Origin of the sequence: Pseudomonas panipatensis, from assembly GCF_900099785.1 — a bacterium.
Lineage (GTDB): Bacteria > Pseudomonadota > Gammaproteobacteria > Pseudomonadales > Pseudomonadaceae > Pseudomonas > Pseudomonas panipatensis.
Map to the genome: position 1 here is coordinate 56853 of NZ_FNDS01000007.1, position 111220 is coordinate 168072.

The following is a 111220-nucleotide window of genomic DNA, read 5'->3' on the forward strand; positions in this document are numbered from 1 at the left end:
GCCTGGTGATGAACCACGGCATCACCGCCAAGCACACCGATGGCCGTCCGGTCGGCCGAGGCGCCGGCGACTTCATCGACCGCTACGTCTTCCCCCACGGGGAGCTACCGCACCTGGCTCTGGCTACCGCGAGCATGAGCGAGGCGGGGCTGGAGGTGGTCGACGTCGAAAGCCTGCGCCTGCACTACGCGCGCACCCTGGACTTCTGGAGCGCCAACCTGGAAGCCCGGCTGGTCGAAGCCGCCAAGTTGGTGCCGGAGCAGGCCCTGCGCATCTGGCGCTTGTACCTGGCCGGCTGTGCCTACGGCTTCAAGCGCGGCTGGGTCAATCTGCACCAGATTCTCGCCAGCAAGCCGTATCCCGATGGTTCCCACGAAGTGCCCTGGAGCCGTCGCGACATCTACGCCTGAGCCACTGACGGGCGCCAGCGGCGCCCTGGCCTTCCGCCTCTTCTTCGCGGCAGTCGCGCAGGGTGGTCTGCTCAGTGGCCGGCCAGCGCTCGGTAGAGTGTCTCGACATTGTCCCGGTAGAGGCCCAGGTAGGTGCTGGCCGGACCCTCGGCGGCGAGCGCGTCGGAGTGCAGGGTGCCGCCGATCTTCGCGCCGCTTTCCTCGGCGATCTGCCGCATCAGCCGTGGGTCCTTGATGTTCTCGACGAAGACCGCGCGGATGTGTTGCTCGCGGATCTGCCGGATCAGCGCGGCGACGTCGGCGGCGGAGGCCTCGCGCTCGGTGGATAGCCCCTGCGGCGCCAGCAGGGCCAGGCCATAGGCCTGGCCGAGGTAGCCGAAGGCATCGTGCGAGGTGACCAGGCTGCGACGATCGGCCGGCAGGCTGCCGAGCATTCGCTTGGCCTCGGCGAGCAGGGCATGGGCCTGCACCAGGTAAGCCGCAGCGTTGCGCTGGTAGTCGGCGGCGTTGGCCGGGTCGAGCGTAGCCAGGGCCCTGGCGATATTGCCGATGTAGAGATCGGCGTTGGCCAGGTTGTTCCAGGCGTGTGGGTCGGGGATGGCGTGGCCGTCTTCCTCCAGGCTGCGTGGAATCACCCCATGGCTGGCCTGGATCACCAGCGCCGGGCTTTCGCTGCTCTTCAGCAGGCGATCGAGCCAGGGTTCGAAGCCAAGGCCGTTCTCCACGATCAGTTGCGCCTTGCGCACCGCGCGGGCGTCGTCCGGGGTGGTTTCGTAGGTGTGCGCGTCGCTGTCGGGACCGACCATGTTGGTCAGCTCGATGTGGGTGCCGCCGACCGCACGGGTCATGTCGGCAAGGATGCTGAAGCTGGTGACCACCCGCAGCCGTTCGGCGGCGCTGAGCGACAGGGGCAGGCAGACGGTGAGCAGGAGCAACAGGGCACGCATGGGGAAGGTCCTCGCGGAGGCGTTCATTGGGGAAGGGGCAGCGGGCTGCGACGCAGCAGTCCGTGGACCGGACCGCAGAGCACCGAGAGCAGGTAGGCGAGGCCGGCGACCATGACGATCGCCGGGCCGCTGGGCAGCGACCAGGCGTAGGAGGCGACCAGGCCGAGCCATACCGAGAGCGCGCCGAGCGCCGCGGCGAGCACCAGCAGCAGCGGCAGGCGGCGACTCCAGAAGCGCGCGGCGGCGGCCGGCAGCATCATCAGGCCGACCATCATCAGCGCGCCTATGGCCTGGAAGCCGATGACCAGGTTGAGCACCACCAGGCCGAGGAACAGGCCGTGGGCGAACGGGCCGAGGCGGCTGACGCTGCGTAGGAACAGCGGATCGAGGCTGTCCAGCAGCAGCGCGCGGTAGATCACGGCCAGTGCGGTCAGGCTCAGCGCGGCGATGCCGAGCATGCCGAGCAGAGCGCCATGGTCCACCGCCAGGGCCGAGCCGAAGAGCACCTGCAGCAGGTCCAGGCGTTTGCCGGCGAGACCGAGCAGGAGCACGCCGGAGGCCAGCGAAATCGGATAGACCGCGGCCAGGCTGGCGTCTTCGCGCAGGCCGGTGTGGCGCGTCACCCAGGCGGCCAGGCCGGCCACCGTCAGGCCGGCGCCGAGGCCGCCGAAGGTCAGCGCCGGCAGCGACAGACCGGCCAGCCAGAAGCCGATGGCCGCCCCGGGGAGAATGCCGTGGGCGATGGCGTCGCCGATCAGGCTCATGCGCCTGAGGATCAGGAACACGCCCAGCGGGCCGGCGCTGATCGCCAGCGCGATGCCGCCAAGCAGGGCCCGGCGCATGAAAGCGAATTCGCAGAAGGGCTGCCAGAGCGCGCTCAGGAGCATCACGCCACCTGCGCCACATGAGCGGCACCGAACAGTTCGGCACAGGTGCCGTGGCGGCAGCCTTCGGCCGCCACGCGCAGGCAGTCGGGGACCTGTTCGCGCACGGCCGCCAGGTTGTGGCAGACCACCAGCAGGGTGCGCCCGGCGGCGCGCCACGCCTGGATCTGCGCCCAGAGCAGGGCCTGGCCGGCTTCGTCGAGGCAGGCGTCTGGCTCGTCGAGCAGCAGCAACGGGCTGTCCGTCAGGCTCAGCCGGGCCAGCAGGGCTCGTTGCAGCTGGCCGCCGGAGAGTGCCGCCAGCGGGCGCCGTTCGAGGCCGTCCAGGCGCCAGTCGGCGAGGGCAGCGTGCAGGCGCTCGCGGCGCGCCAGGGTGGTCAGCTTGCTGGACCAGAAGCCGGCGCCGACCAGTTCGCCAAGGCTGATCGGGAACTGCCGGTCGATGGCCTGTTGTTGCACCAGATAACCGATCTCGCGGGCGCGCAGCTCGACGCGCACGCGCCCGGCCAGTGGTCGTTGCAGCCCCGCGATGACTTTCAGCAGGCTGCTCTTGCCGCAGCCGTTGGCGCCGATCACGGCGGTGAGGCTACCGCCCGGCAGATCGAGGTTCAGCGCTGGGCAGAGCGGCAGGCCCGGCGGCCCCCATTGCAGGGCCTGGCAATGGATCATGCGGCCTCCCGTTGCCAGCGGCTGCGTGCCACGGCGTCGTGAGCGTGCAGGCTTTCCGCATGCACCACCGTGAGTTCGAAGGCGAGCAACTCTTCGCGTTGCGCCAGGGCGTGGTGCAGGCGCCGCGCGGCGTCCTCGCAGAACATCGGGTTCTGTCCGTTGGCCAGGGCGAAGGCTTGCTCGTCGGCGCGTTTCACCGCGGTCTGCACGGCTGTGCCGAGGCTGCGCTCGGCGCAGTCGAGCAGCGCCAGCAACGGTAGTTCGGCAAGGTCGCCGCGCAATTGCAGGCGCAGGTCGGCGAGGCTGCGTTGGCTGTGCGGGGTGGCGGCTATGCCGGCGCTGCCGCCGAGCCAGGCGTGCAGGTCGGCGTGTTCGAGGGCGCGCCCGCCGAAATCGCTGGCGAAGCGCTGCTGGATCAGTTGCCTGGCCAGGGCGGCCGAGCAGGGACAGGTGGAGGAGTAGGCCAGTTGCAGACGCAGCTCCAGGCGCATGTGCCGGGCGTCTCCCTCGGCCAGCAGCTCACACGGGTAGCCTTTCCAGCCGCTCAAGTGGCTGACCAGCGCCGGGCGCTGGAGCAGGGCTTCGAAGTGCAGGCGCACGCTGGCGCGCTGCGACAACTCGGTGTGACTGGCGAGAAAGTCATCGATCAGCGCCCGCAGCAGGGCCGGTCTGAGTTCTTCGTGCGCCAGGCGCTGCAGGGCCAGGTACAGGCGCGACATATGGATGCCGCGCGCATCGGCTTTGTCGAGGCTGACGCCGGCATCGGCCTGGGCGGCCAGGCGTTCGCCGTGCAGGCGCAGGGGCACGGCGATGCCTTGCATGCCGACCCAGTCGAGGGCGAGGGGCGCCGTCGTCATCTGACGGGCGATATCGGGGAGAGGCAAGGCGGTCATGGGTGTCTCTGGGGATTTTGCTTTCGAATGTTATAATGTAACGTATTGCTTTCACGCCCATCCTGCAACCGCTCTCTGCCCAATCGCCAGCATGAACCGACGTCGCCTTCTACAAAGTTTGCTCGCCAGCGCCGCCTGGTTGCCCGCCCTGGATCTGTTCGCCAGCCAGCGCCTGCTCGACGCGCGTGCCTTGCGTTCCGCCGAGGGGCTGCGGCTGGTCCTCGAACTCAGTGGGCCGGTGCGCTATCACACCTTCACGCTGTCCGCCCCAGAGCGACTGATCCTTGACCTCGAAGGCACTCGCCTGGTCCATGACCTGCGCGGCCTGCCCCTGGCCGGCAGTCCGGTGCGGGCGATCCGCGCTGGCCTGCTGCCGGATGGCGGCACGCGGCTGGTTCTCGATCTGTTCGAGCCGGTAAACCTGCAGAGCAACGTGCTGGCGCCGGGGGATGGGCAGGGGCATCGCCTGCTGCTGGACCTGCGTCGGCAACTGCCGCAGGCCGGGTCACGCCCGCGGATCGGGCCGGCGCCTGGCGGTGAGCGCGACGTGCTGGTGGTGGTGGACGCCGGGCATGGCGGCAAGGACCCCGGTGCGCTGGGCCCCAGGGGCGAGCGGGAAAAGGATGTCGCGTTGCTCATCGCGCAGAATCTGGCGCGGCGCATCGACCGGCAGAAAGGCTTCCGCGCCAAACTGGTACGCAATCTCGACGTGTTCATCCCGCTGCGCCAGCGCGTCGAGGTGGCGCGCCGCTGCAACGCCGACCTGTTCGTCTCGGTTCACGCTGATGCCGCGCCCCGGCGCACGGCCTCGGGGGCCTCGGTGTTCGCCCTGTCCGAGCACGGCGCCACCTCGACCCTGGCCCACTGGATGGCCGATCGCGAAAACGCTGCCGACCTTATCGGTGCCACCGGAAACCTGCCGCTCAAGGGCAAGGATGCGCAAGTGGCCGGGGTGCTCCTGGACATGTCGATCAACTCGACCATCGCCTCCAGCCTGGATCTCGGCCATCAGGTATTGCGTAGCCTCGGTGGTGTCACCGAACTGCACCAGCAGCGCGTCGACCAAGCCGGCTTCGCGGTGCTCAAGTCGCCGGACATTCCGTCGATCCTGGTCGAGACGGGCTTCATCTCCAATGACCGTGATTGCCGCCGCCTGCATGATCCAAGGCACCAGCAGCAGCTCGCCGAGGCCATCTTCGACGGTCTGCACGGCTGGTTCCGGGAACGCCCGCCGGCGGACAGCCTGTTGGCCAGGCTGCAGGCGCAGGGGAATGCCTGAAAGGCTCAGCGCAGCTGTTGGCGGCAGCCGCTGACCCGGCCGCAGGTCAGGCGCGCCTGGCCGCCCGAGGAGCTGCTCAGGCGGCTGACGCTGGTCCAGCCGATGCCCTGGCTGGAGCCGGTCCAGATCTGCCCATCGCTGCTCACCCCCGAGAAGAACGTGATCCGGCCATAGCGGGTGCCGGTCTGCGCCCAGCGGCGGCCGCTGTCGGCATCGAAACCGCGCAGGTAGGTGTCATGGCCGAGGGTGGCGACGCTGTAGTCGTTGCCCTTGCTGTCCCTGCAGGCGAGCACGTTGGCCAGCCAAGCGCAGGCCGCGGGCGGCATGCCGGGAAAGGGCAGGGGGGCCTCGCCTTCGGCCTCGGCGAGGGCGCTGGACAGCAGCAGGCAGGTGGCGAGCAGAACGGACTTCATCGGGGTGATCTCGTGGGCTTGGCGCAGGCGGGCCAATCTATCGCATGTCGCCCACGCAGCGGCAAAAGGGATGCATTGGCTTGAGATGTTATAGTATAACCTTTCCATTGCCGTGGCTGCGCCGGGAACACTCGGGATGCCGCGAAAAACCTGACCGCGAGGGCCCGCCGTGAAACACCGCCTCCCCGTTACCGTCCTCTCCGGCTTCCTCGGCGCCGGCAAGAGCACGCTGCTCAACCATGTGCTGAAGAACCGCGAAAGCCGCCGCGTCGCGGTGATCGTCAACGACATGAGCGAAATCAACATCGACGGCAGCGAGGTGCAGCGCGATGTCAGTCTCAATCGCGCGGAAGAGAAGCTGGTGGAGATGAGCAATGGCTGTATCTGCTGCACGCTACGCGAAGACTTGCTGGAAGAGGTCGCGCGCCTGGCCGCGGAGGGCCGCTTCGATTACCTGCTGATCGAATCCACGGGGATATCCGAGCCGCTGCCGGTGGCGGAAACCTTCACTTTCCGCGACGAGCAGGGCCGCAGCCTGTCCGACCTGGCGCGGCTGGACACCTTGGTCACGGTGGTCGACGGGCTGAACTTCCTGCGCGATTACCAGGACGCCGACGACCTTGCCAGCCGGGGCCAGTCCCTCGGTGCCGACGACCAGCGTTCGATCAGCGATCTGTTGATCGAGCAGGTCGAGTTCGCCGACGTCATTCTGCTGAGCAAGGTCGACCTCATTTCCAGCGCCGACCGCGAGGAACTGCTGGCGATCCTGCGCCGGCTCAACCCTGCGGCCGAGATCGCGCCGATGGTCATGGGCCGGGTGCCGCTGGCGCGGATTCTCGACACCGGCCGCTTCGACTTCGAGCGCGCCGCCCAGGCACCGGGCTGGCTCAAGGAGCTGCGTGGCGAACATGTCCCGGAAACCGAGGCATACGGCATCGCCTCCAGCGTCTACCGCGCGCGCCGGCCGTTTCATCCGCAGCGCTTCCAGGCCTTTCTCGAACGTCCCTGGGACAATGGCCGGCTGCTGCGCTCCAAGGGCTTCTTCTGGCTGGCCAGCCGCTACCGCGAGGCCGGCAGTTGGTCCCAGGCCGGCGGCCTGATGCGCCATGGCCTGGCCGGTCGCTGGTGGCGCTTCGTACCCAGGGAGCACTGGCCGCAGGACGAGGACGGGCTGCGCCAGGTGATGCGCCACTGGCAGGAAGACACGGGAGACTGCCGCCAGGAACTGGTGTTCATCGGCCAGGACATCGACTTCGCGCGGCTCGCCGATGAGCTTGATGCCTGCCTGCTCGACGAGGCGGAAATGGCTCTCGGGGCGCAGGCCTGGGAGCGCCTGGATGATCCTTTCGATGCCTGGACGGAGGAGGCCTGAAGCCAGCCCCGGGCTGGGCTCGTGCGCTTCGCCGTCGGCGTGGCGCGGAGAAAAAAAAGAGGGCCACCAGAGGCTGGCGGCCCTATCACCAAGATCTTTGCTGGCGTGGGGTGCCAGAGGGTGTGAGGTACCCGAAGTCAGTAGAGCAGGCGCAGATGACAGTGACGTGACCGCTACTGGCCAGCCTGCCACTGGCCGTGGCTCTGCCCTTCGCAGAAGGGCTGGAGGAAACGCGCATCGCTGGCCACGCCGTAGTAGTGGATGTCCTGGCGATAGGGCATGTTCGGCACCTGGGCGTTGCTGCAGACGCCGAAGGCGCCACTCGGGCAGCTGTCGGCGTAGCTGACGTCGACCTTCTGGTCCTTCAACTGCGGTTGGCAGAATCCGTCATGGAACAGCTTGGCGGGGATGCTGCGGTTCTGCTGGCAGACCTTGACGTCGAGGTTGGCGCCGTGACTGTGCACCACGCAGGCTTCGGCGCGGGCCAGGGTCGGCAGGGCGGTCAGACAGGACAGCAGGAGAAGGGCCGGCAGACGCATAGGCAGGAGGTCCGTTTTTCGAAGTGGCGACTCTAGCGCTTTTCCCCGTCGTCGTCAGGCCGCACCATAGGCCCATGTTGAAGCAGATACCCACCCATGTGATCGGCGGCCCATTGGGCGCCGGCAAGACCAGTCTGATCCGCGACCTGCTGGGCCAGCGCCCGGCCACAGAGCGCTGGGCGGTGCTGGTCAACGAATTCGGCCAGGTCGGTCTGGATGCCGCGCTGTTGACCCGCGATGCCGACGGCGTGGCCATCGGCGAGGTGGCTGGCGGCTGTCTCTGCTGCGTCAACGGCGCGCCCTTCCAGGTCGGCCTGGCGCGCCTGTTGCGCAAGGCACGCCCGGATCGGCTGTTCATCGAACCCTCCGGTCTGGGGCACCCGCGCACCCTGTTGCGCCAGTTGAGCGAGGCGCCCTGGCGTGGCGTGCTGGCGCCGCAGCCCCTGCTGCTGGTGCTGGACGCTGCCGCCCTGGCCGCCGGTGCCGCGCTGCCCGAGGCCCAGGCCGAGGCACTCGATGCCGCCGCGCTGCTGATACTGAACAAGAGCGAGGGGCTGGATGCCGAGGCGCGTCGCCGCGTGCAGGCGCGCTTGCCGGACATCGCCCTGCGCTGGGCCAGCCAGGGGCATCTGCCGCTCGCCGACCTTCCGTGCACGCCTGCCGCCGCCGCGTCCGGCGCCGAACCGCCGGCGCAGCAGGCCGAGCTGCCGGTGCTGCTGTCGCGCGCTGCGCCCTTGCGTCAGGTGCATGTCGAGGACGGCCGTCAGGCCGTGGGCTGGCGCCTGCACCGCGACTGGCGATTCCGCCGCAGCGATGTGGATGCCTGGCTGGCGACGCTGCCGGGCCTGTTGCGCGCCAAGGCGGTCTTGCATTGCGCGGAGGGCTGGCTGGCCTGCAACCGGGTGGCCGGCGACGAGCCGTGGCAGCCGAGCGCCTGGCGCAGGGATAACCGCATCGAGTTGATCCTGAGCACCGAGCAGGACCCGCAGCGGCTTCAAGATAGCCTCCTGGCGTGCGCCCAGGCGCCGAATTGACGCACGAGGTTGCCCTGGGCTTCCTGGTGAATGATAATAATTATCAACCGTTGTTATCGCAGGCTTTCCCATGTCGCCATCGCACTCGCGGTCATCGGCGGGTTCCGCCCTCGCCGCTTCCGCCGACGATCATTCGTCGTCCCCCGCCTCTGGCGATGAGGGGCTGGCGTTGCCTTGCGTCAACGCCCAGCGCGGCCAGGAAGCCAGCCTGCGCCTGGTGGATTGCTCCGGTGCCCGGCGTGACGAGGAGGTGCCCGCCGCTGAAGAGGTGCTGAATCCCTATGCCGCGCCCGTGGATGGCGAGGCGGACGCGGTCGCGGCGCGTCCCGGCGGCTGGTGGAAGTCCTCGGCGCTGGCGGTGGCCTTGCACCTGGGTATCGTCGCCGGCCTGATCTGGCTGATGCCGGCGCCGAGCGAGCTGAATCTCGGCCAGGGCGAGCTGCCCAAGGCCATGCAGGTCAGCGTGGTGCAGTTGGCGAAGAAGCCCGAGCCGGTCCAGCAACCGCCGGCCGCCGCGCCCGAGCCGCAGCCCGCGCCGCCGCAGCCGCAGGTCGAGCCGCCAAAGCCGGAGCCGCCGAAGCCCAGACCGAAGCCGGCGGAAAAGGCGCTGCCCAAGGTGGCGCCCAAGCCCAAGCCGAAACCCACGCCGCAACCTGATCCCGAGCCGGCCGAGGAGGCCCGCAGCGCAACACCGACTCCGTCCACGCCGCCACCGCCCGCCGCGCCCGTCAGCGGCCAGACCACGGCGGGCGCGCAGAGCGCTCCCACCGGCGCGCAAGGCCCGGCCGGCCTGCCCACCGGCAGTCTCAACGACAGCGACATCAAGCCCCTGCGCATGGATTCGCCGAGCTATCCGCCGATGGCCCAGCGGCGAGGCATCGAAGGCCATGTGAAGGTGCTGTTCACCATCACTGCCGAGGGTCGCATCGAGGATATCCAGGTGCTGGAGTCCTCGCCGCCGCGCCTATTCGACAGCGCCGTCAGCCAGGCCATGGCCAAGTGGCGCTTCGAGCCGCGCGTCAGCGGCGGCCGCATCGTCGCGCGGCAGGCCACCAAGGTGTTCTTCTTCAAGCTGGAGGGGCGCCGCTGAGGCTTGCCCGTCCCCCGCAAAAACGCGCCTTCGGGCGCGTTTTTCGTTTCTCTGGGGGGCGCTATTGCGCGGGCTGCAGGTCCTGGCGCAACAGCTCCAGCGCCTCGCGCGGTCCACCGGAAACGATCTGCGTCGGCACCGCCAGCATCAGGTTCAGCGGCAGGCCGAAGGCTTCCAGGATATTGCCGTCGCGGTCCTGGCCCGGTCGCTCGCCCAGCCATTCCGGGTATTTGCGGCGCAGGCGCTCGACGTAGCTGCCAGCGTCCGGCAGGTAGCCGTACAGCGGTTTGCCGAGCGCGGCGGCGTAGCCGACCTCGAAGCAGGTGCCGCTGTCCGGCTCGCTGCCGCGAAAGGACGCCAGGTTGGCCAGCACGCAGTCGGCCTCGGCGAGCATCCGCAGGTTGGCGCGGTACAGCCAGATGGCCTGCTCGTGCGGCGCTTCGATCTCCTCCGGCAACTGGTTGTCCAGCGGGAACAAGCCCTCGAAACCGTACTCCGCGCACAGCGCCTTGAGCCGTGTGCCGTGCGCGGCGGCATCGGGGCGGAACACGTCGGGGCCGGCCAGGTAGATCTTCAGCATGGGTGGCACCTGTTCAGTCGCTCATAGCCCCATCAGGGACAGCATGAGGAAGGTGGCGAAGAGCACGAAGTGGGTCATGCCTTCGATGGCGTTGGTCTTGCCGTCATGCAGGTTGAAGCCGGCGACCATCAGGGTGATGAACATCATGCCGGTCTGCAGCGGGGTCATGGCCATCTGGATCGGCTGACCCTTGAACAGCGCCAGGGCTTCGATCACCGGCACGGTGAGGATCACTGTCGACAGCGAGGCGCCGAGGGCGATGTTGACCACCGGCTGCATGCGGTTGGCCAGGGCGGCGCGCAGCGCGGTGAGAATCTCCGGGCTGGCGGAGATGGCCGCGACCAGCAGGGCCGGGACGATCGGCGGCACGCCGCTGCCTTCCAGGCCGACGTCCAGGGCTTTCGACATGACCTCGGCGAGGGCGCCGATCAGCACCACCCCGAGCATCAGCAGGATCATCGACTGGCGGGTGCTGCCGGCGGCCTGGTGGCCGTCGTGCTGTTCGCCGTGCACCGCGTAGTTGTAGGCGAAGAAGTAGCTGTGCTGGCCGGTCTGCATGCGCAGGAACAGGCCGTAGAGCATGACCATGCAGCCGATGGTGAACAGCGAGTAGAGCTTCCAGTGGGCGGCCGGGATCAGCTCGGGGACGACCATGGAGATGCCCACGGCGGTGAGGATCATGGTCACGTAGGTCTTGCCCGAGTCATCGTTGTACGACTGCTCGCCGTGCTTCAGGCCGCCGAGCAGCGCGGCCAGGCCGAGGATGCCGTTCATGTCGAGCATCACCGCGGCGTAGATGGTGTCGCGGGCGAGGGTCGGCGAATGGTTGTGGCCCATCATGATGGCCAGGATGACCACCTCGACCAGTACCGCGGCGAGGGTCAGGATCATGGTGCCGTAGGGCTCGCCGACCTTCTCGGCGAGGATTTCGGCGTGGTGCGCGACCCGCAGCGAGACGCTGATGATCGACGCCAGGAGAATCACGGCGACGCCGCCGGCGAGGCTCTTGCCGCCTTCCAGCAGGCTGTGTTCCAGGGGATAGACCAGCACCGCCAGGAGCACGGCAAGGAGGAGGAATTTTTCGTCTTTGAACAGGCGAAGCATCGAGGGATATCCATTCCGGGGGAAAACAGGCGCCCATCTTAGGCAATGCCCGCCACCTTGCCCACTGCGCACCAGCAGGTGGCACGGGCGCACCATCGGCTATCAGCGGAGCGCCGGCGAGGCGGGCGCGGGCGCCTGGCACGGGGCACTTGTCCACTTGGTCAGGTTATTGCATCGGGCGGACGCCGGGGGAACGAGGTTCCCTTCGCCATCCGACACCGCATCGACAGGAGCGTCTCCGCACCATGAAGAACAAGACCCTGAACACCCTGCTGCGTGGCCTCGCCCTGGCCATGGGCATTGGCGCCAGCCTCGGCGCCATGGCCGATCCGCTGAAGGTCGGTTTCGTCTATGTCGGCCCGGTCGGCGACCACGGCTGGACCTACCAGCACGAGATGGGCCGCCGCGAACTGGCCGAGCATTTCGGCGACAAGGTGCAGACCAGCTATGTCGAGAACGTCGCCGAGGGTGCCGACGCCGAGCGGGTCATCCGCAACATGGCGAAGGATGGCTACAACCTGATCTTCACCACCTCCTTCGGCTTCATGAACCCCACCGACAAGGTCGCCCGGCAGTTCCCCAAGGTCACCTTCGAGCACGCCACCGGCTACAAGCATGAGAAGAACCTCGGCACCTACCTGTCGTCGTCCTACGAGGGCCGCTATGTCGGCGGCTACCTGGCGGCGAAGATGACCAAGACGCACAAGATCGGCTACATCGCCTCCTTCCCCATCCCCGAGGTGATCCGCGATATCAACGCCATCCAGCTGGCGCTGAACAAGTACGACCCGCAGGCCGAACTCAAGGTCATGTGGGTCAGCACCTGGTTCGATCCGGGCAAAGAGGCCGACGCCGCCAACGCGCTGATCGACCAGGGCGTCGACGTGCTCTTCCAGCACACCGACAGCCCGGCGCCGATCCAGGCCGCCGAGCGTCGCGGCGTCTATGCCGTGGGCTATGCCTCGGACATGCAGCACTTCGGCCCGAAGACCGTGCTGACCTCCATCGTCAACGACTGGGGCCCGCACTACATCAAGACCACCCAGGCGGTCCTGGATGGCAACTGGAAGCCGCAGGACTTCTGGGGCGGCCTGGCCGAAGAGACCATCGTCCTGCCGCTTAACAAGGACCTGCTGCCGCCGGCCGTGCAGGACGAGGCGAGCAAGATGATCGCCGACATCAAGAGCGGCGCCTTCCACCCCTTCACCGGGCCGATCAAGGACCAGGGCGGCAAGGAGCGCATCGCCGCCGGCGCGGTGGCCAGCAACGCCGACCTGGCGGCGATGGACTACTACGTCGAAGGCATCAAGGCCGAATTGCCGAAGTGAGCCAACAGCGCCCGTAGGATGGGATGAGGAACGAAACCCATGCGCGTCTTGCAGGCCGCTGGGTATCGCTGCGCATCACCCGTCCTACGCTGCGCCCGAGCCGTGAACGAGAATCCACCATGGACCGTCTACCCGTCATCGATATCGCCCCGCTCTACGCCAGCGACCCGGCTGCCTGGACAGCGGTCGCCCGGCAGATCGACAGCGCCTGCCGCGAATGGGGCTTCTTCTATATCAAGGGCCACCCGATTCCGGCCCAGCGCTTCGCTGACCTGTTGCAGGCGGCGCGGACCTTCTTCGCCCAGCCGGCCGCGGAAAAGCTGAAGATCGATATCACCCGCAGCCGCAACCATCGTGGCTACGGCGCCATCGCCAGCGAGCAGCTCGACCCCGAGCGGCCCAGTGACTTCAAGGAAACCTTCGACATGGCCCTGCACTTGCCGCCCGAGCACCCCGACGTGCTCGCCGGCAAGTCCTTCTACGGCCCCAACCGCCACCCCGAGCTGCCGGGCTGGGAGGCGCTGCTCGAAGGCCATTACGCCGACATGCTGGCCCTGGCCAAGACGGTGCTGCGCGCGCTCGCCATCGCCCTGGGCATCGACGCCGATTTCTTCGAGCGGCGCTTCGAGCAGCCGGTCAGCGTGTTCCGCATGATCCACTACCCGCCGGCCGCGGCGCGGCAGAGCGACGACCAGCCGGGCGCCGGCGCGCACACCGATTACGGCTGCGTGACCCTGCTGTACCAGGACGACGCCGGCGGTCTGCAGGTGCAGAACCGCCAGGGCGAGTGGATCGACGCGCCGCCCATCGACGGCACCTTCGTGGTCAACATCGGCGACATGATGGCGCGCTGGAGCAACGACCGTTACCGCTCGACCCCGCACCGGGTGATCAGCCCGCAGGGCGTCGATCGTTACGCCATGCCGTTCTTCGCCGAACCGCACATGGACACCGAGATCGCCTGCCTGCCGGGCTGTTTCGATGCCGAGCGGCCGCCGAAGTACCCGCCGACCACCTGCGCCGAGTGGCTCACCGCGCGCTTCGCCGCGACCTACGCCTACCGGCGCGAGGGGGCGGCCTAGGCGGCCGCTCCGGGCGCTGGCGTCTGCGCAGGCAGGCAGTGCGCCGGCGTCCAGGCGCCGGCATGCATGCCATAATCCCCGGCATACGCCCGATGACGAGACCCTGACCATGTACGACTGGCTCAATGCCCTGCCCAAGGCTGAACTGCACCTGCATCTGGAAGGCACCCTGGAGCCCGAACTGTTGTTCGCCCTGGCCGAGCGCAACCAGGTGGCGCTGCCCTGGGCCGACGTCGACAGCCTGCGCAAGGCCTACGCGTTCAACAACCTGCAGGAGTTCCTCGACCTCTACTACGCCGGCGCCGACGTGCTGCGCAGCGAACAGGACTTCTACGACCTGACCTGGGCCTACCTGCTCAAGTGCAAGGAACAGAACGTCATCCACGTCGAGCCTTTCTTCGACCCGCAGACCCACACCGACCGTGGCATTCCCTTCGAGGTGGTGCTGCGCGGCATCCACCAGGCACTCGTGGACGGCGAGAAGCAACTGGGCATCCGCCACGGCCTGATCCTCAGCTTCCTCCGGCACCTCTCCGAGGAGGCGGCGTTCAACACCTTCGAGCAGGCCCTGCCGTTCCGCGACGCCTTCATCGCCGTGGGCCTCGACAGCTCCGAAGTCGGCCACCCGCCGCGCAAGTTCCAACGTGTCTTCGAGCGAGCCCGCGCCGAGGGCTTCCTCGCCGTCGCCCATGCCGGCGAGGAAGGCCCGCCGGAGTACATCTGGGAAGCCCTCGACCTGCTCAAGGTCCAGCGCATCGACCACGGCGTGCGCGCCAGCGAGGACGAGCGGCTGATGCAGCGCATCATCGACGAGCAGATCCCGCTGACCGTCTGCCCGTTGTCCAACACCAAGCTCCGCGTGTTCAAGCACATGCGCGAGCACAACATCCTCGACATGCTCGAACGCGGCGTGAAGGTCACGGTGAACTCCGACGACCCGGCCTACTTCGGCGGCTACGTCAACGAGAACTTCCAGGCCCTGCGCGAGCACCTGGGCATGAGCGAAGCGCAGGCCAAGCGCCTGGCGCAGAACAGCCTGGATGCGCGCCTGGTGAAGTGAATCCAGCCGGCGCGCGGCGATTCCGCCGCGCGCTCCGCCCCGTTCTACCCGGCTCGCGCCGGCCGCCGTACAAGGCCCCCGCATGCATACCGTCGTCTCCGTCGTCCTGCCCATCTTCGCGCTGATCCTGGTCGGCTGGCTGTGCCGCAAGAGCAACCGCCTCGGGCCCAATGCCGCCTCCGAGATCAATCGCTTGGTGGTCTGGCTGTGCCTGCCGGCGCTGCTGTTCAAGGTCACCGCCACCTCGAGCTGGGCGCAGATCTGGCAGCCTGGCTTCCTCGTCGCCTTCACCGGCGGCTGCCTGCTGGTGTTCTTCGCCACCCTCGGCTGGCGCCTGTGGCAAGGCCGCGCGCTGCCGGCGGCGAGCATCGATGGGCTGAGCGCTTCCTACGCGAATACCGGCTACATGGGCATCCCGCTGTGCCTGCTGGTGTTCGGCCAGGACGGCCTGGAGCCGGCGCTGATCGCCTCGCTGCTGGTGGTCTGCGTGCTCTTCGCGATTGCCGTGGTGTGCATCGAGGTCGGTCTGCAGAGCGAAAGGCACATCGGTCGCGCGGTCGCGGTGGTGCTCAAGGCGCTGCTGAAGAACCCGCTGGTGGTCTCGCCGCTCGTCGGTGGGCTCTGGGCCGCCGGCGGTGTCGCCTTGCCAGCGCCGCTGCTGCACTTCCTCGACCTGCTGGCGGCGGCCACCACGCCTTGCGCGCTGGTCTCGCTCGGCCTGTTCCTGGCGCAGAAGCAGGAAGGCCCGCGTGTCGGCGCCTGGCCGCTGGTGGCGATCAAACTGGTCGGCCAGCCGCTGCTCACCGGCGTGCTCGCCTATAAGGTGTTCGCGCTGCCGCCGTTGTGGGCCGATTCGGCGCTGCTGCTCAGCGCCCTGCCCACCGGCACCGGACCTTACATGCTCGCCGAGTACTACCAGCGCGAGGCGCCGGTGGTGTCGCGCAGCATCCTGCTATCGACCCTGCTGTCGCTGCTCAGCCTGTCGCTGTGCCTGCTGTGGATAGCGCGCTGAGCGGTGGCTTTCGGCGGGGGGGGGAGGCGGCAGGCTTCATCCGTCGTTTGGCCGCTGGATAACGCCTTGGGCGTCACGCATCGCGCGTGATACGGGAAGGGCGGACAGGGGAATAAAAAAACGGGTCTGCCATCCGCAATGGCAGACCCGCTCGCAAACGTAGATGGCGCGGCGACGGGCCGGGACCCGGCCACCGCGCCTGACGCGCCCCTCAGGCGTAAGGCCCGAATTGCGTCAGCGTTGCGATCAAGCCGGTTCGGTCAGCGTGCCCGTGGCACGCCCGGATCGTTGGCGGCCGGAGATCTTCCAGGCGTCGCCGGCCGGTGCGTGGCCCTTGTCGTAGGGCTTGGCCAGCAGCATGTAGACCAGGCCCGCGCCAATCACCACGGCGGTGGTCAGGATCATCCCGTAGTTCAGGTACCAGGGAGCGTCCGGGGTGCGCGGCCAGACCATGTTGACGATGGCGCCGACGCCATAGATCAGCGCGGCGACGTTCACCGGCACGCCCCATTTGCCCAGGGTGAACTGGCCGCTGGGCAGCCAGCCCTTGGCGCGGGCGATGAGCGCGGCGAGCACGATCAACTGGAAGGACACGTAGATGCCGATGGCGGCGAAGCCGACGATGGTGGCCACGGCGTCGGCCATGAACAGACCGAGGCAGACGATGGCCGCCGGCATCACGCCGCTGACGATCAGCGCGAAGGCCGGTACATGGTTGCCGTTCAGGCGGCTGAGCAGCTTGCTGCCGACGATCATCTCGTCACGCGCATAGGCGAACAGCAGGCGGCTGGCGGCGGCTTGCAGGCTGAGCACGCAGGACACGAAGGAAACCATGACCACGGCCATCACCAGCTTGGAGCCGGTCGGGCCGAAGGCGTTGGCGAGGATGGTGGTGACCGGGTCGGTATCCTGGCCGGCCAGGACCTTCTGCATGTCCGGCACCGAGAGGATCAGCGCCAGGCAGGCGAACATCGCAGCGGCGCCGCCGATGTAGATGGTCATGCGCATGGTCTTGGGGATCATGCGGCCCGGGTTCGGGGTTTCCTCGGCGACGTCGCCGCAGGCCTCGAAGCCGTAGTACTGGAACAGGCCCGCCAGCGAAGCGGCGAGGAAGGCCGGCCAGTAGGAGCCGTCGATCTTGATGTCGAAGGTGTTGAACAGCACGCTGAACGGCTGGTGACGCTCGAAGATCAGCAGGTAGCCGCCCACCAGCAGGGCGCCGACCAGTTCGCAGATGAAGCCGAACATGGCGACCCGCGCCAGCAGCTTGGTGCCGCTGAGGTTGAGCACGGTGGACACGCCGATCAGCGCCAGGGCGATGACGATGGTGGCGTTGGAGTGCGAGTCATAGCCGAGCATGGCGGCCATGTACGGGCCGGCGCCAACGGCGATGCCGGCGATGCTGCTGCACAGCGCCCAGGCGTAGACCCAGCCGACCATCCAGGCCCAGCGCTTGCCCACCAGGCGCCGCGCCCAGGGATAGACGCCGCCGGAAATCGGGAACTGCGAAACCACCTCGCAGAACACCAGGCAGACCAGCATCTGGCCCAGGCCGATCAGCAGGTAGGTCCAGAACATCGGCGGACCGCCAGCGGCCAGGCACAGGCCGAACAGGGTGTAGACGCCGACTACCGGCGACAGATAGGTAAAGCCGAGGGAGAAGTTTTCCCACAGGCTCATGCTGCGCTCGAAGTTCGAGCTGTAGCCAAGCGCGCGCAGCTGCTCGGCGTCTTGATCGGTTGCGCCAGCGGCACGCGTGGCAGGAGACCCACTCATCGTTATTTCCTCTCAGGGGGTATGGGCAGTACTGAATCGGCCGGCGGACCTCACGCATCCGCCGGCTACCCTTTCGGGTGTTTTCTTATGGTTCGCGACGGATCACTTGCCGTCGTCGTATTTCGAGAGCCACTCCACCGCCGCGTCGCGGTAGCGGGTGAAGCCCTTGTAGTCCACCAGTTCCTGGTTGAGGGTCTTGAGCACGCGGTGCATGCGCTTGGCCCAGGCCGGATTGGTGGCGATTTCTTCCAGGCTCAGCAGGTAGGTGCGGATCGGGAAGACGATGGCGTTGCTGCGCGGCAGGCGGTGCAGCGGTTGCAGCTCGATGCGCAGGTAGACTTTCTGCCCGGCGTTCTCGGCGGTCACCGTGGTGCGGTCCGGGGCCCACTCGGGCAGGCTTTCGGCGGACACATCGAGGCGCGGGTTGACCGTCAGCGACCAGTTCAGGCGGCGCACCGGGTGGCCGCAGCGCAGGCGCAGGAGGAACTTCAGCGCGCGGTCGAGCATGCCGGTTTCCTTGACCAGCGGCACCGGGCCGTGGAACTCGTGCCAGGCCATGCCCAGGTTGAAGCGCAGCGAGTAGTCGGCGCGCTGGGTGGCGATGCCGGCGCCCCAGTACAGGGTGCCGTCGCGCTCTTCCTGCAGCACCCAGTCGCCCTGGGCCTGACGGGTGATGTATTCCATCGGCTCGTAGGGCAGGGTCGACGCGTCGCCGAAGGTGAAGGTGTCGTCGATGTTCAGCAGCTTGTTGGTCCAGTGCCAGCGAGCGCCGTCCTTCTCCAGGCTGAAGTACTCCGGGTAGTCATGGGCGTAGGACTCCATGATCAGTTCGAGCAGGTCCCACTGCGCTTCCATCATGTGCGGCGCCGAGACGTAGTGCATGCCCGGGTCTTTTTCCAGGGTGATGGCACGGTCGCGGCATTCGCTGATGTAGTGCTCGTCGATGTCGAACACGGCGCGGAAGGCGCCGTCGCCCACCGACACGTGCGGCTCCAGGTTCATCGAGTACATGTACTCGTCGTCCGGGAACGGGAAGGGCGCGCGGGCGATGCACTCCGGGCTGTTGGCGTAGGTGTAGTCGTCGCGGTAGGTTTCGTCGGGGCGGAATTGGATGGTCATGGTCGTTCTCCGGCTCAGCAGTCGATGACCAGCCGCGAGCACTTGGCACGCGACACGCAGGGCATGATTTTCTTGTTGGCGGCTTTGTCTTCGTCGGACAGCCAGTCATCGGTGTGGAGGATCTCGCCATCGAGTTCCAGCACCTCGGTTTCGCAGGCGCCACAGGCGCCGCCACGGCACAGGTAGGGAATCTCGTGACCGGCGGCCTCGGCGGCTTCCAGCAGGCTCTGGTCGGGCGAGACTTCGATGGTCGCGCCGCTGCGCGCCAGGGTGACGCTGAAGGCCTCGCCGACGCTGCCCTGTTCGAGGAAGCGCTCGTAGTGGATGTGGCTCTCGGTCCAGCCGTGGGCACGGGCGCTGGACAGGGTGTCCTGGATCATCGACTCCGGTCCGCAGACGTAGACGTCGCTGCCCAGCGGGCGGTCGGCCAGCACGGCGGAGATGTTCAGTTGCTCGCCGCGGTCGTTGAGGTACAGGTGCACGCGATCGCCGTATTCGCGCTTGAGTTCTTCGCCCAGGCGCGCATGTTCGGCGCCGCGCAGTGCCAGGTGCACCTCGAAGGGTTTGCCGGTCAGGCGCAGTTCGGCCAGTTGCGAGCACACCGGGGTGATGCCGACGCCGCCGGCGATGAACAGGTGCAGGCGCGCGTGCTTGCTCAGCGGGAACAGGTTGACCGGACGCAGGATCTCCAGCTCGTCGCCTTCCTTCACCGCATCGTGCATGCGCCGCGAGCCGCCGCGGCCGTCTTCGACGCGGCGCACGGCGATCTGGTAGCTGCTCGAGTCGTAGGGCGAGCTCATCAGCGAGTAGGCGTTACGGTAGCTGCCGCCCTCGTGGGGGATCAGCACCACCACGTTGCTGCCACCGGAGAACGGCGGCAGGTGCGCGCCATCGGTGGAGACCAGGGTGAAGCGCTTGATCTCCGGGGTGACTTGTTCGATACGCGCGACGCGTACGCTCAGGGTTCCGTTGCTCAGGCTCATGTGTCGAGCTCCTCGGCTTCCGGCAGCTCGCCGGGGACTTCGGCATCGGCCTTGACTGCCTGGAAGGCGGCCAGGCGGCGGGAGTAGTGATCGCGCACGACCAGCATGCGCTGGCAGTGCGGGCACTCGAAGACGCGCTGGGTGACGTTCTCGGTGTAGCTGTCGCAGTGCACGCACCAGACGCGGCGGACGAAGGAGCCGCAGTGCTCGCGCAGCACTTCGTCCTTGTTCAGGTTGCAGGCATCGGCGGCCTGCATGGCGGTGCCGATGAAGCTCTCCGAGCCGGCCAGGTAGAGCCGGGTGCCCATGCGCGACGCTTGCAGCAGGCGGTGCAGGTCTTCGACCAGGGCCTGGTTGCTCGGATAGGTCTTCAGCTCGATGCCGGACAGGTCGCGCAGGGCGCCCAGGTGGTTCTGTCCGGAGAAGCTTTCGCTGGAATAGAGCACGGTGACGGGCACGTCGCGCGGCAGCTCGTCGAGCAGGCGGAGCATGGCGCTACCGCCGCTGCCCTGGCCGGCCACGATGTGGTGCTTGCCGCCTTCGAGCGGGCGCAAATGGTCATAGACCGGCCTGCTCTTGATACCTGTAATGAGCATTGTTCTTGTACCTCCAGGGCTGCCAGCAGCTCCCGCTGGGGGGATGGCTGGCGCGATTCGAAAACCCGCTCACGGGGACGGGCTGGAGATACCTTCAGCACAGGCTGTGCCAATATTTTAAGTAATTGAAATGTAAGGATTTTGTCTGTCTGATAGGGGCGGAGTGTAAGCAGAAATGACTACGTCGGTAGGCAAAAGCGCAGCATTCGCCGAGGGCGCGCTGGCATCTCCCTATGCCGGCCGTGGCGCGCGCTGGCGGATGACCGCTCAGTCGCGCTGCAACTTGCGGATCAGCGTGCCGACATCGATGCCAAGGTGCTGGGCCGCCTTGCGCTTGCTGCCGCACAGGCGCACGGCACGCAGGATCAGTTGGCGCTCATAGCGCTGGACCTGGGCCTTGAGCGGCTCGTCGTCGCTGCCGGCGGGCAGGGTGGCGGCGCTGTCGTCGTCCCTCTCCAGCGCGGTACCGGTGCCGAGCAATTCCGGTGGCAGGTGCTGCTCTTCGGCCACGTCGTCGGCGAGTACCGCCAGGCGCTCGAAGATGTTCACCAGCTCGCGGATGTTGCCGGGGAAGTCGTAGCCCAGCAGGCGCTGGCGGCAGGCGGTGGACAGCCGCAGCGGCGGTTGGCGGTCGCGGTTGATGCGCGCCAGGAGGATGTCCATCAGCACCGGCAGGTCGTCGCGGTGGGCGCGCAGCGGCGGAATGTCCACCGGCAGCACCGCCAGACGGTAGTAGAGGTCGGCGCGGAACAGCCCGGCGGCGACCAGCGCCTTCAGGTCTTTGTTGGTGGCAGCGATCACCTGCACCTGGACCTTCTTCGACAGCGGCGAACCGACCGGCTGGATGGTGCCGTCGTCGAGGAACTTGAGCATCTTGGCCTGCACCTGCAGGGGAATCTCACCGATCTCGTCGAGGAACAGGGTGCCGCCAGCGGCGCTTTCGATGTAGCCGCGCTTGCCTTGCTGCAGCGCGCCGGTGAAGGCGCCGCGTTCGTAGCCGAACATCTCCGACTCGAAGAGGGTTTCCGGGATGCTCGCGCAGTTCACGTCGATGAAGGGCCGGTCGCCCCAGCCGGCGGCACGGTGGATATGCCGGGCGATGGCGGTCTTGCCGACGCCGGGTTCGCCGAGCAGCAGCAGGCGTGCGCGGCGGCGGAAGGCGCGCACGCCCATGTCGGCGATGGAGGACAGCAGCGGCGACATGTGCAGCGAGTTGTCCTGCGGGTCACCGAGGCTCGGCGAGCTGTCGGCGAGCGGCGCCTGGGGCGCGCGCGCGACGTTCTCGCGCGGTTCGTACTCGCGCTGGATCAGCAGGCTGTAGGGCTTCTCGTAGGCGCCGGTGGGCACACTCTGCACCACGCTGAGGAAGACCCGGCCGTCGCGCGAGCGGGTCAGCGCGCTCTTGCCGCCGCGGCGCACGCTCTGCAGGTAGTCGTCGAACTGCAGCGCCGAGCGCTGGAAGAAGTCGCTATCCGACAGCCCCAGCACGTCCTGGCGCGACACCCGGTTGATGCGCTCGGCGGCGAGGTTGAGGAAGCGCACCCGCGAGTCGCCGTCGCAGACGATCAGCGCCTCGCTGAAGCTGTCCAGCAAGGCATGCAGGGCCGGGGTTTCCAGCAGCGCGGCAAGCATCTCGGCGGTGATGCTCACCGACGAGCGCATGCCCATGCGCATGGGCGCGAAGAACCCCTCGCCGTTCATGGATGCAGCTCCGCCAGCGGCCGTTCGGCGCCGACCGGACGCAGCACCACCACGCGCCAGGCCACGCCCTCGCGGATGAGGATGCGCGAGCAATGGCTGTCGAAGCCGCGAAAGCCGCCGTACTGGTCGGACAGCTCCAGGCGCTGCCAGGTGCGCTCGGGCAGCGGCAGGCGGTCGAGGGTGGCGGCCACGCTGGCGGCGCGGGTGATGCCGAAGATCTGCTCGAAGGCGGCGTTGCGCCACTGCGGCTGGACCTGTTCGTCGATCACCAGCACGGCGTCGGGCACCGCGTCGAAGACCCGGCGCAGGGCCTCGATGCGCTGCTCGGCGTCGTGCTGCATGCGCAGCTCCTGGCTGACGTCGCGCAGGCTGCCCCACATGCGCAGCATGCGGCCGTTGTGGATGCTGGCGCGCACGTCGTTCTCCACGTAGGCCGGCGAGCCGTCGTGGCGGCGGTCCACCGAGAGCGCGCCATCGACGTGGAACTCGGCCTCGATCAGGCGCCGCACGAACTCCTCGTTGGCCGGGCTGCGCGGCCAGTACAGGCGCACCGGCTGCTGGCCGAAATCGACGTCCGCCGGCATCTCGTAGATGGCCGCCATGGCGCGGTTGCACATGCGCCAGTAAGAGCGGTTCTCGAACACCTGGCGGACGATCTCGTCGGGCGTCTGGCGGATGTCCACCGGCTCGACGAACTCGATGCACCAGTAGGCCACCTTGGCGCTGTAGAGCATCTGGCTCATCACTTCGTTGGCGCTCTGCAGCTCGCCGAGGCGCCGGGCGATGCCGCCCAGCGGCATCTTCGCCAGGTGCAGGCGCGGCGTCTGCCCGTCGCGCCATTGCAGCAGGCCGCTGGCGAGCACCGGCAGCAGGCCGCCGTTGTGGCGGATCAGGGTCAGCTCCAGGTCCTGCACGCGTTCGTCGGCCGGCGGATTGGCGAACAACTGATGCAGGGCGCGCACCGAGTCGGCGGTGTACACCTGTTCGATGCCCTGGCCGGAGAGGGCGCCGGGCGCGTAGCCGAGTTGGTCGCTCTGCTCGGCGGAAACCTCCAGGAAGCGTCCATCCGGGGCGATGCTGTCGGTCAGCAGCAAGCCTCTGTCGAGCAGCAGGCGTAGCGGTTCCATCTATCTTTCTCCATACGCAGTAACGGTCGGCCGGCGCGACGCGCGCATGGGCCATCGGGTGCTCCACGCAGGTTGCATGCCAGGGGCGCGGGCCCGGAACAGAGGGCTTCGCTGGCGCTGTCCAGGCCAGGTGTATGCAGAAATGCAGCACTGTGAGTGTTTGCGCAGCGTTTGTCCTCAGGGTAGCCGGTTGCCAGGTCCGCGTCAGCGTCTGGCGACGGAAGCGTCCATGGCGTCCGGTCCGGGGCCAGGGGAAGCGTCTCTGGTTAGCATCCTATGTTAATGTCCTGCACATGTTTCCCAGGGAGGCTGGCTCATGATCGCCGTACGTGACGCCTGGAAGGCCGGACAACTGCACCTGCAGCACTGGCCGCGCAACCTGCTGGCGGGGCTGATCGTCGGGGTGGTGGCGTTGCCGCTGGCGATGGCCTTCGCCATTGCCTCCGGGGTCAAGCCCGAGCAGGGCCTGTACACCGCCATCGTCGCCGGCATCGTGGTGTCGCTGTTCGGTGGCAGCCGGGTGCAGATCGCCGGGCCGACCGGCGCCTTCATCGTCATCCTCGCCGGGATCACCGCACGCTACGGTGTCGATGGACTGCAACTGGCCACGCTGATGGCCGGGGTGATCCTGCTGCTGCTCGGGGTGAGCCGCCTGGGCAGCGTCATCAAGTACATCCCCGACCCGGTCATCGTCGGCTTCACCGCCGGCATCGGGGTGATCATCTGGGTCGGCCAGTGGAAAGACTTCTTCGGCTTGCCGGCGGTGAACGGCGAGCACTTCCACCAGAAGCTCTGGCATCTGCTGCAGGCGCTGCCGCAATTGCACCTGGCGACCACCCTGCTGGCCCTGTTGAGTCTCGCCCTGGTCCTCTACGGTCCGCGCCTGCGCGGCCTGTCGCGGTTGCCCGGTCCGCTGCTGGCGATGGTGGTGGTGAGCCTGTTGCAGGCGCTGTTCCACTTCGACGGCGTGGCCACCATCGGCAGCGCCTTCGGCGGCATCCCCCGTGGCCTGCCGGCGCCGAGCCTGCCGGAGATCAGCCTGCCCCGCGTGCTCGAACTGATCGGCCCGGCCTTCGCCATCGCCATGCTCGGCGCCATCGAGTCGCTGCTCTCGGCGGTGGTCGCCGACGGCATGGCCGGCACCCGCCACGACTCCAACCAGGAACTCATCGGCCAGGGGCTGGCCAACCTGCTCGCCCCGTTGTTCGGCGGTTTCGCCGCGACCGGCGCCATCGCGCGGACCGCCACCAACATCCGCAACGGCGGCAGCAGTCCGCTGGCCGGCATCGCTCACTCGCTGACCCTGGTGCTGATCATTCTCTTCCTCGCGCCCCTGGCCTCGAGCATTCCGCTCTGCGCGTTGGCGGCGATCCTCTTCGTGGTGGCCTGGAACATGAGCGAGGCCAAGCACTTCGTGCGCATGGTCCGCCGGGCGCCGCGCGCCGACGTGACCATCCTGCTGATCACCTTCGGCCTGACAGTGTTCAGCGACCTGGTGATCGCGGTGAATATCGGCGTGATCCTCGCCATGCTGCTGTTCATGCGGCGCATGGCGTCGGCAGTGGAGGTGCAGCAGATCGGCGGCGCCGAGCTGGAGGATGAACTGCGCGGCAAGGGCCTGGGCACGCCACCGCCCGGCGTGCTGGTGTACACCATCGAAGGGCCGCTGTTCTTCGGCGCCGCGGAAACCTTCGAGCGCGCCCTGGCGCAGACCCACAGCGATCCGCGGTTATTGGTGATCCGCCTGAAGCGCGTGCCCTTCATGGACATCACCGGCATGCAGACCCTGGAAGAAGTGATCCAGCAACTGCACAAGCGCGGGGTGACGGTGAAACTCTGCGAGGCGGGGAAACGCGTGCTGGCCAAGCTGAGCAAGGCCGGGGTGATCGAGACGATAGGTGCGCACAACTACCACGCCGACTTCGCCTCGGCGCTGGCCGCCTGCGGCGAACGCGAAGCGGCGCCAGCCGCGCCCTAGGCTGGGGTGGAGCACAGCGATACCCATCGGTCTTCTGCGGCGCGTGGCTCAAGCCATCGCGCGGGCGAAGCGCTCAGTCCTGCGCGGCGCCGCCCACCTTGGGCTGGGTGGCGTAGCTGACGCCGTGGCTTTCCAGGTAGTCGCGGATCAGTTGGCGCACGACTTGCGAGGGCGTCAGGTCCTGGCTGGCGCAGAGCTCCTCGAACGCCTTCTTCTTCATGGGGTCGATCAGCACGGTGAGGCGTGCGGTACGGTTTTCCATAAGCCGGCCTGCTTGCTCGGAGCGCGGAAGTTGCGCGAATTCTAATGCCGCGCTCCGGCGCCTGCCATGGCGCACGCTGTTGGCGCCGCGAGGCGCCGGCCTGGCAGTCAGTGGCCGAGCAGGCCGAGCTGGCGGAACAGGCTCAGGTTGTCCTCGATGTGCCAGTTGTCGGCGATGCGCCCATCGGCGATGCGATAGATATCGGTGGCAATGAAGTCCACCGCCTGGCCCTTGCCCTGGGTGTCCTCGAAGCGCCCGCTGAAGTGCCCGCGGAAGCGCAGGTGCACGACCACCCGGTCGCCGCTGACCAGCATCTGTTCGATGCGGCAGTTCAGGTCGGGAATCGCTGCCTTCATGGTGCGCGAGGCCTGCAGCGGACCTTCCAGCCCCTGCGCGCGCCCGGCCGGCAGGGTGCGGTCGGTGAAGTCCGGCGCCAGCGCGGCCTTGGCCAGGGCCGGATCGCCGCTGTCCCAGAAGCTGGCGTAGCGGCGCGCGGCGAGAATCTGTGCATCGCGCTGGGCCGCCGGCAGCGACGCATCGGCGATGAGCTGTGCCGGTTCGACCAGGGCTGGCGTGGCGAATGCCTGCTGCGTGGCGAACCCGGCGAGCAGGCCCAGGGTGACGAGGGCGGGACGGATACGGGACATGGCGACTCCTGGAGCGGTTGGTGCGCGGCGGCGGGGTGCGCCGTGCGGGGAGTGGCCATTCTCGGTTGCCTGAATCGGATGAAATAGGCTATCCAGGCTGATGAATCCTTTCCCTGGCGTGAAGAATCCATGATCGACAACCTGCCCGCGCTGGTCGCCTTCGAGCGCATTGTCCGTAGCGGCAGCCTGTCCGCCGCGGCCCGCGAACTGGATCTGTCCCTGGCGGTGGTGAGCAAGCGCCTGGCGCAGCTGGAGAGTGACCTCGGCGTGCGCCTGTTGCAACGCACCACGCGGCGCCAGACCCTGACCGAGGAGGGCGCGCTGTTCCATGCCAGCGTGCTGCGCGTGCTCGCCGAGCTGCAAGCCGCGGAAGAGCAGATCAGCCAGCGCCGGCAGCACATCAGCGGCTCGCTGCGGCTGAGCGCGCCGGTGGACCTGGGACGGCGCTGGATCGCCCCCATCGTCGGTGACTTCCAGCGCCTGCATCCGCAGGTGAACATCCAACTGGAACTGAGCGATCTGCTCATCGACCTGCTCGATGGCGGCCTGGACCTGGCCGTGCGCGTCGGCAGCCTGGCCGATTCCTCGCTGATCGCCCGGCCGCTGGCGGACAACTACCGGGTGCTTTGCGCCGCGCCGAGCTACCTGCGCGAGCAGGGCGCGCCCGCCCATCCGTCCGAACTGGCGGCGCACCGCTGCCTGCTCAATGGCGACCAGCCGCGCAGCGATTGGCGCTTCCAGGGGCCGGAGGGCGAGTCCATCGGGGTGCGGGTGAAGGGCGTGCTGGTCAGCAACGATGGCGGCGCGGTCTCCGCCTGGGCGCTGGCCGGCATGGGCATCGCGCTGAAATCGATCTGGGATGTCGGCGACGACCTCGCCGCCGGCCGCCTGCTGCCGGTGTTGCCGGCCTACCGCGCGGCGGCGGCGCCGTTGCAGGCCCTCTATCCCCACGCCAACCACCTGGCGCCGCGCGTGCGGGCCCTGGTCGACTACCTGCGCCAACGCCTGGGTGAGGCGTGGCGCTGGGGTGGCGCGGAGGCATGAGAGGACCCCGGCGGATGCCGGGGCCGTTCAGTGGCGCGGCCTCATTCGCCGCGGATGTAGCTTTCCAACTGCTGGATCAGCGACGCCTGCTCGGCGATGGCCTCCTTGACCAGGTCACCGATGGACAGCAGGCCGAGCAGTTGGCCGTTCTCCACCACCGGCAGGTGGCGCAGGTGGCGGTCGGTCATGATGTTCATGCAGGTGTCGATGCTTTGCTGCGAGTCCACCGTGACCACCGGCGAACTCATGATGGCGCTGACCGGCGTGCCCACCGAGGAGCGCCCCTGGAGAACCATCTTGCGGGCATAGTCGCGCTCGCTGATCACCCCGACCACCTGGCCGTCCTCCACCACCGGCAGGGCGCCGACATTCTTCGCCGCCATCACCCGCAGGGCGTCGAGCACCATCTGCTGCGGCGAAATGGTATGGACCTCCTGGGTCTGTTTGGTGTGCAGCAGTTGTGCAACGGTCTTCATGCTGAGAGCCCCTCTTTGGTGTGCATGGAGCGACGCTTTCGCTCGCGAATGGCCGACAGGATTGGGCAGCGGCGGCGCGCAGGCAATGCTGGAAACGCCATCGACCCCATAGGAAAACGTCATCACCCGCCACTGACGGTATAGCCCGCGTGGCCCCTGGTTGCCCGAGCGTAGCGCGTCTATGTGTCGGCCTGATGCCGTTGCGTTCGGCAGCGCGCGGAGCGGGCGGTTCCCCGGGCGTGGCGAAGGCCGTAGCATGTGCCGCCGCCAATTCCCTGCTTCCGCCTGATGCGCATCGAGGTGCCCCCTGTGAGCGACGACGACATCGATCTCCCCGAACCGGAGCACGAACACCTGCTCGACCATGAATTCGATGAGTGGCCGGAGTCGGTCGAGCACGATGCCAGCGGTCTGCACGACGAGCCCGAGGACGACGACACGGACGATTGGGACGAAGACGACGGCGCCCACTGGGACGATCAGTGAGCGCCGCGGCCAGACCCGCCCGAGGCTACTGCGCCATGATGCGCCGGTACTCGGACTGGTACTGGTCGAAGGGCAGATTGCGCTGTTGCAGCTCCCGCAGGCGCTGGTCCTGATCGTCGAGCGCGGCCATCGGCTTGCTCTGCGGCGAACGCTGCACCAGCGCCGCCGGCGCCGGCAGCTTGTCCGGAACCAGCGCGTCACGCTTGGCGATGCGCTGCGCGCCGCTGAGTTCGGCGATGATTTCCTGGGAAATGGCGGCGATCTGCCCATCCAGGGCCGCCGGCTGCTCGCTGGCGCTTTCGTAGCGGCGCGAGCCCAGCAGGCGTCCGCTCTGGCTGTCGGTGAAGCGCACGGTGACGCGTAGCGAACCCTGGCCCAGGCCGCGCTCGGCATCGACCTGATGCAGACGATCGACCTCGACGATCAGCAGGGTGGCCGGCAAGGCGCCCGGCTCGCCGCCGGCCTGGGTGCCCAATTGGTAATCCGCCGCCTCCGCTTGCTCGCGCAGGGCCTCGCGCCAGGCCGTGGTCAGCCGCGTCCAGCCCGGCGAGCCGACGACGCTGGGGTCGGCATGGAAGTTCAGCAAGAGGCGGTTGCGGGTATCGGCGTAGGTGCTGAGGGGGGAGAGTGAGTCCGCCTTCTTCAGGTCCGCCGCGCACCCGGCCAGGCCGAGAGCGAGGATCAGGATGAGCAGGATGCGCACGATGGACTCCTTGTCGAAACGGGGCTGACGGATGCGGTTCTTTGCCGTAGCCAGGCAAGTCTAGTCCGCCTGCCGCGACCTGTCGGGGTGGCCCGCGTGCGTCCGTCGGCGGCGGCGCATTCCGTTGCCTGCGCCGAGCGTCCGCCGCTGCGCCCGCCACTGTTGGCTGGCCAACAGTGGTTCAGCAGCTTGTCCGCGGCGGAACAGCGCGAGTGCTTTTGAGTTCTTTTAACTATCTGATTTAAAAGAATATTTTTCTTGGCATGGTTGCTGCTCAAAGGCTTGAGTGGAGGCCATCCGGCGGTCCCTCGGGGTTCGAGGGCGCGAGGCGCCTTCGATCCGTCCAACCGACGCACCCCTAGTCCGGTCCCGGCCTTGCCCGAGGCGCCGGCCACTGCCCCGCGGAGAACACACGCATGAGCCAGGAATCGATCAAATTCGCCTATTGGGTACCCAACGTCAGCGGCGGTCTCGTCGTCAGCAATATCGAGCAGCGCACCAGTTGGGACATCGACTACAACCGCCGGCTGGCGCAGACCGCCGAGAAGGCCGGGTTCGACTACGCGCTGTCGCAGATCCGCTTCACCGCCGGCTATGGCGCCGAGTACCAGCATGAGTCCGTGGCCATCAGCCACGCGCTGCTGGCCGCCACCGAGCGGCTCAAGCTGATCGCCGCCATCCTGCCCGGTCCCTGGAACCCGGCGCTGGCCGCCAAGCAGCTGGCCACCATCGATCACCTGACCAATGGCCGCATCGCGGTGAACATCGTCTCCGGCTGGTTCAAGGGCGAGTTCCACGCCATCGGCGAGCCCTGGCTGGAGCATGACGAGCGCTACCGCCGTTCCGAGGAGTTCATCCGTGCCCTGAAGGGCATCTGGACCCAGGACAACTTCACCTTCAACGGCGACTTCTACCGCTTCCGCGACTACACCCTGAAGCCCAAGCCGCTGCAGCAGCCGCACCCGGAAATCTTCCAGGGCGGCAGCTCGCGCGCCGCGCGCGACATGGCCTCGCGGGTCTCCGACTGGTACTTCACCAATGGCAACACGGTGGAGGGGATCAAGGCCCAGGTCGACGACATCCGCGCCAAGGCCGCGGCCAACGGTCACTCGGTGAAGATCGGCGTGAACGCCTTCATCATCGCCCGCGACACCGAGGCCGAGGCCCGCGCGGTGTTGCAGGAAATCATCGACAAGGCCAACCCGGAGGCGGTCAACGCCTTCGGCCACGAGGTGAAGAACGCCGGCGCCGCCAGCCCGGAAGGCGAGGGCAACTGGGCCAAGTCCAGCTTCGAAGACCTGGTGCAGTACAACGACGGCTTCAAGACCAACCTGATCGGCACGCCGCGGCAGATCGCCGAGCGCATCGTCGCGCTCAAGGCAGTCGGCGTGGACCTGATCCTCTCCGGCTTCCTGCACTTCCAGGAAGAGGTCGAGTACTTCGGCCAGCACGTGCTGCCGCTGGTGCGCGAACTGGAGCAGGGCGAGCGGGCGGTGGCCTGAGTCGAGCGGGCCGATGTTGCTGGCTGGACAGTGCTTCAACAGCAAGTGTCCAGCCAGCCATAGGTCTCCCCTTTTGATCGACTAATTCATTGATTTTCAAGATAAAAAATTCAGGCATGGATTGTGCTGAAGCAGTTTCAGGGGTGCCCGCCGTGGTGTGCCGGAGAGGCACCGCGGCCCGTGCCGAGCCATCGCCAGAATGAGGACTACCATGTCAGTTTCAGCTGCCTATCCCATCAACCGACCCGCCGCCCGGGTGATCCGCGACGACGCCGAAGCCATCCGCGTCGCTGAACAGATCGCTGAACTGTTGCAGGCCGGCGCTGCCGAGCGCGACCTCAACCGCCAGGTGCCGGTGGAGATCGTCGACGCCTATTCCAACAGCGGCCTCTGGGGCATCAGTGTGCCGCGCGAGTACGGCGGCGCCGAGGTGTCCCACGCCACCCTGGCCCAGGTCATCGCCATCATCTCGGCGGCCGACCCCTCGCTCGGGCAGATTCCGCAGAACCATTACTGCCTGCTGGAGGACATCCGCCTGCAGGGCACTCACGAACAGAAGCGTTTCTTCTTCGGCCTGGTGCTGGAAGGGCATCGCTTCGCCAACGCGCTGTCGGAAACCGGCGGCAAGAACGTCCAGGACATCCGCACGCGGCTGGTCGCCGACGGCGACGGCTATCGCATCGACGGCCGCAAGGGCTACTGCACCGGTTCGCTCTACGCCCACTGGCTGGGCGTGCTGGCGCTCGACGAGGCAGACCGTGCGCACCTGGCCTTCGTCCCGCGCGAGAGCGCCGGGCTGAGCGTGATCGACGACTGGGACAGCATCGGCCAGCGCACCACCTCCAGTGGCACGGTGCTCGCCGAGGGCCTGCGCGTGCCGGCCTTCCACCTGTTCCCCACCTACCGCTCCTACGAACGCCCGACCCAGGCCGGGCCTTTCGCGCAGATCACCACCGCCGCCATCGACGCCGGTATCGCCCGCGCCGCGCTGCGCGACACCATCGCTTTCGTCCGTGAACAGGCGCGGCCGTGGATCGACGCCGGGGTCGACAAGGCCAGCGAAGATCCCCTGACCATCATCCAGGTCGGTGCCCTGGACATTCGCCTGGAGGCCGCCGAGGCGCTGCTGGAGCGCGCCGGGCGAGTGCTCGACGCGGGCAAGGCGGCGCCGGACGAGGACAGCGTGGCGGCGGCTTCGCTGGCCGTCGCGCGGGCCAAGGTGCTGACCACGGAAATTGCCATCGAGGCCAGCAACAAGCTGTTCGAGCTGGGCGGCACCCGTTCCACCCTGCGCAAGCACAACTTCGATCGCCACTGGCGCAACGCCCGCGTGCACACCCTGCACGACCCGGTGCGCTGGAAGTACCACGTGGTCGGCAACTGGCTGCTCAACGGCGCCAGGCCGCCGCGCCATGACTGGTCCTGAGGTGCCGCGCATGACCGCCGTGTCCCTCGCCACGCCGCGCGTGGAGCCGCGCCGATGAACGCCTGGCTGAGCAACGTCGACTGGAGCGAGATCGCCCAGGCCTGCCTCGACACCCTGAGCATGCTCGGCGCGGCCCTTGGCTGCACGGTGCTGCTCGGCCTGCCGCTTGGCGTGCTGCTGTACCTCACCGGGCAGCGCCAGTTGCTCGCCTCGCCGGCGCTGTACCGGGTGCTCTCGGTGGTGGCCAACGTCCTGCGCTCGATGCCCTTCATCATCCTGCTGATCGTGCTGATTCCGCTCACCACCCTGGTGACCGGGACCTCGCTGGGGGTGCGCGGCGCCATTCCGCCGCTGGTGGTGGGTTGCACGCCGTTCTTCGCGCGCCTGGTGGAGAGCGCCCTGCGCGAAGTCGATCGCGGGCTGATCGAGGCAGTGCAGGCGATGGGCGCGAGCACCGCGCAGATCATCCTCCACACCCTGCTGCCGGAGGCGCGCACCGGGCTGATCGCGGCGATCACGGTGACCGCCATCGTCCTGGTGGATTACACCGCGATGGCCGGGGTGGTCGGCGGCGGCGGCCTCGGCGACCTGGCGATCCGCTTCGGCTACCAGCGTTTCCAGACCGACGTGATGGTGGTCACCGTGCTGCTGCTGATCCTGCTGGTGCAGGCGTTGCAGATGAGCGGCGACCGCCTGGTCCGACATTTCACCCGGCGTTAGCCGGCAAGACCCGCACGCGGCAGCCGGGTATCGCTGCCGCAGGCCCCACGTCCACCCCACGACGGCCATCTTTCCCTGCATTTTCTGGAGCAAGCGCAATGAAAAAAGTCCTGGCCGCCCTGGCCGCTGTCCTCTCCATCACCGCCCACGCCAACGACAAACTGGTGGTCGGCGCCACCCCGGTGCCGCACGCGGAGATCCTCGAATTCGTCAAACCGACCCTGGCCAAGGAAGGCGTCGACCTGGACATCAAGGTGTTCAACGACTTCATCCAGCCCAACCTGCAACTGGCGCAGAAGAACCTCGACGCCAACTACTACCAGTACCGCCCGTTCCTCGATGACTTCAACAAGACCCGCCACACCGACCTGGTGCCGGTGGTCGGTGTGCACATCGAGCCCTTCGGCGCCTACTCGACCAAGATCAAGAGCCTCGCCGAGCTGCCCGACGGCGCCAGCGTGGCCATCCCCAACGACCCGGTGAACACCGGCCGCGCCCTGGTGCTGCTGGCCGAGGCCGGGCTGATCAAGCTCAAGGACCCGAGCAATCCGCAGTCCACCCAGCGCGACATCCTCGACAACCCGCACCACCTGAAGATTCGTGAACTGGAAGGCGCCATGCTGGCGCGCTCGGTGAAGCAGGTCGACCTGGCCTTCGTCTTCGCCAACTACGCCCTGGAAGCCGGCATCGACACCAACAGCGCGCTGATCGTCGAGAAGGGCAAGGACCTCTACGTCGAGTACCTGGTCGCGCGTCCGGACAACATCCAGGACCCGCGCATCCAGAAACTGGCCAAGGCGCTGAACTCGCCGGAAGTGCGCAACTTCATCCTGACCCGCTACAAGGGTCAGATCGCCCCCGGCTTCTGATCGAGCCATCACCGGCCGTCCGCGCCCCGGCTGGGGCGTGGGCGGCGCGTTTGCAGTGGACGTTCCCCCATGGTCAGTTTCAATTCCCAGGCCCTCGCCGCGGCGACCCATATCCGCATACGCGGCCTGGGCAAGCAGTACCAGGCGCGCCAGCAGACCGTGCAGGCGCTGCATGACATCAACCTGGAGATCCGTCGCGGCGAGGTCTTCGGCATCATCGGCCGCAGCGGCGCCGGCAAGTCCTCGCTGCTGCGTTCGCTGAACCGCCTGGAGCAGCCGAGCAGTGGCCAGGTGCTGGTCGACGGCGAGGATATCGCCGGCTTCGACCGCGCGCGCCTGGCGCAACTGCGCCAGCGCACCGGGATGATCTTTCAGCATTTCAACCTGATGGCCTCGAAGACTGTCGGCGACAACGTCGCCCTGCCGCTGCGCCTGGCCGGCGTCGAGCGCGCCGAACGCGAGCGGCGCGTCGCCGAGCTGCTGCAGCTGGTCGGCCTGGCGGACAAGCGCGAGGCCTATCCGGCGCAGCTCTCCGGCGGACAGAAGCAGCGCGTCGGCATCGCCCGCGCGCTGGTCCTGCAGCCCGACCTGCTGCTTTGCGACGAGGCCACTTCGGCGCTGGACCCGGAGAGCACCCAGTCGATCCTCGCCCTGCTGCGCGACATCAATCGGCGCCTCGGCCTGACCATTGTCCTCATCACCCATGAGATGGAAGTGATCCGTGACCTCTGCGACCGCGTGGTGGTGCTGGAGCGTGGCCAGGTGGTGGAGCAGGGCGAGGTCTGGGAAGTCTTCGGCGAGCCGCGCCACGAGGTGACGCGCACCCTGCTCGGCACCCTGCAACACGTGGATGCGGCGCCGTTGCCGAGATTGGCCTCCAGCGAGGTGCTGCTCGACCTGCACTACACCGGCGCCAGCGGGCATGACCCGGACCTGGCGGCGATCAGTGAGTGCTTGGGTGGGGCGACGCGCCTGGTGCAAGGCAGCATCGAGCGCATCCAGGGGCGTGCCCTGGGTTGCCTGCGGGTGCGCGTCGCGACGCCCGCTTCGGAGGTGCCGGCGCTGCTGGCGCGTGCGCAGCAGGTCGCCGACCGGGTGGCGCTGGCCCACGCCTGAGGGCGCGGGACGGCGCCCGCCGAATCAGATCGACAGGTGCACCACGCGGTTGTCGATCGCGCTGTCCTGGCTGCGGCGCTTGTTCACCACCAGCTCGCCGATGGCGATCAGGCGCGTGCGGGTGATGTTGCGCGACAGGCCGAGCAGGTTCGCGGTGTGCACCTGGTTGTGGTGGCAGAACCGGTAGGCGGCGCGCAGCAGGCCTTCCTCGACCTTCTCGTAGAGCGCCCCGTCGTGTTCCTCGAACAGGCGGCGGAATGCCCGTTGCAGGAGTTCCTCGGCGGACTCGCCGATGTTCGCGCCCGTGCTGTCGTCCTGGCGCTCCAGGCGCAGGTTGGACAGGCGCAGGTCTTCGGCGCGCACCAGGCCGTCGCGGCAGGTCAGCAGGCTGTGGTGGATGACGTTCTCCAGCTCGCGGATGTTGCCCGGCCAGCCGTATTCCACCAGCTTGCGTTCGGCCTCCGCGCTCAGCGCCACCTGGCCGTAGCCCAGGCGCTCGCTGTAGGTGCGGATGAAATGCCGGGTCAGCGGCAGGATGTCGCCCGGCCGCTCGCGCAGCGGATGCAGGTTGAGCGCGACCACGTTGAGGCGGTAGTAGAGGTCCTCGCGGAAGTGCCCGGCGTTGATCGCCTTTTCCAGTTGCACGTTGGTCGCCGCCAGCACCCGCACATTGATCGGGATGCTCTTGCGCGAGCCCAGGCGCACCACTTCGCGTTCCTGGAGCACGCGCAGCAGCTTGACCTGGATAGCCATCGGCAGGTCGCCGATCTCATCGAGGAACAGGGTGCCGCCGTTGGCCTCCTCGAACCAGCCGGCCTTGGCGCCGAGGGCGCCGGTGAAGGCGCCCTTCTCGTGGCCGAACAGCTCGGCCTCGACCAGCGATTCGGAGAAGGCCCCGCAGTTGACCGCGACAAAGGGGCCGTTGCGGCGGCCGCTGAGGTTGTGGATATGGCGCGCCACCAGCTCTTTCCCCGTGCCGGTCTCGCCAATGATCAGGACGCTGGCCTCGCTCGGGGCGACCTGTTGCAAGTGGGCGAGCAGCGCCTGCGATTTCGGGTCTTCGAAGACTTGCGCGGTCGCCCGGATCGAGGTGGCCAGTGAGGGGGATGGGGGAAGAGTCAGTAGCTGCATGGCGCCCTCGCTCAGGAGTAGAAGGTAGGGGTGGGGCGCGTCCCGTTCAGCGCCCAGTCGCCCAACTCGTGGATCTTGTAATCCAGCGGGTCGTGCAGGCTCTGGGTGCGCAGGTTGCGCCAATAACGATCGAAGCGCAGCGCCGCATGGGTGGCGCGCGCCCCGGTGACTTCGAACAGACGGGTGCACAGGTCGAGACCGGTGCGGGTCGCGGCGACCTTGGCGCTGGCGATGGACAGCGCCAGTTGCGCGCGCTCCTCGCTGCCCAGGCCGTGTTCCTTGCGCCAGGCCTCGTCGAGCTGCGCGGCGGCGCGTTCGACGAGCGCGCGGACAGCCTCCAGGCCGGCCCAGAACTCGCCGTAATGGCGCAGGACGTAGGGGTCTTCGCTGACGTGGCGGACCTTGGAGGTGAACCACGGCCGGCTTTCCTTGAGGGTGTACTGGCGGGCCTCTTCGAAGGCGCCTTCGGCGATGCCGAGGAAAATGTGGGTGAAGTGCAACTGCGCGATCAGCGGGCGCAGGCAGGCGAACGGCGTGCTCAGCGGGCCCGGATCGAGCAGCAGCTCGGACTCCTCGACCCGCACCCGCTCGAAGGTGGCGCTGCCGCTGTCGGTCTGCCGCTGGCCCATGTTGTCCCAGTCGCCGTGCAGGGTGATGCCGGTGCGGCCGCTGGGGATGGCGGCGATCAGCAGCTTGCCGCCGGCGCTTTCATCCACCGCCGAGGCGATCAGCATTTCCGAATCGCTGGCGCCGGAACAGAAGCTCTTCTTCCCGGAAAACTCGCGCCAGCCGTCGAAGGTCTTCACCACCGTGCGGGTATCCAGCGGGTTCAGGGCGTTGCCCCAGAACCAGTTCTTGCGCGCGGTCTGTTCGAACCACGGCTGCCATTGCTCGGGCCGCGAGAACAGCCGCACGGTGGCCAGCATCAGGTGCTGGAAGCCGAAGACGTGGGCGATGGAACTGTCCACCTTGGCGAACTCGCGGACCACGCTGAGGGTCTCGCTCCAACTGGCGCCCAGGCCACCGAACTGGGTGGGGATGCTCAGGGACAGCAGGCCGCTGCGCCGCAGCGCATCGCGCTCGGCCTTCGGCGTGCCGCCGCGCTTGTCGCGTTCGGCGGCGGTTTCGGCGAAGTCCGCGGCCAGCTTGCGGGCCAGTTGCAGCGGACTGATGACGGACGCTTGTGCTTGTGAACTCACGCGGGATTCCTCGACTGATTGATGGCTTGCAGCGGGCTCATGCCGGCTGCTTCCGGTCGGCGGGCAGTACGTCGTTGGCGATCATTTCGCCGAACGGCCCGGTGAGATTGGTGACGCCCCGGCCGGCCAGGCTGGCGTAAGGCTCGGGCAGCAGCGGGAAGACCAGTTCGGCGAAGCGGTAGGCCTCTTCCAGGTGCGGGTAGCCGGAGAAAATGAAGCTGTCGATGCCGAGATCGGCGTACTCCTTGATGCGTGCCGCGACCTGCTGCGGGTCGCCGACCAGCGCCGTGCCGGCGCCGCCGCGTACCAGGCCGACGCCGGCCCAGAGGTTGGGCGCGATCACCAGGTTGTCGCGGCGACCGCCGTGCAGCGCAGCCATGCGCCGCTGGCCTTCGGAGTCGAAGCGGGCGAACGACTGCTGCGCCGCGGCGATGGTCTCGTCGGAAATGTGCTCGATCAGTTGGTCGGCGGCCTTCCAGGCCTCGTCGGCGGTCGGCCGCACGATCACGTGCAGGCGAATGCCGAACTTCACCGTGCGCCCGTGGCGGGCGGCGCGCGCGCGGACATCGGCGATCTTCGCCGCCACCGCGGCCGGCGGTTCGCCCCAGGTCAGATAGACATCGAGCTGCTCGGCGGCCAGCTCGTGGGCGGCGTCCGAGGAACCGCCGAAGTACAGCGGCGGATAGGGTTTCTGCACGGGTGGGTAGAGCGCCTTGGCGTTTTCCACCTGCAGGTGCTTGCCGGCGAAGTCCACCGACTCGCCTTGCAACACCCGGCGCCAGATGCGCAGGAACTCGTCGCTGACCTCATAGCGCTCGGCGTGGCTGAGGTGGATGCCGTCGCCGCGGTTCTCGTCCGGGTCGCCGCCGGTGACCACGTTGATCAGCAGGCGTCCGTTGGAAAGGCGGTCGAGGGTCGCCGCCATGCGCGCCGAGACGGTCGGCGAAATGATCCCCGGACGGATCGCCACCAGGAAGCGCAGGCGCTCGGTGAGCGGCGCCAGGGCCGAGGCGATCACCCAGGAGTCCTCGCAGGAGCGTCCGGTGGGAATCAGCACGCCGTGATAACCGAGGCCGTCGGCGGCCTGGGCGATCTGCTTGAGGTAATTCAGGCTGACCGGGCGGGCTCCCTGGCTGGTGCCCAGGTAGTGGCCGTCGCCGTGGGTGGGGAGGAACCAGAAGACATTCATCGGTCGGTTCCTCAGGCGATACGGCGCAGTGCGTGGCGGTCGCCGAACAGCGGCAGGGCGCGCTCCACCGCCAGGCGGATGCGCGCCTGCAGCAGTTCGCAACTGATGCGGTAATCGCTGAAGTCCGCCTCGCTGGCGTAGACGCCCAGCGGCAGGGTCAGCGACTGGAAGAAACTGAACAGCGGGCGCAACTGGTGATCGATCACCAGGGCGTGGCGCTGGCTGCCGCCGGTGGCGGCGAGTAGCACCGGGGTGTCGACCAGGGCGTCCTGGCCGAGCAGATCGAACAGGTGCTTGAGCTGGCCCGGGTAAGAGCCGCGGTATACCGGCGAAGCGACGATCAGCAGATCGGCGTTCTCGATGGCCTGCAGTTGTGCCTCGATCGCCTCGGGCAGTTCCTGGCGGCTCAGCGCGCCACCCACCGGGCGGGCGATGTCCGCCAGTTCGATCAGGCGCGGCGCGATATTCAGGTGGCGGGCGAACTCATCGAGGATTGCCTGAGTCAGCACCTGAGTGCGCGAGGGACGATAGGCGCCGCCGGACACGGCGACTACGTTCAGGGGAGCGGTCATTGTCGGATTCCTGTGCTGTTGCTCTACGAACAGAGCCGTCGATCTGGGAGAGCAAGAGCTGTACCAGGATTTAATTCATTGAATTCAAAAGGATTTTTTCTGACGGTGGCGGGTGGGTGTTGATGGGCGGAAAGTTCTGCTGCTCAACTGTCCGCGAGGCAACACTGGGCGCCCGTCGGCGTTCGAGCAGTTATAGAAGATTCGTAAGATACTAAAAAAGAATAAATTCAAACATTTATATTCTTTTGTGGAATATAAATGAGCAAAGCACCACCTGACGTCACTGCGCCGACGGGGACGAAAGACAAGCTGGAAAATCCTGGCGCCGATCCATCATCGGCACGGCAGTGCGGCTGTCACGGCAAGCGGGAAACGGAAGATCGCAACGAGATCGATACAAAGCCTACCAAGCTGATACCAATTTCCCCGAGACTCCAAACGTCACCCGTTGTCTACTCTGCGCCGCTTTTTTCCGTACACGATGGTGCAGTCATGATTTCCAAGGCAGTCAAAGCCGTTCTGCTGATATCCCTTCTCTCGCTCTCCGGCTGCTGGCCGTTCTTCCCGCCCTTCGGCGGTCCGGGCGGTGGTGGCGGTGGTGGCGGCCACGGCGGTGGTCCGGGCTTCGAGCGCCGCTGAGCCCATGCCCTGCGCAGAACCCCGCCCCATGGCGGGGTTTCTGTTTGTAGCGGGGAGGAATGAAGGAAGGCGCACCATTCGCCGAGGGCGAGTTGTGTCGGGGCGGCGTGGCGATAAGGGATGGGCGGAAACGAGAAAGCCCGCACGGGGCGGGCTTTGCAGGTGGTTTCGCAGACTGTCTGAGACAGCTCGAAACAGGCAGATGGCGCATCCGGCGGGATTCGAACCCACGACCCCTGCCTTCGGAGGGCAGTACTCTATCCAGCTGAGCTACGGATGCAGTTGCCGCGGCTGGCGCGGCAGGCGGCAATCATACGCATCTCGTTGGCGTGCGTCCATGCCGGGAATATCGGTTTTAAGGATCGAAAAGCAGTGCCGCCGTCCGTCGCTGGCGAGTGCCCGCAAAGCCGCGGAATGCCTGGTTTTGCGTTGATTTTATTGAACGACCCCTTGCCCTTTGTGGCTTGTGCCCCTAGGATGCGTTTGACATTTCAAACGCCCTACCACAACAACAGGAGACAGGGGAATTGGCATCACAGCAGCCGGCCTTGTGCCTGCCGGATGACTTTCTTCCGTTGCGTCCGTCGTCCCAGCCGTTGCGCTCGCAAGGCTGCGCGTCGAGCCGGAGTCTCGTGGTAGCGTCGTTTCAGCGACAGCGTTTTCTTTCCATGGATACCCTGGTGACCCTGAGGCAGACCCGACCCTTGTCGCGGCCTGCGATCACTCGTGTCCGCGTGCGACGTCGCGCCGCCACGCCGGGCATCCGGTAGCGCCCGCGCCGCCCGTTCAGCGGCGGCCAGCGGGGGCAATGGAACGGATGGGGCCGCGGCTCCTCCAAGATTTTCCAGACAAAAAGGCATGCGGGGTAGTCGAGGTAGACCCGCTGCTCATGGCATTCCTCGAAGGAGACTGGTCATGCAACTCAATGATGCCAAGCTGTTCCGTCAACAGGCCTACATCGATGGTTCCTGGGTGGATGCCGATAGCGGCCAGACCATCAAGGTCAACAACCCTGCCACCAACGAAATCATCGGCAGCGTGCCGAAGATGGGCGCCGCGGAAACCCGTCGCGCTATCGAAGCCGCCGAGAAGGCCCTGCCGGCCTGGCGCGCGCTGACCGCCAAGGAGCGCGCCAACAAGCTGCGCCGCTGGTTCGAGCTGATGATGCAGAACCAGGACGACCTGGCCCGCCTGATGACCATCGAGCAGGGTAAGCCGTTGGCTGAAGCCAAGGGCGAGATTGCCTACGCCGCCTCCTTCCTCGAGTGGTTCGGCGAAGAAGCCAAGCGCGTCTATGGCGACACCATCCCGGGCCACCAGGCCGACAAGCGCATCATCGTTATCAAGCAGCCGATCGGCGTCACCGCCGCCATCACCCCGTGGAACTTCCCCTCGGCGATGATCACCCGCAAGGCCGGCCCGGCCCTGGCTGCCGGCTGCACCATGGTCCTCAAGCCCGCTTCGCAGACCCCGTACTCGGCCCTGGCCCTGGCCGAACTGGCCGAGCGCGCCGGCATTCCGAAAGGCGTGTTCAGCGTGGTCACCGGCAGCGCCGGCGAAGTCGGCGGCGAGCTGACCAGCAACCCGATCGTGCGCAAGCTGACCTTCACCGGCTCGACCGAAATCGGTCGCCAGCTGATGGCCGAATGCGCCCACGACATCAAGAAGGTCTCCCTGGAGCTGGGCGGCAACGCGCCCTTCATCGTCTTCGATGACGCCGACTTGGACGCCGCCGTCGAAGGCGCGCTGATCTCCAAGTACCGCAACAACGGCCAGACTTGCGTCTGCGCCAACCGCCTGTACATCCAGGACGGTGTCTACGACGCCTTCGTCGAGAAACTGAAGGTCGCCGTGGCCAAGCTGAACATCGGCAACGGCCTGGAGCAGGGCATCACCACCGGCCCGCTGATCGACGCCAAGGCCGTGGCCAAGGTCCAGGAGCACATCGCCGACGCCGTGTCCAAGGGCGCCAAGGTCGTCGCTGGCGGCAAGCCGCACGCCCTGGGTGGCACCTTCTTCGAGCCGACCGTGCTGGTCGACGTACCGAAGAACGCCGCCGTGGCCAAGGAAGAGACCTTCGGCCCGCTGGCGCCGCTGTTCCGCTTCAAGGACGAGGCCGAGGTCATCGCCATGGCCAACGACACCGAATTCGGTCTAGCTTCCTACTTCTACGCCCGTGACCTGGGCCGCGTGTTCCGCGTCGGTGAAGCACTGGAATACGGCATGGTGGGTATCAACACCGGCCTGATTTCCAACGAAGTGGCGCCCTTCGGCGGCATCAAGGCCTCTGGCCTGGGCCGCGAAGGTTCGAAGTACGGTATCGAGGACTACCTCGAGATCAAGTACCTCTGCCTCGGCGGTATCTGATTTCCCCGTGGACGCGGGGCGGCAGGCAAGAGCTGATAGCCGCTTTCGCGTCGGCGTTTTCCGGTGGTGGCACCGGACAACCCACCCGGCGGGCCGCAAGTGCCGCGACAGTCGATCATCGTATGCTGTCGCGCGTGGCTTCTCCCCGTCTTCATCCTTTGCCCCGGCCGACCGATGAGCGGCCACTGAGGAAGTTATGAGCAAAACCAACGAATCCCTGCTGCAACGCCGCCAGGCCGCCGTTCCGCGCGGCGTAGGCCAGATCCACCCGGTCGTCGCCGAGCGCGCCGAGAACTCCACCGTCTGGGACGTGGAAGGCCGCGAGTACATCGACTTCGCCGGCGGCATTGCCGTACTGAACACCGGCCACCTGCACCCGAAAGTGGTGGCGGCCGTTCAGGAGCAACTGACCAAGCTGTCGCACACCTGCTTCCAGGTTCTGGCCTACGAGCCCTACATCGAGCTGGCTGAAGAAATCGCCAAGCGCGTACCGGGCGACTTCGCCAAGAAAACCCTGCTGGTCACCAGCGGTTCCGAAGCCGTCGAGAACGCCGTCAAGATCGCTCGCGCCGCCACCGGCCGTGCTGGCGTGATCGCCTTCACCGGCGCCTACCACGGCCGCACCATGATGACCCTGGGTCTGACCGGCAAGGTGGTTCCGTACTCCGCTGGCATGGGCCTGATGCCGGGCGGCATCTTCCGTGCCCTGGCTCCGTGCGAACTGCATGGCGTCAGCGAAGACGAGTCCATCGCCAGCATCGAGCGCATCTTCAAGAACGATGCCCAGCCGCGCGACATTGCTGCCATCATCATCGAGCCGGTACAGGGCGAAGGTGGCTTCTACGTCAACTCCAAGGCCTTCATGCAGCGCCTGCGCGCCCTGTGCGACGAGCACGGCATCCTGCTGATCGCTGACGAAGTGCAGACCGGCGCTGGCCGTACCGGCACCTTCTTCGCCACCGAGCAACTGGGCATCGTCCCGGACCTGACCACCTTCGCCAAGTCCGTCGGCGGCGGCTTCCCGATCTCCGGCGTATGCGGCAAAGCGGAAATCATGGACGCCATCGCTCCCGGTGGCCTGGGTGGCACCTATGCCGGCAGCCCGATCGCCTGCGCCGCCTCCCTGGCCGTGCTGAAAGTGTTCGAGGAAGAGAAGCTGCTCGAGCGTTCGAAGACCCTCGGCGAGCGCCTGAAGGCCGGTCTGCGTGAAATCCAGGCCAAGCACAAGGTCATCGGCGACGTCCGCGGCCTGGGTTCGATGGTCGCCATCGAGCTGTTCGAAGGCGGCGACGTGCACAAGCCGGCGGCCGAGCTGGTCGGCAAGATCGTGGTGCGTGCCCGCGAGAAAGGCCTGATCCTGCTCTCCTGCGGTACCTACTACAACGTCATCCGCTTCCTGATGCCGATCACCATCCCGGACGCGCAGTTGGACAAAGGCCTGGCCATCCTGGCCGAGTGCTTCGACGAACTGGCCTGATAAGGCTTCGTTCGTTCGAGGAAGAGGCCCGCGCAAGCGGGCCTTTTTCTTGGGCGCGAGAAAAGTTCGCCGACGCTTTCGCCGCTGCCGACGTAAATGCCGCGGCTTTGATCTGTCCCCTGGCATGGAGTCTGCTGCTCGGTTAAGGTGCCGCGCATCTGAGAGGAACTCCATGACAGAAACCCCCAAGGCTCCGGGCGTGCTGGTCGCCGCCGCTGACCCCTGGAACCGTGAACTGCTCGGCCAGTTGGTGCTGAGCGTGCGTTGCGATGCGACCATCGAATTCTGCGAGGACGGCACTCACGCCATCGAGCTTTGCCGTCAGCGTGTCTTCACGCTGGTCGTGGCCGAGCAGGAGCTGCCCGGCGCCGATGGCATCGATTTGCTGCGCCATTTGCGTCGCACCCGGCGCGGCCCGCTGGCGCCGGATTTCATCCTGATCAGCGCCAGCGCCGATACCGCCAGCGTGCGTGCTGTGTTGCCGCTGGCGCCCAGCGCCTACCTGGTCAAGCCATTCAATGCCGAGGACTTGCGCCAGCGCCTGCGCGCCCTGCTGGTCGAGCCGGGGCAGGAAGTCGCCTGCGTGGCGCCCGTCGCCAGGGTCGCCGGTAGCCTCGACAACTTTCTCGCTGATGCGCGTGATGCCGCGGATGGTGCTCCCTTGCTGGAGGAAGTCGGCACCGCAGTGAGCCGCTGCCTGAATACCGCTGAACTCAGCCTGGAGCAGTTGGAGGATGAGTTCGGCCGCGACCCGCAGATCACCGCCTGCCTGATCGCCGCCGCCAACAGCGCCGCGCGGCACGCTGGCATGCCTTGCCTGACGCTGGCTCAGGCGCTGGCCCGGCTCGGGCTGGCCCAGGCCACGAATCTGGTGCTTGGCCTGAGCCTGGAGCGTGCCGCCCAGCTCGCCGATCCACAGCTGAAGGCGCGTGCCCAGGGCTTCTGGGATCTTTCGCAGCGCACCGCGGAGGCGGCCCAGGTCTTGGCCGAGGACATCGGTGTCGATGCGCCGCGCTGTTACACCGCTGGCCTGCTGCATTGCCTGGGTGACCTGGCCGTGTTGCGCACCCTGGAGGAGTGGCAGCAGCGCGGCGGGGAGTTGAACGAAGAACTGATCGACGAGAGCCTCAAGGGCTATGGGGCGGGCTTTGGTTCTACCCTGCGCACGCGCTGGCGCTTGCCGCTGGAGCTGCGTGAGCTGATCGCGGCAGCCTATGGCATGGGCAGTGGGGTGTTTTCGCGCAAGGCGCTGATCCTCAACCTGGCGGCCGCGGCCGCGCGCTTGCCGGCCGGGCGCGAAGACGAGTTGAAGGACAGCAAGGCGGTACGGATGCTCGGCCTCGGGCCGAGTCAGCTACGGCTGCTGCAGGGCTTCCTCGCTCCCGAGGTCGCCCCGCCCGAGCCGCTGGACGCGTAGCCGTTGGGCCGCGCCTGGGCGCGGCCCCGACCACTCAGCGCTGGGCCAGCAGTTCCTTGCCGCGCGCCACGGCGGCGCGTACTTGCGCCGGGGCGGTGCCGCCGATGTGATTGCGCGCGTTCACCGAGCCTTCCAGGGTGAGCACGGCGAAGACGTCGTCGCCGATCTGATCGCTGAACCGACGCAGCTCGTCCAGGCTCATCTCGGCCAGGTCCTTGCCGCTGTCCACGCCGTACTTCACCGCATGGCCGACGATTTCGTGGCAGTCGCGGAAGGGCAGGCCCTTGCGCACCAGGTAGTCGGCCAGGTCGGTGGCGGTGGAGAAGCCGCGACGGGCCGCCTCGCGCATGATCTCGCGCTTCGGCTTGATCGCCGGGACCATGTCGGCGAAGGCGCGCAGGCTGTCGCGCAGGGTGTCGGCGGCGTCGAACAGTGGTTCCTTGTCTTCCTGGTTGTCCTTGTTGTAGGCCAGCGGCTGGCCTTTCATCAGGGTCAGCAGGCCGGCCAGGTGGCCGAAGACCCGGCCGGACTTGCCGCGCACCAGCTCCGGCACGTCCGGGTTCTTCTTCTGCGGCATGATCGAGGAGCCGGTGCAGAAGCGGTCGGGCAGATCGATGAACTGGAACTGCGCGCTGGTCCAGAGCACCAGCTCTTCGGAGAAGCGCGACAGGTGCATCATCGCCAGCGAGGCGGCGGCGCAGAATTCGATGGCGAAGTCACGGTCGGAAACGCCATCCAGGGAGTTGCCGGAGATCGCTTCGAATCCCAGCAGTTCGCAGGTGATTTCCCGCTGGATCGGATAGGTGGTGCCGGCCAGCGCGGCACTGCCCAGGGGCATGCGGTTGACCCGCTTGCGGCAGTCGACCAGGCGCTCGTGATCGCGGCTGAGCATCTCGAACCAGGCCAGCAGGTGGTGGCCGAAGGTGACCGGCTGGGCGGTCTGCAGGTGGGTGAAGCCGGGCATGATGGTGTCGGCTTCGGCCTCGGCCAGACCGAGCAGGCCCTGCTGCAGGCGAGTGATCTCGGCGAGGATCAGGTCGATCTCGTCGCGCAGCCAGAGACGGATGTCGGTGGCCACCTGATCGTTGCGCGAACGACCGGTGTGCAGCTTCTTGCCGGTGACGCCGATGCGGTCGGTGAGGCGCGCCTCGATGTTCATGTGCACGTCTTCCAGGTCGACGCGCCAGTCGAAGTTGCCGGCTTCGATCTCGGACTGGATCTGCTTCAGGCCATCGACGATGGCGTCGCGTTCGGCGTCGGTCAGCACGCCGACCTTGGCCAGCATGCTGGCGTGGGCGATGGAGCCCATGATGTCGTGGCGGTAGAGGCGCTTGTCGAAGTCGACGGAGGCGGTGAAGCGGGCGACGAAGGCGTCGACGGGTTCGCTGAAGCGGCCGCCCCAGGACTGGTTGGTCTTCTCTACGCTCATGGATATCTCTCGCGGAAACGGGCAGGAATGCGCGGGCACCCTGCATGACGGGCAAAGTCCGACGATAATAGCAGGCTGAAGGGTAAAACCGACGCGCGCGTCGACGGCTGTGACGCGGCTCGGCGGCCGGACTTCCCGCGTGGATCGGGGCGCAGTCGACATTTCGCTGTGCGAATGGGGCTGGCGCAGCATGAGGTGCTTGCCGAGGGAGAGAGCCTTGCGGAAACTGCGACGATGCCAATAGATACCAAGACCGGCCCCCAGCCGGCGAATCAAGACGATTTCTTCATCCCCGAGTTGTGCCAGTCCGAAGCGCTGTTCAGCCTGATCCTGCTGGCCGAGCTGCTGGTGCTGGTACTGGTGCTGGCGGAGCCGATGACCCCCAGTTTCAACTGGGTGCGCCTGGCGCTCTGTTCCCTCTTCGTGCAATGGATCGTGCTGCTCTCCGCCGCCGTGCTCTGCCGTCTGCGGCCGTTGCTGGCGCGCTGGCCGGCGTGGCTTTCGGGCGCGGCCAGTTGCCTGCTGGTGGTGCTGCTGACCCTGGGCTGCACCGCGGTGGCCGACTATTACTCCCTGGGCGGGCCACTGCCGATCAAGGGCGAGGTCAACCTCTACCTGCGCCATGCCTTGATCGCCCTCATCATGTCGGCCTTGTTGCTACGCTACTTTTATCTACAGAGCCAATGGCGCAGACAGGAGCAGGCGGAATTGCGCGCCCGTATCGAATCCCTGCAGGCACGTATCCGCCCGCACTTCCTGTTCAACAGCCTGAACAGCATCGCCTGCCTGATCGAGCTGGACCCGGGCAAGGCCGAGCAGGCAGTGCTGAATCTGTCGGACCTGTTCCGCGCCAGTCTGGCCAAGCCGGGGACTTTAATTTCCTGGGGGGAGGAACTGGAGCTGGCCAGGCGCTATCTTTCCATTGAGCAGTTCCGCCTGGGCGAGCGGTTGCAATTGGACTGGCAGGTGAGTGGCGTGCCCGCGGGCGTGCCCATTCCGCAGTTGACCCTGCAACCGCTTCTGGAAAATTCGTTGATCTATGGTATCCAGCCGCGCATCGAAGGCGGCCTGGTTAAAGTTGAGGCGGACTACCGTGACGGTGTGTTCCAGCTGTGCGTGAGCAACCCGTACGACGAGTCGACCGAGGCTCTGCCGACGAAGGGGACACGCCAGGCGCTGCAGAATATTGCGGCGCGCCTGGCGGCACTTTTCGGGCCAAAGGCGAGTCTGAGCGTCGAGCGCCGTGACGGACGGCACTACACCTGTCTACGCTATCCATGTGCGCGTCTCATGCAGGAAGCCTGAGCTTATGAATGTCCTGATCGTCGATGACGAACCACTGGCGCGTGAGCGCCTAGCCCGACTGGTAGGGCAACTGGACGGCTATCGCGTCCTTGAGCCCTCTGCCAGCAACGGCGAAGAAGCGCTCGCGCTGATCGACAGCCTGAAGCCGGATATCGTCCTGCTGGATATCCGCATGCCCGGCTTGGACGGGCTTCAGGTCGCGGCCAAGCTGTGCGAGCGTGAAGCCCCCCCGGCGGTGATCTTCTGCACCGCCCATGATGAATTCGCCCTGGAAGCCTTCCAGGTCAGCGCGGTCGGTTATCTGGTCAAGCCGGTGCGCAGCGAAGACCTGGCCGAGGCGCTGAAAAAAGCCTCGCGACCGAACCGTGTGCAACTGGCCGCGTTGACCAAGCCGCCGGCCGCCGGCGGGCCGGGGCCGCGCAGTCATATCAGCGCGCGAACCCGCAAGGGTATCGAGCTGATCCCGTTGGAAGAGGTGATCTTCTTCATCGCCGACCACAAGTACGTGACATTGCGTCACGCCGGCGGCGAGGTGTTGCTGGACGAGCCATTGAAGGCGCTGGAAGACGAGTTCGGCGAGCGCTTCGTGCGTATCCACCGCAACGCGCTGGTTTCCCGCGAGCGTATCGAACGCCTGCAACGCACGCCGCTCGGGCATTTCCAGCTCTTCCTGAAAGGCCTGGACGGGGATGCCCTGACGGTCAGCCGGCGGCATGTCGCCGGAGTCCGCCGCTTGATGCACAACCTTTGAGCGCGGCAGGCCACGGAAGGCCGCCCGGGCGTGGCGGCGGGCGTGCCGTTCTCGGATAAGCCTTGAGCCTGAAGCCTGTTATCATCGCTGGCAGTCCTTTGTCCGGAATTGCCCATGTCGCCCCGCGAAATCCGTATCGCCACCCGCCAGAGCGCCCTGGCCTTGTGGCAGGCCGAGTACGTCAAATCCCGTCTGGAACAAGCCCACCCCGGGCTGCGTGTAACGCTGCTGCCGATGACCAGCCGCGGCGACAAGCTGCTCGACGCCCCGCTGGCGAAGATCGGCGGCAAGGGGCTGTTCGTCAAGGAGCTGGAGACCGCCCTGCTGGAGAATGCCGCGGACATCGCCGTGCACTCCATGAAGGATGTGCCCATGGACTTCCCCGAGGGCCTGGGCCTGTACTGCATCTGCGAGCGCGAAGACCCGCGCGACGCCTTTGTCTCCAACACCTGCGCGAGCCTCGCCGAGCTGCCCGCCGGTAGCGTGGTCGGCACCTCCAGCCTGCGCCGCCAGGCGCAATTGCTGGCCAGCCGGCCCGACCTGCAGATCCGCTTCCTGCGCGGCAACGTCAACACCCGCCTGGCCAAGCTCGATGCCGGTGAATACGACGCCATCATCCTCGCCGCCGCCGGCCTGATCCGCCTCGGCTTCGCCGCGCGCATCCGTGCTTCGATCGGCGTCGAGGACAGCCTGCCGGCTGGCGGCCAGGGCGCGGTGGGCATCGAATGCCGCAGCGCCGACGACGAAATCCAGGCGCTGCTGGCGCCGTTGCACCACCAGGACACCGCGTTGCGCGTGACCGCCGAGCGCGCGCTGAACAAGCGCCTCAACGGTGGCTGCCAGGTGCCCATCGCCTGCTATGCGGTGCGCGAGGGCGAACAACTGTGGCTGCGCGGCCTGGTCGGGCAGCCCGATGGTTCGCAACTGCTGCGCGCCGAAGACCGGGCGCCCATCGCTGAAGCCGAAGCGCTGGGTGTGCGGGTTGCCGAGGCGCTGCTGGCGCAGGGCGCCCAGGGCATCCTCGACGCCGTCTACGGTGAGGCCGATCCACAGTGAGCCGCTGGCGGTTGCTGCTGACGCGCCCGCAGGAAGAATGCGCGGCGCTGGCTGCGAGCCTGGCCGAGCAGGGCGTGCACAGCGCCAGCCTACCACTGCTGGCGATCGAACCCCTCGAAGAAACCCCCGAACAACGCAGCCTGCTGCTCGACCTCGACCGTTATTGCGCCGTGGTGGTGGTCAGCAAGCCCGCCGCGCGTCTCGGCCTGGAACGGCTCGACCGTTACTGGCCGCAACCACCGGCCCGTCAGGCCTGGTTCGCGGTGGGCGCGGCCACGGCGTCTATCCTCGATGACTATGGGTTGCGCGTGCACTACCCGGTCGAGGGCGACGACAGCGAGGCGCTGCTGGCGCTGCCGGCACTGGTCGAGGCGCTGAAGGTGCCCGAGCCGCGGGTGCTGATCCTGCGCGGCGAAGGTGGCCGGGAGTTTCTCGCCGAGCGCCTGCGCGGCCAAGGTGTCGTGGTGGATTATCTGGAACTCTACCGGCGTACCCTGCCGGCCTATGCGCCGGGCGAACCGCTGCGGCGGGTCCGTGCGGAGCGCCTGAATGGATTGCTGGTCAGCAGCGGACAAGGCCTCGAACACCTGCGGCGCCTGGCCGCCGAGGATTGGCCGGAACTGGCTGCGTTGCCGTTGTTCGTGCCCAGTGCGCGGGTCGCCGAGTTGGCCCGGCAGGCGGGTGCGCAACGGGTGATCGATTGCCGTGGCGCCAGCGCCGCGGCCTTGCTGGAGGCGCTCAGCGGCGCCGACGAAGAATAATTTCCGAGCGAAGGATGGACCTGTGAGCGAAGCCGTCACTCCCCAAGACACCCCGCAAAACACACCCGCCGAGCCGGCGCCCGCCAAGAGCGGCAATGGGCTCGCCGCCCTGGCCCTGCTGATCGGCATCGCCGGCCTGGGCGCCGGTGGCTGGGGCCTCTGGCAGGTCAAACAGTTGCAGGCCGTCGACCACGCCCGCTCGGCGCAGTTGGATGAAGCCCGTGGCCAGGCGCAGAGCCTGAAGCAGAGTGCGCAGGCGCTGTCGAAGCGCATCGATGGGCTGCCCAGCGCCGATGAACTGGAGGCTCGCCGCCGCCTGGTGGTGGAGCTGCAAGGTGACCAGCAGCAACTCGCCCAGCAACTCAAGCAGGTGCTGGGGCAGAGCCGCCAGCAATGGCGCCTGGCCGAAGCCGAGCACCTGCTGCGTCTCGCCAGTCTGCGCCTGTCCGCGCTGCAGGACGTGGAAAGTGCGACCCAACTGGTACAGGGCGCCGATGACATCCTGCGCGCACAGAACGATCCGGGTGCCTTCGCCGCGCGCGCGCAACTGGCGAAGAGCCTGGAAGCGCTGCGCAGCCTGCCGCAGCCGGACCGCACCGGGCTGTTCCTGCAACTGGGCGCCCTGCGCGATCAGGCGGCGCAATTGCAGCCGCTGGAGCCGACCTTCCAGGCCGGCCCGGTGCAGAGCGCCGGCACCGCCTGGGGCGATGGCAGCAACACCCTGGATCAATGGTGGGAGCGCATCTCGCGTTACGTGCGCATCGACTTCAACGCTGGCCAGGACATTCGCCCGCTGCTTTCCGGGCAGCAACTGACCCGTGTGCGCCTGGCCCTGAGCCTTGCCCTCGAACAGGCCCAATGGGCCGCGCTGAATGGCAAGCAGGAGGTCTACCAGCAGTCGCTCAAGCAGGCCCGGCAGATTCTCGGCGACTTCTTCAACGCCGAGCTGGCCGATAGCCGCGCCCTGGGGCTGCGCATCGACGAGTTGGCGCAGCAGCCGGTCAGCGTGCAGGCGCCCGACCTGGCGCCTGCCCTCAGCGCGCTGCAGGCCTACCTGGCGCGCCGTGATAGTGCCGCCGATCCGCAGGCCCAGCCGGTCGCGCCCGCGGCGCAGGAGAGCCGCCCATGAGCCGAGTCTATCTGCTGATCCTGGCCATGGTGCTGGCGGCCACCCTGGTCGGGCTGGCCATCGCCGAGCAGTCGGGCTATGTGCTGATCGCCTACAAGAGCTTCCGTTACGAATCCAGCCTGTGGACTTTCCTCGCGCTGCTGGCGCTGGCCTGGCTGGTCTATCTGGCCGTGCGTCTGCTGCTGCGCCTGCTCGGGGTGTCCGGGCGGGTGGTCAACCCCTGGTCGCGTTTCAACCGCCGGCGCCGTGCCGAGCTGGCCGAAACCCATGGTCAACGCGACCTTGCCGAAGGTCACTGGGCCCAGGCCTTGCGTCACCTGCGGCGTGCCGCCGAACTCGGCGAGCGCAGCCTGCCCAGCTACCTCGGCGCTGCCCGCGCGGCCAATGAACTGGGGCGCACCGACGAGTGCGACCAACTGCTCGACCGCGCGCAGGAACGTGAACCGGGCGCTGCCCTGGCCGTCGGACTGACCCGCGCGCAACTGCTGATCAATCGCGGCGCCTTCGAGCCGGCCCGTGAGGTGCTGGTCAAGCTGCACGAGGAGCATCCGCGCCATCCGACGGTGCTGCGCCTGTTGCAGCAACTGTATGTCAGCCTGCATGAGTGGAGCGCGCTCCTCGCCTTGCTGCCTGAGCTGCGCAAAGAGCGGGTGCTGGCCAACGCCCAGCTCAGCGACCTGGAGCGCCGTGCCTGGGGCGCCGCCCTGGAGAAGGCCGGCGAGCAAGGCCTGGGGCAGGGGGAGGCGGCGTTGCAGCCGCTGAGTCAGACCTGGAACAACCTGCCCTCCGCGTTGCGTGGGCAGCCGCTGCTGGTGGCCGAGTACGCCCGCCAGTTGCTGCGCCTGGGCGCTCCGCAGGAGGCCGAGCAGGTGCTGCGTCAGGCCCTGAGGGACGACTACGACGAGCGGCTGGTGCTGCTCTACGGGCAGGCGCGGGGCAGCGATCCGGCGCGTCAGTTGCAGACCGCCGAAGGTTGGCTGAAGAAGCGCCCCGACGATGCCGGCTTGCTGCTCACCCTGGGCCGCCTGTGCCTGGCCGACAAGCTCTGGGGCAAGGCGCGCGAATACCTGGAGGCCAGCCTCGGTCGCCAGCGCAGCGCCGAGACCTGCGCCGAACTGGCCCGTCTGTTGGCGCATCTGGGCGAAGTGGAGCGCAGCAACAAACTCTTCCAGGAGGGACTCAGCCTCCTCGCCGCGCAGCCGCAGCCGCCGCTCAAGGCCTAGCCTCATCGGCGATGCCAACGGCGCCTGCGGGCGCCGTTTTTCATGGGCTCGCCAACCTCCTTACGGCTGCTCCCCGTGGTAGCTGATGCGGTAGACCGCGCCGGCGAGATCGTCGCTGACCAGCAGCGAGCCATCGTCGGCGACCAGCACATCGGCCGGCCGGCCGAGCACCTGTTCGCCGGGTTGCAGCCAGCCTTCGGCGAAGATGCTCTGGCGCTTCAGCGAGCCGTCGGCGTTCAACTGCACGCGCACCACGCGGTAGCCTACCTTGTGGCTTCGGTTCCATGAGCCGTGCTCGGCGATGAACAGGTTGCCGCGATACTCGGCGGGGAATTGCCTGCCGTTGTAGAAGCGCAGGCCGAGGGCGGCGACGTGGGCGCCGAGTTTGGCCACCGGGGCAACGAAGTCGCTGCACGGGCGCGCGGCGAACTGCGGATCGGCGATGTCGCCGGCATGGCAATCCGGGTATCCGAAGTCCTGCCCCGGCCGGCTCAGGCGGTTGAGTTCATCGCTGGGCTGGTCATCACCGAGCATGTCGCGGCCGTTGTCGGTGAACCAGAGTTCGCCGCTGTCCGGGTTCCAGTCGAAGCCGACACTGTTGCGGATGCCCCGGGCCACCACCTCGCGGCCACTGCCGTCGGCGTTCATGCGCTGCAGGTTGGCGTAGCGCTGAGGGTCCGGCCGGCAGATGTTGCAGGGAGCGCCCACCGGTACGTAGAGCTTGCCATCCGGGCCGAAGGCGATGAATTTCCAGCCGTGGGCGAAGTCGCCAGGGAACTCGACGGCGAGCGGTTCCGGCTGGGGCGGGGCGTCCAGATGCGTCTCGATGTCGCGCAGCACCAGGATGCGGCTGACCGCCGAGACGTACAGGTCGCCATTGTGAAAGGCCACGCCGACCGGCAGTTGCAAGCCGCTGGCAATCACCCGCGGGCGTGTCTCGCCGGGGCTCAGGGCGTAGACCCGGCCCGCCTGGTTGCTGCCGACGAACAGGGTGCCACGCGCGCCCAGGGCCATGGCGCGGGCATTGGGCAACTGGTCGCTGAGCAGCTCGATGCGGAAGCCGTCCGGTACTTTCAACTGGGCCAGTGCCGGGCCGGCGATGGCGGGCGGCAGGGGCGCCAGAAACAGCGCGGCGAGCATGACGAGGAGGCGACGCATGGTAGGGATTCCCGGATGGCTGTCCCGGGGAGTCTAGCCCGCCGCCTTGAAAGGCCCGCGCCCTTTCCTCTACCGTAGCGGCCTTCTCGCCTCAGCGCTGCCATCCGGAGCCACCATGAACCTGGCCAGCCCACGTTCCCTGTTCTTCCTCGCCTTCCTCGCCTGCGCCGCCATGCTGGGCAGCGGCTTCTACCTGCAGTACGTGATCGGCCTCGAACCCTGCCCGCTGTGCATCCTGCAGCGCATCTTCTTCGCCGGCGCCGGGCTTTTCGCCCTGATCGCCGCCCTCCACGGTCGAGGCCGCCGCGCTTACTCGCTGCTGATCCTGCTCAGTTCGCTGGCCGGCGCCGGCACCGCCGGCCGGCAGATCTGGCTGCAGACGCTGCCGGCGGACCAGTTGCCGGCCTGCCTGCCGCCGCTGGATTACATGATGCAGACCATGCCCTACGCGGATGTCCTCTGGACCATGTTCCATGGCTCCGCTGACTGCGCCGAAGTGAACTGGACCCTGCTCAGCCTGAGCATTCCGGAATGGAGTCTGCTGGCTTTCGTTGCCTTCAGCCTCTTCGCGCTCATCCAATTCTTCCGCCGCGGCTGATTGCCGCGCCCGCACGGGCTTGTGACGGGCCGCGGAGTCAATGAAACCGCGGCCCACCTATTAAACGCTCGTATGAATTTTCCTCCAGTGGCGTCTTGATGCCGCTATGCCACGGGCATACTCTGATCTTCCGCTCCGCCGGGAAACCGCCAGAATTAAGAAAAGTTTCCGGCTGACATCCGCATTCGACAAAAAATTGTCCCGACGCGGATGCGCTGGGACAGCGACGAGGGAAGCGAGGACAACATGCTCGAGAGCTGCCGTAATGCCCAGGAACGTTGGGGAGGCGTGCACCAGTTGATCGATCGCTGGCTGCATGATCGTCAGGATCTGATCCATTCCTTCGACTCGCTCAACGGGCCTCAAGCACCCAAGATCAATGGCGAGGATCTGCAGAACTTCTGTCAGAGACTGCTCGACTACATGTCGGCCGGGCATTTCGAGGTCTACGAACAGCTGATGGGCGAGGCCCAGGCGTTCGGTGACGCTCGCGGCCTGGAACTGGCCAAGCAGATCTATCCGCGTCTGGAAGCCATCACCGCCGCCGCACTCAATTTCAATGACCGTTGCGAAAACGGCGACTGCCGCGAAGGCACCTGCCTGACCAGCGAGTTGAAACAGCTACGGCAGCAACTGCACGAGCGCTTCGAGCTGGAAGACTGCCTGATCGAAGTGCTGCACACCGCGCACGAACAGCGGGCACTCACCGCCTGAGTTCCGTCGTGGGCCGAACGGGGCGCGAACCTTTGCCGGGACGCGCCTTTTTCATGTTCAGCGACTGCCCAGCAATTCGATCTCGAATACCAGCGCCGCGTAGGGTGGGATGACCCCGCCAGCCCCCTGTGCGCCATATGCCTGCGCCGAGGGGATCACCACTCGCCATTTGGCGCCGACCGGCATTGCTGCCAGGGCGGTGCGCCAGCCGGGAATGACCGCGTCCAGGCGGAACCACTGCGGCTTGTCGCTGGCGTCGAAGGGCGTGCCGTCGGCGAGTTGTCCGGCGTAGCTCACCTGTACTTCGCGGGCGTTGGGAGCGATCGCGCCATGCCCGCTGCGCAACTCGCTCACCAATACCCCGCCGTTCAGTTCGTGCACGCCAAAACGGGCTTTTTCCCGGACCAGGAAACGACGCTCGGCGACGCGCGCGGCATCCTCGCTGGAGGCCTGTTCATTCTGTTGCTGCACCTGTCGCTCGTGGGCGGCGAGCAGCGCATCGATGCGCTCGCGCGGCAACGCCAGCGCCTCGCCGCGATAGCCCTGGCGCAGGCCTTCGAGCAGGTCCGGCAGGGCTCCGGGCGGGACTTCCTGCTGCAGCCGCTGGCCGAGACTGACGCCGATGCTGTAGGCGGTTTCATCCTGTGGTGCCGCGGCGGCCGCCAGTGGGCCGCAACACAGCAGAGCGAAAAGCAGGTGCCGGGACATGGTTTTTCTCATGCGCAAAGTGCTGGCGATTATGCCTGCCGCGGGCTGCAGCTCAATCAGGGCGTTGGCGAGAGTGCCTGCGCGGGACTAGTATGGGCGCAACCACGTCCGCCAGGAGGCACGTCATGTCGGCCAACAAGAAACCCGTCACCACCCCTTTGCATCTGCTGCAGCAACTTTCCCATAGTCTGATCGAGCACCTCGATTCCGCCTGCAAACAAGCGCTGGTCGATTCCGAGAAGCTCCATGCCAAGCTGGAGAAGCAACGCGCCAAGGCGCAGGACAAGCTGCACAAGGCGCGCACCAAGCTGCAGGAAGCGGGCAAGGCCGGCAAGGCCAAGGCGCAAGCCAAGGCCAAGGCCAGCATCGGTGAACTGGAAGAAGTGCTGGAGACGCTGAAGAATCGTCAGGCGGAGACCCGTACCTACATCGCCAATCTCAAGCGCGACGTCCAGGAGAGCCTGAAGCTGGCCCAGGGCGTCAGCAAGGTGAAAGAGGCAGTCAGCAAATCGCTGGCTTCGCGCAGCAGCGTCGCCGCCGCCAAGCCGGTGGCCGCCAAAGCCGTTGCCGCGAAACCCGCTGCCAAGCCTGCCGCCAGAACCGTGGCCGCGAAGCCTGCCGCCAAAGCTGCCGCCGCGAAGCCGGTAGCCAAGCCTGCCGCCAAAGCCGTGGCCGCGAAGCCGGCAGCCAAGCCTGCCGCCAAAGCCGTTGCCGCGAAACCGGCAGCCAAGCCTGCGGCCAAAGCCGTCGCCGCGAAACCGGCAGCCAAGCCTGCCGCCAAAGCCGTTACCGCGAAACCGGCAGCCAAGCCTGCCGCTAAAGCCGTTACCGCGAAGCCGGCCGCCAAGCCTGCGGCCAAAGCCGTTGCCGCGAAACCGGCAGCCAAGCCAGCCGCCAAAGCCGCTGCAGTGAAACCCGCTGCCAAGCCTGCCGCTAAGGCTGTAGCCGCGAAACCGGCCGCTGCCAAACCGGCCGCGAAGCCTGCGGCGGCCAAGCCTGCTGCTCCGGCTGCAGCGCCTGTTGCCAAGCCTGCCGTGCCGGCCGCCCCGGCCGCCGCCAGCAGCACCCCGGCAGCGGCAGCTCCTGCCACGCCGGCAGCCCCGACGCCGAGCAGCGCGTCCTAAGGCTGCTTTCTGTGAGTCACCGCGATGCGCAGCTCTAGCAGCGCATCGCGGTGCTGCTCCGCGGCAGCGCCTGCACAACCTTGCAGCCAGGCATCGAGGTCATCGCCGCTCCCGCTCGTCCAGTTCCTTCCGGCATCCGCCAGCCGCTCCAGCAGTAGCCGCTCCGCGCGCAACTCCAGCGCCTTGACGGATTCCCGCAGCTCCGCCACCCGCTGATCCAGCCGCGCCTGTGCGCGCCATTGCTGGCGCAGCGCACGCAGTGGCATCACCAACTCCTCTCGCAGGGGCCTGGCCAGTTCTCGCAGCTCCGCCAGGTGCTGCGCATCGCAGGCTATGCCACGCCAGCCGAACCAGGCGCCAGCCAGCAGCAGGCAGACATCCGCACCGGCGTCCTGCAACGCCAGACAGGCCGGTTCGACGCCGGGCCGCGCATACAGATCGAGAGCAAACGACCAGACATCTTCCGACATAAGGCTCCCACAGCGATTGATGGGCGAAGCTGATAAACTCCGCCGCCATGATTCGACTACAAAATCTTACGCTACAGCGTGGCCCCCAGCGCCTGCTGGAAGACGCTGAACTGACCCTGCACACTGGCCAGAAAGTCGGCCTGATCGGCGCCAATGGCGCAGGCAAATCCAGTCTGTTCGCCTTGCTGCGCGGCCAGCTCGGCCAGGACGCCGGTGACTGCCAGATTCCGCCCGACTGGCGTATCGCGCACATGCGCCAGGAGGTGGACACGCTCGACCGCCTGGCCGTGGACTACGTCCTCGATGGCGATGTGCACCTGCGCCAGATCCAGGCGCAACTGGCTATCGCCGAGCAGCAGCATGATGGCACCGCCCTGGCGCGCCTGCATAGCGAGCTGGACAACGCCGACGGCTATACCGCCGATGCGCGCGCGCGCAAGTTGCTCGCCGGCCTTGGCTTCAGCGCCGAGCAGATGGAACGCCGCGTCGGCGATTTCTCCGGTGGCTGGCGGATGCGCCTGAACCTCGCCCAGGCGTTGATGTGCCCATCGGACTTGCTGCTGCTCGACGAGCCGACCAACCACCTGGACCTCGACGCCATCCTCTGGCTCGAAGAGTGGCTGAAAGGCTATCCGGGCACTCTGGTGCTCATCTCCCACGACCGCGATTTCCTCGATGCCGTGGTCGACAATGTGGTGCACCTCGACCAGCGCAAGCTGACCCTCTATCGCGGCGGCTACTCGGCCTTCGAACGCACCCGTGCCGAACGCCTGGCGCAGCAGCAGCAGGCCTACGAGAAGCAGCAGGCCCAGCGCGCGCACATGGAAAAGTACATCGCTCGCTTCAAGGCCCAGGCGACCAAGGCACGCCAGGCGCAGAGCCGCATCAAGGCCCTGGAGCGTCTGGAAGAGCTGGCCCCGGCCCACGTTGACTCGCCCTTCGACTTCAGCTTCCGCGAGTCGGAGAAAATTTCCAGCCCCTTGCTCGACCTCTCCGAGGCACGCCTGGGCTATGGCGACAAGACCGTGCTGGAGAAGGTCAAGCTGCAACTCGTGCCGGGCGCGCGCATTGGCCTGCTGGGCCCCAACGGCGCCGGCAAGTCGACCCTGATCAAGACGCTGTCCGGCGATCTACCGCTGCTCGCCGGCCATCTGGCGCGCGGCGAGAACCTCGCCATTGGCTACTTTGCCCAGCACCAGCTCGACTCGCTGGATGCCAAGGCCAGCCCGCTGCTGCATTTGCAACGCATTGCCCCGACCGAGCGCGAGCAGACCCTGCGCGACTTCCTCGGTGGCTTCGATTTCCGTGGCGCGCGCTGCGACGAGCCGGTGTTGAATTTCTCCGGTGGCGAAAAGGCTCGCCTGGCGCTGGCGTTGATCGCCTGGCAGAAACCCAACCTGCTGCTGCTCGACGAACCGACCAACCACCTCGACCTGGAAATGCGCCTGGCCCTGACCATGGCCCTGCAGGAGTTCTCCGGAGCCGTGGTGGTGGTGTCCCACGATCGCCACCTGCTCAAGAGCACCACCGACGAATTCCTGCTGGTGGCGGATGGCCGAGTGCAGAACTTCGATGGCGATCTCGACGACTACGCCCGCTGGCTGGTGGACTTCCGCGCCCGCCAGGCGCCGGTGACGCCAGCCGCGACGGGTGCCGAGAAGACCGATAAGCGTGCGCAGCGCCAGGCTGCCGCGGCATTGCGTCAGCAATTGGCGCCGCACAAGCGTGAGGCCGACAAGCTGGAGAAGGAACTCGGCGGCATTCACGACAAGCTCGCCGGGCTCGAAGAGCGCCTCGGCGACAGTGCGCTCTACGAGGCCGCGCGCAAGGATGAACTGCGTGACCTGCTGGCTCAGCAGGCAGCCCTCAAGGCGCGCGAGAGCGAGGTCGAAGAGGCCTGGCTGGTGGCCCTGGAATCCCTGGAAACCTTGCAGGCACAGCTGGAGGCCAGCGAGTGATGAGTGAGTTCCCGCTGCTGATCGCCTGGAGCGACCCGCTGCTGCGTGGCTTGCAGATCATTCTCATCCTGCTGCTCGCCTGGGGGCTGCAGCGCATGGTCGCCCGCTGCCTGAACGGCCTGGCGCAACGCTACCCGATTCCCCATGAGCTGTTGCTGCCGCTGCGTGGCGGGCTGCGCTGGCTGATCATGGGCTCGGCGCTGATGATGGTGCTGGAGCGCCTGGGTGTCTCCGCCGAGGTGCTGTGGACTGCGCTGACCGGCTTCGTGGCGGTCGCCGCGGTGGCCTTCTTCGCCATCTGGAGCGTGCTCTCCAACCTGTTCTGCGCGGTGCTGATCTTCACTGTCGGCCCGTTCCGCCTGGGCGATCTGGTCGAGGTCATCGACTCGGCCGACAAACCGGGAGTGAAGGGGAGAGTGATCGCCATCAACCTGCTCTACACCACGCTCGAGGATCAAGTCGAGGAAGGCCAGCCGGCAGCGCTGCTGCAGGTGCCCAACAGCCTGTTCTTCCAGAAGGCCATCCGTCGCTGGCGTGGTCCGAACCTGCCCGCGGGGCAATGACCTTCCCACTGCACTTTGATCGGACAACCTCCTATGGAATGGCTCGCGAATCCTGAAATCTGGGTTGCATTTCTGACCCTGACCGCCCTGGAAATCGTCCTCGGCATCGACAACATCATCTTCATATCCATCCTCGTCAGCCGCTTGCCGCAGGCGCAGCAGCCGAATGCGCGTTTCTTCGGCCTGGCACTGGCGATGGGGACGCGCATCCTCCTGCTGCTGTCGATCACCTGGGTGATGCGTCTCACCGCCGATCTCTTCGTGGTCTTCGGCCAGGGGATTTCCGGGCGTGACCTGATCCTCTTCTTCGGTGGTCTGTTCCTGCTGTTCAAGAGCACCATGGAGATCTACCACAGCCTCGAAGGCGCCGAGGAAGGCGAGCAGGGCACCGGCAAGAGCCGCGGCTTCCTGGCGGTGATCGTGCAGATCGCGATCATCGACATCATCTTCTCCCTGGACTCGGTGATCACCGCGGTGGGCCTGGTGCAGAACCTGCCGGTGATGATCGCCGCGATCATCATCTCGGTCGGCGTCATGATGCTGGCCGCCGGCACCATCAGCGACTTCATCGACAAGCACCCGTCGCTGAAGATGCTCGCCCTGTCGTTCCTCATCGTGGTGGGCACGGTGTTGATCGCCGAGGCCTTCGAGGTGCATGTGCCGAAGGGCTACGTCTACTTCGCCATGGCCTTCTCTCTGGCCGTGGAAGCGCTGAACATCCGCTTGCGCGGTGCCTTGGCGCGCAAGCGCGGCGAGGAGCCGGTGAAGTTGCGCAAGGACCTGCCGAGCTGATGCTTCCGGCATGAAACAGCCCGGCCTGGTGCCGGGCTTTTTCATGTGTGGCCGTGGGGCGGCGGCAGGGACGTCGGCTGATGCTGGGCGCCATCCTCCGAGTAGGGCACACTGAGGCCTCCCTTACCGAATGTTGCGGCGCCAACGGGCGCCCCGCCGAGGTTTTCCTATGCTCGCCAGTACCTGGTTCGCCTTCTTCATCGCCTGCTGGATCATCAGCCTGTCGCCCGGTGCCGGCGCCATCGCATCAATGTCCTGCGGTCTGCAGTACGGTTTCCTGCGCGGCTACTGGAACGCCCTGGGGCTGCAGATCGGCCTGGCCCTGCAGATCGCCATCGTCGCGGCGGGCGTTGGCGCGCTGCTGGCGACCTCGGCGCTGGCCTTCAGCCTGATCAAGTGGTTCGGCGTGCTTTACCTGGTCTACCTGGCCTGGCGGCAGTGGACGGCGGCGCCGCAGGCACTGTCGGCGAGCGCCGAGCGCCCCATCGGCCGACCGCTGAGCCTGGTGCTGCGCGGCTTCCTGGTCAATTCGAGCAACCCCAAGGCGGTGGTCTTCATGCTCGCGGTGCTGCCGCAGTTCATCGACCCCCATCAGCCGCTGCTGGCGCAGTACCTGATCATGGGCATCACCATGATCTGCGTCGACCTGATCGTCATGGCCGGCTACACCGGCCTTGCCGCACGCGTGCTGCGCGCGCTGCGTTCGCCGCGCCAGCAAACGCTGATGAATCGCACCTTCGCGACCCTGTTCGTGGGCGCCGCCGCGCTGCTGGCAACGGTGCGTCGCGCGCCGCTCTGAAGCGAGCGTCGTTTACGGCAAGAGTCTTTTTCCTTGCATCGGGGGAAGCACGCGGTAACAATTGGAATCTCATCCATTCTCATTTGCTTTCGCCATGCGCCCCTCAAAACTGCTTGTCTGGCTGTTGCCACTGTTCGGTGCGTTCAGCCTAGGAGCTTTTGCCGACACGGCTGTCGATCCCTCCCAAGCGCTACACCTGCTCAGCTACCTCGCGGCGGACTACCCGCCCACCGTGGCGGACGGCAACATCGTCGACCCCGGTGAATACAAGGAGCAGGTCGAGTTCGTCGGCAATCTGCAGGGCCTTCTCCTGGCCCTGCCGGCGAATGCCGCACGCGCTGATCTGGAACGCGAGGCCCTGACCCTGAAACAGGCGATCGAGCAGCGCCAATCCGGCAAGCAGGTGGCCCAGCAGGCACGTCATCTGGAAGCGCGCATCGCCGATGTCTATCAGGTCGTGCAGACGCCTTCGATCACCCCGGACCCGGCGCGGGCGGCGCCGATCTTCGCCCAGCAGTGCTCGATCTGCCACGGCCAGGCCGGCAAGGGCGACGGCCCCGCGGGCATCGGCCTGCAACCGCCACCGGCCAACCTGACCGATCGTGCGCGCCTGGATCACCTGAGCCTCTACGACCTGCGCAACGTCGTCACCCTGGGGGTCGGCGGCACCGACATGCCGGCCTTCGGCGACCAGCTCGACGAGCGTCAGCGCTGGGACATGGCCGCCTATATCGCCAGCCTGAGCGCTGGCGAGGCCTCGGCAGACCCGGCCCAGCGTTACCCATTGGCGACCCTGGCGACCCAGACCCCGGCCGAGGTGGCCGAGCACGATGGCGTCGCGGCGGCGGAGAGCTTCCGCGCCCTGCGTGCCCATCCACCGCTGGAGCAGCGTGGCCCCGGCCAGTTGATCGACTACACCGCGGCAACCCTCGACAAGAGCTTCGCGGTGTACCGCGCGGGCGACCATGACCAGGCTTACGACCTCTCGGTCGCCGCCTACCTGGAAGGCTTCGAGCTGGTGGAAAGCTCGCTGGACAACGTCGATGCCGCCCTGCGCAAGGCCACCGAAAAGGAACTCATGGCCTACCGCCAGACGCTGCGTGACGGTCTGCCGGAAGCGCAGGTAGCGCAGCAACTGGCGTTGGCCAAGGCCAAGCTGGGCGACGCCGCCAAGGCCCTCAGCGGCGACTCCCTGAGCACTACCATCAGCTTCATCTCGGCGCTGTTGATCCTGCTGCGCGAAGGGGTGGAAGCCATCCTGGTACTGGCTGCGGTGCTGGCGTTCCTGCGCAATACCGGCCAGGAAAAGGCTATCCGTGGCGTGCACGTCGGCTGGGGCCTGGCGTTCGTCGCCGGCTTCGCCACCTGGGCCGTGGCCGCCTATGCGATCAACATCGGCGGCGCCCAGCGAGAACTCATGGAAGGCTTCACCTCGCTGTTCGCCTGCGTGATGGTGCTCTGGCTCGGCGTGTGGATGCATGACCGTCGCCACGCGGCCGCCTGGCAGGACTACATCCGCAGCAGCCTGGTCGGCGGCGGCGGTCGTTTCGGTTTCGCCGTGCTGGCGTTCTTCTCCGTCTACCGTGAGCTGTTCGAAGTCATTCTGTTCTACGAAACCCTCTGGCTGCAGGCTGGCCCGGCCGGGCACAGCGCCGTGCTCACCGGCGCCGCGAGCGCCGTGGTGCTGCTGGTGGGGCTGGCCTGGATCATCCTGCGTGGCTCGGCCAAGCTGCCGCTGGGGCTGTTCTTCAGCATCAACGCCGCGTTGCTCTGCGCGCTGTCGGTAGTGTTCGCCGGACATGGCGTGGTGGCGCTGCAGGAAGCCGGCATCATCGGCACCCGGCCGGTGCCCTTCTTCGACTTCGACTGGCTCGGCATCAAGGCCGATGCCTACTCGCTGTCGGCACAGGCCCTGGCGTTGCTGGCGGTTGCCGTGCTGTACGGCCGTAGCCGCCTGGCCGAGCGCCGCAAGGTGGCGGCCGACGCCGCTGCCTGAGCGGGCAGGCGCTAATCGACGACGGCCAGTGCGATACTGGCCGTCGTCGTTTTCGAGGAGTCCATTGTCATGCGTATCTGGATCGACGCCGACGCCTGCCCGCGTGCGGCCAAGGAGTTGGTGGTCAAGTTCGCCCACAAGCGCCAATTGGAAGTCTGGCTGGTGGCCGGGCAATCCCAGGTCAAGCCGCCGTTCGCCTGGGTGCGGCTGATCGTCGTGGAAAGTGGCCTGGACGCTGCCGATGACTATCTGGTGGAGCAGGCCGAGCCGGGCGACCTGGTGATCTGCAGTGACGTGCCGCTGGCCGATCGGCTGGTGAAGAAGGGTGTGGATGCCCTTGACCCGCGTGGTCGGGAATTCGACACGAAGAACATGGGGGAACGCCTGGCGGTACGCAATCTGCTCACCGATCTGCGTGACCAGGGCCAGATGGGCGGTGGCCAGGCGCCGTATGGCGAGAAGGACAAGCAGGCCTTCGCCAACGCCCTGGACCGTCTGTTGACGCGCCTGATGCGTGAGGCGCAAACGCGCAAGGCGTGAAGCGCGGGGCGCGGTGCGTTTCAGCCCGCGCCCCTGGTGCCGGGCTCAGGCGAGTTCGAGTACCCGGTCGACCAACTTGTTGATGCCGCTGGCCGCCTCGGCAATGGATTGCGCGAGCATGTAGGCGGGGGTGCTGACCAGCTTGTGGTGGTGATCTTCAACGATCTCGTCCACCGTGCAGTCGACGTGCTTGGCGCCCATGCGGGTCAGCACAGCGGCGGTCTCCGCATCGTTGCCGATGGTGCACTCGATGCCCGCTCCGTAGATCCGTGGCGCCATCGATGGGGCGATGCAGATCAGCCCGATCGGCTTGTGCGCGGCGGCGAAGGCTTTGGCCAGGGCGAGGACGTCCGGCTGCACTTCGCACTGCTCGCCGCGGAAGGCGAAATCACTGAGATTCTTCGCCGCGCCGAAGCCACCGGGCACGATGAGCGCGTCGAAGTCTTCGACACGGGCTTCGCGCACATCTTTCACCGCGCCCCGCGCGATGCGCGCGGATTCCACCAGCACATTGCGGCTCTCTGGCATTTCCGCGCCACTCAGGTGATTGAGCACATGATGCTGGGCGATGTTCGGGGCGAAGCACTGGACCTGGGCGCCGCGCTGGTCGAGGCGCAGCAGGGTGATGACGCTTTCATGGACTTCGGCGCCGTCGAAGACGCCGCAACCGGAAAGGATGACGGCAACTTTCTTGTGCATGGAATGGCTCCTGGTTCGGGGCTGGCCAGCGGGCGGCGGGTGTCGCCATACGCCGGCCGGGTTGTCTCCGGCGGCCGTTGTCCCCTGGCACTGAAGGACTGGGATCGGTAGACCGGGCCTGCCCATAAGCATAACGACTCGGTCGCGCCATGGACTACATCCCCATTGACTTCCTGCTGCTCGGGATGGCGCGCCTCGTGGGCCTGGCAGTGGCGGCCTGGAGCCTTTGCTCGTTGCTGGGTTGCAGCCTGCTCAGCTTGCTGGCGCCGCAGCGAGTGGCAGGCGCCAGTCGCCCGATCAGCCGCCGTTGCGGCCGTACTTGATGCGCCGGCGCAGCCACAGCAGCAGGCCTACGACAACCAGGCCGCCGAGGACGAGCAGTTCGTATTTCTTGATATTGCCGAGAATGCTCTCCATCACGCTGCCGAAGTAGTACGCGGCGCAGCCGAGCGCGGTGGCCCAGACGATGGCGCCCAGGCCATTGAGGAGTAGGTAGCGGCGCGGCGGGTAGCCGGACAGGCCGATGGCCACCGGCATCACCGTGCGGAGTCCGTAGACGAAGCGGAAGCTCAGCACCCACAGGTCCGGATGCCGGCGTACCTGCTCCAGGGCGCGGTCGCCGAGCTTTTGCCAGCGCGGTCTGCGCGCGAGCATTTTGCGTCCGTGGCGGCGGCCCATGAAGTACCAGAGCTGGTCGCCGGCATAGCTGCCGAGGAAGGCTACGGCGATCACGTATTCCAGCTGCATGTAGCCGCGGAAGGCAAGGAAGCCGGCCAGTACCAGAATGGTTTCGCCCTCGAAAAATGTTCCGAGGAACAGAGCGAGATAGCCGAAATCCTGCAGGAATTGTTGAAGCATTATCGAGGCAACGCAGCAAAATGAACGCGCAGCCTAACCCGGTTGTCGTTCCGGGGGAAGGCACCCTTCCCGGCGAAGATGGCCCATCAATGGCCCCGGCCGCCTACTTTAGTCGTATCCTGCGGTATAGCGCCGCTGCGACCGGTTGCCGCGACCTTGGGTCACTGTCACCCCTTGTTACCAATCGGTCATAATCCAGGTCTATAACTGTCACACTGTGCCTGTTTTCCGGGCCCTGGAGTACGCCGTGAGTTTCATTTCCGCCGAACGCGCCTTCCCCTTCACCCGCCTGCGCCGCAATCGCCGTGACGAGTTCTCCCGGCGCCTGGTGCGCGAGAACGTGCTGACCGTGGATGACCTGATCCTTCCGGTGTTCGTCCTCGACGGCAAGAACCAGCGCGAAAGCGTGGCGTCGATGCCGGGCGTCGAGCGCCTGTCGATCGACCTGCTGCTGAAAGAGGCCGAGGAGCTGGTGGCTCTGGGGATTCCCGCCCTGGCGCTGTTCCCGGTGACGCCGGTGGAGAAGAAGTCCCTCGACGGCGCCGAAGCCTACAATCCGGACGGCATCGCCCAGCGCGCCACCCGTGCCCTGCGCGAGCGTTTCCCGGAGCTGGGCATCATCACCGACGTGGCCCTCGACCCCTTCACCAGCCACGGCCAGGATGGCATCCTCGACGAGCATGGCTACGTGATGAACGACGAGTCGATCGACGTGCTGGTCAAGCAGGCGCTGTCCCATGCCGAGGCCGGCGCCCAGGTGGTGGCCCCGTCGGACATGATGGACGGGCGTGTCGGCGCGATCCGCGAGGCACTGGAGTCCACCGGGCATACCAACGTCCGTATCATGGCTTACTCGGCCAAGTACGCCAGCGCCTACTATGGTCCGTTCCGCGATGCGGTCGGTTCGGCGTCCAACCTCGGCAAAGGCAGCAAGGCCACCTACCAGATGGACCCGGCCAACAGCGACGAAGCCCTGCATGAAATCGCCGCCGACCTTGCCGAAGGCGCCGACATGATCATGGTCAAGCCGGGCATGCCCTACCTGGATATCGTCCGTCGGGCCAAGGATGAGTTCCGCGCGCCGACCTTTGTCTATCAGGTCAGTGGCGAATACGCGATGCACATGGCGGCCATCCAGAACGGCTGGCTGAGCGAGGCGGTGATCCTCGAATCGCTGCTGGCCTTCAAGCGCGCCGGCGCCGATGGCATCCTCACCTACTTCGCCAAACGTGCGGCAGAACAATTGAAAAGGGGCGGCTGAGGCCCCGCGACGAGACTTGCGATGAATACTGAAGGCCAAAGTGCAACCGATCTGCTCGAAACCGAAGTGACCGTCATCGAGACCCCGGCCCCCGCCGACATCATCGAGGTCGCTCTGGAAGTTCCCGCCGCGCCGGCGGTCAACGTCGACGACAGCGCCCTCTACATTCATCGCGAGCTGTCGCAATTGCAGTTCAACATCCGCGTGCTGGAGCAGGCGCTGGATGAGTCCTACCCGCTGCTGGAACGCCTGAAGTTCCTGCTGATCTTCTCCAGCAACCTCGATGAGTTCTTCGAAATCCGCGTCGCCGGGCTGAAGAAGCAGATCGCCTTCGCCCGTGAGCAGGCCGGTGCCGACGGCATGCTGCCGCATCAGGCGCTGGCGCGGATCAGCGATCAAGTGCACGAACAGGTCGCCCGCCAGTACAGCATCCTCAACGATGTGCTGCTGCCGGAACTGGCCAAGCACGGCGTGCGCTTCATCCGTCGGCGCTACTGGACGCCGAAGATCAAGGCCTGGGTACGGCGCTTCTTCCGCGACGAGATCGCCCCAATCATCACCCCGATCGGCCTCGATCCGACCCACCCGTTCCCGCTGCTGGTGAACAAGAGTCTGAACTTCGTGGTCGAGCTGGAGGGGATGGACGCCTTCGGTCGCGACTCGGGCCTGGCGATCATCCCGGCGCCGCGTTCGCTGCCGCGGATCATTCGCCTGCCGGAGGATGTCGCCGGTGAGGGCGACAACTATGTCTTCCTCTCCTCGATGATCCATGCCCACGCCGACGACCTGTTCGCCGGCATGAAGGTGAAGGGCTGCTACCAGTTCCGCCTGACCCGTAACGCCGACCTCTCGGTGGACGCCGAGGATGTCGAGGACCTGGCGCGGGCGCTGCGTGGCGAGTTGTTCTCGCGGCGCTACGGTGATGCCGTGCGTCTCGAAGTGGTGGATACCTGCCCGCGCCACCTGACCAATTACCTGCTGAAGCAGTTCGGTCTTTCCGAGAACGAGCTGTACAACGTCAGCGGTCCGGTCAACCTGACGCGCCTGTTCAGCGTCACAGGCCTGGCCAGCCATCCCGAATTGCAGAACCCGCCGTTCACCCCGACCATTCCCAAGCTGCTGCAGAAGAAGGAAAACCTCTTCAACGTGCTGGGCAAGCTCGACGTGCTGCTGTTGCACCCGTTCGAGTCCTTCACGCCGGTGATCGACCTGCTGCGCCAGGCCGCCAAGGACCCCAACGTCCTGGCCATCAAGCAGACCCTGTACCGTTCGGGGGCCAACTCGGAAATCGTCGATGCGCTGGTCGAGGCGGCACGCAATGGCAAGGAAGTCACCGCGGTGATCGAGCTGCGCGCGCGCTTCGACGAAGAATCCAACCTGCAACTGGCCAGCCGCCTGCAACAGGCAGGCGCGGTGGTGATCTACGGCGTGGTCGGCTTCAAGACCCACGCCAAGATGATGCTCATCCTCCGTCGCGAGGATGGCGAGCTGCGCCGCTACGCGCACCTGGGGACCGGCAACTACCACGCCGGCAACGCCCGGCTGTACACCGACTACAGCCTGCTGACCGCCGATGTGGCGCTGTGCGAGGACCTGCACAAGCTGTTCAACCAGCTGATCGGCATGGGCAAGACCCTGCGCATGAAGAAGCTCCTGCACGCGCCCTTCACCTTGAAGAAGAACCTGCTGGAGATGATCAACCGCGAGGCGGCCCAGGCCGCCGAGGGCAAGCCGGCGCACATCATGGCCAAGGTCAACGCCTTGACCGACCCCAAGGTCATCCGCGCGCTGTACAAGGCCAGTCAGGCCGGGGTGAAGATCGATCTGGTGGTGCGTGGCATGTGCTGCCTGCGCCCGGGCGTGCCCGGCGTATCGCACAACATCCAGGTGCGCTCCATCATCGGCCGTTTCCTCGAACACAGCCGCATCTACTACTTCCTCAACGGCGGCGACGAGAAGCTCTATCTCTCCAGCGCCGACTGGATGGAGCGCAACCTCGACATGCGCGTCGAGACCTGCTTCCCGGTCGAGGGCAAGAAACTGGTGCTGCGGGTCAAGAAGGAGCTCGAGCTCTACATGGCCGACAATACCCAGGCGTGGGTCCTGCAGTCCGACGGCAGCTATCAGCGGCTCGCGCCGACCGGCAACCAGAATGCCCGCAATGCCCAGGCGATGCTGCTTGAGCGGCTGTGCACGCCGGTGATCAATTCGCGCTGAGCCGCGATTCGCCAGCCCCAACGAAAAGGCCCTGCCGTCGATGCGGCAGGGCCTTTTTGCTTTGCCGGGGAGGCTTAGCTGACGCTTAGCTGATAACCGACCCGTTGCAGCCAGGAGGCTTCCTGCTCGAAGTCGGCCTGGGTCAGCGGATTGGCTTCCAGCCAGCCTTTCGGGAAGCGCACGTCCAGGTTCTTCGGCCCGGCCTTGAGCGTCACCCCGGGCATTTCCTGGGTGCCGCGGATGTGATGGAAGAGAATGGCGAAGCGCAGCACGATGCACAGGCGGATCAGCTTGTCGCCTTCCTCGCCCAGTTCGACGAAACGGTCCGCCGGGATGTTGCGCCTGTGGCCGCGGACCAGTAGCGCCAGCACCTGCTGGTCCTCACGGGAGAAGCCGGCCAGGTCGGAGTGCTCGATCAGATAGGCGCCATGCTTGTGGTAGTGGTAGTGCGCGATGTCCAGGCCCAGTTCGTGGACGCGCGCCGCCCAGCCCAGCAATTCGCGGTGCCAGTCGTCCTTCAGTTCCCAGGCGTCAGCCACTTCGTCCAGGGTCTTGAGCGCCTTGGCCTCGACCCGCGCGGCCTGGTCCAGGTCGACGTGATAGCGCTCGATCAGCGCGCTGATGGTGCGCTCGCGCACGTCCTCGTGCTGGTGACGGCCGAGCAGGTCATACAGCACGCCTTCGCGCAGCGCGCCTTCGGAATGGGTCAGTTGCTTCAGTTCGAGGGCATCGAACAGGGCTTCGACGATGGCCAGGCCGGCCGGGAAGATCGGCCGGCGGTCGGGCTTGATGCCGTCGAGGTCGAGCTTCTCCACTTCGCCGAGCTTCAGCACCTTGCGCTTGAGCCACGCCAGGCCCTCGGGGTTGATCTCGCCGTTGCCATGGCCGCCGGCCTGGATCGCCAGGCCGACCGAGCGGATGGTGCCGGAGGCGCCGACCGCCTCGTCCCAGCCGAGGCGGCGCAGGCTGTTTTCGATCGCCATCAGCTCCAGGCGCGCCGAGGTGTAGGCCTGGGCGTAGCGCGCCGGGGTGATCTTGCCGTCCTTGAAATAGCGCTGGGTGTAGCTGACGCAACCCATCTGCAGGCTTTCGCGCAGTTGCGACTCGAAGCGCTGGCCGATGATGAATTCGGTGCTGCCGCCGCCGATATCGGTCACCAGGCGGCGCCCGGCGGTGTCCGGCAGGGTGTGCGACACGCCCAGATAGATGAGGCGGGCCTCTTCACGACCGGAGATGACTTCCACCGGATGGCCGAGGATTTCTTCGGCGCGGCGGGTGAACTCGATGCGGTTGCGCGCCTCGCGCAGAGCGTTGGTGCCGACCACGCGCACGGAGCCCTGCGGCATACCGTTGATCAGTTGGGCGAAACGACGCAGGCAATCGAGGCCGCGTTGCATCGCCTCTTCGTTGAGCAAACGGTCCTCGCCGATGCCCGCGGCCAGCTGAACCTTCTCGCCGAGGCGCTCAAGGATGCGGATTTCGCCGTGATCGGCCTTGGCCAGGACCATGTGGAAGCTGTTGGAGCCCAGATCGAGGGCGGCGATCAGCGGGAAGGTCTTGGCAGGGGTGTAAGGCATGTTGGAAAAGGTCCCATGGTGAACCCCGACATCCTGCCACGATAGGCCCCGAGTGCCAACGAAAGCCAGGCCATCGATCGACTTTCGCCGCGATCGCGATAGTGACACTCAATCGCCTGCGCCTTTCGAAGGCGTTCAAGCCGGGCTATGATGGCGGTCACTTTTTCGCATCCGATCCCACGGAGAGATTTCATGAGCGAACATATCGTCAGCGTTACCGATGCCAGCTTCGAGCAGGATGTGCTGAAGGCCGATGGTCCAGTACTGGTGGACTACTGGGCCGAGTGGTGCGGTCCGTGCAAGATGATCGCACCGGTACTCGACGAGATCGCCAAGGACTATCAGGGCAAACTGAAGGTCTGCAAGCTGAACATCGACGAGAACCAGGACACCCCGCCGAAGTACGGCGTGCGCGGCATCCCGACCCTGATGCTGTTCAAGGGCGGCAATGTCGAAGCGACCAAGGTCGGCGCCCTGTCCAAGTCGCAATTGGCGGCGTTCCTCGACAGCAACATCTGAGTCGATCCGCCGCGAAAAAGGCCCCGCAAATGGCGGGGCTTTTTTCTGCCTGTCCCCTAGACGCCTATGGGCACCGATGTTAGAGTCGGCCGCACAACGTGGTTTACGTTGTTCCCTGCAAGCCGTCGCCGACGCAGTTCCTATTCGTATTTCCAAGCGATCCTGTCGTCACTCTGCGGCACGGCCTTTCAAGCTCTCACGCTTGTTTCCCTTACTCTCTTTCATCTCATTTACTCCTCCTTCATATGAATCTGACCGAACTCAAGCAAAAGCCGATCGCCGAATTGCTGGAAATGTCCGATGCCATGGGCCTGGAAAACATGGCTCGTTCGCGCAAGCAGGACATCATCTTCGCGCTGTTGAAGAAGCACGCGAAAAGCGGAGAGGAAATCTCCGGCGACGGCGTGCTGGAGATTCTCCAGGACGGCTTCGGCTTCCTGCGCTCCGCCGATTCCTCGTACCTGGCCGGCCCTGACGACATCTACGTCTCGCCCAGCCAGATCCGTCGCTTCAACCTGCGCACCGGGGACACCATCGTCGGCAAGATTCGCCCGCCGAAGGAGGGCGAGCGTTACTTCGCCCTGCTCAAGGTCGATTCGATCAACTTCGATCGCCCGGAGAACGCGAAGAATAAGATTCTCTTCGAGAACCTGACCCCGCTGTTCCCGACCAAGCGCCTGACCATGGAAGCCGGCAACGGCTCCACGGAAGACCTCACCGGCCGCGTGATCGATCTCTGTTCGCCGATCGGCAAGGGCCAGCGTGGCCTGATCGTCGCGCCGCCGAAGGCCGGTAAGACCATCATGCTGCAGAACATCGCGGCCAACATTACCCGTAACAACCCCGAGTGCCACCTGATCGTCCTGCTGATCGACGAGCGCCCGGAAGAAGTGACCGAAATGCAGCGCACCGTGCGCGGCGAAGTGGTCGCCTCGACCTTCGACGAACCGCCGACCCGCCACGTGCAGGTCGCCGAAATGGTGATCGAGAAGGCCAAGCGCCTGGTCGAGCACAAGAAGGACGTGATCATCCTGCTCGACTCCATCACCCGTCTGGCGCGTGCCTACAACACCGTGATCCCGAGTTCCGGCAAGGTGCTCACCGGTGGTGTCGACGCCCACGCCCTGGAGAAGCCCAAGCGCTTCTTCGGCGCCGCGCGCAACATCGAGGAAGGCGGTTCGCTGACCATCCTCGCCACCGCGCTGATCGAGACCGGTTCGAAGATGGACGAGGTGATCTACGAGGAGTTCAAAGGCACCGGCAACATGGAGCTGATCCTCGACCGCCGCATTGCCGAGAAGCGTGTGTTCCCGGCGATCAACATCAATCGCTCGGGTACCCGTCGCGAAGAGCTGCTGACCGGCGAGGAAGAACTGCAGCGCATGTGGATCCTGCGCAAGATTCTGCACCCGATGGACGAGATATCGGCGGTCGAATTCCTCCTCGACAAGCTGCGCCAGACCAAGACCAACGACGAGTTCTTCGACTCGATGAAGCGCAGCAAGTAAGCGCTCAGGTTGCACGATAAGGCCGGGGAAACCCGGCCTTCGTGTTTCTGCGAGGCGTTGTTAACGGCTAAACTGTCGCATCTTCCCGCCATACGTCATCGAGACCTCCATGCAGTATCGCGACCTGCGCGACTTCATCGCAGCCCTGGAACAGCGCGGCCAGCTCAAGCGCATCCAGGCGCCGGTTTCCCCCGTGCTGGAAATGACCGAGGTGTGCGACCGCACCCTGCGCGCCAAAGGCCCGGCCCTGTTGTTCGAGCGACCGACCGGCTTCGACATCCCGGTGCTCGGCAACCTCTTCGGCACGCCCGAGCGTGTCGCCCTAGGCATGGGCGCGGAGGATGTCTCCGAACTGCGCGAAATCGGCAAGCTGCTGGCCTTCCTCAAGGAACCGGAGCCGCCGAAAGGCCTGAAGGATGCCTGGTCCAAGTTGCCGATCTTCAAGAAGGTTCTGTCCATGGCGCCCAAGGTGCTCAAGGACGGCCCCTGCCAGGAAGTCATCGAAGAAGGCGATGCCGTCGACCTGGGCAAGCTGCCGGTGCAGACCTGCTGGCCGGGCGACGTCGGTCCGCTGATCACCTGGGGCCTGACCGTCACCCGCGGGCCGAACAAGGAACGGCAGAACCTCGGCATCTACCGCCAGCAGGTGATTGGCCGCAACAAGGTCATCATGCGCTGGCTCAGCCATCGCGGCGGCGCCCTCGACTACCGCGAGTGGTGCCAGAAATACCCGGACCGTCCCTATCCGGTGGCGGTGGCCCTGGGCGCCGATCCGGCGACCATCCTCGGTGCCGTGACCCCGGTGCCGGACAGCCTCTCCGAATACGCCTTCGCCGGCCTGTTGCGCGGACACAAGACCGAGCTGGTGAAGTGCGTCGGCAGTGACCTGCAGGTGCCGGCCAGCGCCGAGATCGTCCTCGAGGGGGTGATCCACCCCGGCGAGATGGCCGATGAAGGCCCCTATGGCGACCATACCGGCTACTACAACGAGGTGGACCGCTTCCCGGTGTTCACCGTCGAGCGCATCACCCGTCGGCAGAAGCCGATCTACCACAGCACCTACACCGGGCGGCCGCCGGATGAGCCGGCGATCCTCGGCGTGGCGCTGAACGAAGTCTTCGTGCCGATCCTGCAGAAGCAGTTCCCCGAGATCACCGACTTCTACCTGCCGCCGGAAGGCTGCTCGTACCGCATGGCGGTGGTGACCATGAAGAAGCAGTACCCCGGCCACGCCAAGCGCGTCATGTTGGGTGTCTGGTCGTTCCTGCGACAGTTCATGTACACCAAATTCGTCATAGTGACCGACGATGACATCAATGCGCGGGACTGGAACGACGTGATCTGGGCGATCACCACGCGCATGGACCCCAAGCGTGACACTGTGATGATCGACAATACGCCTATCGACTACCTCGACTTCGCCTCGCCGGTTTCCGGCCTGGGCTCGAAGATGGGCCTCGACGCCACCCACAAGTGGCCCGGCGAGACCAGCCGCGAGTGGGGCCGCGCCATCGTCAAGGACGAGGCGGTGACGCGCCGCGTCGACGAAATCTGGGCCAGCCTGGGGATCGATTGATGGGTGCGCGCAGTATCCGCCGCGGAGGCGCGGCATGAGAGTCACCCTGCAACCGTCCGGCGCCAGCTTCGAGGCGCTGCCCGGCGAACGCATCCTCGACGCCGCGCGGCGCCTGGGCTTCGACTGCCCGCAGGCGTGCCGCAATGGCAATTGCCATGTCTGTGCGGCGCTGCTGGTGGAAGGCCGTGCCCGGCAGTCCGGCGAAGTACGTGAGCATGGCGAGGTATTCACTTGCCTGGCCGAGCCCCTGGAAGACTGCGTGCTGCACTGGGACGGCGTGCTCGCCCCCGGCGAGCTGCCGCTGCGCAAGCTGGCCTGCCAGGTCACTCTGTGCCAGCCGGTGGGCGGCGATGTCTGGCGTGTGCGCCTGCGCGCCCCGGCTGGCAAGCCGCCGCGCTACCACGCCGGGCAATACCTGCTGATCGAACGCGAAGGCGGCAGCTCGGCCTTCTCCCTGGCTTCGGCCCCCCATGAGGGGCGCGACCTGGAGCTGCACATCCTGGCCCGTGAGAACAGCGCCATCCAGTTGCTCGAACAGCTGCAGCGTGAACGCATCGCCCGCGTTCAGTTGCCGTTTGGCGATGCACACCTGGCCGAGCTGCCCGCCGGTCCCCTGGTGTTGATCGCCGCCGGCACCGGCATGGCGCAGATGCACAGCCTGATCGAGCACTGCCGTGCCCAGGGCTTCGTCCATCCGGTGCACCTCTACTGGGGCGTGCGCCGGCCGGAAGACTTCTACGAACTGCCGCACTGGAGCGAGTGGAAGACGCTGCCGAACCTGTACCTGCACAAGGTGGTCAGCGATCTCTGTGGCTGGGACGGCCGCTGTGGCCTGCTGCACGAGGCGGTGTGCGAGGATTTCGCCGACCTCGGTGCGCTGAGCGTCTACGCCAGCGGCTCGCCGGCGATGGTCTACGCCACGCTCGACGCCCTGGTGGCGGCTGGCATGGACGCGCACCAGATGCGCGCCGACGTCTTCGCCTACGCGCCGCGCTGAGGGCCGCCCCCGGCTAAGGCCTGGGAGCATTCGGCGCGCTGGCGACCCAGTGCCCACTGCGGGTGGATGCGCTGCCGCACGACTAATGGCGAGGCACAGAAGCGTCAGTTGCGCGAGCGCTTCAGGCCGCTGTGCCGCTGACGGGGAGGGCGGATAGCCTTCCGGTTATCCGCCGTTCATTTGCGTGATCCTTCGGCGGATGACGCGTGAGGCGTCATGCGCCCCACGCGGAGTGCCCGGGACGGGCGCTTCGGCTCGGTTTGGGCGGTGCCCTCTCCCGTGCCGTCGGATCCGTTCAAACAGCCTCAGCGCACCGTCACCACCACCTTGCCCACCGCGCGCCGCTGGCCGAGGTGGTTGATCGCGTCGGCCGCCTTCTCCAGCGGGTAGGTCTGCGACACCAGCGGCTTCAGCTTGCCTTCGCCGAACCACTGGAACAGTTGCTGGAAGTTCGCCGCGTTGTCCTGCGGCTGGCGCTGGGCGAAGGCGCCCCAGAACACCCCGACCAGCGCCGCGCCCTTGAGCAACGGCAGGTTGGCCGGCAGCGAGGGGATGGTTCCGCTGGCGAAGCCGACCACCAGCATGCGGCCGTTCCAGGCGATGCTGCGGAAGGCTTCCTCGAACAGCTCGCCGCCGACCGGATCGTAGATCACATCGACACCCTGGCCGCCGGTGATCTCCTTGAGCTTGTCCTTCAGGCTGCCTTCGCTGTAGTTGATCAGCACATCGGCGCCAGCGGCTTTCGCCACCTCCAGCTTGGCCTCGCTGCTGGCCGCGGCGATCACCTTGGCGCCCATGGCCTTGCCGATCTCCACCGCCGCCAGGCCGACGCCACCGGAGGCGCCGAGCACCAGCAGGGTTTCGCCCGGCTGCAGGTTGGCGCGCTGCTTGAGCGCGTGCATCGAGGTGCCGTAGGTCATGCCGAACGCCGCGGCGGTGGTGAAGTCCATGCCCGCCGGGATCGGCAGCACGTTGTAGCCACCCACCGCCACCTGCTCGGCGAAGCTACCCCAGCCGGTGAGGGCGATGACCCGGTCGCCGGGCTTGAGGTGGCTGACCTTCTCGCCGACCGCGGCAACCACGCCGGCCGCCTCGCCGCCCGGAGAGAAGGGGAAGGGCGGCTTGAACTGGTATTTGCCCTCGATGATCAGGGTGTCGGGGAAGTTCACCCCGGCGGCGTGCACCTCCAGCAGGACTTCGTTCTTCTTCGGCTCGGGGCTGGCGACTTCTTCCAGGACCAGGGTTTCGGCGGGGCCGAAGGCTTTGCACAGCACGGCTTTCATCGGGGCAGGACTCCTTTCGAGTGATGCCGGGAGTGTAGAAGTGGTGGACGGCGGGGCCTATCAGAATCGCCCCGGTTGATGCCGCTGTATAACGCCCGGGCTTGGGCCGCGGCGATTGTCTGGCTATGCTAGCGGGCATCATTTCCGGAGAAGTCGTCTTGAGAGCATTCCTCGCCCTGCTGCTGTTCCTGACCCTGAGCCCGCTGGCACTGGCCGAAGAGGCTGCCAAGGCGGAAGGCGGCAAAGACGAAGCCACCAAGGTCATGTTCGTCGACCTCACGCCGGCGCTGGTGGGTAACTACGGCAGCGGTCCCAAGCTCAAGTACTTCAAGGCCGATATCGCCCTCAAGGTCACCGGCAAGGAGGCCAAGGACAAGGTCGAGCACCACGAGCCGCTGCTGCGCAACCAGTTGATCATGCTTTTCGCCCAACAGACCGACGACACCCTGGGTAGCGTCGATGCCAAGGAAAAACTGCGCCAGGAGGCGCTGAAGCAAATCCAGACGGTCCTCAACGAGGAGGAAGGGAAGCCTTTGGTCGACGATCTGTTGTTCAACAATCTGATCGTTCAACCCTAAGCCGCTGATTGCCCGGTAGGGCTAATCCGGGCGTGCCTGATTTGTATCAAGGCCCTTTCGCCACTAATCGCTGAAGATCCCCACCATATTGGTCAAGTTGACCGTTGAGCAGGGGTTACGATGAAGGGAAACGCAAAGCGTTGGCTGGTTCGTGGGGGCATTCTCGCGGCGATCGCCGTGGTCGCCGCACTGGCTTGGCAGACCCTCCGCCCGAGCGGGCTCGGTGAAGGTTTCGCCAGCGGCAATGGCCGCATCGAGGCGACCGAAGTGGACGTTGCCACCAAGCTTCCCGGGCGTGTCGCCGAAATCAGAGTCGACGAGGGCGACTTCGTCCGGGTCGGCGATGTGGTCGCGCGCATGGACACCCAGGTGCTCGAAGCCCAGTTGGCCCAGGCCCAGGCCGAGGCGCGCCAGGCGCAGAATGCCAAGCGCACCGCCGAGTCGCTGGTGGCCCAGCGCAACAGCGAAAAGGACACCGCCGAGGCGGTGGTGGCGCAGCGTCAGGCCGAACTGACCGCCGCGCAGAAGCGCTTCGCCCGTACCGAAGCGCTGGTCAAGCGCAATGCCCTGCCATTGCAGCAACTGGATGACGACCGCGCCGTCCTGCAGAGCGCGCAGGCGGCCTTGTCCGCCGCACGCTCGCAAGTCATCTCGGCGCAAGCGGCGATCGAGGCCGGGCGTTCCCAGGTGATCGAAGCGCAATCCGCCATCGAGGCCGCCACCGCCAGCGTCGCGCGCTTGCAGGCGGACATCGACGACAGCCTGCTCAAGGCCCCGCGCAACGGCCGCGTGCAATACCGCGTGGCGCAACCGGGCGAAGTCCTGGCGGCCGGCGGCAAGCTGCTCAACATGGTCGACCTGGCCGACGTCTACATGACCTTCTTCCTGCCCGCCATGCAGGCCGGCAAGGTCCAGCTCGGTCAGGAGGTGCGCCTGGTGATAGACGCGGTGCCGCAGTACGTGATTCCAGCCAAGGTGTCCTACGTCGCCAGCGTCGCCCAGTTCACCCCGAAGACCGTGGAAACCGCCAGCGAGCGCGAGAAACTGATGTTCCGCGTCAAGGCGCGTCTCGATCCGGCGCTGCTGCAGAAGTACATCACCTACGTGAAGACCGGCGTGCCGGGCATGGCCTATATGCGCCTCGACCCTAACGCGCAGTGGCCGGACAAGCTGCAGATCAAGGTTCCGCAATGAGCGTCGCCGAATCCGCCGTGGCGCGCCTCACGGGCGTCTCGCTGCGCTACGGCGAGACGCGCGCGGTGGATGCGGTCAGCCTGGAGATCCCGGCCAACCGCATGGTCGGCCTGATCGGCCCGGATGGGGTCGGCAAGTCCAGCCTGCTGGCGCTGATCGCCGGCGCGCGGAAGATGCAGAGCGGCGAGATCCAGGTGCTTGGCGGCGACATGCGCGATTCCCGCCACCGCCGCGCGATCTGCCCGCGCATAGCCTATATGCCGCAGGGACTGGGCAAGAACCTGTACCCGACGCTGTCGGTGTTCGAGAACGTCGATTTCTTCGGCCGCCTGTTCGGCCACGACAAGGCCGAGCGCGAACGGCGCATCGCCGACCTGCTGCAGAGCACCGGGCTGGCGCCCTTCGCCGAGCGCCCGGCGGGCAAGCTCTCCGGCGGCATGAAGCAGAAGCTCGGGCTGTGCTGCGCGCTGATCCATGACCCTGACCTGCTGATCCTCGACGAGCCGACCACCGGTGTCGATCCGCTCTCGCGCAACCAGTTCTGGGAGTTGATCGGCCGCATTCGCGCTGGCCGCCAGGGCATGAGCGTACTGGTGGCGACCGCCTACATGGAGGAGGCCGAGCGTTTCGATTGGCTGGTGGCGATGGACGAGGGCAAGGTCCTGGCCACCGGCACACCCGCCGAGCTACGGGACAAGACCGCGACGCAGAACCTGGAGGCGGCCTTCGTCGCCCTGTTGCCCGAGCACAAGCGCGCCGGTCACCGGCAACTGGTGATTCCGCCGCGCGCCCAGGCCGAAGGCGCGCCGCAGATCGCCATCGAGGCCGATGGCCTGACCTGTCGCTTCGGCGATTTCGTCGCCGTCGATCGCGTCAGCTTCCGCATCGAGCGCGGGGAAATCTTCGGCTTCCTCGGCTCCAACGGCTGCGGCAAGTCCACCACCATGAAAATGCTCACCGGCCTGTTGCCGGCCAGCGAGGGCAGCTGCGCGCTGTTTGGCCAGCCGGTGGACGCCAACGACATGCATACCCGCCAGCGGGTCGGCTACATGTCCCAGGCCTTTTCGCTCTACGCCGAGCTGACGGTGCTGCAGAACCTCGAACTGCACGCCAAGCTGTTCCACCTGCCGACGGCGCAGATCGCCCCGCGGGTCGAGGAAATGCTGCGCCGCTTCGACCTGGAAAAGGTCCGGGACGAACTGCCGGACAGCCTGCCGCTGGGTATCCGCCAGCGCCTGTCGCTGGCGGTGGCGGTTATCCACAAGCCGGAAATCCTTATCCTCGACGAGCCCACCTCGGGGGTCGACCCGGTGGCCCGCGATGGCTTCTGGGCGCTGATGGTCGAGCTGTCGCGGCAGGACGGGGTGACCATCTTCATCTCCACGCACTTCATGAACGAGGCGCAGCGCTGCGACCGCATCTCGCTGATGCACGCCGGCAAGGTGCTGGACAGCGACACCCCGCAGCGGCTGATGGAGAAGCGCGGTCTGCCGACCCTGGAGGCGACCTTCATCGCCTACCTGGAAGAGGCCGCCGGCAGCGCCGCAGCGCCGGCCGAACCGACGCCGCAAGCCGCCCCGGCGGAGGCTGGCCGCCAGCCGCGCAATGACCGTTTCAGTCCGCTGCGGCTGTTCAGCTACGCCCGTCGCGAGTCGATGGAGCTGCGCCGCGATCCCATTCGCCTGACCCTGGCGCTGCTCGGCACCGCGCTGCTGATGTTCATCATCGGCTACGGCATCAACATGGATGTCGAAGACCTCTCCTACGCCGTGCTCGACCGTGACCAGACCACCACCAGCCAGGCCTACGCGCTGAACATCGCTGGCTCGCGCTACTTCGTCGAACACCCGGCGATCCGCGATCCGGATGACCTTGAACGACGCCTGAGCAGTGGCGAGCTGAGCCTGGCGATCGAGATACCGCCGGACTTCGGGCGCGATCTGAAGCGGGGTGCCAATCCGACCATCGGCGTGTGGATCGACGGTGCCATGCCGCAGCGCGCAACCACCGTGCAAGGCTACGTGCAGGGGCTGCACAGCGCCTACCTCGCCGACCTCGCCCGGCAGACCGGCAATGCCGAGGCCAGCGCGGCGGCCAGCACCGAAGTGCGCTACCGCTACAACCCCGATGTGGAAAGCCTCAAGGCCATGGTCCCGGCGGTGATCCCGCTGTTGCTGATCATGATTCCGGCGATGCTCACCGCCCTCGGCGTGGTGCGCGAGAAGGAGCTGGGCTCGGTCACCAACCTCTATGTCACGCCGGTGACGCGCCTGGAGTTCCTCCTCGGCAAGCAACTGCCCTATGTCGCCATGGGCATGGTCAATTTCGTGCTGATGCTGGCCATGGCCGTGCTGCTGTTCCGCGTGCCGCTCAAGGGCAGTCTGCTGGCGCTGAGCCTCGGCGCCTTCCTCTATGTCTGGACCAGCACCGGCCTCGGTCTGCTGCTCTCGACCTTCATGAAAAGTCAGATCGCCGCGGTGTTCGGCACCGCCATCGCCACCATGATCCCGGCCATCCAGTTCGCCGGGTTGATCCACCCGGTGTCCTCGCTGGAAGGCGCCGGCGCCTTCATCGGCAAGCTGTATCCGACCACCCACTTCCTGGTCATCAGCCGCGGCACCTTCTCCAAGGCGCTGGGCTTCGCCGATTTGTGGATCTACTACTTGCCGCTGCTGGCATCGATCGTCGTGCTGACCCTGCTCAGTGCGCGCCTGCTGAAGAAGCAGGAGGACTGAGTCATGAGAGCCTTGGCGAATATCTTCAACCTGGGCATCAAGGAATTCCGCAGCCTCGGCCGCGACGTCGGCATGCTGGTGCTGATCGCCTGGGCCTTCACCCTGGGCGTCTACAGCTCCGCCACGGGCATCCCGGAAACCCTGCACCATGCGCCCATCGCCGTGGTCGACGAGGACCAGTCGCAACTCTCCTCGCGCATCATCAATGCCTTCCAGCCGCCGTACTTCCGGGCGCCGGAGATGATCGACCATGCGCAGATGGACCGCGGCATGGACACCGCCCTGTACAGCTTCACCCTGGACATCCCGCCGGACTTCCAGCGCGACGTGCTGGCCGGCCGCCAGCCGGCGATCCAGGTCAACGTCGACGCGACCCAGACCGCCCAGGCCTTCTCCGGCGCCGGCTATATCCAGAACATCGTCGCCACCGAGGTGCGCGAGTTCGTCAGCCGCTACCGCGCCGAACCGGGCATGCCGGCGCAACTGGCGGTGCGCATGGAGTTCAACCCGAACCTGACCCAGGCCTGGTTCGGTGCGGTGATGGAGGTGATCAACCAGATCACCATGCTGTCGATCATCCTCACCGGCGCCGCGCTGATCCGTGAGCGCGAGCACGGCACCGTCGAGCACCTCCTGGTGATGCCGCTGAGCGCCTTCGAGATCATGCTGGCCAAGGTCTGGTCGATGGGCGTGGTGGTGCTGGTGGCCGCCGCGCTATCGCTGCTGATTGTGGTGCGTGGCTGGATCGGTGTGCCGCTCGTCGGCTCGCTGTCGCTGTTCCTGGTCGGCGCGGCGCTGCACCTGTTCGCCACCACCTCCATGGGCATTTTCATCGGCACCGTGGCGCGTTCGATGCCGCAACTGGGCCTGCTGGTGATCCTCACCCTGATCCCGTTGCAGATCCTTTCCGGCGGCACCACGCCGCGCGAGAGCATGCCGGAGCTGGTGCAGAACATCATGCTGGCGGCGCCGACCACGCACTTCGTCAGCCTGGCCCAGGCCATCCTGTTCCGTGGCGCCGGGCTGTCCATCGTCTGGCCGCAGTTCCTCGCCATCATCGGCATCGGCAGCTTCTTCTTCTGCGGTGCGCTGTGGCGCTTCCGCCGGACCATTTCGCAGATGGCCTGACGCGTGCGCCACGCGTTGCTCCGCGCCCCTCGACTCGCGCGCGGGGCGCGGAGGGCGGACAACGCCTGGCGGGCATTATTCGCCCGGCAGGGTCACCTCAGCGCCGCGCCAGGCCGAGAATGATCCGCCACTGCTCCTCGCTCACCGGCATCACCGACAGGCGACTGCCACGCTGCACCAGGGCCAGCTCTTCCAGTCCGGCGGCGGCCTTGATGGCCGCCAGTGGCAGCACTTCCCTGAAGGCTTCGACGAAGCTCACATCGCGCGCGCTCCAGGGATTCTTCTCGGCACTGGCCTTGGCGTCGTGGTAGGGGCTCTGCGGGTCCAGCGCGGTCGGGTCGGGGTAGTGCTCGCCCTCGATGCGGGCAATGCCGGCGATGCCCGGTTGCGGGCAACTCGAGTGGTAGAAGAAGAACGTCTCGCCCGCCGCCATGCTGCGCAGGAAGTTGCGCGCCTGGTAGTTGCGCACGCCATCCCAGCGGGCTTTGCCGAGGCGTTGCAGGTCGTGGATGGACAGTTCATCGGGTTCCGATTTCATCAGCCAGTACGGCATGATCTTTGCTCCCTGTTTGCCGCTTTTGTAGGAATAAACCGACTCCGACAATCGGATCGGCGATGCAATTGCGGGATGCTCTGCATTGTCGGAGAATGCCGCCGGTTTTTAGCTTGGCACGTGCCGGACGCCGGCCATCGTTGACAGTTTGCCTGGAAGGGGGAGGCAATCGATGAAGCGCAAGCCTGATCTGCTTTGGGTACTGGTCATCCTGTTCGGCCTGGGAGTCGTCACCACCGGCTATACCCAGAGCCTGTTGGACCGCCAGGGCAATGTCCCTGTGCAGGTGACCAAGCAGCCCTGATTCATCCCGTGCGGCGCCGCAGGGAGCGCGGTGCCGATGCGAGCGCACCGTACCAGCCGGCGTCACTGACGATCCCCCCCAGCGGTACGTCCCAACTGGCCAGGTCCAGCCTGTCCACTTTCTGGCATTCATGGGCCAGGCCCAGGAGCGTCGGTTTCCGCCAGGTCTTGCGCCGCCCCAGGTAGCCCAGGGCGCGGTCGTAGAAGCCCTTGCCCATCCCCAGTCGTCCCCCCTGCTCATCGAACCCCACCAGCGGCAGCAGCACCAGGTCCAGCGTCCAGGTCGCGCGTTGGCGCGCGCGATCGGCCAGCGGTTCGGCAATGCGGAAGCGGTTGCGTGTCCAGCGTTCGCCGTTGCCGACGCGCTGGAAGCTCATGTGCGTCTGCGGCCAGCGACTGAGCACCGGCAGGTAGGTGCGCTTGCCGCGCTTCTGCGCGGCGCGCAGCAGCGGGCGCGGGTCGATCTCGCCGTCGGCGGGCAGGTACAGGGCGATGTGGCGTGCGCGGCGGAACAACGGATGCTGCGCCATCTGGCGATAAAGCGCCTGGGCGGCCCGACGTTGCTGCAGCGGAGTGAGTGCGCGGCGAGCCTGGCGCAGGAGGCGGCGCAGGGCGGCGCGGGAATGGTCTTGGACGTGGATCATGGAAGGAGGAAAGCTCCCCGGACATGCCGCTGTCGGGTTAGCCCTTGAACCCGAAAGTTCAAGGTGGCGGTTGCAGTAGGCTTTAAGGCTTTCCGTCGTGCGGACATGCACACCAGCCCAACTGGCAACCTCCGTTGTTGCGATTATCGGCTCAGGGACATCACCGACTGGCCAACACACCAGGGAGCGTGGCCAGTATACCCCAGGCTTTTCGCGTCGGTCAGTCTTCACTCCCGGACTGATCGGTGGTAAGGGCGCGGTCGACGCGGTCGAGCAGTTCGCGCACCCGTTCGCGGGTCGAGCTGTGCTCGTGGTCCAGGCGCTCCTGCTTGTGCAGCAGGTCATGGGTGATGTTCAGCGCGGCCATCACGGCCACGCGGTCGGCACCGATGACCTTTCCGCTGGAGCGGATCTCGCGCATCTTGCTGTCCAGGTAGCGCGCGGCGCTTTCCAGATTGACGCGTTCGTCGGCGGGGCAATTGATGCAGTATTCCTTGTCGAGGATCTGCACGGTAAGGGTATTCGACTGGCTCATGAGTCCTGCTCCAGGGCTTTCAGGCGCAAAATCATCGCTTCGACCTTGTGTCGCGCCAATTCGTTCTTTTCGATCAGATGGGCGCGCTCTTCACGCCAGTTCTTTTCGTTTGCCCGCAGCAGCCGGTTCTCCGCCTTGAGCTGTTCCAGGCGTTGGAGCAGCAAGTCGAATTTGGCGATCAGCGCGTGCAGGTCGGCGTCTTCCATGGGCTCTCGCTTGGGCAAGGGGATGACCGGAAACTATATAGAAGCCGCCGTGGCACGGGTCAACGCGACGGCCCGTCGCCGAGCCCTCGCATGGTCTAGCCGCGCCCGGCGGTGCTAGGATACGGGCTCTCATTCTATGCGCAGCGCCCGATGGCGCCTAGCGTCGATATCAGGTCCGCACATGTCCACAGCAAGCTCCGCCTACTCCGCCTTCGCCAACCTGCTCGCCGAAGCGGCGCTGCCGGTTTCCCCCGCCGAACTCCATGGTCACCTGCTCGGGCGCGTCTGCGCCGGCGCCGGTTTCGACCAGGACGAATGGCAGCAGGCCGCCAGCGAGCTGCTCGGCGGCGACCCCAGCGAGCGTTTGCAGGCAGCCCTGGGCGGTCTGCTCGGCATGGTCCAGCAGGACTTCAGCACCGGCGAAATGGCCGTGGTGCTGATGCTGCCCACCGACGACGCGCCGCTGGCCGAGCGTGCCGTGGCCCTCGGCCAGTGGTGCCAGGGTTTCCTCGCCGGTTTCGGCCTGGCTCTGCGCCAAGCCAGCCTCTCCGACGAGGCCGACGAAGTGCTGCAGGACATCGCCGCCATCGCCCAGATCCAGGGCCAGCTCGACGAGTCCGAGGACGGCGAGTCCGACTATATGGAAGTCCAGGAATACCTGCGGGTCGCGCCGCTGTTGCTGTTCGCCGAATTCGGCAAGGCCCCGGCGCCGGCCGCGAAACCCTCCCTGCACTGAGGTAGCTGCATGATCCGTATCGCCAAATCGGAATACGCCCGTCGGCGCAAGGCGCTGATGGCGCAGATGGAGCCCAACAGCATCGCCATCCTGCCGGCGGCGCCGATGTACATCCGCAACCGCGACGTCGAGCACGTCTACCGCCAGGACAGCGATTTCCAGTACCTCAGTGGCTTCCCCGAGCCGGAAGCGGTGCTGGCGCTGATCCCCGGCCGCGAGCACGGCGAGTACGTGCTGTTCTGCCGCGAGCGTGATCCCGAGCGCGAGCTGTGGGACGGCCTGCGTGCCGGCCAGGACGGCGCGATCAAGGACTTCGGCGCCGACGACGCCTTCCCCATCGGCGATATCGACGACATCCTCCCCGGCCTGATCGAAGGCCGCGAGCGCGTCTACTATGCGCTGGGCGCCAATCCCGAGTTCGACCGCCGGCTGATGGACTGGATCAACGTGATCCGCTCCAAGGCCCGCCAGGGCGCGCAGCCGCCGAACGAATTCGTCGCCCTCGACCACCTGCTGCACGACCAGCGCCTGTACAAGAGCGCCAGCGAAGTGAAGGTGATGCGCTACGCCGCGGAGATCTCCTGTGGCGCCCATATCCGCGCCATGCAGGCCTGCCGCCCGGGGCTCTACGAATATCACCTGGAGGCCGAACTCGAATATGCGTTCCGCATGGGTGGGGCGAAGATGCCGGCCTATGGCTCGATCGTCGCCAGCGGCCGCAACGCCTGCATCCTGCACTACCGGGAGAACGACGCGCAGATCAAGGACGGCGACCTGATCCTGATCGACGCCGGCTGCGAGATCGACTGCTACGCCAGCGACATCACCCGCACCTTCCCGGCCAGCGGCACCTTCAGCCCCGAGCAGAAGGCCATCTACGAGCTGGTGCTGGAAGCCAACATGGCGGCCTTCGCCTACATCGCCCCCGGCCGCCACTGGAACGAAGCCCACGAAGCCACGGTGCGCGTCATCACCGCCGGCCTGGTGAAGCTCGGCCTGCTCAGCGGCGAGGTCGACGAGCTGATCGCCAGCGAGGCCTACAAGGCCTTTTACATGCACCGTGCCGGCCACTGGCTGGGCATGGATGTGCACGACGTCGGCGAGTACAAGGTCGGTGGCGAATGGCGCGTGCTCGAACCGGGCATGGCGATGACCGTCGAGCCGGGTATCTACATCGCGCCGGACAACACCAACGTGGCGAAGAAATGGCGTGGCATCGGCGTGCGCATCGAGGACGACGTGGTGGTCACGCGCACTGGCTGCGAAGTGCTGACCGACGGTGTGCCCAAGACCGTCGCCGAGATCGAGGCGCTGATGGCTGCGGCCAAGGCCGAGGCGGCCTGAGGTGTCGCGCACGCAACTGGCGATCATCGGCGGCGGCCTGGTCGGCGCCAGCCTGGCGCTGACCCTGCAGGCCGGCGCCAAGGCGCGCGGCTGGTCGATCGTGCTGATCGAACCCTTCGCCCCCGGCGACGCCTACCAACCCAGCTATGACGCGCGCTCGTCGGCGCTCTCCTTCGGCAGCCGGCAGATCTACGAACGCCTCGGCCTGTGGCCGCGGATCGTCCAGCGCGGCGAACCGATCATGCAGATCCATGTGTCCGACCGCGGCCGCTTCGGCTCCGCGCGCCTGACCGCGGTGGAGGAGGGCGTGCCGGCGCTCGGCTACGTGGTGGAGAACGCCTGGCTCGGCCAGTGCCTGTGGCGCGCGCTGGACCCCGAAGTGGTGAGCTGGCGCTGTCCCGCCGAAGTGCGGCGCATGGAGGTGCTCGGCGATGGCTATCGGCTGACCCTCGACGACGACTCGCAGCTCGACTGCGACCTTGCCGTGCTGGCCGATGGCGGCCGCTCCAGCCTGCGCGAGCAGCTCGGCATCGCCGTGCGCAAGGTGCCCTACGGGCAGACCGCGCTGATCGCCAACGTCACGCCGTCGGAAGCCCATCGCGGCCAGGCCTTCGAGCGTTTCACCGACGAAGGGCCGATGGCCCTGCTGCCGTTGCCGGAAAACCGCTGTGCGCTGGTGTGGACGCGGCCGGCGGCGGAAGCCGAGCGCTTGCGCGAGCTGCCCGACAACCAGTTCCTCGCCGAATTGCAGGAAGCCTTCGGCTACCGCCTGGGCGCTTTCCGCCAGGTCGGCGCGCGATATTGCTATCCCTTGGCGCTGGTCGCGGCCGAGGAACAGGTGCGCCCGCACCTGGTGGTGCTGGGCAACGCCGCGCACAGCCTGCACCCGATCGCCGGGCAGGGCTTCAACCTGTCGCTGCGCGACGCCCAGGCCCTGGCCGATCGCCTGCTCGGCGAAGAGGCCAAGCCCGGCGACTTCGCCGTACTGCAGCGTTACCTGGATGGCCAGCGGCTCGACCAGCAGTTGACCGTGGGCTTCTCCGACCGCGTCACCCGCCTGTTTTCCACTGCCCAGCCGGTGCTGGCCGCCGGGCGCAACCTGGGGCTGCTCGGCCTCGATCTGTTGCCGCCGGCCAAGCGCTGGTTCGCCCGTCAGGCGATGGGCATAGGCGCGCGCCCGGTCTAGCCATGGCAACCCACACCCTGCGTCCCGCGCGGCGGGCTTGAATTTAAGGAAAGGACATGCACGCGGATCTGGTCATCGTCGGTGCGGGAATGGTCGGCAGCGCGCTGGCCTTGGCGCTGGAAGGCAGCGGCTTGGAGATTCTCCTGCTGGACGGCTCGCCGTTGAGCGTCAAACCCTATGACCGCGCGGCGCCCTTCGAGCCGCGCGTCAGCGCCCTGTCCGAAGCCAGCCGGCGCATTCTCCAGCGCCTGCACGCCTGGGACGGCATCCTCGCCCGGCGCGCCGAGCCATATCGTGACATGCACGTCTGGGACGGCTCCGGCACGGGCCAGGTGCATTTCAGCGCGGCCAGCGTGCACGCCGACGTGCTCGGCCATATCGTCGAGAACCGCGTGGTCCAGGACGCCCTGCTGGAGCGTCTGCACGACTCCACCATCGGTCTGATGCCGGGGGCGCGCCTGGAACAGTTGCGGCATTCCGGCGACGACTGGCTGCTGACCCTGGCCGACGGTCGGCAGATCCGCACGCCGCTGCTGATCGCCGCCGACGGCGCCAACTCGGCGGTCCGCCGCCTGGCCGGCTGCGCCACCCGCGAATGGGATTACCTGCACCATGCCATCGTCACCAGCGTGCGCTGCGCGAAGCCGCACCAGGCCACGGCCTGGCAGCGCTTCACCGATGACGGCCCGCTGGCCTTCCTGCCGCTGTCGCGCGATGGCGATGCACACTGGTGCTCGATCGTCTGGTCGACCACCCCGGAACAGGCCGAACAACTGATGGCCCTGGACGACGCGGATTTCCGTGGCGCCCTGGGGCGCGCTTTCGAGGAACGCCTGGGAAGCATCGAACAGGTCGATCCGCGCCTGTGCATCCCGCTGCGCCAACGCCATGCCAAACGCTATGTGGAGCCGGGGCTGGCGCTGATCGGCGACGCCGCGCACACCATCCACCCGCTGGCCGGGCAGGGCGTGAACCTGGGCTTCCTCGACGCCGCAGTGCTCGCCGAGGTGCTGCTGCATGCCCATGAGCGCGGCGAACGTATCGCCGACGAGCGCGTGCTGAGCCGCTTCGAGCGCCGGCGCATGCCGCACAACCTGGCGATGATGGCCGCGATGGAAGGCTTCCAGCGCCTGTTCCAGGCCGATCCGCTGGGCCTGCGCTGGCTGCGCAACGCCGGCCTGCGCCTGGTCGACCGCCACCACGAAGCCAAGGGCCTGTTCGTCCGCCAGGCACTCGGCCTGTCCGGCGACCTGCCGACGCTGGCGCGGGTCTGAGGCCGCGCTCCAGCGGCGCGCTGGCGCGACCCTGGATCGCGGCGGGGCGAAACACCCGGACACAAAGGCAGCGTCCGGTAGTAAATGAGGTTCCTTATCATTTGGCCCCTCATTGACTGCCCAGGACTCGCCCCTATGTCGGTTCGCCATGGCCTTCTCGCCGCCCTCGCGCTCGTCGCCCTCTCCAGTGCCGCCCAGGCCGCCGACGAAGTGGTGGTCTATTCCTCGCGCATCGACGAGCTGATCAAGCCGGTGTTCGACGCCTACACCGCCAAGACCGGGGTCAAGGTGACGTTCATCACCGACAAGGAGGCGCCGCTGATGGCGCGGATCAAGGCCGAGGGCGCCAACACTCCCGCCGACCTGCTGCTCACGGTGGATGCCGGCAACCTCTGGCAGGCGGAGAAGATGGGCATCCTGCAACCCTTCGACTCGCCGACCGTCGATGCCAACATTCCCCCGCAGTACCGCTCCGCGACCGATAGCTGGACCGGCCTGTCGCTGCGCGCGCGGACCATCGCCTATTCCTCCGCGCGGGTGAAGCCGGAAGCGCTGTCGACCTACGAGGCGCTGGCCGACAAACAGTGGGAAGGCCGCCTGTGCCTGCGCACGGCGAAGAAGGTCTACAACCAGTCGCTGACCGCGACCCTGATCGAGACCCATGGCGCCGAGCAGACCGAGGCCATTCTCAAGGGCTGGGTGAACAACCTGGCCACCGAGGTGTTCTCCGACGACAACGCGCTGCTCCAGGCCATCGCCGCCGGCCAGTGCGATGTCGGCATCGTCAACACCTACTACTACGGGCGCCTGCACCAGGCGAACGCGGATCTGCCGATCAAGCTGTTCTGGCCGAACCAGGGCGACCGCGGCGTGCACGTCAACCTCTCCGGGATCGGCCTGACCCGCTACGCGCCGCACCCGCAACAGGCCAAGGCCCTGGTCGAGTGGATGACCGGCGCCGAGGCACAGGCGCTGTTCGCCGGCTTGAATCAGGAGTTCCCGGCCAACCCGGCGGTCGCGCCGTCCAGGGAAGTCGCTGCCTGGGGCAGCTTCAAGGCCGACAGCATTCCGCTGGAAGTCGCCGGCAAGCGCCAGGCGGAGGCGATCAAACTGATGGATCGCGCCGGCTGGAACTGAAGCGGTTGCGGCTGCGGTATCGCTGCGCGCCAGCCACCCTGTCGCTCCATCCACCCCGCGCTTGAAGCCTGACGCCATGTCCTTTCGCTGGTACCCGATCGTCTTCGCCGTCGCCGCCCTGGTGTTGCTGCCGCTCAGTGTGCTGGCGCTGAGCTGGGCGGAGATCGATGGCGAGATCTGGACGCATCTGTGGGAGACCCAGTTGCCGCGCCTGCTCGGCAACAGCCTGCTGCTGGTGCTGGGGGTCGGCCTCGGCGTGACCCTGCTGGGTACCAGCCTGGCCTGGCTCACCGCCCTCTGCGAGTTTCCCGGGCGGCGCTGGCTGGACTGGGCGCTGATGCTGCCCTTCGCCATGCCGGCCTATGTGCTGGCGTTCGTCTTCGTCGGCCTGCTGGATTTTTCCGGCCCGCTGCAAACGTTGTTGCGCGAGTGCTTCGGCAGTGGCCTGCGCCTGCCGCGGGTGCGCTCCAGCGGCGGGGTGATTCTGGTACTGGTGCTGGTCTTCTATCCCTACGTCTACCTGCTCGCGCGCGGCGCCTTTCTCGCCCAGGGGCGCGGTCTGACCGAGGCGGCGCGGGTGCTCGGGCTGTCGCCCTGGAAAGCCTTCTGGCGCGTGGCCCTGCCCATGGCGCGACCGGCCATCGGCGCGGGGCTGGCGCTGGCGGTCATGGAGACCCTGGCCGATTTCGGCGCGGTGGCGGTGTTCAATTTCGACACCTTCACCACCGCCATCTACAAGACCTGGTATGGCTTCTACAGCCTGTCCAGCGCCGCGCAACTGGCCAGCCTGCTGCTGCTCGGGGTGTTCCTCGTGTTGCTCGGCGAACGGCGCAGCCGTGGCCGCGCGGCGGGCGCCAGCGAGCGGCCGCGTTCCGCCGCGCTGTACCGGTTGCGCGGCTGGAAGGCCGGCGTCGCCAGCGGCTGGTGCGGGCTGGTGTTTCTCTGCGCCTTCGTCGTGCCGCTGGCGCAACTGCTGCTGTGGTGCTGGCAGCGCGGGCGCTTCGACCTCGACGCGCGTTACCTTGACCTGCTCGCGCACAGCCTTGGCCTGAGCGGCGCGGCGGCGGCGCTGACGGTGGCGGTCGGCCTGCTCCTGGCGTTCGCCCGGCGCCAGGCGCCGAGCCCGCTGCTGCGTGGCGCGCTGGGGCTGGCCCATCTCGGCTACGCACTGCCCGGCTCGGTGCTGGCGGTGGCGATCATGCTGGCCTTCAGTTGGCTGGACAATCACTGGGTGGTCCCCCTGTCGAGCGCCCTCGGCGGGGCCGGCAAGCCGTTGCTGCTGGGCAGCCTGGGTGCGCTGTTGCTGGCTTACCTGATCCGCTTCCTGGCGGTGGCCCAGGGACCGCTGGAAAGCACCCTGGCACGGATTCGCCCGTCGTTGGACGAGGCGTCGCGCAGTCTCGGCGTCAGCGGCCTGGGCCTGTTCCGGCGGGTCTATTTGCCGCTGCTCAGCCCGGGATTGCTCAGCGCCGCGCTGCTGGTCTTCGTCGATGCGCTCAAGGAAATGCCGGCGACCCTGCTGATGCGTCCGTTCGGCTGGGACACCCTGGCCGTGCGTATCTTCGAGATGACCAGCGAGGGCGAATGGGCGCGCGCCGCGCTGCCGGCGTTGAGCCTGGTGCTCGCCGGGCTGCTGCCGGTGGCGCTGCTGATCCGCCGCTCCGCCGCCAGCGGCGTCGGACGGAATTCAGGTGTCCAGCATTCCACCTAGCGGCTACAATGCGCCCGTTTCGTGCGGGCCGACCTCGCGCTCCGCATCCGCAAATCCCGGAAGGAGACCACCCATGGGACAGCGCACCCCGCTCTACGACCTGCATGTCGCACTCGGCGCCAAGATCGTCGATTTCGGCGGCTGGGACATGCCGTTGCACTACGGCTCGCAAGTCGAAGAGCACCACCAGGTACGCCGCGACTGCGGCGTGTTCGATGTTTCCCACATGACCGTGGTCGACGTCACCGGTCCGCAGGCCAAGGAATACCTGCAACGCCTGCTGGCCAATGACGTCGAGCGTCTGCAGGTGCCGGGCAAGGCGCTCTACAGCGGCATGCTCAACGACCAAGGCGGGGTGGTCGACGACCTCATCGTCTATCTCGGCGTCTACGGCTACCGCGTGGTGGTCAACGCCGCCACCCGCGAGAAGGACATGGCCTGGATGCAGGCCCACACCGAAGGCTTCGAGGTCACCCTGCAGCAGCGTCCGGACCTGGCCATGCTGGCCGTCCAGGGCCCCAACGCACGGGAAAAGACCGCCGAGCTGGTGACCCCCTCGCGCGCCGCGCTGATCCGCGAACTCAAGCCCTTCCAGGGCAAGGCCGATGGCGATTGGTTCATCGCCCGCACCGGTTACACCGGTGAGGATGGCCTGGAAATCATGCTGCCGGCCGCCGAAGCGCCGGGCTTCCTCAACGAACTGGTCGGCGCCGGCATCGCCCCCGCCGGCCTGGGCGCGCGCGACACCCTGCGCCTGGAAGCCGGGATGAACCTCTACGGTCAGGACATGGACGAGAGCATCTCGCCGCTGGCCGCCAACATGGGCTGGACCATCGCCTGGGAACCGGCCGCGCGCGACTTCATCGGCCGCCAGGCGCTGGAGGCGCAGCGCGCCGCCGGCAGCCAGCCGAAGCTGGTCGGCCTGGTGCTGGAAGAGCGCGGCGTGCTGCGCGCCCACCAGGTGGTGCGGGTCGCCGGTGTCGGCGACGGCGAAATCACCAGCGGCAGCTTCTCCCCGACCCTCGGCAAGTCCATCGCCCTGGCCCGCGTGCCGGCGGCGACCGGCGACCGCGCCGAAGTGGAAATTCGTGGCAAGTGGTACCCGGTACGCGTCGTTCAGCCGAATTTCGTGCGCCATGGCAAGGCCCTGATCTAAATTGCATAGGCGACCCGTCGTCGCCGCTGCCCAGTCCTCGAGGAAAACAAGATGAGCAATATTCCCGCCGAACTGCGTTACGCCGCCAGCCACGAGTGGGCGCGCCTGGAAACCGACGGTAGCGTCACCGTGGGCATTTCCGATCATGCTCAGGAAGCCCTGGGCGATGTGGTCTTCGTCGAACTGCCGGAACTCGGCAAGCAACTGGCCGCCGGCCAGGAAGCCGGTGTCGTGGAGTCGGTCAAGGCCGCCTCGGACATCTACGCGCCGGTGGGCGGCGAGGTGATCGCGATCAACGAGGCGCTGGCCGACACCCCGGAAAACGTCAACAACGATCCCTACGGTTCCTGGTTCTTCAAGCTCAAGCCGAGCAACCCGGCCGAGCTGGACAAGCTGCTCGACGCCGCCGGGTACCGGACGGCCTGCGACGCAGACGCCTGACCCTGATACGTCCCTCAAGGCCTCGATTCGTCGGGGCCTTGTTTTTCGTCATCGCTGTACGCCTTAGTTCGAGATGGACGCCATGTCGCAGACCCCTTCGCTTTCCCAGTTGCACCAGTCCGACGCCTTCCTCAGCCGCCACCTCGGCCCCGACGGGATCGAGCAACAGGCCATGCTCGACGTCCTCGGGGTCGCCAGCCGCGACGAACTGATCGTGCAGACGGTGCCGCCCGCCATTCGCCTGAACCGTCCGCTGGCATTGCCGGCGGCGCTGGATGAGCAGGGCGCACTGGCGAAACTGAAGGGCTATGCGCAGCAGAACCAGCTCTGGACCAGCCTGATCGGCACCGGCTACTACGGCACCGTCACGCCCACCGTGATTCTCCGTAACGTGCTGGAAAACCCCGGCTGGTACACCGCCTACACCCCGTACCAGCCGGAAATCGCCCAGGGCCGCCTGGAGGCGCTGCTGAACTTCCAGCAACTGACCATCGACCTCACCGGCCTCGACCTGGCCAGCGCCTCGCTGCTCGACGAAGCCACCGCCGCCGCCGAAGCCATGGCCCTGGCCAAGCGCGTGGCCAAGGCCAAGAGCAACCTGTTCTTCGTCGACGCCAACTGCCACCCGCAGACCATCTCGGTGGTGCAGACCCGCGCCGACGCCTTCGGCTTCGACCTGGTCGTCGATGCGCCGGAAAACCTCGGCCAGCACCAGGTGTTCGGCGCGCTGCTGCAATACCCGGACAGCCATGGCGAAATCCGCGACCTGCGTCCGCTGATCGCCGCCCTGCACGCGCAGCAAGCCATCGCCTGCGTCGCCGCCGATCTGCTCAGCCTGCTGCTGCTCACGCCGCCGGGCGAACTCGGCGCCGACGTGGTCCTCGGCAGTGCCCAGCGTTTCGGCGTGCCCATGGGCTACGGCGGTCCGCATGCGGCCTTCTTCGCCACCCGCGACGAATACAAGCGCGCCATGCCCGGCCGCATCATCGGCGTGTCCAAGGACGCCCGTGGCAACACCGCGCTGCGCATGGCCCTGCAGACCCGCGAACAGCACATCCGCCGCGAGAAGGCCAACTCCAACGTCTGCACCTCGCAGGTGCTGCTGGCCAACATCGCCAGCCTCTATGCCGTCTACCACGGCCCGCAAGGCCTCAAGCGCATCGCCCAGCGTGTGCAGCGGCTGACCGCGGTGCTCGCCACCGGCCTGGCGGCCAAGGGCGTCAAGCGCCTCAACCAGCACTTCTTCGACACCCTGACCCTGGAGGTCGGCGGGCAGCAGGCAGCGATCCTCGAACGCGCCCGCGCCCTGCGCTACAACCTGCGCATCGTCGGCGACGATCGCCTGGGCGTAAGCCTCGACGAAACCTCCAGCGCGCAGACCGTCGCCGCGCTGTTCGACATCTTCCTCGGCGCCGGCCACGGCCTCGATGTCGCCGCGCTGGACGCCGCCGCCGTGGCCGACGGCATTCCCGCCGCGCTACAGCGCAGCTCCGCCTACCTGACCCATCCGGTGTTCAACCGCCACCACAGCGAAACCGAGATGCTGCGCTACCTGCGCCAGCTCGAAGGCAAGGACCTGGCGCTGAACCAATCGATGATCCCGCTGGGCTCCTGCACCATGAAGCTCAACGCCACCAGCGAGATGATCCCGATCACCTGGCCGGAATTCGCCAATCTGCACCCCTTCGTGCCGCGCGAGCAGGCCGAGGGCTACCGCCTGATGATCGAAGAGCTGGAGCATTGGCTGTGCGCCATTACCGGCTTCGACGCCATCTGCACGCAGCCCAACTCCGGCGCCCAGGGCGAATACGCCGGGCTGCTGGCGATCCGCAAGTACCACGAGAGCCGTGGCGACACGCACCGCAATATCTGTCTGATCCCGTCCTCGGCCCACGGCACCAACCCGGCCTCGGCGATCATGGCGAGCATGCGCGTGGTCATCGTCGAGTGCGACAAGGGCGGTAACGTCGACCTCGCCGACCTCAAGGCCAAGGCCGCGGAAGCCGGCGCGCAGCTGTCCTGCCTGATGATCACCTACCCCTCGACCCATGGCGTCTACGAGGAAGGCATCCGCGAAATCTGCGAGGTCATCCACAGCCACGGCGGCCAGGTCTACATGGACGGCGCCAACCTCAACGCCCAGGTCGGCCTGGCGCGTCCGGCCGACATCGGCGCCGACGTGTCGCACATGAACCTGCACAAGACCTTCTGCATTCCCCACGGCGGTGGCGGTCCGGGCATGGGCCCGATCGGCGTGAAGAAGCACCTGGCGCCCTTCGTCGCCAACCACCCGGTGATCCGCATCGAAGGCCCTAACCCGCTGAACGGCGCGGTCAGCGCCGCGCCCTGGGGCAGCGCCAGTATCCTGCCGATCAGCTGGATGTACATCGCCATGATGGGCCCGCAACTGGCCGACGCCACCGAGGTGGCGATCCTCAACGCCAACTACCTGGCGAGCAAGCTGGATGGCGCCTTCCCGGTGCTCTACCGCGGGCGCAACGAGCGCGTCGCCCACGAGTGCATCCTCGACCTGCGGCCGCTCAAGGCGCAGACCGGGATCAGCGAGGAAGACGTGGCCAAGCGCTTGATGGACTACGGCTTCCACGCGCCGACCATGTCCTTCCCGGTGCCCGGCACGCTGATGGTCGAGCCCACCGAGAGCGAGTCCAAGCATGAGCTGGATCGCTTCGTCGAGGCGATGCTGAGCATCCGCGCGGAGATCGCCAAGGTCGAGACCGGCGAGTGGCCGGCCGAGGACAACCCGCTCAAGCGCGCGCCGCACACCCTGGCCGACGTCACCGGCGTGTGGGACCGGCCGTACCCGATCGCCGAAGCGGTGACCCCCACCGAGCACACCCGCGCCTTCAAGTACTGGCCGGCGGTCAACCGGGTCGACAACGTCTACGGCGACCGCAACCTGTTCTGCGCCTGCGTGCCGGTGGGCGACTACCGCGAGTAAGCGTCGATCGCCCATGAAAAAGCCGCCTTCTGGCGGCTTTTTCATGGCTGTGCGATACGCCCCGGCGGTCGTCGGGGCGGCTCACTCGCGCGGCTTGAGCGACACGCGCGAGACCAGCACGAAGAGGAAATAGCACAGCAGGATCATCAGCACGTTGCCGAGCATCCCCAGCAGGTTGTACAGCGGCGCCGGCAGCAGCGAGTAAAGCTCCAGGCCGACGACGCTGAGCAGGCGGTTGAGCAGCCAGAAGCCCTCGCTGGCGATCATCAGGATGAGCACGATCTTCAGGGGCTGGACGGGATCGGACATCGAAACACTCCTTGTCATGAATAAGGCGGATAGCGCCGGACTGCGGCTTTATCCGCCTTGTCGCGGCCGGGCGCAAGCATCCGGCCGCGTCGCCGGGGCCTCGCGCTCAGCGTTCGCCGGCGAGCAGGGCGCTGGCCAGTTCCTGGTCGCTGCGTTGTTGCAGGTCCGGGTGCTGTTCGCGCAGGCGCTGCAGTTCGGCTTCCAGGTAGGGGCCGCGAATGGCGCCATCGCTGGCGACGAAGCTGCTGGCGTCATCCGCCAGCGGGCCGACCAGCTTGCGGTCGCCGCCGCTGGTCAGGTAGCTGGAGGCGGTGGTGGCGCCGGTGGAAACCAGGCCGCGAAGGAAGCCGTCATCCCGTTCCCTGGCCATGGCCGAGGCGAGGGGCAGGGAAAACAGGGCGAGGGCGATGGCCGCTCCGGTGATACGCATGGCTACTCCTTGGGTGTCTGCGTTCGCGCCCCTCAGAGTGCCGCACAGGCGGCGAGTTCCAAGCCGCCTGACTGATTTTTCCTACGTGCCGACGGCCTGCTCATTCGCCTTTCAGCAGCGGGTCGTCCGGGTTCTGCTGTTCCAGTTCGGCGAGCAGCATCTGCACCTTCTCCAGTTGCCCGGTTTCGCGCAGGTAGCCGATCAGCGCCAGGCGCGCCTCGCGGTTCGCCGGGTGGCGCTGGAGCAGTTGCTCGAGCTGTTGGCAGGCGGCATTGGTGTCGCCGCTGTCATGCAGGCCGATGGCCAGGACGTAGCGGAATTGCGCGTCGTCCGGGCTCAGGCGCACGGCTTCCTGCAGTGCCTTGAGCGCGGCGGGGCGCTGGCCCTGACGCACCAGGGACAGGCCCAGCGTGTGCTGCAGCAGGGCCGAGCGCGGATGGCGCTTGAGCGCGGCATCCAGCAGTTGCTGCGCCTCCGCATTGCGTTGCTGGCTCTCCAGCCACTGGGAGAGGCTGACCAGCGCCGGCAGGTAATCCGGGTCGCGTTGCAGGGCGGCGCGCAGTGCCGGCTCGACCTCGGCAGCGCGGCCGCTGGCCTGGTAGAGCATGGCGCGGTTGAGGTTGGCCTCGGCGCGCTCGGCGAGGGCCGACTGCACCGCTTCGTATTCCTGCAGGCCCCTCTGCAGGCGCTCATCCAGGCCGGCGCGCGCCGCCGCCGGCAGTTGCAGCAGTTGCCAGGCGGCGGCGATGCGCACGGCGCGTATCGGGTCATCCAGCAGCGGCGCCAGCAGCGTGGCTTGCTGCGCCGGCGCGGCCAGGGCGGCGAACGCGTCGATGGCGGCGTGGCGGACCTGCGGCTCCTTGTCGCCGAGGGCGGCGCTGGCCAGCTCCAGGGAGCGCTGGCTCGGGTAGGTCGGCAGCTCGGCGAGCAAGGTGGCGCGGCGGATCGCCGGCAGGTCGCTGGTCGCCAGCAGCAGGTGCAGCGCCCGCGAAGCGCCTGGCTGGCCTTCGCGGGCTTTCCACAGGCCGTCGTCGTAGCGTGGCGCCGGGTTGCTCGACGGCGCCGGCTTGCGCGCATCGCTGGCGTACCAGAGCTGGAATTGCTGGCTGATCTTCGCCGTCGCGCTGTCGCGGTGGCAGCCCAGGCAGGCATCCGGCGCGCCCAGCTTCTGCGAGTGCTCGGGGTTGGGGACGCTGAAGCTGTGATCGTGGCGGTAGTGATTGACCATGTAGTACTTGCCCGGCATGTGGCAGGCGGTGCACTGCGCGCCCGGCGTACCGGGCTGGTGGTGATGGTGCTCGGGCGAGTCGTAGTCCTTCGCCTGCAGACCGGCGCCGTCGATGTCCGCGCGCAGCGGCTTGCCGGCGCTGTTGTGGCATTGCAGGCAGAGGCCGTTGCCGGCGATCTTCAACTGGCCGCTGTGCGGGTTGTGGCAGTCGATGCAGCTCACGCCCTTGGCGAACATTTTGCTCTGGGTGAAGGAACCCCACTCGAAGACCTCGTCCTTGATCTTGCCGTCGATCTGGTACAGCTCGCGGGTCAGCAGGCTGGGCAGGTAGTCGTCCATGAAACGCTTGCCGGGCTGGGCGCCATCGCCCAGGGGCGCGCGGCGGGCGTGGCAGCGCGCGCAGGTTTCCACCAGGGCGCTGGCCGGGGTGCGGCGGTCGAGGGGCGTGTCGAATCCCTTGGCCGGGGAGCTGTCGGGCTTGGTCGTCCATTCCAAGTGCCGCGAGGCCGGGCCGTGGCAGGCCTGGCAGCCGACGCCGGGGCTTTGCCAGTGGCTGGCGAAGCTGTCCGTGGCGGCATCGAACCGGCGGGTGAAGTCGGTGCTGTGGCAGTCGATGCACATGAAGTTGGCGTTGTACGCCGGGCGCGTCCAGTGCAGCTCGTCCTTGAAGTCGATGCGCTGTCCGGGGTTGAGCTGGAACCAGCGCTGCTTGTGGCTATCCCAGGCCACGCCGAGGGCCTGCAGGCGGCCGCCGGGGTACTCCAGCAGGTATTGCTGCAACGGCGCCACGCCAAAGGTGTAGGCGACCTTGAAGTCGGCCGGCTTGCCGTCGGCGCCGGGGGTGTTGACCCAGAACTCGTCGCCCTTGCGGAAGAAACGGGTGCTTTCCACCTCGCCCTTGAAGCGCACGTCGTTGAAGTCGCCCTGGACGCTGTCCGCGCTGGCCTCCTGCATGGCGCGCTGGTGGTGCGAGCCCTTCCAGTCCTGGATCTGCGCCAGGTGGCAGCCCTGGCATTGCCGCTCGTCGACGAAATGCGCCGGCGCGGGGGCGCTGGCCACGGGGGGCGCGGGGGTGGCCGAGGCGGCGGCGGAGGTCGGCAGCAGCGCTGCGCTGTGCTGCACCTGCCACCAGAGCCCGATGCTGGCCGCCAGCAGCAGGCAGGCCAGGCCCGCGAGCAGGCGCTGGCGGAAGACCCTGCGCGGTTCCACCGCGGCGGGGGCTGGAGAGCGGGCGCTTTTCGAGTGGGTCTTTGGCATGCGGACATCCGCTCCGCGAGACGAGGGTACGACGAGGTGTCAGCAGCTTCAGTGACTGCTCCGGGCTTGTCAAACCGAAACCGGGAAGCGCCGCCGCCGGCGCGCGCGGGCTTCCCGTCGCGCCGCACTCAGGGCTGGCGGATCGCCGCGACCCGCGCGCTGTCGACCTTCACCGCCGGGTTGCCGAACTGGTTGGTGAGGTAGTTGACCAAGGTGGCGATCTGCTGGTCGTCCAGGCTGCCGGCGAAGCCGGGCATGAACACCTCCTGTTCGCCGGTCTTGCGCTTCACGCCGTTGAGCACCACCTGCACCAGGTTGTCCGGCTGCTGGGCGCCGACCGTCGTATTGTGGCTGAGCATCGGGTAATAGCCGTCCTTGACCCCGTCGCCGCTCCAGGCGTGGCAACTGGCGCAGTTGCCGAGGAACAGCCGGGCGCCGTCGTCGCGGGTTTGCGGGTCGAAGTCCTGGCCGCGCAGGCTGACCACCTCGTCGGCCGGCTCGCCCCAGGCGAAGCGCGCCTTGCGCTCGCCGTCGCTGACCGCCTTGACGCTGCGCAGGTAGGTGGCCATGGCCTGCAGGTCGGCGTCGCTGAGGTACTGGAAGCTGTGCTGCACCGCCTCGGCCATCGGTCCGGCGGCCTGCGCCTTGCCGGCTACGCGGCCGGTCTTCAGGTACTGCACCAGCTCGGCATCGCTCCAGCCGCCGATGCCGCTGTGGGTGTCGGCGGTGATGTTGAAGGCATACCAGCCGCCCAGCGCCGCGCCGGCGAGGAAGTCGCTGTCCTTTTCGTCCAGCGCCTTTTCCTGGAAGGCCAGGCCGCGCGGGGTATGGCAGGTGCCGCAGTGCGCCGGGCCCTGGACCAGGTAGGCGCCGCGGTTCCAGGCCTCGCTCTGCTTGGGATTGGCCTGGTAGGTCTGGTCTTCGTGGAAGGCCAGGTTCCAAAGCGCCAGCGGCCAGCGCATGTTCAGTGGCCAGGGAATGTCGCTGTCGTGGTTGGCCTGGGCCACGGCGTCCACGCCGCCGCGCAGGAAGTAGGCGTAGAGCGCCTGCATGTCCTCGTCGGTGATCTTCGCGTAGGCCGTGTAGGGCATCGCCGGGTAGAGGTGCATGCCACCCTTGGCCACGCCCTCGCGCAGGGCGCGGGCGAAGTCGTCGTAGCTGTAGTTGCCGATGCCGGTGCGCGGATCGGGGGTGATGTTGCTGGCGTAGACATCGCCCAGCGGCGTGGCCAGCGGCAGGCCGCCGCTGAACGGCCTGCCGCCCGGCGCCGTATGGCAGGCCGCACAGTCGGCGGCGCGGGCCAGGTATTCGCCGCGCTTGAGCAGCTCCGGCGGGGCCGGGTCGAGGGCCGGCGCCGGATGCGCCAGGAGCGGTGCGAGGAGCAGGGTGACGCCGAGGCCGAGAAGGGAGAGACGCATGCTCAGGCCTCCTGCTTCAGGCGCTCGGCCAGGCGCAGGGCCAGGGCGGCGATGGTCAGGGTGCAGTTCACCGAACCGACGGTGGGCATCACCGCGCTGCTGGCGATGAACAGGTTCGGGTGGTCGTGGCTGCGGCAGTCCTTGTCGACCACCGAGTCCGCCGGGTCGTCGCCCATCAGCGTGGTGCCGGTGATGTGGTTGTTGTTGGCGAAATTGTCCTCGAACTTCACCTCGGTTCCGCCCATCAGCTTGGCCGCGTGGGCGTAGACCTCGCGGGTGTGCAGCGCGCTCTTGCGCACGTAGTCGTCCATGGCATAGGTGAACTCCGGCTTGGCGATGCCGATGGCGTCGCGCTCGCTGCTGCTGGGCACGATGCGGTTCTCCGGGTGCGGGAGGATTTCGTGGAAGCTGTCGAAACGCACGAAGCGCGCGGCACGATCGCGAATCCGCGCCTCCAGCTCGCGGCCAAGCAGCAGCGGGCCTTGCTGGATCAGCTCGGCGGCCACCTGATCGACCCGCGAGAGGTTCGACAGGTGGATCTTCTTCGCCGCGTACTGGCTGCGGAAGGCGCCGTCGCGGAAACCGACCATCGAGGTCATCTCCTGCGGCCCGCGACCCGGCCAGAGCTTCTCGTCGGCATAGAACTGCACGGCGGTGCCGGGGTGGTCCATGAGGTTGCGGCCGACCATGTCCGAACGGTTGCCGACCTCCGACATCAGCATCAGCTTGGGCGTTTCGATGCCATTGGCGGCGAGCACGAAGGTCTTGCCCTCGACACGCACCTCGTTGCCCTGCGGGTCCTTGTACAGCGCGGCGACGATGCGCCCGCCCTCACCCTTTTCCAGCTTGAACACCACCGCGTTGTCGATCAGCCGGGCGCCGGCGCTCTCCGCCTTCTCGACATGCACGATGCCGTTGTACATGGCGCCGATCGGGCAGATCGGCATGCAGTTGTTATTGCCGCAGCAGGTCGGTCGCTCATCGTAGGGGCGGCTATTGCGCGCCACCGGCTCGGTGACCACGCGGTAGCCGTTGGCGTTGAGCACGCTCTTGATGCGCTGCTCGTTCCACGACAGCGCCAGCGGCGCCATGGGGTAGGGCTTGCTGCGCGGCGAACCGAGGTCCTCGTCGGACGGCCCCCACACGCCCAGCTCCTCTTCGGCGCGCTGGTACCAGGGCTCCAGCTCGGCGTACTCGATCGGCCAGTCGCGGCCGACGCCATACAGGCTCTTCAGCTTCAGGTCGTTGGGCAGGAAGCGCCAGGCCGACGCGGCCCAGTGCCAGGTGGTGCCGCCGACGGCGCGGATGTACTGCACGTCGTAGGGGTGTTCGCCCTTCTGGATCAGGTAGTGATTGTCCGGGTGGTATTGCGGGTGTGGCGCATGGGCCATCGATGGGTAGGGCGCCTGGTTGTCGGACTTGTCCGGCTGGTTGCGGAAGCGTTCGACGATCTCCCAGCGCGACAGCCGCGGGCCGGCTTCGAGGATCAGCACGTCCTTGCCGGCCAGGGCCAACTGATGGGCGACCAGGGCCCCGGCGACGCCGGAGCCGACCACCACGTAATCGGCGCTTTGCGTATCGGCCATGCTCAGACCCCCCGCTCGACGGGTTGCGCCGACCACAGGGCCGGCGCGCTGACGCAGTAGCTGCGCGGCAGCAGCACGTCATCCACGGCCTTGAACATCAGCGCGGTTTCATAGGCGACCACGGCGGGCTGGTCGCCTTCGCCGATCTTGCCCAGGTACCAGCCGCTCAGAATCTGTCGCGCCAGCCACTGCTGGCGCTCGCTCCAGCGCTGCGGCGCGTCGCCCAGGTGCGCCTGCAGCTCGCCGAGGCTCTGGCCGAGGGCGCTGTCGCGCTGCGCCAGGGCCTGGTAGAGGCGCTGGCCGATGCGTGGGTCGAGGTTGCTGCGCCCGGTCAGTCGCTGCGACAGGGTCATGAAGATTGCCAGCTCGGCTTCAGCCTGCGGCGTCAGCGCGGCCCAGGCCTGGCCGGCGGGGCTGAGCAGCAGGCCACCGAGGGCGGCGCCGGCGCAGGCGACCGCCAGCAGGCGGCGGCGCGAAAGCGGAAAAGCGGGCGATGACGTGGCGGGAGCCAGGGCAACGGGGTCGGACATTGGAGCCTCTCATTCAGCAGACGAATGACGGTTCGCGAAGAACCTTGTCGCAATAACAACAAAATCACGCTTCATGCGCGTTATTGATCGCGTATAGCGGGTGAATATTGTAATTAATACTAACAAATTATCAGGTGAATGGATTCAGCCCGCCACTTTTGGTGGCCATGCCGGGCTCCCTGTCGGCAGGGGTGGCGACGGAACAGCCCGCCCCTTAGTATTGCGGCATCTCCAGATTCTGCAGCGCGAAAGGTTCGTCCGGCGCCGCTCCGGCGCGCTTGGCGGGCCTCTCTACGACAAGGTTTTCGATGAAACAGTACCTCGACCTCATGCGCCTGGTGCGCGACCAGGGCACGTTCAAGAGCGATCGCACCGGCACCGGCACCTACAGCGTGTTCGGCCACCAGATGCGCTTCGACCTGGCCCAGGGCTTCCCCCTGGTGACCACCAAGAAGTGCCACCTGAAATCGATCATTCACGAGCTGCTGTGGTTCCTCAAAGGCTCGACCAACATTGCCTACCTGAAGGAAAACGGCGTCTCCATCTGGGACGAGTGGGCCGACGAGAACGGCGACCTCGGCCCGGTCTACGGCTACCAGTGGCGCTCCTGGCCGGCGCCGGACGGCCGCCACATCGACCAGATCGCCAACCTGATGACGATGCTCAAGCACAACCCGGACTCGCGCCGGCTGATCGTCTCCGCCTGGAACCCGGCGCTGATCGACCAGATGGCCCTGCCGCCGTGCCACGCGCTGTTCCAGTTCTACGTCGCCGACGGCAAGCTCAGCTGCCAGCTCTACCAGCGTTCGGCCGACATCTTCCTCGGCGTGCCCTTCAACATCGCCAGCTACGCCCTGTTGACCCTGATGGTCGCCCAGGTCGCCGGCCTGCAACCGGGCGAGTTCATCTGGACCGGCGGCGACTGCCACCTGTACGCCAACCACCTGGAACAGACCGACCTGCAACTGAGCCGCCAGCCGCTGCCGCTGCCGACCATGAAGCTCAACCCCGCGGTGAAGGACCTGTTCGACTTCCGCTTCGAGGACTTCGAACTGCTCGGCTACCAGTCCCACCCGCACATCAAGGCGCCCGTGGCGGTCTGACCGCCCGCGCCAGGGCCGCCCACGCGGCCCCAGCCCGCCGCCCGGCAAACGCGGCGGGCCATCGACTTTCCGCAGTACAACGATAAGAAACGGGGAATGTCATGCAACCTTTCAGCTTTGCCACCACCGCGCAGCTGCTCTGCGAAAGCGCCTCCGCCGCCCGCCTGGGCGAACTCTGCCGCGAACGCGGCGCCAGCCGGGTGCTGATCGTCACCGATCCGGGGATCACCCGCCTGAACCTGCTCGACGGCGTGCTGCCGGGCTTCGCCCGTGCCGGCGTGGCCGTGCAGGTGTTCGACCAGGTGCTCGCCGACCCACCGGAAGCGGTGGTCCTGGACGCCGCCGGCCAGGCCCGCGCCATGGCCGCGCAACTGATCGTCGGCTTCGGCGGCGGCAGCTCCATGGACGTCGCCAAGCTGGTCGCCCTGCTGGCCCATCCGCAGGCCGCCCAGGGCCTGGCCGAACTCTTCGGCGTGGGCAACGCGCGCGGCCCGCGCCTGCCATTGATCCAGGTGCCGACCACCGCCGGCACCGGCTCGGAAGTCACCCCGATCGCCATCGTCACCACCGGCGAAACCCGCAAGCTGGGCGTGGTCAGCCCGCTCCTGCTGCCCGACCTGGCGCTGCTCGACGCCGACCTCACCCTCGGCCTGCCGGCGGCGGTCAGCGCCGCCACCGGCATCGACGCCATGGTCCACGCCATCGAGGCCTACACCAGCAAGCTGAAAAAGAACCCACTGTCCGACCTGCTCGCCCGCGAAGCCCTGCGCCTGCTCGCCGCCAACCTCGACCGGGTGGTGCACAACGGCGCCGACCGCGAGGCGCGCCAGGCCATGCTGCTCGGCGCCTGCCTGGCCGGCCAGGCTTTCGCCAACGCGCCGGTGGCAGCGGTGCACGCCCTGGCCTACCCGCTGGGCGGGCACTTCCACATTCCCCACGGCCTGAGCAACGCCCTGGTGCTGCCGCACGTGGCGCGCTTCAACGCCGCGGCGGCGAGCGCGCTCTACGCCGAACTGGCGCCGCTGCTGCTCGGCGAGCGCCTGCGCGGCGGCGACAGCGCCAGCCTCGCGGCGCAGTTCATCGACGAGCTGGCGCAGCTCAGCCCGCGCTGCGGCCTGCCCACGCGCCTGCGCGATGTCGGGGTGGCGCAAGCCATGCTGCCGCGCCTGGCCGCCGATGCCCTGCAGCAGCAGCGCCTGCTGGTGAATAACCCGCGCGAGGTCAGCGAGGCCGATGCCCTGGCGATCTACCGCGCCGCCTACTGAGAGAACCGATGAGCCAACAGCACCCGAGCCGCGCCGATTACCGGCACTTCCAGCCGATCACAACGCGCTGGCACGACAACGACCTCTACGGACACGTCAACAACGTCACCTACTACGGCTTCTTCGACACCGCGGTGAACACCTACCTGATCGAGCGCGGCGGCCTGGATATCCACGACGGCCGCGTGGTCGGCTTCGTCGTCAGCTCCAGTTGCGACTACTTCGCCCCGGTGGCCTTCCCCGAGCGCATCGAGGTTGGCCTGCGGGTCGGCAAGCTGGGCACCAGCTCGGTGCAGTACGAACTGGCGGTGTTCCGCCAGGGCGAGTCGCTGGCCTGCGCCGCCGGGCGCTTCGTGCACGTCTTCGTCGAGCGCGAGAGCGGCCGCCCGGTGGCCATCCCGGATGGCCTGCGCGCGGCCATGCAGGCGTTGCTGGTGGCCGAGCCGGCCTGATCGGGCAGCCCCTGTTCACACCGAACAGGGGCGCGGGCTCAGTGCGCGGGGCCCGGCGGCTCCAGGCGCGCGACGCGCGGCAAGTCCTCGTAAGGCAGCCACAGCCGGCCATGCCACTGCAGCACGCCCAACTGCCGGTCGCCCCAGCTCAGCACGCGCTGGCGCGGTTGCGGCAGATGCTCGCGGTGCTGGTCGCGCAGGCAGGGCACCACCTGCTGGGTGATCCACTGGCGGATGCAGCGGTTCTCCGGGTGGTAGTAGTGGATCAGCGTGGCGTAGACGCCGGACTCGCTGAGCAGCAGGACCTTCTCGTAGTCGCCGTTGGCGCCGCGAACCCAGGCCTGCTGGCGTTGATCGTCGTCGAGGTTGTGCTGCACGCGGGTTTCGATGGGATGGTTCATCAGCCGGCCGAGGTCGCGGGCGACGAACCAGGCCTGGTCGTCGAGAAGAAAGGCGCGCAACTGGCGGCGATGGCGGATGAAAAAGGTGGGGATAAGGATGGCGTCATCCATGCCGTGCCTCCTTGGCGAGGCGTGCGCAGCCGGACGAACGGGGCGTGGTCTGGTGCATAGTGGATTCCCAAGTGAATTGTTCATGGCGCCCCCTGTTCAGAGGGGCGGTCGGGTACTTGAACACCGCACTTGGACGGCCCGCAGCTTTTCCCTTTCGGGTCTTGTATGACTGCGCGCTACCCGACCATAGCTGAGCTACGGACTTGCAAAAAAGCCGCTTGTTCTTCGGTAGCGGCAGACCGCCAAGTGGGTGTGTTCAGCACCGTCGGCAAAGGTACTGATTCCCCTTCGGCGCTGTTAGCTCACCTGGATCGCATTTGGATGATACGGAAATTTCCCACAGAAAATGGGCGCTATTTCGGCGGGCGTGGGCAGTCGTCCGGTGTAGGCGAGTGGCGGGGCGCGCCTCGATCGGTATCGCTTCGCTCAACCCATCCTACGAGGCCGTGTCCCACCGCATCACCGGGCTGCATCACATCGCAGCGTGCCGTATCCCACCGCGCCGTAGGTTGGCGTTGAGCGAAGCGATACCCAACACCCTGGGCGATGTCGGTCGGCACCGGGCCAGGCGAGACCTGGCAGCGCGCGGGCGGCCATTGCCCGGTGCGCCGCCCGGAAACGAAAAGGCCCGCCAATGGCGGGCCTTTTCACGGCTGACGAATCAGTCGTCGTGCTTGTGCTTCTTGTGCTTGTGGCCGCTGCCGCTGTCGCTCGCCATCGAGCTGCCCACTGCGCCACCCGCTGCGCCGCCCAGGCCGGCACCGATGGCCGCGCCGGTGGAGCCACCGACCTTGTTGCCGATGATCGAGCCGCCGGCTGCACCCAGGCCGCCGCCGATGGCTGCTTCGGTCTTCTTGCCTTTCTTCGCGGTTGCCGCGCTACCGGCCGCACCGCCGACGCCGGCGCCGATGGCCGCGCCAGTGCTGCCGCCCAGAGCGCCGCCGACCACGTTGCCGAGGGCGCCGCCGAGGCCGCCGCCGACCGCGGCGTTGGTGTTGTCACCGGCAAAAGCGAATTGCGAGCCCAGCAGGGCCAGCGCCAGAACCGAAAGAGTCTTACGCATGATGGAACCTTGAATGAGGAGGGTGAAGAGCGTTGATTGTCCTGCACGCAAAACAGCCGAACAAGCATGTCCGGCTGTTTTAAGCCACCGCTCAGACCGCGATCCGCGGCGCGCGCGTGGTTAATCCGAGGACTCAGTCGTCGTCGTGGTGGTGGCGATGGTGCTTGTACCAGCCACGGTGACGGCCGTTGTCGTGCCAGTCATCGTCACGGTCGTAACGGGCATGGCGGTAGCCGCGGCCGCGATCGTTGTAGTCGTCGTCGCGGTTGCTGTCGGCGTAATGGTTGCCCAGCGCGCCACCGGCGCCGCCACCCAGGGCTGCGCCGACCAGGCCGCCGGTGCTGCCGCCGACCTTGTTGCCGATGATGTTGCCGCCCGCTGCACCCAGGCCGCCGCCGATGGCTGCCTCGGTCTTGTTGCCGCGACGTGCGCCCACGGCGCCGCCTGCCGCGCCGCCAACGCCGGCGCCAATGGCTGCGCCAGTGCTGCCGCCGACCGCCTGGCCGACTACCGTGCCCAATACCCCGCCAAGGGCGCCGCCGACGCCGGCGTTGGTGTCGCCGTCGGCGAAGGCCGAGCCGCCAGCCAGTGCCAGGGAGAGCAGGAGCATAGAGGAGTACTTCATCGAGAGGTTCTCGCTGTGGTTATGTTGGCGGCGATGCTGCTGATGTACGAATGCTCTTACAAGCCTCTGCCGACGAGTGACGTGACTTTCATCAAATATTGCAAGTAATTGATTTAGGCGCAGAACTATTCCGATCTTGCTGAGTCTGAGCGTGATTCCGAGGGGTTGAAATGTGCGTTCGCAGCGCCGGAAATGCCATTGCAATGATGGCGATTTCAGCAACCGGCCCGGCGCGTTTTTCAGCGCGCGGCCACCGCTCGGACTCCCCCTGTTTCCTTTCCGACAACACTCCGCTCCGGCCGCAAAAGGGCCGAGAGCCGTTTGCCCGTGGATGGCGAATCGAGGGGCTGCGTCGCCGCACGGCGCCCTGCGTGGCAAGGCACCGTGCCGGTGCCGCGATCAGAGGATGCGGTTGCTCGCGCGCGCCGCTTCCAGGCGTACCGCGACGAACTTCGAGGTCGGCGTGTAGCTGCCCACGCCGTGGCTTTCCAGCGGCACCAGCGGGTTGGTTTCCGGGTAGTAGGCGGCCGCCTGGCCCGGCGGGATGTCGAAGGCCAGCAGGGTGAAGCCGCTGACCCGGCGCTCCACGCCATCGTTCCAGAGTGACACCAGGTCGATCTTCTGCCCCGGCTCGAAGCCCAGACGGCGGATGTCCGCTGCGTTGGCGAAGACCACCTCGCGTTGCCCGCGCACGCCGCGATAGCGGTCGTCCAGACCGTAGATGGTGGTGTTGTACTGGTCGTGGGAGCGCAGCGTCTGCAGGATCAGGTCGGGGCGCTGGCCGCTGCGCCGCACCTGCTCGGGGATCAGCTCGCGGGGCAGCGCGCAGGCGTTGAAGTTGGCCTTGCCGCTGGCGGTGTTCCAGCGCCGCTCGGCGGCCGCGTTGCCGAGGTGGAAGCCGCCGGGGTGCTGGACGCGCCGGTTGAAGTCGGCGAAGCCGGGAATGGTCTCGGCGATCAGTTCGCGGATGCGCGCGTAGTCGGCGATCAGGGCGTCCCAGTCGACCGGGCGCTGGCCCAGGGTGGCCTTGGCGATGCCGGCGATGATCGCCGGTTCCGAGCGCATCTGCCGGGACAGCGGTTCGAGCTGGCCGCGCGAGGCGTGGATCATGCTGAAGGAGTCTTCCACGGTAACCGCCTGCGGACCGCTGGCCTGGCGGTCGATGTCGGTGCGGCCGAGGCACGGCAGGATCAGTGCGTCGCCGCCGGTGGTCAGGTGGCTGCGGTTGAGCTTGGTGCTGATCTGCACGGTGAGCCGGCAGTTTTGCAGCGCGCGGTGGGTGCGCGGGCTGTCCGGGGTGGCTTGGGCGAAGTTGCCGCCCAGGCCGATGAAGACCTTGGCGCGGCCTTCGAGCATGGCGTTGATGGCTTCGACGGTGTTGTGCCCGTCGTGGCGCGGCACGCGGAAGGCGAAGCGCCGTTCCAGGGCGTCGAGCAGCGCCGCCGGCGGCCGGTCGTTGATGCCCATGGTGCGGTCGCCCTGCACGTTGCTGTGGCCGCGCACCGGGCAGAGGCCGGCGCCAGGGCGGCCGACGTTGCCGCGCAGCAGTTGCAGGTTGACGATTTCCTGGATGGTCGGCACCGAGTGGTGGTGCTGGGTGATGCCCATGGCCCAGCAGGCGATGACCCGTTCGGCGCGGCGGTACATTTGCGCGGCCGTCTCGATCTCGTCCAGGCGCAGGCCGGATTGCGCTTCGATGTGCTCCCAGGGGGTGGCGTCCAGCTCGGCCAGGTAGGCCTCGATGCCGTCGCAGTGCTCGGCGATGAAGGCGTGGTCGAACACCGCCGGCTCGCCCTTGGCCTGGGCCTCGCGCTCCCACTGCAGGAGGAACTTGGCCATGCCGCGCACGGCGGCCATGTCGCCGCCCAGGGCCGGGCGGAAGAATGCGGTGTTCAGCGGCTCGGAACCGTTGGTGAGCATTTCCAGGGCGTGCTGCGGATGCTGGAAGCGTTCCAGGCCGCGTTCTTTCAGCGGATTGAAGGCGACCACCTGGGCGCCGCGCTTCACCGCCTCGCGCAGCGGTTCGAGCATGCGCGGGTGGTTGGTGCCGGGGTTCTGGCCGAAGACGAAGATGGCGTCGGCGTGCTCGAAGTCGGCGAAGGTCACGCTGCCCTTGCCGACCCCGACGCTCTGCCCGAGGGCCACGCCGCTGGCTTCGTGGCACATGTTCGAGCAGTCCGGGAAGTTGTTGGTGCCGAAGGCGCGGACGAACAGTTGGTAGAGGTAGGCGGCCTCGTTGCTGGCGCGCCCGGAGGTGTAGAACTCGGCCTGGTCGGGGCTGTCGAGGCTGCGCAGGTGCCTGGCCACCAGCTCGAAGGCGTCGTCCCAGGCGATCGGCAGGTAGCGGTCGCTGGTGCGGTCGTAGCGCATCGGTTCGGTCAGGCGGCCCTGGTACTCCAGCCAGTAGTCGCTTTGCTCGCGCAGCGCGCTGACGCTGTGGCGGGCGAAGAAGGCGGCATCGACGCGGCGCTTGGTGGCTTCCCAGTTGACCGCCTTGGCGCCGTTTTCGCAGAACTTCACCCGGCCGTCTTCCGGCGAGTCGCCCCAGGCGCAACCGGGGCAGTCGAAGCCGCCGTTCTGGTTGGTCTTGAGCAGTGCGCGCAGGTTCTTGAACGGCTGCTTGCTGTCGAGCCAGAAGCGCGTGACGCTGGCCAGCGCGCCCCAGCCGGCGGCGGCCCCTTTGTAGGGTTGGTAGCGGGGATTGACGGTTTGCAGGCTCATTGCAGTCTCGGTGTTCGCGATCAGTGGGCGGGCGGCGCCGGGCTGTAGACCCGCGGCGCGCTGTGGTGGGGCAGGTGGATCAGGTTCAGGTTGTGCCGGCGCGCCCATTGCACGGTGAGCGCGGTGGGCGCGGAGAGGCTGACCAGGGTGGCGAGGCCGGCGCGCACCGCCTTGTGGATCAGCTCCAGGCTGCAGCGGCTGGTGACCACGGCAAAGCCGGCGCGGCCGTCCAGGCGTTGCTGCGCAAGCGCGCCGATCAGCTTGTCCAGGGCGTTGTGCCGGCCGATGTCCTCGCGGCACAGGCGGATAGCGCCGCTGTCGTCGACAAAGAGCGCGGCGTGCAGCGCGCCGCTGCGTTGCCCCAGGCGCTGGGCCTGGTCGATGCGCTGGCGCAGGCCCTGCAGGTGTTCGGCCGGCGGCAGCGGGCTGGCGGTCAGCGGTGTCAGCGCGGGCAGCGCCTGTTCCAGCGCTTCCACGCCGCACAGGCCGCAGCCGCTGGTGCCGGCCAGTTGCCGGCGTTGCTGCTTGAGCGCCCAGAAGGCGCGGCTGCTGATCTGCACCTCGGCGCTGACGGCGTCAGCGAGGCGGTTCAGGCGGATGTCATAGATTTCGTCGATGGCCTCCACCAATCCGTTGCTCAGGCTGAAGCCACGGACGAAGTCGTCCAGGTCGTCGGGGGAGACCATCATCACCGCCTGGCTGAGGCCGTTGTAGGCGATCGCCAGGGCGACTTCCTCGGCCAGCGGGGCGTGCCCGGCGGCGGCTTCGGCGGTGAGTTCGACATAGGCGTAGGCACCGTCGGCAGCGACGGCGGCCCGGGCATCGGCGGACGCCGGGCGGGCAGGCAAGCGAGGCATGGGCTGGGCCCTGTTTTCGTGTAATGCAGCCAGCCTAGGCGCGCCCGCCGGGGGCGTCTAATCGGTAGTTCCGATGCTGTGATCGACGCCGTCTATCGCAGAAGCAGGCCAGCCTCCTCGAAGCAGGCTTCGGCCAGCGCCGAGCGGGGCGCCGAGCGGCGCAGGATCAGGCCCAGCGGCGCCAGGGTGCGGGCGTCTTCGATGGGCAGCAGGCGCAGGTGGCTGCCATGGGCATCGAGGCCGCTGCCCAGGGGCATG

Annotated in this window: 105 protein-coding genes, 1 tRNA gene and 1 other RNA gene (2 of these 107 only partly in view); 59 read left to right on the forward strand and 48 right to left on the reverse strand. The window is 67.2% G+C overall.

Annotation, left to right across the window (positions count from 1 at the left end; translation table 11 throughout):
• Positions 1–410 carry the 3' end of a C17 cyclopropane fatty acid synthase CfaB gene (gene cfaB / locus BLQ74_RS16735; RefSeq protein ID WP_090264174.1) on the forward strand. It extends 775 nt beyond the left edge of the window, so 410 of the gene's 1185 nt are visible here — the last part of the coding sequence; its start codon lies beyond the left edge, outside the window; its stop codon occupies positions 408–410.
• 71 nt (positions 411–481) lie between these two features.
• On the opposite strand, the gene BLQ74_RS16740 is transcribed toward cfaB, so the two are convergent.
• From BLQ74_RS16740 to folE2, 4 genes are read right to left on the reverse strand one after another with little or no spacing between them, the layout of a single operon-like run.
• Positions 482–1357 (reverse strand): metal ABC transporter substrate-binding protein, encoded by an 876-nt coding sequence (locus BLQ74_RS16740; RefSeq protein WP_090264176.1) that lies wholly within the window; start codon positions 1355–1357, stop codon positions 482–484.
• A 23-nt stretch (positions 1358–1380) separates the two neighbouring features.
• Positions 1381–2244, reverse strand: coding sequence for a metal ABC transporter permease (locus tag BLQ74_RS16745; RefSeq protein ID WP_090264178.1), 864 nt, complete (start codon positions 2242–2244; stop codon positions 1381–1383).
• Positions 2244–2909, reverse strand: a complete 666-nt coding sequence (locus BLQ74_RS16750; protein WP_090264180.1) for a metal ABC transporter ATP-binding protein — start codon at positions 2907–2909, stop codon at positions 2244–2246. Before BLQ74_RS16750 ends, BLQ74_RS16745 begins: the two co-directional genes overlap by 1 nt.
• Positions 2906–3802, reverse strand: coding sequence for a GTP cyclohydrolase FolE2 (gene folE2, locus BLQ74_RS16755; RefSeq protein WP_090264184.1), 897 nt, complete (start codon positions 3800–3802; stop codon positions 2906–2908). Before folE2 ends, BLQ74_RS16750 begins: the two co-directional genes overlap by 4 nt.
• Positions 3803–3893: 91 nt before the next feature.
• Here folE2 and BLQ74_RS16760 point away from each other — a divergent pair, with 91 nt between their 5' ends.
• On the forward strand, positions 3894–5081 hold the full coding sequence (locus BLQ74_RS16760) for an N-acetylmuramoyl-L-alanine amidase (RefSeq protein WP_090264186.1): 1188 nt from the start codon (positions 3894–3896) through the stop codon (positions 5079–5081).
• A 5-nt stretch (positions 5082–5086) separates the two neighbouring features.
• Here the strand turns inward: BLQ74_RS16760 and BLQ74_RS16765 are convergent, their stop codons facing one another.
• Entirely contained in the window at positions 5087–5494 is a 408-nt protein-coding gene (locus BLQ74_RS16765; protein WP_090264189.1) for a hypothetical protein, read from the reverse strand.
• Between the two features lie 169 nt (positions 5495–5663).
• On the opposite strand from BLQ74_RS16765, the gene zigA reads away from it, so the two are divergent.
• Entirely contained in the window at positions 5664–6866 is a 1203-nt protein-coding gene (gene zigA, locus BLQ74_RS16770; protein ID WP_090264192.1) for a zinc metallochaperone GTPase ZigA, read from the forward strand.
• 173 nt (positions 6867–7039) lie between these two features.
• On the opposite strand, the gene BLQ74_RS16775 is transcribed toward zigA, so the two are convergent.
• Positions 7040–7405 carry an NADH:ubiquinone oxidoreductase gene (locus tag BLQ74_RS16775; protein WP_090264194.1) on the reverse strand — a complete coding sequence of 122 codons (366 nt, stop codon included), beginning with the start codon at positions 7403–7405 and terminating at the stop codon, positions 7040–7042.
• A gap of 74 nt (positions 7406–7479) precedes the next feature.
• Between BLQ74_RS16775 and BLQ74_RS16780 the strand changes: the two genes are divergently transcribed.
• On the forward strand, positions 7480–8439 hold the full coding sequence (locus BLQ74_RS16780; protein ID WP_090264196.1) for a CobW family GTP-binding protein: 960 nt from the start codon (positions 7480–7482) through the stop codon (positions 8437–8439).
• 70 nt (positions 8440–8509) lie between these two features.
• Complete coding sequence (locus BLQ74_RS16785; protein WP_090264198.1) at positions 8510–9529, forward strand: energy transducer TonB; 1020 nt, start codon at positions 8510–8512, stop codon at positions 9527–9529.
• 61 nt (positions 9530–9590) lie between these two features.
• Here the strand turns inward: BLQ74_RS16785 and BLQ74_RS16790 are convergent, their stop codons facing one another.
• Complete coding sequence (locus BLQ74_RS16790) at positions 9591–10109, reverse strand: nucleoside 2-deoxyribosyltransferase (protein WP_090264201.1); 519 nt, start codon at positions 10107–10109, stop codon at positions 9591–9593.
• A 21-nt stretch (positions 10110–10130) separates the two neighbouring features.
• A complete protein-coding gene (locus BLQ74_RS16795; RefSeq protein WP_090264203.1) occupies positions 10131–11213 on the reverse strand; it encodes a calcium:cation antiporter in 1083 nt (360 codons plus the stop codon).
• A gap of 245 nt (positions 11214–11458) precedes the next feature.
• On the opposite strand from BLQ74_RS16795, the gene BLQ74_RS16800 reads away from it, so the two are divergent.
• The 4 genes from BLQ74_RS16800 to BLQ74_RS16815 all read left to right on the forward strand — a co-directional run bounded on the left by BLQ74_RS16800 (position 11459) and on the right by BLQ74_RS16815 (position 15695).
• A complete protein-coding gene (locus tag BLQ74_RS16800) occupies positions 11459–12541 on the forward strand; it encodes a BMP family ABC transporter substrate-binding protein (protein WP_090264205.1) in 1083 nt (360 codons plus the stop codon).
• 119 nt (positions 12542–12660) lie between these two features.
• Complete coding sequence (locus BLQ74_RS16805) at positions 12661–13623, forward strand: isopenicillin N synthase family dioxygenase (protein WP_090264207.1); 963 nt, start codon at positions 12661–12663, stop codon at positions 13621–13623.
• A 109-nt stretch (positions 13624–13732) separates the two neighbouring features.
• The gene (locus tag BLQ74_RS16810; RefSeq protein ID WP_090264210.1) at positions 13733–14683 is read left to right on the forward strand and encodes an adenosine deaminase; all 951 of its coding nucleotides are present in this window, start codon (positions 13733–13735) and stop codon (positions 14681–14683) included.
• A gap of 82 nt (positions 14684–14765) precedes the next feature.
• Entirely contained in the window at positions 14766–15695 is a 930-nt protein-coding gene (locus BLQ74_RS16815) for an AEC family transporter (protein ID WP_090264212.1), read from the forward strand.
• A gap of 246 nt (positions 15696–15941) precedes the next feature.
• On the opposite strand, the gene BLQ74_RS16820 is transcribed toward BLQ74_RS16815, so the two are convergent.
• The 6 genes from BLQ74_RS16820 to BLQ74_RS16845 form a co-directional block, all read right to left on the reverse strand.
• Positions 15942–17471 carry an APC family permease gene (locus tag BLQ74_RS16820; RefSeq protein WP_090264215.1) on the reverse strand — a complete coding sequence of 510 codons (1530 nt, stop codon included), beginning with the start codon at positions 17469–17471 and terminating at the stop codon, positions 15942–15944.
• 102 nt (positions 17472–17573) lie between these two features.
• On the reverse strand, positions 17574–18590 hold the full coding sequence (locus tag BLQ74_RS16825) for a heme-dependent oxidative N-demethylase family protein (RefSeq protein WP_090264217.1): 1017 nt from the start codon (positions 18588–18590) through the stop codon (positions 17574–17576).
• Positions 18591–18604: 14 nt separating this feature from the next.
• A complete protein-coding gene (locus BLQ74_RS16830) occupies positions 18605–19573 on the reverse strand; it encodes a PDR/VanB family oxidoreductase (protein WP_090264219.1) in 969 nt (322 codons plus the stop codon).
• Positions 19570–20169 (reverse strand): dimethylamine monooxygenase subunit DmmA family protein, encoded by a 600-nt coding sequence (locus tag BLQ74_RS16835; protein ID WP_090264222.1) that lies wholly within the window; start codon positions 20167–20169, stop codon positions 19570–19572. Before BLQ74_RS16835 ends, BLQ74_RS16830 begins: the two co-directional genes overlap by 4 nt.
• 267 nt (positions 20170–20436) lie before the next feature.
• The gene (locus BLQ74_RS16840; protein ID WP_090264224.1) at positions 20437–21870 is read right to left on the reverse strand and encodes a sigma-54 interaction domain-containing protein; all 1434 of its coding nucleotides are present in this window, start codon (positions 21868–21870) and stop codon (positions 20437–20439) included.
• Positions 21867–22997, reverse strand: coding sequence for a PAS domain-containing protein (locus BLQ74_RS16845; RefSeq protein ID WP_090264226.1), 1131 nt, complete (start codon positions 22995–22997; stop codon positions 21867–21869). The genes BLQ74_RS16840 and BLQ74_RS16845 overlap by 4 nt, the downstream gene beginning before the upstream one ends.
• 316 nt (positions 22998–23313) lie before the next feature.
• Here BLQ74_RS16845 and BLQ74_RS16850 point away from each other — a divergent pair, with 316 nt between their 5' ends.
• Positions 23314–24975 carry a SulP family inorganic anion transporter gene (locus BLQ74_RS16850; RefSeq protein ID WP_090264229.1) on the forward strand — a complete coding sequence of 554 codons (1662 nt, stop codon included), beginning with the start codon at positions 23314–23316 and terminating at the stop codon, positions 24973–24975.
• Positions 24976–25048: 73 nt separating this feature from the next.
• On the opposite strand, the gene BLQ74_RS16855 is transcribed toward BLQ74_RS16850, so the two are convergent.
• Positions 25049–25237: a ribbon-helix-helix protein, CopG family gene (locus BLQ74_RS16855; protein ID WP_090264232.1), complete on the reverse strand. Its 189-nt coding sequence runs from the start codon at positions 25235–25237 to the stop codon at positions 25049–25051.
• Between the two features lie 107 nt (positions 25238–25344).
• A complete protein-coding gene (locus BLQ74_RS16860; protein WP_090264234.1) occupies positions 25345–25884 on the reverse strand; it encodes an ester cyclase in 540 nt (179 codons plus the stop codon).
• Positions 25885–26013: 129 nt separating this feature from the next.
• Between BLQ74_RS16860 and BLQ74_RS16865 the strand changes: the two genes are divergently transcribed.
• The gene (locus tag BLQ74_RS16865; protein WP_090264236.1) at positions 26014–26928 is read left to right on the forward strand and encodes a LysR family transcriptional regulator; all 915 of its coding nucleotides are present in this window, start codon (positions 26014–26016) and stop codon (positions 26926–26928) included.
• Positions 26929–26969: 41 nt separating this feature from the next.
• Here BLQ74_RS16865 and BLQ74_RS16870 read toward each other — a convergent pair whose 3' ends face one another.
• Complete coding sequence (locus BLQ74_RS16870; protein ID WP_090264238.1) at positions 26970–27404, reverse strand: CBS domain-containing protein; 435 nt, start codon at positions 27402–27404, stop codon at positions 26970–26972.
• Between the two features lie 288 nt (positions 27405–27692).
• Here BLQ74_RS16870 and BLQ74_RS27095 point away from each other — a divergent pair, with 288 nt between their 5' ends.
• Positions 27693–27890, forward strand: a complete 198-nt coding sequence (locus BLQ74_RS27095; RefSeq protein WP_425287505.1) for a hypothetical protein — start codon at positions 27693–27695, stop codon at positions 27888–27890.
• Between the two features lie 25 nt (positions 27891–27915).
• On the opposite strand, the gene BLQ74_RS16875 is transcribed toward BLQ74_RS27095, so the two are convergent.
• Complete coding sequence (locus BLQ74_RS16875; RefSeq protein WP_090264240.1) at positions 27916–28593, reverse strand: hypothetical protein; 678 nt, start codon at positions 28591–28593, stop codon at positions 27916–27918.
• A 416-nt stretch (positions 28594–29009) separates the two neighbouring features.
• On the opposite strand from BLQ74_RS16875, the gene sfnG reads away from it, so the two are divergent.
• The 5 genes from sfnG to BLQ74_RS16900 all read left to right on the forward strand — a co-directional run bounded on the left by sfnG (position 29010) and on the right by BLQ74_RS16900 (position 34226).
• Entirely contained in the window at positions 29010–30095 is a 1086-nt protein-coding gene (gene sfnG, locus BLQ74_RS16880; protein ID WP_090264242.1) for a dimethylsulfone monooxygenase SfnG, read from the forward strand.
• Between the two features lie 211 nt (positions 30096–30306).
• Positions 30307–31521: an SfnB family sulfur acquisition oxidoreductase gene (locus BLQ74_RS16885; RefSeq protein ID WP_090264244.1), complete on the forward strand. Its 1215-nt coding sequence runs from the start codon at positions 30307–30309 to the stop codon at positions 31519–31521.
• A 54-nt stretch (positions 31522–31575) separates the two neighbouring features.
• The gene (locus BLQ74_RS16890; protein WP_090264246.1) at positions 31576–32241 is read left to right on the forward strand and encodes a methionine ABC transporter permease; all 666 of its coding nucleotides are present in this window, start codon (positions 31576–31578) and stop codon (positions 32239–32241) included.
• Between the two features lie 98 nt (positions 32242–32339).
• Positions 32340–33110, forward strand: a complete 771-nt coding sequence (locus BLQ74_RS16895; RefSeq protein WP_090264248.1) for a MetQ/NlpA family ABC transporter substrate-binding protein — start codon at positions 32340–32342, stop codon at positions 33108–33110.
• 69 nt (positions 33111–33179) lie between these two features.
• Positions 33180–34226 (forward strand): methionine ABC transporter ATP-binding protein, encoded by a 1047-nt coding sequence (locus BLQ74_RS16900; protein ID WP_090264249.1) that lies wholly within the window; start codon positions 33180–33182, stop codon positions 34224–34226.
• Between the two features lie 24 nt (positions 34227–34250).
• Here the strand turns inward: BLQ74_RS16900 and BLQ74_RS16905 are convergent, their stop codons facing one another.
• From BLQ74_RS16905 to msuE, 4 genes are read right to left on the reverse strand one after another with little or no spacing between them, the layout of a single operon-like run.
• Positions 34251–35357, reverse strand: coding sequence for a sigma-54 interaction domain-containing protein (locus BLQ74_RS16905; RefSeq protein ID WP_090264251.1), 1107 nt, complete (start codon positions 35355–35357; stop codon positions 34251–34253).
• 11 nt (positions 35358–35368) lie between these two features.
• The gene (locus tag BLQ74_RS16910; RefSeq protein WP_090264253.1) at positions 35369–36556 is read right to left on the reverse strand and encodes an acyl-CoA dehydrogenase family protein; all 1188 of its coding nucleotides are present in this window, start codon (positions 36554–36556) and stop codon (positions 35369–35371) included.
• A 37-nt stretch (positions 36557–36593) separates the two neighbouring features.
• Complete coding sequence (ssuD, locus tag BLQ74_RS16915) at positions 36594–37745, reverse strand: FMNH2-dependent alkanesulfonate monooxygenase (protein ID WP_090264255.1); 1152 nt, start codon at positions 37743–37745, stop codon at positions 36594–36596.
• Positions 37746–37756: 11 nt separating this feature from the next.
• The gene (msuE, locus tag BLQ74_RS16920) at positions 37757–38317 is read right to left on the reverse strand and encodes an FMN reductase (protein ID WP_090264257.1); all 561 of its coding nucleotides are present in this window, start codon (positions 38315–38317) and stop codon (positions 37757–37759) included.
• Positions 38318–38575: 258 nt separating this feature from the next.
• Between msuE and BLQ74_RS27100 the strand changes: the two genes are divergently transcribed.
• Complete coding sequence (locus tag BLQ74_RS27100) at positions 38576–38956, forward strand: hypothetical protein (RefSeq protein ID WP_139199081.1); 381 nt, start codon at positions 38576–38578, stop codon at positions 38954–38956.
• Positions 38957–39159: 203 nt separating this feature from the next.
• Here the strand turns inward: BLQ74_RS27100 and BLQ74_RS16925 are convergent.
• A tRNA-Arg gene (locus BLQ74_RS16925) sits at positions 39160–39236 on the reverse strand.
• 635 nt (positions 39237–39871) lie between these two features.
• On the opposite strand from BLQ74_RS16925, the gene gabD reads away from it, so the two are divergent.
• From gabD to BLQ74_RS16940, 3 genes are all read left to right on the forward strand, one after another.
• Positions 39872–41323 carry an NADP-dependent succinate-semialdehyde dehydrogenase gene (gabD, locus tag BLQ74_RS16930; protein WP_090264259.1) on the forward strand — a complete coding sequence of 484 codons (1452 nt, stop codon included), beginning with the start codon at positions 39872–39874 and terminating at the stop codon, positions 41321–41323.
• 196 nt (positions 41324–41519) lie between these two features.
• Complete coding sequence (gabT, locus tag BLQ74_RS16935) at positions 41520–42800, forward strand: 4-aminobutyrate--2-oxoglutarate transaminase (protein ID WP_090264260.1); 1281 nt, start codon at positions 41520–41522, stop codon at positions 42798–42800.
• 172 nt (positions 42801–42972) lie between these two features.
• A complete protein-coding gene (locus BLQ74_RS16940) occupies positions 42973–44217 on the forward strand; it encodes an HDOD domain-containing protein (RefSeq protein WP_090264262.1) in 1245 nt (414 codons plus the stop codon).
• Positions 44218–44251: 34 nt separating this feature from the next.
• Here BLQ74_RS16940 and argH read toward each other — a convergent pair whose 3' ends face one another.
• Entirely contained in the window at positions 44252–45646 is a 1395-nt protein-coding gene (argH, locus tag BLQ74_RS16945; protein ID WP_090264264.1) for an argininosuccinate lyase, read from the reverse strand.
• Between the two features lie 234 nt (positions 45647–45880).
• Here argH and BLQ74_RS16950 point away from each other — a divergent pair, with 234 nt between their 5' ends.
• From BLQ74_RS16950 to BLQ74_RS16975, 6 genes are all read left to right on the forward strand, one after another.
• Positions 45881–46951, forward strand: a complete 1071-nt coding sequence (locus BLQ74_RS16950) for a sensor histidine kinase (protein WP_090264266.1) — start codon at positions 45881–45883, stop codon at positions 46949–46951.
• A gap of 4 nt (positions 46952–46955) precedes the next feature.
• Positions 46956–47702: an alginate biosynthesis regulator AlgR gene (gene algR / locus BLQ74_RS16955; protein WP_090264268.1), complete on the forward strand. Its 747-nt coding sequence runs from the start codon at positions 46956–46958 to the stop codon at positions 47700–47702.
• A 114-nt stretch (positions 47703–47816) separates the two neighbouring features.
• On the forward strand, positions 47817–48758 hold the full coding sequence (gene hemC / locus BLQ74_RS16960; protein WP_090264270.1) for a hydroxymethylbilane synthase: 942 nt from the start codon (positions 47817–47819) through the stop codon (positions 48756–48758).
• A complete protein-coding gene (locus tag BLQ74_RS16965; RefSeq protein WP_090264272.1) occupies positions 48755–49519 on the forward strand; it encodes a uroporphyrinogen-III synthase in 765 nt (254 codons plus the stop codon). Before hemC ends, BLQ74_RS16965 begins: the two co-directional genes overlap by 4 nt.
• Positions 49520–49541: 22 nt before the next feature.
• Entirely contained in the window at positions 49542–50648 is a 1107-nt protein-coding gene (locus BLQ74_RS16970; protein ID WP_090264274.1) for a uroporphyrinogen-III C-methyltransferase, read from the forward strand.
• Positions 50645–51871, forward strand: coding sequence for a heme biosynthesis HemY N-terminal domain-containing protein (locus tag BLQ74_RS16975; protein ID WP_090264276.1), 1227 nt, complete (start codon positions 50645–50647; stop codon positions 51869–51871). Before BLQ74_RS16970 ends, BLQ74_RS16975 begins: the two co-directional genes overlap by 4 nt.
• A gap of 60 nt (positions 51872–51931) precedes the next feature.
• On the opposite strand, the gene BLQ74_RS16980 is transcribed toward BLQ74_RS16975, so the two are convergent.
• Positions 51932–53029: a PQQ-dependent sugar dehydrogenase gene (locus BLQ74_RS16980; protein WP_212633147.1), complete on the reverse strand. Its 1098-nt coding sequence runs from the start codon at positions 53027–53029 to the stop codon at positions 51932–51934.
• A 115-nt stretch (positions 53030–53144) separates the two neighbouring features.
• Between BLQ74_RS16980 and BLQ74_RS16985 the strand changes: the two genes are divergently transcribed.
• Both BLQ74_RS16985 and rsd read left to right on the forward strand, forming a co-directional pair.
• Positions 53145–53627, forward strand: a complete 483-nt coding sequence (locus BLQ74_RS16985; RefSeq protein WP_090264278.1) for a disulfide bond formation protein B — start codon at positions 53145–53147, stop codon at positions 53625–53627.
• A 246-nt stretch (positions 53628–53873) separates the two neighbouring features.
• Positions 53874–54341 (forward strand): sigma D regulator, encoded by a 468-nt coding sequence (gene rsd / locus BLQ74_RS16990; protein ID WP_090264804.1) that lies wholly within the window; start codon positions 53874–53876, stop codon positions 54339–54341.
• A gap of 57 nt (positions 54342–54398) precedes the next feature.
• Here the strand turns inward: rsd and BLQ74_RS16995 are convergent, their stop codons facing one another.
• Positions 54399–55049, reverse strand: coding sequence for an FKBP-type peptidyl-prolyl cis-trans isomerase (locus tag BLQ74_RS16995; protein WP_090264280.1), 651 nt, complete (start codon positions 55047–55049; stop codon positions 54399–54401).
• Positions 55050–55174: 125 nt separating this feature from the next.
• On the opposite strand from BLQ74_RS16995, the gene BLQ74_RS17000 reads away from it, so the two are divergent.
• Positions 55175–56173 (forward strand): AlgP family protein, encoded by a 999-nt coding sequence (locus tag BLQ74_RS17000; RefSeq protein WP_090264282.1) that lies wholly within the window; start codon positions 55175–55177, stop codon positions 56171–56173.
• Here BLQ74_RS17000 and BLQ74_RS17005 read toward each other — a convergent pair.
• A complete protein-coding gene (locus BLQ74_RS17005) occupies positions 56170–56643 on the reverse strand; it encodes a TIGR02444 family protein (RefSeq protein WP_090264284.1) in 474 nt (157 codons plus the stop codon). The genes BLQ74_RS17000 and BLQ74_RS17005 overlap by 4 nt on opposite strands.
• 47 nt (positions 56644–56690) lie before the next feature.
• Here BLQ74_RS17005 and BLQ74_RS17010 point away from each other — a divergent pair, with 47 nt between their 5' ends.
• The 6 genes from BLQ74_RS17010 to BLQ74_RS17035 all read left to right on the forward strand — a co-directional run bounded on the left by BLQ74_RS17010 (position 56691) and on the right by BLQ74_RS17035 (position 63291).
• The gene (locus BLQ74_RS17010) at positions 56691–58601 is read left to right on the forward strand and encodes an ATP-binding cassette domain-containing protein (protein ID WP_090264286.1); all 1911 of its coding nucleotides are present in this window, start codon (positions 56691–56693) and stop codon (positions 58599–58601) included.
• The gene (locus tag BLQ74_RS17015) at positions 58601–59164 is read left to right on the forward strand and encodes a mechanosensitive ion channel domain-containing protein (RefSeq protein WP_090264288.1); all 564 of its coding nucleotides are present in this window, start codon (positions 58601–58603) and stop codon (positions 59162–59164) included. The genes BLQ74_RS17010 and BLQ74_RS17015 overlap by 1 nt, the downstream gene beginning before the upstream one ends.
• A 33-nt stretch (positions 59165–59197) precedes the next feature.
• Positions 59198–59956, forward strand: a complete 759-nt coding sequence (locus BLQ74_RS17020) for a TerC family protein (protein ID WP_090264290.1) — start codon at positions 59198–59200, stop codon at positions 59954–59956.
• Positions 59957–60125: 169 nt separating this feature from the next.
• Positions 60126–60755, forward strand: coding sequence for a LysE family transporter (locus tag BLQ74_RS17025; protein ID WP_090264292.1), 630 nt, complete (start codon positions 60126–60128; stop codon positions 60753–60755).
• A gap of 94 nt (positions 60756–60849) precedes the next feature.
• Entirely contained in the window at positions 60850–62751 is a 1902-nt protein-coding gene (locus BLQ74_RS17030; RefSeq protein ID WP_090264294.1) for an FTR1 family protein, read from the forward strand.
• A 69-nt stretch (positions 62752–62820) separates the two neighbouring features.
• Positions 62821–63291, forward strand: a complete 471-nt coding sequence (locus tag BLQ74_RS17035; RefSeq protein WP_090264296.1) for a YaiI/YqxD family protein — start codon at positions 62821–62823, stop codon at positions 63289–63291.
• Positions 63292–63336: 45 nt separating this feature from the next.
• Here BLQ74_RS17035 and elbB read toward each other — a convergent pair whose 3' ends face one another.
• Both elbB and BLQ74_RS17045 read right to left on the reverse strand, forming a co-directional pair.
• Positions 63337–63990 carry an isoprenoid biosynthesis glyoxalase ElbB gene (gene elbB, locus BLQ74_RS17040; RefSeq protein WP_090264298.1) on the reverse strand — a complete coding sequence of 218 codons (654 nt, stop codon included), beginning with the start codon at positions 63988–63990 and terminating at the stop codon, positions 63337–63339.
• A 297-nt stretch (positions 63991–64287) separates the two neighbouring features.
• Entirely contained in the window at positions 64288–64851 is a 564-nt protein-coding gene (locus BLQ74_RS17045) for a DedA family protein (protein ID WP_090264300.1), read from the reverse strand.
• A gap of 244 nt (positions 64852–65095) precedes the next feature.
• Here BLQ74_RS17045 and hemB point away from each other — a divergent pair, with 244 nt between their 5' ends.
• Complete coding sequence (gene hemB, locus BLQ74_RS17050) at positions 65096–66109, forward strand: porphobilinogen synthase (protein WP_090264302.1); 1014 nt, start codon at positions 65096–65098, stop codon at positions 66107–66109.
• A 21-nt stretch (positions 66110–66130) separates the two neighbouring features.
• A complete protein-coding gene (ppk1, locus tag BLQ74_RS17055) occupies positions 66131–68326 on the forward strand; it encodes a polyphosphate kinase 1 (protein WP_090264304.1) in 2196 nt (731 codons plus the stop codon).
• Between the two features lie 74 nt (positions 68327–68400).
• On the opposite strand, the gene ppx is transcribed toward ppk1, so the two are convergent.
• Positions 68401–69903, reverse strand: a complete 1503-nt coding sequence (gene ppx, locus BLQ74_RS17060; protein ID WP_090264306.1) for an exopolyphosphatase — start codon at positions 69901–69903, stop codon at positions 68401–68403.
• Between the two features lie 192 nt (positions 69904–70095).
• On the opposite strand from ppx, the gene trxA reads away from it, so the two are divergent.
• From trxA to BLQ74_RS17080, 4 genes are all read left to right on the forward strand, one after another.
• A complete protein-coding gene (gene trxA, locus BLQ74_RS17065; RefSeq protein WP_090264308.1) occupies positions 70096–70422 on the forward strand; it encodes a thioredoxin TrxA in 327 nt (108 codons plus the stop codon).
• Positions 70423–70667: 245 nt separating this feature from the next.
• Positions 70668–71930 (forward strand): transcription termination factor Rho, encoded by a 1263-nt coding sequence (rho, locus tag BLQ74_RS17070; protein WP_090264310.1) that lies wholly within the window; start codon positions 70668–70670, stop codon positions 71928–71930.
• A gap of 109 nt (positions 71931–72039) precedes the next feature.
• Positions 72040–73506: a 4-hydroxy-3-polyprenylbenzoate decarboxylase gene (gene ubiD, locus BLQ74_RS17075; RefSeq protein WP_090264312.1), complete on the forward strand. Its 1467-nt coding sequence runs from the start codon at positions 72040–72042 to the stop codon at positions 73504–73506.
• 34 nt (positions 73507–73540) lie between these two features.
• Positions 73541–74503: a CDP-6-deoxy-delta-3,4-glucoseen reductase gene (locus BLQ74_RS17080; RefSeq protein WP_090264314.1), complete on the forward strand. Its 963-nt coding sequence runs from the start codon at positions 73541–73543 to the stop codon at positions 74501–74503.
• A 305-nt stretch (positions 74504–74808) separates the two neighbouring features.
• Here the strand turns inward: BLQ74_RS17080 and BLQ74_RS17085 are convergent, their stop codons facing one another.
• Positions 74809–75786 (reverse strand): NADPH:quinone oxidoreductase family protein, encoded by a 978-nt coding sequence (locus BLQ74_RS17085; RefSeq protein WP_090264316.1) that lies wholly within the window; start codon positions 75784–75786, stop codon positions 74809–74811.
• A gap of 125 nt (positions 75787–75911) precedes the next feature.
• Between BLQ74_RS17085 and BLQ74_RS17090 the strand changes: the two genes are divergently transcribed.
• The 4 genes from BLQ74_RS17090 (at position 75912) to BLQ74_RS17105 (ending at position 81421) form a co-directional block, all read left to right on the forward strand.
• On the forward strand, positions 75912–76364 hold the full coding sequence (locus tag BLQ74_RS17090; RefSeq protein ID WP_090264318.1) for a flagellar basal body-associated FliL family protein: 453 nt from the start codon (positions 75912–75914) through the stop codon (positions 76362–76364).
• 120 nt (positions 76365–76484) lie between these two features.
• The gene (locus tag BLQ74_RS17095) at positions 76485–77558 is read left to right on the forward strand and encodes an HlyD family secretion protein (protein ID WP_090264320.1); all 1074 of its coding nucleotides are present in this window, start codon (positions 76485–76487) and stop codon (positions 77556–77558) included.
• Complete coding sequence (gene rbbA / locus BLQ74_RS17100; protein WP_090264322.1) at positions 77555–80293, forward strand: ribosome-associated ATPase/putative transporter RbbA; 2739 nt, start codon at positions 77555–77557, stop codon at positions 80291–80293. The genes BLQ74_RS17095 and rbbA overlap by 4 nt, the downstream gene beginning before the upstream one ends.
• Positions 80294–80296: 3 nt before the next feature.
• Positions 80297–81421, forward strand: coding sequence for an ABC transporter permease (locus tag BLQ74_RS17105; RefSeq protein ID WP_090264324.1), 1125 nt, complete (start codon positions 80297–80299; stop codon positions 81419–81421).
• 97 nt (positions 81422–81518) lie between these two features.
• On the opposite strand, the gene BLQ74_RS17110 is transcribed toward BLQ74_RS17105, so the two are convergent.
• On the reverse strand, positions 81519–81974 hold the full coding sequence (locus BLQ74_RS17110) for an EVE domain-containing protein (protein ID WP_090264326.1): 456 nt from the start codon (positions 81972–81974) through the stop codon (positions 81519–81521).
• Between the two features lie 172 nt (positions 81975–82146).
• Between BLQ74_RS17110 and BLQ74_RS27960 the strand changes: the two genes are divergently transcribed.
• Positions 82147–82278 carry a hypothetical protein gene (locus BLQ74_RS27960; protein ID WP_280139872.1) on the forward strand — a complete coding sequence of 44 codons (132 nt, stop codon included), beginning with the start codon at positions 82147–82149 and terminating at the stop codon, positions 82276–82278.
• A 1-nt stretch (position 82279) separates the two neighbouring features.
• On the opposite strand, the gene BLQ74_RS17115 is transcribed toward BLQ74_RS27960, so the two are convergent.
• The 4 genes from BLQ74_RS17115 to BLQ74_RS17130 all read right to left on the reverse strand — a co-directional run bounded on the left by BLQ74_RS17115 (position 82280) and on the right by BLQ74_RS17130 (position 83662).
• Positions 82280–82921, reverse strand: coding sequence for a 5-formyltetrahydrofolate cyclo-ligase (locus tag BLQ74_RS17115; protein ID WP_090264328.1), 642 nt, complete (start codon positions 82919–82921; stop codon positions 82280–82282).
• Between the two features lie 10 nt (positions 82922–82931).
• A non-coding RNA gene (gene ssrS, locus BLQ74_RS17120) (6S RNA) lies at positions 82932–83110 on the reverse strand.
• A gap of 31 nt (positions 83111–83141) precedes the next feature.
• The gene (locus BLQ74_RS17125; protein ID WP_090264330.1) at positions 83142–83456 is read right to left on the reverse strand and encodes a cell division protein ZapA; all 315 of its coding nucleotides are present in this window, start codon (positions 83454–83456) and stop codon (positions 83142–83144) included.
• Positions 83453–83662: a TIGR02449 family protein gene (locus BLQ74_RS17130; protein ID WP_043248492.1), complete on the reverse strand. Its 210-nt coding sequence runs from the start codon at positions 83660–83662 to the stop codon at positions 83453–83455. The genes BLQ74_RS17125 and BLQ74_RS17130 overlap by 4 nt, the downstream gene beginning before the upstream one ends.
• Positions 83663–83843: 181 nt before the next feature.
• Between BLQ74_RS17130 and BLQ74_RS17135 the strand changes: the two genes are divergently transcribed.
• From BLQ74_RS17135 to gcvP, 9 genes are all read left to right on the forward strand, one after another.
• Positions 83844–84398, forward strand: coding sequence for a UPF0149 family protein (locus BLQ74_RS17135; RefSeq protein ID WP_090264333.1), 555 nt, complete (start codon positions 83844–83846; stop codon positions 84396–84398).
• Between the two features lie 9 nt (positions 84399–84407).
• The gene (gene pepP, locus BLQ74_RS17140) at positions 84408–85742 is read left to right on the forward strand and encodes a Xaa-Pro aminopeptidase (RefSeq protein ID WP_090264335.1); all 1335 of its coding nucleotides are present in this window, start codon (positions 84408–84410) and stop codon (positions 85740–85742) included.
• Between the two features lies 1 nt (position 85743).
• Positions 85744–86928, forward strand: a complete 1185-nt coding sequence (ubiH, locus tag BLQ74_RS17145) for a 2-octaprenyl-6-methoxyphenyl hydroxylase (RefSeq protein WP_090264338.1) — start codon at positions 85744–85746, stop codon at positions 86926–86928.
• Between the two features lie 56 nt (positions 86929–86984).
• Entirely contained in the window at positions 86985–88202 is a 1218-nt protein-coding gene (locus BLQ74_RS17150; protein WP_090264340.1) for a 2-octaprenyl-3-methyl-6-methoxy-1,4-benzoquinol hydroxylase, read from the forward strand.
• Between the two features lie 135 nt (positions 88203–88337).
• Entirely contained in the window at positions 88338–89339 is a 1002-nt protein-coding gene (locus BLQ74_RS17155; protein WP_090264342.1) for an extracellular solute-binding protein, read from the forward strand.
• A 76-nt stretch (positions 89340–89415) separates the two neighbouring features.
• Entirely contained in the window at positions 89416–91050 is a 1635-nt protein-coding gene (locus BLQ74_RS17160; RefSeq protein ID WP_090264344.1) for an ABC transporter permease, read from the forward strand.
• 73 nt (positions 91051–91123) lie between these two features.
• Positions 91124–92206, forward strand: coding sequence for a glycine cleavage system aminomethyltransferase GcvT (gene gcvT / locus BLQ74_RS17165; protein ID WP_090264346.1), 1083 nt, complete (start codon positions 91124–91126; stop codon positions 92204–92206).
• Between the two features lie 51 nt (positions 92207–92257).
• The gene (gcvH, locus tag BLQ74_RS17170) at positions 92258–92647 is read left to right on the forward strand and encodes a glycine cleavage system protein GcvH (protein WP_090264347.1); all 390 of its coding nucleotides are present in this window, start codon (positions 92258–92260) and stop codon (positions 92645–92647) included.
• Between the two features lie 82 nt (positions 92648–92729).
• The gene (gene gcvP / locus BLQ74_RS17175; protein ID WP_090264807.1) at positions 92730–95606 is read left to right on the forward strand and encodes an aminomethyl-transferring glycine dehydrogenase; all 2877 of its coding nucleotides are present in this window, start codon (positions 92730–92732) and stop codon (positions 95604–95606) included.
• 81 nt (positions 95607–95687) lie between these two features.
• Here gcvP and BLQ74_RS17180 read toward each other — a convergent pair whose 3' ends face one another.
• From BLQ74_RS17180 to BLQ74_RS17205, 6 genes are all read right to left on the reverse strand, one after another.
• A complete protein-coding gene (locus tag BLQ74_RS17180) occupies positions 95688–95915 on the reverse strand; it encodes a hypothetical protein (RefSeq protein WP_090264349.1) in 228 nt (75 codons plus the stop codon).
• A 106-nt stretch (positions 95916–96021) separates the two neighbouring features.
• The gene (locus tag BLQ74_RS17185) at positions 96022–96345 is read right to left on the reverse strand and encodes a DUF2388 domain-containing protein (protein ID WP_090264351.1); all 324 of its coding nucleotides are present in this window, start codon (positions 96343–96345) and stop codon (positions 96022–96024) included.
• A 100-nt stretch (positions 96346–96445) separates the two neighbouring features.
• Entirely contained in the window at positions 96446–98830 is a 2385-nt protein-coding gene (locus BLQ74_RS17190) for a tetratricopeptide repeat protein (RefSeq protein ID WP_090264353.1), read from the reverse strand.
• A 128-nt stretch (positions 98831–98958) separates the two neighbouring features.
• Complete coding sequence (locus BLQ74_RS17195; RefSeq protein ID WP_090264355.1) at positions 98959–100248, reverse strand: cytochrome c; 1290 nt, start codon at positions 100246–100248, stop codon at positions 98959–98961.
• A 2-nt stretch (positions 100249–100250) separates the two neighbouring features.
• Positions 100251–101834 (reverse strand): GMC family oxidoreductase, encoded by a 1584-nt coding sequence (locus BLQ74_RS17200; protein WP_090264357.1) that lies wholly within the window; start codon positions 101832–101834, stop codon positions 100251–100253.
• A 2-nt stretch (positions 101835–101836) separates the two neighbouring features.
• Positions 101837–102364, reverse strand: a complete 528-nt coding sequence (locus tag BLQ74_RS17205; protein ID WP_090264360.1) for a sugar dehydrogenase complex small subunit — start codon at positions 102362–102364, stop codon at positions 101837–101839.
• 308 nt (positions 102365–102672) lie between these two features.
• On the opposite strand from BLQ74_RS17205, the gene BLQ74_RS17210 reads away from it, so the two are divergent.
• The 3 genes from BLQ74_RS17210 to BLQ74_RS17220 all read left to right on the forward strand — a co-directional run bounded on the left by BLQ74_RS17210 (position 102673) and on the right by BLQ74_RS17220 (position 105184).
• Complete coding sequence (locus tag BLQ74_RS17210; protein WP_090264362.1) at positions 102673–103467, forward strand: thymidylate synthase; 795 nt, start codon at positions 102673–102675, stop codon at positions 103465–103467.
• A 101-nt stretch (positions 103468–103568) separates the two neighbouring features.
• Positions 103569–104732 carry an iron-containing alcohol dehydrogenase gene (locus BLQ74_RS17215; protein ID WP_090264364.1) on the forward strand — a complete coding sequence of 388 codons (1164 nt, stop codon included), beginning with the start codon at positions 103569–103571 and terminating at the stop codon, positions 104730–104732.
• An 8-nt stretch (positions 104733–104740) separates the two neighbouring features.
• The gene (locus tag BLQ74_RS17220; RefSeq protein ID WP_090264366.1) at positions 104741–105184 is read left to right on the forward strand and encodes an acyl-CoA thioesterase; all 444 of its coding nucleotides are present in this window, start codon (positions 104741–104743) and stop codon (positions 105182–105184) included.
• A gap of 38 nt (positions 105185–105222) precedes the next feature.
• Here the strand turns inward: BLQ74_RS17220 and BLQ74_RS17225 are convergent, their stop codons facing one another.
• The 6 genes from BLQ74_RS17225 to BLQ74_RS17250 all read right to left on the reverse strand — a co-directional run.
• Positions 105223–105696 carry a BRO-N domain-containing protein gene (locus BLQ74_RS17225; RefSeq protein ID WP_090264368.1) on the reverse strand — a complete coding sequence of 158 codons (474 nt, stop codon included), beginning with the start codon at positions 105694–105696 and terminating at the stop codon, positions 105223–105225.
• Positions 105697–106357: 661 nt separating this feature from the next.
• Positions 106358–106759: a YMGG-like glycine zipper-containing protein gene (locus BLQ74_RS17230; protein WP_090264372.1), complete on the reverse strand. Its 402-nt coding sequence runs from the start codon at positions 106757–106759 to the stop codon at positions 106358–106360.
• Positions 106760–106892: 133 nt separating this feature from the next.
• Positions 106893–107384, reverse strand: a complete 492-nt coding sequence (locus BLQ74_RS17235; protein WP_090264374.1) for a hypothetical protein — start codon at positions 107382–107384, stop codon at positions 106893–106895.
• 399 nt (positions 107385–107783) lie between these two features.
• A complete protein-coding gene (locus BLQ74_RS17240) occupies positions 107784–110105 on the reverse strand; it encodes an FdhF/YdeP family oxidoreductase (protein ID WP_090264376.1) in 2322 nt (773 codons plus the stop codon).
• 20 nt (positions 110106–110125) lie between these two features.
• On the reverse strand, positions 110126–110962 hold the full coding sequence (gene fdhD / locus BLQ74_RS17245; protein ID WP_090264377.1) for a formate dehydrogenase accessory sulfurtransferase FdhD: 837 nt from the start codon (positions 110960–110962) through the stop codon (positions 110126–110128).
• 92 nt (positions 110963–111054) lie between these two features.
• On the reverse strand, positions 111055–111220 hold the final stretch of the coding sequence (locus tag BLQ74_RS17250; protein ID WP_090264379.1) for a LysR substrate-binding domain-containing protein. 716 nt of this gene lie beyond the right edge of the window; 166 of the gene's 882 nt are visible here — the last part of the coding sequence; its start codon lies off the right edge, out of view; it ends in the stop codon at positions 111055–111057.

Coding starts and splice junctions, on each gene's coding strand:
- BLQ74_RS16740 (WP_090264176.1), bottom strand. CDS start 1,357: ATGCGTGCCCTGTTGCTCCTGCTCACCGTCTGCCTGCCCCTGTCGCTC.
- BLQ74_RS16745 (WP_090264178.1), bottom strand. CDS start 2,244: ATGCTCCTGAGCGCGCTCTGGCAGCCCTTCTGCGAATTCGCTTTCATG.
- BLQ74_RS16750 (WP_090264180.1), bottom strand. CDS start 2,909: ATGATCCATTGCCAGGCCCTGCAATGGGGGCCGCCGGGCCTGCCGCTC.
- folE2 (WP_090264184.1), bottom strand. CDS start 3,802: ATGACCGCCTTGCCTCTCCCCGATATCGCCCGTCAGATGACGACGGCG.
- BLQ74_RS16760 (WP_090264186.1), top strand. CDS start 3,894: ATGAACCGACGTCGCCTTCTACAAAGTTTGCTCGCCAGCGCCGCCTGG.
- BLQ74_RS16765 (WP_090264189.1), bottom strand. CDS start 5,494: ATGAAGTCCGTTCTGCTCGCCACCTGCCTGCTGCTGTCCAGCGCCCTC.
- BLQ74_RS16775 (WP_090264194.1), bottom strand. CDS start 7,405: ATGCGTCTGCCGGCCCTTCTCCTGCTGTCCTGTCTGACCGCCCTGCCG.
- BLQ74_RS16780 (WP_090264196.1), top strand. CDS start 7,480: ATGTTGAAGCAGATACCCACCCATGTGATCGGCGGCCCATTGGGCGCC.
- BLQ74_RS16785 (WP_090264198.1), top strand. CDS start 8,510: ATGTCGCCATCGCACTCGCGGTCATCGGCGGGTTCCGCCCTCGCCGCT.
- BLQ74_RS16790 (WP_090264201.1), bottom strand. CDS start 10,109: ATGCTGAAGATCTACCTGGCCGGCCCCGACGTGTTCCGCCCCGATGCC.
- BLQ74_RS16795 (WP_090264203.1), bottom strand. CDS start 11,213: ATGCTTCGCCTGTTCAAAGACGAAAAATTCCTCCTCCTTGCCGTGCTC.
- BLQ74_RS16800 (WP_090264205.1), top strand. CDS start 11,459: ATGAAGAACAAGACCCTGAACACCCTGCTGCGTGGCCTCGCCCTGGCC.
- BLQ74_RS16805 (WP_090264207.1), top strand. CDS start 12,661: ATGGACCGTCTACCCGTCATCGATATCGCCCCGCTCTACGCCAGCGAC.
- BLQ74_RS16810 (WP_090264210.1), top strand. CDS start 13,733: ATGTACGACTGGCTCAATGCCCTGCCCAAGGCTGAACTGCACCTGCAT.
- BLQ74_RS16815 (WP_090264212.1), top strand. CDS start 14,766: ATGCATACCGTCGTCTCCGTCGTCCTGCCCATCTTCGCGCTGATCCTG.
- BLQ74_RS16820 (WP_090264215.1), bottom strand. CDS start 17,471: ATGAGTGGGTCTCCTGCCACGCGTGCCGCTGGCGCAACCGATCAAGAC.
- BLQ74_RS16825 (WP_090264217.1), bottom strand. CDS start 18,590: ATGACCATCCAATTCCGCCCCGACGAAACCTACCGCGACGACTACACC.
- BLQ74_RS16830 (WP_090264219.1), bottom strand. CDS start 19,573: ATGAGCCTGAGCAACGGAACCCTGAGCGTACGCGTCGCGCGTATCGAA.
- BLQ74_RS16835 (WP_090264222.1), bottom strand. CDS start 20,169: ATGCTCATTACAGGTATCAAGAGCAGGCCGGTCTATGACCATTTGCGC.
- BLQ74_RS16840 (WP_090264224.1), bottom strand. CDS start 21,870: ATGAACGGCGAGGGGTTCTTCGCGCCCATGCGCATGGGCATGCGCTCG.
- BLQ74_RS16845 (WP_090264226.1), bottom strand. CDS start 22,997: ATGGAACCGCTACGCCTGCTGCTCGACAGAGGCTTGCTGCTGACCGAC.
- BLQ74_RS16850 (WP_090264229.1), top strand. CDS start 23,314: ATGATCGCCGTACGTGACGCCTGGAAGGCCGGACAACTGCACCTGCAG.
- BLQ74_RS16855 (WP_090264232.1), bottom strand. CDS start 25,237: ATGGAAAACCGTACCGCACGCCTCACCGTGCTGATCGACCCCATGAAG.
- BLQ74_RS16860 (WP_090264234.1), bottom strand. CDS start 25,884: ATGTCCCGTATCCGTCCCGCCCTCGTCACCCTGGGCCTGCTCGCCGGG.
- BLQ74_RS16865 (WP_090264236.1), top strand. CDS start 26,014: ATGATCGACAACCTGCCCGCGCTGGTCGCCTTCGAGCGCATTGTCCGT.
- BLQ74_RS16870 (WP_090264238.1), bottom strand. CDS start 27,404: ATGAAGACCGTTGCACAACTGCTGCACACCAAACAGACCCAGGAGGTC.
- BLQ74_RS27095 (WP_425287505.1), top strand. CDS start 27,693: ATGCGCATCGAGGTGCCCCCTGTGAGCGACGACGACATCGATCTCCCC.
- sfnG (WP_090264242.1), top strand. CDS start 29,010: ATGAGCCAGGAATCGATCAAATTCGCCTATTGGGTACCCAACGTCAGC.
- BLQ74_RS16885 (WP_090264244.1), top strand. CDS start 30,307: ATGTCAGTTTCAGCTGCCTATCCCATCAACCGACCCGCCGCCCGGGTG.
- BLQ74_RS16890 (WP_090264246.1), top strand. CDS start 31,576: ATGAACGCCTGGCTGAGCAACGTCGACTGGAGCGAGATCGCCCAGGCC.
- BLQ74_RS16895 (WP_090264248.1), top strand. CDS start 32,340: ATGAAAAAAGTCCTGGCCGCCCTGGCCGCTGTCCTCTCCATCACCGCC.
- BLQ74_RS16900 (WP_090264249.1), top strand. CDS start 33,180: ATGGTCAGTTTCAATTCCCAGGCCCTCGCCGCGGCGACCCATATCCGC.
- BLQ74_RS16905 (WP_090264251.1), bottom strand. CDS start 35,357: ATGCAGCTACTGACTCTTCCCCCATCCCCCTCACTGGCCACCTCGATC.
- ssuD (WP_090264255.1), bottom strand. CDS start 37,745: ATGAATGTCTTCTGGTTCCTCCCCACCCACGGCGACGGCCACTACCTG.
- msuE (WP_090264257.1), bottom strand. CDS start 38,317: ATGACCGCTCCCCTGAACGTAGTCGCCGTGTCCGGCGGCGCCTATCGT.
- BLQ74_RS27100 (WP_139199081.1), top strand. CDS start 38,576: ATGAGCAAAGCACCACCTGACGTCACTGCGCCGACGGGGACGAAAGAC.
- gabD (WP_090264259.1), top strand. CDS start 39,872: ATGCAACTCAATGATGCCAAGCTGTTCCGTCAACAGGCCTACATCGAT.
- gabT (WP_090264260.1), top strand. CDS start 41,520: ATGAGCAAAACCAACGAATCCCTGCTGCAACGCCGCCAGGCCGCCGTT.
- BLQ74_RS16940 (WP_090264262.1), top strand. CDS start 42,973: ATGACAGAAACCCCCAAGGCTCCGGGCGTGCTGGTCGCCGCCGCTGAC.
- argH (WP_090264264.1), bottom strand. CDS start 45,646: ATGAGCGTAGAGAAGACCAACCAGTCCTGGGGCGGCCGCTTCAGCGAA.
- BLQ74_RS16950 (WP_090264266.1), top strand. CDS start 45,881: ATGCCAATAGATACCAAGACCGGCCCCCAGCCGGCGAATCAAGACGAT.
- algR (WP_090264268.1), top strand. CDS start 46,956: ATGAATGTCCTGATCGTCGATGACGAACCACTGGCGCGTGAGCGCCTA.
- hemC (WP_090264270.1), top strand. CDS start 47,817: ATGTCGCCCCGCGAAATCCGTATCGCCACCCGCCAGAGCGCCCTGGCC.
- BLQ74_RS16975 (WP_090264276.1), top strand. CDS start 50,645: ATGAGCCGAGTCTATCTGCTGATCCTGGCCATGGTGCTGGCGGCCACC.
- BLQ74_RS16980 (WP_212633147.1), bottom strand. CDS start 53,029: ATGCGTCGCCTCCTCGTCATGCTCGCCGCGCTGTTTCTGGCGCCCCTG.
- BLQ74_RS16985 (WP_090264278.1), top strand. CDS start 53,145: ATGAACCTGGCCAGCCCACGTTCCCTGTTCTTCCTCGCCTTCCTCGCC.
- rsd (WP_090264804.1), top strand. CDS start 53,874: ATGCTCGAGAGCTGCCGTAATGCCCAGGAACGTTGGGGAGGCGTGCAC.
- BLQ74_RS16995 (WP_090264280.1), bottom strand. CDS start 55,049: ATGTCCCGGCACCTGCTTTTCGCTCTGCTGTGTTGCGGCCCACTGGCG.
- BLQ74_RS17000 (WP_090264282.1), top strand. CDS start 55,175: ATGTCGGCCAACAAGAAACCCGTCACCACCCCTTTGCATCTGCTGCAG.
- BLQ74_RS17005 (WP_090264284.1), bottom strand. CDS start 56,643: ATGTCGGAAGATGTCTGGTCGTTTGCTCTCGATCTGTATGCGCGGCCC.
- BLQ74_RS17010 (WP_090264286.1), top strand. CDS start 56,691: ATGATTCGACTACAAAATCTTACGCTACAGCGTGGCCCCCAGCGCCTG.
- BLQ74_RS17015 (WP_090264288.1), top strand. CDS start 58,601: ATGAGTGAGTTCCCGCTGCTGATCGCCTGGAGCGACCCGCTGCTGCGT.
- BLQ74_RS17020 (WP_090264290.1), top strand. CDS start 59,198: ATGGAATGGCTCGCGAATCCTGAAATCTGGGTTGCATTTCTGACCCTG.
- BLQ74_RS17025 (WP_090264292.1), top strand. CDS start 60,126: ATGCTCGCCAGTACCTGGTTCGCCTTCTTCATCGCCTGCTGGATCATC.
- BLQ74_RS17030 (WP_090264294.1), top strand. CDS start 60,850: ATGCGCCCCTCAAAACTGCTTGTCTGGCTGTTGCCACTGTTCGGTGCG.
- BLQ74_RS17035 (WP_090264296.1), top strand. CDS start 62,821: ATGCGTATCTGGATCGACGCCGACGCCTGCCCGCGTGCGGCCAAGGAG.
- elbB (WP_090264298.1), bottom strand. CDS start 63,990: ATGCACAAGAAAGTTGCCGTCATCCTTTCCGGTTGCGGCGTCTTCGAC.
- ppk1 (WP_090264304.1), top strand. CDS start 66,131: ATGAATACTGAAGGCCAAAGTGCAACCGATCTGCTCGAAACCGAAGTG.
- ppx (WP_090264306.1), bottom strand. CDS start 69,903: ATGCCTTACACCCCTGCCAAGACCTTCCCGCTGATCGCCGCCCTCGAT.
- trxA (WP_090264308.1), top strand. CDS start 70,096: ATGAGCGAACATATCGTCAGCGTTACCGATGCCAGCTTCGAGCAGGAT.
- rho (WP_090264310.1), top strand. CDS start 70,668: ATGAATCTGACCGAACTCAAGCAAAAGCCGATCGCCGAATTGCTGGAA.
- ubiD (WP_090264312.1), top strand. CDS start 72,040: ATGCAGTATCGCGACCTGCGCGACTTCATCGCAGCCCTGGAACAGCGC.
- BLQ74_RS17080 (WP_090264314.1), top strand. CDS start 73,541: ATGAGAGTCACCCTGCAACCGTCCGGCGCCAGCTTCGAGGCGCTGCCC.
- BLQ74_RS17085 (WP_090264316.1), bottom strand. CDS start 75,786: ATGAAAGCCGTGCTGTGCAAAGCCTTCGGCCCCGCCGAAACCCTGGTC.
- BLQ74_RS17090 (WP_090264318.1), top strand. CDS start 75,912: ATGCTAGCGGGCATCATTTCCGGAGAAGTCGTCTTGAGAGCATTCCTC.
- BLQ74_RS17095 (WP_090264320.1), top strand. CDS start 76,485: ATGAAGGGAAACGCAAAGCGTTGGCTGGTTCGTGGGGGCATTCTCGCG.
- rbbA (WP_090264322.1), top strand. CDS start 77,555: ATGAGCGTCGCCGAATCCGCCGTGGCGCGCCTCACGGGCGTCTCGCTG.
- BLQ74_RS17105 (WP_090264324.1), top strand. CDS start 80,297: ATGAGAGCCTTGGCGAATATCTTCAACCTGGGCATCAAGGAATTCCGC.
- BLQ74_RS17110 (WP_090264326.1), bottom strand. CDS start 81,974: ATGCCGTACTGGCTGATGAAATCGGAACCCGATGAACTGTCCATCCAC.
- BLQ74_RS27960 (WP_280139872.1), top strand. CDS start 82,147: ATGAAGCGCAAGCCTGATCTGCTTTGGGTACTGGTCATCCTGTTCGGC.
- BLQ74_RS17115 (WP_090264328.1), bottom strand. CDS start 82,921: ATGATCCACGTCCAAGACCATTCCCGCGCCGCCCTGCGCCGCCTCCTG.
- BLQ74_RS17125 (WP_090264330.1), bottom strand. CDS start 83,456: ATGAGCCAGTCGAATACCCTTACCGTGCAGATCCTCGACAAGGAATAC.
- BLQ74_RS17130 (WP_043248492.1), bottom strand. CDS start 83,662: ATGGAAGACGCCGACCTGCACGCGCTGATCGCCAAATTCGACTTGCTG.
- BLQ74_RS17135 (WP_090264333.1), top strand. CDS start 83,844: ATGTCCACAGCAAGCTCCGCCTACTCCGCCTTCGCCAACCTGCTCGCC.
- pepP (WP_090264335.1), top strand. CDS start 84,408: ATGATCCGTATCGCCAAATCGGAATACGCCCGTCGGCGCAAGGCGCTG.
- BLQ74_RS17150 (WP_090264340.1), top strand. CDS start 86,985: ATGCACGCGGATCTGGTCATCGTCGGTGCGGGAATGGTCGGCAGCGCG.
- BLQ74_RS17155 (WP_090264342.1), top strand. CDS start 88,338: ATGTCGGTTCGCCATGGCCTTCTCGCCGCCCTCGCGCTCGTCGCCCTC.
- BLQ74_RS17160 (WP_090264344.1), top strand. CDS start 89,416: ATGTCCTTTCGCTGGTACCCGATCGTCTTCGCCGTCGCCGCCCTGGTG.
- gcvT (WP_090264346.1), top strand. CDS start 91,124: ATGGGACAGCGCACCCCGCTCTACGACCTGCATGTCGCACTCGGCGCC.
- gcvH (WP_090264347.1), top strand. CDS start 92,258: ATGAGCAATATTCCCGCCGAACTGCGTTACGCCGCCAGCCACGAGTGG.
- gcvP (WP_090264807.1), top strand. CDS start 92,730: ATGTCGCAGACCCCTTCGCTTTCCCAGTTGCACCAGTCCGACGCCTTC.
- BLQ74_RS17180 (WP_090264349.1), bottom strand. CDS start 95,915: ATGTCCGATCCCGTCCAGCCCCTGAAGATCGTGCTCATCCTGATGATC.
- BLQ74_RS17185 (WP_090264351.1), bottom strand. CDS start 96,345: ATGCGTATCACCGGAGCGGCCATCGCCCTCGCCCTGTTTTCCCTGCCC.
- BLQ74_RS17190 (WP_090264353.1), bottom strand. CDS start 98,830: ATGCCAAAGACCCACTCGAAAAGCGCCCGCTCTCCAGCCCCCGCCGCG.
- BLQ74_RS17195 (WP_090264355.1), bottom strand. CDS start 100,248: ATGCGTCTCTCCCTTCTCGGCCTCGGCGTCACCCTGCTCCTCGCACCG.
- BLQ74_RS17200 (WP_090264357.1), bottom strand. CDS start 101,834: ATGGCCGATACGCAAAGCGCCGATTACGTGGTGGTCGGCTCCGGCGTC.
- BLQ74_RS17205 (WP_090264360.1), bottom strand. CDS start 102,364: ATGTCCGACCCCGTTGCCCTGGCTCCCGCCACGTCATCGCCCGCTTTT.
- BLQ74_RS17210 (WP_090264362.1), top strand. CDS start 102,673: ATGAAACAGTACCTCGACCTCATGCGCCTGGTGCGCGACCAGGGCACG.
- BLQ74_RS17215 (WP_090264364.1), top strand. CDS start 103,569: ATGCAACCTTTCAGCTTTGCCACCACCGCGCAGCTGCTCTGCGAAAGC.
- BLQ74_RS17220 (WP_090264366.1), top strand. CDS start 104,741: ATGAGCCAACAGCACCCGAGCCGCGCCGATTACCGGCACTTCCAGCCG.
- BLQ74_RS17225 (WP_090264368.1), bottom strand. CDS start 105,696: ATGGATGACGCCATCCTTATCCCCACCTTTTTCATCCGCCATCGCCGC.
- BLQ74_RS17230 (WP_090264372.1), bottom strand. CDS start 106,759: ATGCGTAAGACTCTTTCGGTTCTGGCGCTGGCCCTGCTGGGCTCGCAA.
- BLQ74_RS17235 (WP_090264374.1), bottom strand. CDS start 107,384: ATGAAGTACTCCTCTATGCTCCTGCTCTCCCTGGCACTGGCTGGCGGC.
- BLQ74_RS17240 (WP_090264376.1), bottom strand. CDS start 110,105: ATGAGCCTGCAAACCGTCAATCCCCGCTACCAACCCTACAAAGGGGCC.
- fdhD (WP_090264377.1), bottom strand. CDS start 110,962: ATGCCTCGCTTGCCTGCCCGCCCGGCGTCCGCCGATGCCCGGGCCGCC.